Source organism: Rhizobacter sp. P5_C2 (assembly GCF_054049715.1).
The window spans coordinates 1-114,294 of the sequence record NZ_JBFULV010000006.1 but is presented as its reverse complement, the minus strand read 5'-3'; the positions used below and the strand labels follow the sequence as shown (position 1 = coordinate 114,294).

Below are 114,294 nucleotides of genomic sequence, written 5' to 3'. Positions count from 1 at the left end.
CGCCGCGCGGCAGAAAGACGCCGCGCTGCGCGTGGTCGAGCAGGCGCTGAAAGACAACCCGCGCAACTCCGACCTGCTCGCCTTCCAGCGCCGCATCGAGGTCGACGTGCGCCAGGCCGAGGCGCGTGCGAACCAGAAGGGCCTCGCCGAAACCCGGCCGATCTCGCTCGATTTCCGCGACGCCGGGCTGCGCACCGTGCTCGACGTGGTGTCGCGCAACAGCGGCATCAACTTCATCCTCGACAAGGACGTGCGCCCCGACGCCCGCGTCACCGTCTTCCTGCGCTCGGCGCGCGTCGAGGACGCGATCGACCTGATCGTCAGCACCAACCAGCTCGCGAAGAAGGTGATCGACAGCCAGACGCTGCTGATCTACCCGAACACGCCCGAGAAGCAGCGCGAGCACCAGGAGCAGGTCGTCAAGGTGTTCTACCTCTCCAGCGGCGATGCGAAGGGTGCGGCTGCCTTCCTGCGCTCGATGCTGCGCGTGCGCGAGCCCTTCGTCGACGAGCGCACCAACATGCTGGCGCTGCGCGATTCGCCCGAGAATATCCAGCTCGCCGAGCGTCTGATGGCCCTGTACGACGCGCACGAGCCCGAGGTGATGCTCGACGTCGAGGTGATCGAGATCCGCACCACCCGCCTGACCGAGCTGGGCATCAAGTTCCCCGACACCTTCGCGCTGACGCCGCTGCCGCCGGCCGGCGCCACCGGGCTCACGCTCGGCAACGTGCGCAACCTGACGCGCGACAACATCGGCCTGACGGTGGGCGGCCTGCTCGTCAACCTGCGCCGCGAGGTCGGCGACTTCAACACGCTGGCCAACCCGCGCATCCGCGCGAAGAACAAGGAGAAGGCCAAGATCCTGATCGGCGACAAGCTGCCGGTGATCACCGTCACCACCGGCACCGGCAACTTCATTTCCGACAGCGTCAACTACATCGAGGTGGGCCTGAAGCTGGAGGTCGAGCCGACCATCTACGCCGACGACGACGTCGCGATCCGCATCGCGCTCGAAGTGAGCTCGCTGGCCGGTCAGGTCAAGACCAACTCCGGAACGCTCGCCTACCAGATCGGCACCCGCAACGCGTCGACACTGCTGCGCCTGCGCGACGGCGAGACCCAGATCCTGGCCGGCCTGATCAGCAGCGAAGACCGCTCCAACGCGAGCCGCGTGCCGGGCCTGGGCGACCTGCCGGTGCTGGGGCGCCTGTTCTCGAGCCAGCTCGACGATTCGTCGCGCACCGAGCTGGTCCTCGCGATCACGCCGCACATCGTGCGCAACCTGCGCCGCCCCGACGCGAACGAGACCGAGATGTGGGTCGGCACCGAAACCTCGCCGCGTCTGCGGCCGATGGCGGGCCGCGTGGCGGCCGTCGCGCCCGCCGCGGGGGCCAGCGCGCCTGTGGCCGGCGCTGCGGGCGTGGCGGTGCCGGGTGCGAAGCCTGCTCTCACGCCCACGTCCGCGACTGCGGCGGTCGCGCCGACGCTCAGCTGGAGCGCACCGGCCGAGGTCAAGGTCGGCGAGACCTTCGTCGCGACGCTGAACCTCGCGACGCCGGTCGCGCTGCGCGGCGCGCCGGTGCAGTTCTCGGTCAGCAAGGCGCTGCTGTCGGTGGTCGATGTCGACGAGGGCGACCTCTTCAAGCAGGGTGGCGCCGCCACCAGCTTCAGCCGCACGATCGACGCCGAACAGGGCCGTGTGCAGGCCGGCGCGATCCGCAACCAGGCCACCGGCGCGAGCGGCCAGGGCAGCCTGCTCAGCGTGCGCCTGAAGGCGACGGCTGCCGGCACCGCCGAGCTGACGGTGCTCGGCGCGCAGCCGCTCGGCATCGACAGCCCGGCGCAGCCGTTCGCCCTGCCGTCGCCGCTGAAGGTGATCGTCAAATGAAGCTGCTGCCCGCGCTCACCATGCCGCGGCGCCCGCGCGCCGCGGGCTATACGCTGGTCGAGCTGATCGTCGTGCTGGCGGTGCTGGGCGTGCTCGCCGCGGCCGTCTTCCCGCTCGCCGAGATCACGCTGCAGCGCGAACGCGAGCGCGAGCTGAAGCAGGCGCTGTGGCAGATCCGCGAGGCGATCGACGCCTACAAGCGCGCCAACGATAAGGGCCAGCTGTCGCAGCCGGCCGGCGCCACCGGCTACCCGCCGAGCCTGCAGGCGCTGGTCAGCGGCGACACCGGCCTGCCTGGTGCGCAGCGGCTGGTCTTCCTGCGCCGCATCCCGCGCGACCCGTTCGCCGGCGGCGAGCTGCCGGCCGAGCAGACCTGGGGCGTGCGCAGCTACCTGTCGTCCGCCGAGCAGCCGCAGGCCGGCGCCGATGTCTACGACGTGTTCTCCCGCTCCACGCGCAGCGGGCTGAACGGCGTGCCGCTGAAGGACTGGTGATGCAGGTCATGCACAAGGACAAGGCACGCGGGTTCACGCTGATCGAGCTGATGGTGGTGATGGCCGCCATCGGCCTGCTGCTGGCCATCACGGTGCCGCGCTACGCCGAGCATGTCGACCGCGCGCGCGAGGTCGTGCTGCGCCAGAACCTGGCGGCGATCCGCGACGCGATCGACAAGTTCTACGCCGACCGTGGCCGCTACCCGGCGGCGCTGCAGGAACTGGTGCAGGCGCGCTACCTGCGGCAGATGCCGATCGATCCGGTGACCGACCGCATCGACAGCTGGGTGCTGGTGGGGTCGGACGGCGGCGGCAGCGCGGGCGTGTCCGACGTGCACAGCGGTGCGCCGGGCAATTCGCGAGAAGGGAGCGCGTATGCGAGCTGGTAAGTCACCCTCACGCGGCTTCACCTACGTGATCGTGCTGTTGCTGATCGCGCTGATGTCGCTTGGCCTGTCGATCGCCGGCCCGCGCTGGGCCGACGCGGCGCAGCGCGAGCGCGAAGACGAACTGGTGCGCATCGGCACGCTGTATGCGCAGGCCATCGCCCGCTACCGCGAGGCTTCGCCGGGCTCGCTGAAGCAGTACCCCGCTTCGCTCGACAACCTGCTGCTCGACAGCCGCTTCGTCGGCACGCGCCGCCACCTGCGCCGGCTCTACACCGACCCGCTGATGCCGGGCCGCCCGCTGGGCGTCGTGCGCGCCGCCGACGGGACCGTGCGCGGCGTGTTCAGCACCAGCGAGGCGCAGCCGCTGCGGCACACGCCGCTGCAGATCGACGGCCTGGCCGACATGCCGCCCGCCGCGCAGTACAACCAATGGGTCTTCCTGGCCAAACCGATCCTGCCGACATCATGACCGTCCCCTCCTTTCGCACCGCACGCGGCTTCACGCTGCTCGAACTCCTGGTGGTGATCCTCATCATCGGGCTGCTGACCGGCATCGTCGGCCCGCGCTTCCTCGGCCAGATCAGCCGCTCGGAGGTCACCGCCGCAAAGGCCCAGCTCGATGCCTTCGACAAGGCCTTGCAGGCCTACCGCATCGACACCGGCCGCTTCCCGACGACTGCGCAAGGCCTGCAGGCGCTGCTGGTCGCGCCGACCGACGAGCCGCGCTGGCGCGGCCCGTACCTGCGTGGCGCGCTGCCGCAGGATCCGTGGGGCAGCCCCTACCAGTACCGCGCGCCGGGCCTGCAGGGCCAGGAGTTCGAGCTGCTGAGCCTCGGCAAGGACCGCGCGCCCGGCGGCACCGACGACGACGCCGACCTGACGCGCTGAACCGGCGGCCACCACCGTGCACTTCAAGGTCCGCTACTACGACCCCGGCCAGGCCGCCGTGCTGGAGCGGCTGGCGCAGGCCGATTCGCTGCAGGCCGTGCAGGCGCAGCTGGCGGGCGAGGGGCTGGTCTTCGTCGGCGCCGAGGCGCAGGCGAGTGCACCGGCGCGCGCGCCGCTGCTCGGCGGCGGGGCGGGGGCGTTCAACGTGGCGTGGTGGTGCCGCGAACTGCGCACGCTGCTGCAGGCCGGCATGACCGTCGTCGAGGCGCTCGAGACGCTGCAGGCGCAGTCGTCGCAGGGCGCGCGCGGCGACATCCAGTCCAACCTGCTGCGCGCGCTGCGCGAAGGGCGGCCGTTGTCGAAAGCGATGCAGGAGTCGCAGGCCTTCCCGCCGGTGCTGGTGGCGAGCGTGAAGGCCAGCGAGCGCACCAGCACGCTGGGCACCGCGCTGACCGATTTCCTGGTGCACGACGAGATGATGGGCGCGCTGCGCAAGCAGGTGGTCAGCGCCGCGATCTACCCGGCCGTTGTCGTGACGCTGGGCCTGCTGATCACGCTGTTCCTGCTGCTGTACGTGATCCCGCGCTTCTCGGGCATGTATGCCGATTTCCACGGCAACCTGAGCACCGCCACGCAGGTGCTGCTCGGCTTCAGCAAGGCGGTGTCGCAGCACACCGCCGAGGTGGCTGCGGGCCTGGTGGCGCTGGTGCTGGGCGGCGCGTGGTGGATCCGCTCCGGCGGCGCGATGCGCTTCGTCATCGCCGTGGGTTCGCACATCGGCCCGCTGCAGCGCCAGTGGGATCACTTCCGGCTCGCCAAGCTGTACCAGTCGCTCGCGCTGATGTTCCGCGGCGGCTACACGCTCGACGAAGCGATGGCGATCTGCGAGACGCTGGGGCTCGGCGCGCGCATGAGCGATGCGGTGGCGCGCGCCCGCGTCGACCTGGCGCGCGGCAAGCGCGTGTCGGCGACGCTGTCGCAGGCCGGTCTCACCGACACGGTGGCCGAGCGGCTGCTGGCGGTGGGCGAGCGCACCGGCAGCTTCGACGTGGTGCTGCAGACCATCTCGCAGCGCCATGCCGCGGCCTTCACCACCTTCGTCGAGCGGGCCACGCGGCTGGTCGAGCCGGTGCTGCTGCTGCTGGTGGCGCTGCTGGTCGGCGGCATCGTCGTGATGATGTACATGCCGATCTTCGACATTGCCAATGGAGTGCGCTGACCGATGAGCAATGCGTTGCCCACCCTGATCGCCGACGCGCGTCGCCAGCACCGCGCCGGCGCCGGCAGCGTGCTCGACGTGCTGCTGCGCAGCGCGCCCGGGCCCGAGCTGGAGCGCCGCCTGCGCGAGGAGGCGGGCGTCGAGGTGCTGGCGCGTGCCGCCGCCGCGACGGCCGACTGGTCGGTGCTGACGATGGAGCAGGCCGCGCTCGCGCGCTGCGTCGTCGTCACGGTCAACGGGTCCGGTGCGCCACAGCGCTGGCTCGCGATGGAAGACCCGTGGGACGACGCGAAGCTGCGCCGCCTGTGCGGCCGCATCGGCGAGACGCTGCCACCTGCCGCGGCGAGCGCGCAGGCTATGCGCACCTGGCTTGGCGAAGGCGAGGGCAGCACTGCCCGCGAGGAGGCCGGTGCCGCGGCGAAACCGACGGCCGTGGCCGACGGGCCGATCGTCGGCTTCGTCGACAGCGCGATCCGCGCCGGCTTCCAGGCCGGCGCGAGCGACATCCATTTCGAATGCGACCGCGGCGGCGTGACGGTCAAGCACCGGCTCGACGGCGTGATGGCCCGCTTCGCGCGGCTCGACGGCGCGACGCAGGCCGAAGAGGTGATCTCGCGCATCAAGGTGCTGGCGCAGCTCGATATCACCGAGCGCCGGCTGCCGCAGGACGGGCGCTTTCGCATCGACATCCAGGGCGGGCGGGTGGACCTGCGGGTCTCGATCATTCCGAGCGTGTTCGGCGAGGACGCGGTGCTGCGGCTGCTCGACAAGGCGCAGCTGCGCGAGACCGATGCGACGGTGTCGCTCGACCTGCTCGGCTTCGACGCGACCGGCGCGGCGCTGATCCGCGAGCTGTCGATGGCGCCGAGCGGGATGATGCTGGTCACCGGGCCTACCGGCAGCGGCAAGACGACGACGGTGTATGCGGCGCTGTCCGAGATCAACACCGGGTTGGAGAAGATCATCACGATCGAGGACCCGGTCGAGTACGAGCTGGCCGGCGTGCTGCAGATTCCGGTCAACGAGCGCAAGGGGCTGACCTTCGCGAAGGGGCTGCGCTCGATCCTGCGCCACGACCCGGACCGCATCCTGGTGGGAGAGATCCGCGATGCCGAGACGGCCGAGATCGCGGTGCAGTCGGCGCTGACCGGCCACTCGGTCTTCACGACGGTGCATGCGAACAGCCTGACCGACATCATCGGCCGCTTCCGGCACTTCGGGCTCGACATGTTCGGCTTCATGTCGTCGCTGAACGGCGTCGTCGTGCAGCGGCTGATGCGCCGGCTGTGCCCGGCATGCGCCGGCGAGCGCGACGCGACCGCGCGCGAGGCGCAGTGGTTGGGCGTGGTCGCGGAGCACGGCGTGCGCGTGCCGCTGGCCGTCGGCTGCCCGCTGTGCCACGGCTCGGGCTACAAGGGGCGCTTCGTGATCTCGGAGGTGCATGTGATCGACGATGCGTTCCGCGATCACGTGACCGAAGGGTCACCGCTGTCGGTGCTGAAGCGCCATGCCTATGCGGGCGGCACGCTGACGCTGGACCAGCAATCGGTGCGGCGCGTGCTGCAGCGCGAGACCACGATCGAGGAGGTGCGGCGTGTCGTCGGTGCCATCTGAAGGGGCGCAGGCCTATGTGGGGCAGCGCTGCGTGGCCTGGCGCGTCGACGGGCAGCCGTGGCAGTGGCGGCAGGCCGACGGGCTGGAGGCCGGCGTCGCGGCCGTCGCGGCGGCGTTGAAGGCCGACCCGGCGGTGCGCAAGCCGCGCGTCGCGTTGTGGCTCGCCGGCAGCCTGGCGCGGCCGTTCATCGTGCCGCCGGTGCCGGGTTTGCGCAGCTGGACCGAAGCCCGGCGCCTGGCGGCGGCGCTGGCGCCCGACGAGACCGGCCTGGCCGGGCCCTGCGAGGTGTGGCTGGATGCCGCCCCGCCCGGACAGGCGGTGCTGGGCGTCGCGATCGAGACCGCGGCGCGCGAGACCATCGAGCGCGTGCTGGCGGCGCAAGGTGTGCGAGCGACTGCCATGCAGCCTTGGTGGACGGCCGCGATCGCGCGGGCGCTGGACGAGCGCGCGGCGCTGTCGCGCATCGTCGTTGCCGAACCGGAGAGCCTGGTGGTGCTGGCCGGCCGCGACGCAGTGTTCAGCGCGGCGGCCACCTGCTCGCCGCTGCCGTCGCCCGAGCGCGCGGCGGCCTGGCTGCAGCGCACGGTGCTGAGCCTCGGGCTTGCGGAGGGCGACGGCCTGCGGGTGGCCTTGTCGTCCGGCGCCGGATTGACGGACGCCGTGATGGAGCCGTGGGCATGAAGCGGATCGAGGTCGACTTCGTTCGCCGCTCGCCGCCCGGGCGCGGATGGTGGGGTGTGACGGTGCTGCTGCTGTTCGCCGCGGTGGCGTTGGCGGCATGGGGCTGGACGCTGCGGGCGGATGCCGCCGGCGTGCGTGCGCAGATGCAGGATTGGAATGCGCGCGCCGACGCACTGGTGCACCAAACCTCGCGCCGCGGCACGGTGACGGGCCAACCGCCGCCTGCGTATGCGGCCGATGCGCACGCGGCGCTGCGGCTGCAGCGCGTGCCCATCGACGCGGCCCTGGCATCGCTCGAATCGGTGGCGACGGTCGGCGTGCTGCCGGTGTCGGTGGACATCAGCAGTGCCGATGCCACGGTGCGGGTGCAGGTCGAGTTCTCGACCTACGAGGCACTGCTGAAGTACCTGGAAGACCTCAACGCCGGGGAGCCGAGCGAGCGCTGGATTCTGGCGACGGCGCAAGGGACGGCGCAGGGCGCCAGTGGGCGGCCGATCGCGCTGATCGTGTCGCGGTGGAGGAATCGAGAGTGACGGTGGCCTGAGCCAATCCGTAGCCCGGATGCCAATCCGGGGTTTGTCCGACACATCCCGGATTGGCATCCGGGCTACGGGGATCTCTCAGAAGGCGTAGCGGCCGGTGATGCCACCCACCCAATTGCGCCCCGGCGCCGGCTCGAAATAGCGGGCATTGCCTTCATTGACGATCACCGATCCCGCGTATGAGCGATCGAACAGGTTGTCGCCGCGCACGAAGGTGTCGAGCCGCCATGAACCGATCAGCAGCACATGCCCGACGCTCGCGCCGACGGTGGCTTGTCCTGCGGCGGCATCCGAGTTGAGATCGTTGACGAACACCTTGCTCAACGCGCGCACCTCGACGCCGGCGCGCCAGCCTTGCGGCGGCGCCCAGGCCAGGCTCGCTTGAAAGCTGCTGCGCGCGATGCCCGGAATGCGCTGGTCTGAAGCGATTGCCACGTTCGGCGTCGCACACGGCGTCGCGGTGCAGGTCATGAACGCGTCGCGGTAGCGCGCGTCGAGCCAGGTGGCTGCGGCCTGCGCCTTCCATGGCTCGGGCAAGGCCGCGACAGCGCTGAGCTCCAGCCCGGTGCGCCGGGTGCTGCCCGCGTTCTGGAAGGTCGACCGCCCGCCGGTGTTCGTCAGCGTGACGATCTCGTCCGACGTGCGGGTCTGGAACACCGCCGCATTGACCTCGCCGATGCCGTCGAGCCGTGCCTTCACGCCAAGCTCCAGGCTGCGGCTCGTCGCCGGCTGCAGCGTGAAGTTCAGCCCCGTCGCGCCGTTCGGCCGGTAGCCCAGCTCGTTCAGCGTCGGCGTCTCGAAGCCCTTGCCGGCCGTCGCGTACAGGTGCAGCGACGGGCTGGCCGCCCACAGCACGCCGAGCACCGGCAGCGTGGCGCTGTAGTCGGCGCTTCCGCTGTCGTCGGGGTTGGCGCCGACGATGTAGTTGTCGTGCGATTCGAAGCGCACCCGGCTGTGCCGCACGCCGGCGTTCAGCGTCCAGTCGGCGGCAGGCTGCCACGAGGCCTGCACATAAGGATCGAGGTTGTTCGCGAAGTTGGTCTCGTCGCGCCGCAAGCTGCCGCGCTGGCCGCGCTGCGGCGTGGCCGGGGCGCCGGTGAAATCGAGATACCCCTGGCGCAACTCGCGCAACCGGTCGTAGGCCACGCCGCCGATCAGCGTCAGCGGCCGGTCGGCGATGGTGGTCTTCGTGGTCCAGCGCCAGTCGGTGCCGCTGTAGTCGCGCCGCAGGTCGATCACGCCGCCGGGGTGCAGCGGGTTGGCCTGCGTCGCCACCGGGATCGACTGGAACTGCTCGGTGCGCCGGTGCCCGCCGTACACCATCACGCGCAGCGCGTTGCCGGCCGGCAGCCGCCGGTCGAGCACGATGCCCGCCTGCGTCTGCGACACCGTCTTGCGGGTGTCGAAATCGGTCGCCGCTGCATCGGCGCTGCGCGGATCGGCATCGAACGCGGCCCGCGTCAGGCCGAGCGGGTCCTGCGCGAACGGCAGCGCGACGCTGTTCAGCACCACGCTCCAGCGGGTGTCCTCGTCCGCGCGCCACACCAGCTTCGCGTTGCCCAGGTCGCGGCGCGCGGCGCTGTGGTCGCGGTAGCCGTCGGTCTCGAAATGGCTCGTGCTCAGCAGGTAGCTCAGCCGGCCTTCGGATCCCGACAGCTTGCTGCTGGTGCGCCACGCGCCATCGCTGCCGGCGGCCACGCCGAAGCTCAGCGCCGGCCGGCCTTCACCCTCTTCGGTGAAGATCTGCAGCACGCCGCCCGACGAGTTGCCGTACAGCGCCGAGAACGGCCCGCGCAGCACCTCGATGCGCTCGACCGAGTTCAGGTCGACGTTGCTGATCTGGCCCTGCCCATCGGGCAGCGTCGCCGGGATGCCGTCGACATACAGGCGCACGCCGCGGATCCCGAAGGTCGATCGCGCGCCGAAGCCGCGCACCGAGATCTGCACGTCCTGCGCGTAGTTCTGCCGGTCGCGCGCCTGCAGGCCCGGCACGCCGGCGAGGCCGTCGGAGAGGTTGACTTGCAGCCGGCCGTCGCGCAGCCTGTCGCCGTCGACCACGTCGATCGAGGCAGGCACGTCGAAGCGCGGCGTCTCGGTGCGGGTGGCCGTCACGGTGACGGTGGGCAGCACCTGCTGCGCGAGCGCCGGTGGGGACAGCGCGGTGAGCACGGCCAGCGTCAGCGCAGAAAAGGGGATTCGGTGATTCATGCTCACACGCTCGGCAATCGATGTGCCGACATCGTATGGCTCAGCCGAACACGATGGAGAGGCTGGTGAACAAGGCTGCCGCCAGCGTCGCCGCCAGCAGCCAGGGCCCGCGCCGCCAGCGCTGGCGCGGTGGCGGGGGCGTCACCAGCAGGTCGCCGTCGCGCAGCCGTGCCAGCGCGGCCTCGGAATCGAAGCGCCGCGACACCGACAGCAGCGTCATGTCGGGCGCGAACGACGCGCGCGTCATCGACTGCGTCGTCGCGAAGCTCTGCGCGAGCGGCGTGAACGAGGTCATCGACACACCGCTGCCGAGCGACGCCTCGGCGTCGGCGGCTTCGTCATCGGCCGCGCTCGACAGGCTGCTGCGGCAGGCCAGCAGGTCGGCGGCCAGCGCCTCGGCGCTCTGGTAGCGGTCGCCCGGCTGCTTGGCCAGCGTCTTCGCGACGATCAGGTCGAGCACCACCGGCACGTCCGGGTTCAGCCGGCTCGGGATCGCCGGCTCGGCATGGCCGATCGCATACATCAGCTGGTTCACGTCGGCGCCGTTGAACGGCGTCGTGCCGGTCAGCATCTCGTGCAGCACGACGCCGAGCGAGAAGATGTCGGCCCGGTGGTCGATCTCGTTGCCGGCGATCTGCTCCGGCGACATGTATTTGGGCGAGCCGAGGATGGTGCCGGTCTGCGTGATCACGTCCGACGTGGGGATGCGCGCGATGCCGAAATCCATCAGCTTCGCGTGCCGGCCGTGCACCAGCATGATGTTGGCCGGCTTGATGTCGCGGTGCACCACGCCTTGCGCATGCGCGACGCCGGCGCCGAGCGCTACCTGCCGCACGATGTCGACCGCCATCGCGAGCGAGACCCGGCTGCTCGCGAGCCGGTCGCGCAGCTCGACGCCTTCGAGCAGCTCCATCGCCAGGTAGGCCCAGTCGCCGTCGCGGCCCACGTCGTACACCGTCACCAGGTTCGGGTGGTTCAGGCCGCCGGCGGCGCGCGCTTCCTGCTGGAAACGCACCGCATGCTCGGCGGCGGCATCCTCGCCCATGTACAGCGTCTTCAGCGCGACCGGGCGGCCCAGCTGTTCATCCTGCGCGCGGTACACCACGCCCATCGCGCCGCGGCCGAGCTCCGACTGGATGCGGTAGCGGCCCAGCTGCGGCGGGATGCGCGGGTCGATGTGCGTGTGGATGACGGTGTCCGGTGAGTTCATGGCTCAGGCTCAGTTTCCGAGCCGGCGGCGCAGGTCCTGCCAGAACCCACCCTTGCCCTGCTTGCCGGCCTTGGCCGGTTTCGGGGTCGCGACGAAGCGGTGCTGGATGGTGATGCGTTCGCCCGGTGCGACCTGAACCTCGGTACTGTACGGCGGGAAACCGGCCGCAGTGAGTTCCAGCGTGTGCGGGCCGCTCGCGAGTTCGATCTGCGCCAGCGGCGGCGTGCTGCCCTTGTGCTCGCCGTCGACCGACACCTCGGCCTGCGGCTTCACGTCGAACACGATCACCGCGCCCTGGGTGGCCTCGCGCCACTCGTCCAGCCCCCAACGCACCGCGACGCCGCCGCCGATCAGCAGCGCGCTGCCGACGATGCCGGCCAGCAGCAACCGGCGCTGGTACTGCAGGCTCGCCTGCGGGTTGATCGCGAACAGCTCGTGCGTGCGCACCTGGTCGTCGATCGAGGTGCCGGCCAGCTCGAGCCGGCGCGCGGCGCCCGGCGAGTTCACATCGAGCGCGTCGCGGAAACTGCGGGTGGCCAGCATGCGGCCGGGCTTCGCGAAGGTGGCGATGGCCGCCGCGGTGCTCAGGCCGTCGCCCATCAGCGCCGGGCCGCCCTGGGCGTCGGTCACCAGTTTGACGGCGCCGTGGTTCAGGCCGACCACGCAGCGCCGGCTGCGGCTCTTGCGCGCGAGGCGCTGCGCGACGTCGAAGGCCACCAGCGGATCGGCGGTGATCACGATCGCGATGCCGTCGCGGGCGTCGAGCACGACGCGCTCGCTGGCAGGAACTGAGTCCAAGGCCGCCGCGGCGCGCGCTTCCAGCCGGGCCTTCAGCGTGGCCTGTTCGGCCACCGACGAACTGCCGAACTCCCGGATGCGGGCGAACACGACGCTCGCAGGCTTCGCGGTCGGGACTCGGTTTTCTTCGGGCATCGGGCGGCAAGCGTTTGGATCGGCAATGGGAGACGCGATTGGAAACGCATTTGAGCCTACCACCGCCCCTCCCCCGGTGGCGGGATGCAACCGGTTGTGCCATACGTCACGCCGATGGCCTCAAGGCTCGACGAGCACCTGCACCATCGCGCTGTTGAACCGGGAGATGCCGTACTCGATCGGCCGGCCCGCCGCGTCGACATAGACGCTCTCGACGTAGAGGATCGGCGTCGCCGTCGGCTGCTTCAACTGGCGCGCCACCGCCCTTTCCGGCAGCTTCGCGGTCACGCGGCCGAGGCGCCGCTCGAAGGTCTCGACGCCCAGCCGCGCCAGCGCCAGGTGCGTCTTGCCGAGTTCGCGGTAAACCTGCGCGATGCCGGCGAAGCGCGGCAGCGGGAAATACTGCGTGCAGACGCCGACCACCTTGTCGTCGACCACGTCCAGCGAATCGACCTGCACCACGCGGCTGCCGGCCGGCAGCTCCAGCAGCGCCAGCACCTCGGGCTCGGGCACCCGCTCGGCGTCGTGCGTCAACCGGCTCGCGCCGACCCGCCGCGCCTTCGCGAGGCTGTGCGCGAAGCGGCTGCGGCGGCCGAGCGCGTAGTCGATGGCCTCCTCGCGCACGAAGGTGCCGCGGCCGTGCAGCACCTCGACCAGCCCGCGCTCGGCCAGCGCCTTCACGGCCTGGCGCACGGTGTGGCGGTTGACGCCGAAGCGGCCGGCCAGCTCCAGCTCATTGGCCAGGCGGCCGGTCACGCGGCCGCCGAGGATGTCGTCGGCGAGCGCCTTCTCGATCTGCAGCCAGATCGAGACGCCTGGGGTGCGGGTCAACGGCATCGCGACGCTCATGCCGCGATCACCCGTTCCGCCAGCGCTGGCGCAATGCTCATGCCGACGCCGGCGGTGATCGCCACCGCCTGCACGCCCGGCGCCGGGTTCAGCACCTCGAACGGCCGCGGCCCGCTCGCGTACACGCCGTGCCAGCGCTGCAGCACGCGCAGTGGCCGCCCGAGCAGGTCGCCGGCGAGCGCCAGCAGCAGTTCGTCGATGCGCTCGTCGTGGAAGGGCTCGACGGTGCCGCCGTAGCGATGCGAATCGCCGACCACCAGCTCGCCGGCCTCGCCCAGCTGCTGCACGATCAAGTGGATGCCGTGGTCGATCAGTTCGGGCGTGTCGCGCTGCACCCGGCTGCGCAGCGCGTCGATCCCGGGGACGTCGGCGAACGACGGGTAGTGCAGGCACGACAGGCCGGTCAGCAGCGCGCTGCCGTAGCGCGGCCCCGGGTTCGCGAGTCGCAGCATCTGCAACGCGCAGCGCTGCAGCAGGAGCGGCGCGAAGGCGTCCGGGTACAGCGTCAGGAAGTCCGATCCGCTGCAGACGATGGCGCGGTCGGCGTCGAAGCGCCCGCGCGAGGTCTCGATCCGCGGCAGCGTGATCGCATGCACCTGCGTCCTGTAGTGGAACTCGACGCCATGCCGTTCGGAGAGCCATTGCGCCAGCGCCGGGATCGCCTCGCGGGCCTCGAACGCGATCTCTTGCGGGCTCGACAGCGCGCCGATGCCGTTCAGCGGGTGATCCGCCAGTTGCGCTGCCGTCCGCAATTGCGTGCCGTACTCGCCGCCCTTCAACGCGTGGAAGGACTGCAGCAGCGCCCATTCCTCGGCGTTGCGGGCCACCGTCAGGCTGCCTCCGGGCCGGTGCCAGGTGCCGATCTCCGGCAGCAATTCAAGCCACAGCGCCCGGCTGCGCCGCGCCAGGTCGAGCATCTCGCCGGCCGGCTGGCCGACCACCAGGCCGAGGCCGAAGTTGCGCACCGAGGCACCGACCGCCCACGCGTCGCGCTCGAACACGCGGACCTGCCAGCCTTGCCGCGCGGCGGCCCAGGCGTGCGCCAGGCCGACGACGCCCGCGCCGACGATCGCAAGCCGCCTGGCGTTCACGGTTTCTCGCCGCGCGCGAGCTGCGCCTCGATCTGCGCGAGCACGCCTGGCAGCTCGGCGATGCTGTCGATCACGTGGTGCGCGCCCGATTGCGCGAGCTTCGTCGCCGCCCGCCCGCGGTGGGCCTGCAAGGCCTCGGGCGTCGACGCTTCCAGTTCCGCCAGCGTCAGGCCGGCCTCGTTGCCCGACAGCGACAGCCCGACCGTCCACATGCCGGCCGCCAGGCCTTCCTCGATGCCCGGCACCGTGTCGTCGACCTTCACGCACGCGGCGAGCTCGCCGATGCCGAGTTCGATCACGTTGGCCAGCGCCATCCACGGGCCAGGCCGGCCGCCCGGCTTCAGGTCGTCGGTCGCGACCGCATGGTCCATCTTCAGCCCCTGCGCGGCGGCGTGCGGCAGCAGCCGGTCCATCACGACGCGCGGGTAGCCGGAGCACGAGCCGAGCTTCAGGCCGCGGGCGCGCAACGCGGTGACGACGTCCAGCGCGCCGGGGATCAGCGTCGAGTACTGCGCGACCCGCTCGACCTGCAGCGGCATGAAGGCGGCGTACAGCGCGTCGACATCGTCGCGCTCCATCGAATGGCCGAAACGCGCCTGCCAGCGCGCGGCGACGCCGGGCTGCCGGCCGAGCGCCTGGATGTGGTCCCACTTCGCAAGGCCCATCGGCACGCGCGCTTCGGCCAGCGTGATCTCGATGCCGAAGCCGGCGAAGGCGTCGATCAGCACCTGGGTCGGCGCGAACGAGCCGTGGTCGACCAGCGTGCCGGCCCAGTCGAAGATGACGGCCTGCAGCGGGCCCTGGTAGCGGCGGGTGTGGCGGTACGGTGCCTGGATCATGTCAGTGCGAGTTCAGTGGGGAAGTTGAAAACCCATCTCGTCGAGCGCATGGCCGATCGCATCGACCGCCTGCCCGATCTCGGCGCGGCCGATCGCACCGATGCAGCCAACGCGGAAGGTCTCGACCGCCGTCAGCTTGCCGGGGTACAGCACGACGCCGCGTGCCTTCACGCGTTCGTAGAAGGCCGCAAAGTTCCAGCCCGGTCCGGCGGGCGCATGCACCGTGACGATGATCGGCGCCTGGATCGCGGCCGGCAGGAAGCTGCGCAGCCCGAGCCGCGCGAGCCCGGCGAGCAGCGCGTCGCAGTTGTCGCGGTAGCGCGCGAGGCGCGCCGGCTGGCCGCCCTCGGCGTCGTATTGGTCCAGCGCTGCGGCCAGCGCGGCGAGCACGTGGGTCGGCGGCGTGTAGCGCCATTGCCCGGTCTTCTGCAGGTAGCGCCACTGGTCGTGCAGGTCGAGCGACAGCGAATGCGCGCGGCCCTCGGCCTGCGCCAGCGCGCGCTCGCGCACCAGCACGTAGCCCAGGCCGGGAACGCCTTCGAGGCACTTGTTGCTGCTGGCGATCACCGCGTCGAAGCGCAGCGTGCGGGCCGACAGCGGCAGCGCGCCGAAGCCGCTCATCGCATCGATGATGAGGCGCCGGCCGGCGCGCTCGACCACGTCGGCGATCGCCTGCAGCGGGTTCAGGATGCCGGTGCTGGTCTCGCAATGGATCACGCCGACGTGGGTGATGGCGGCATCGGCGGCGAGCGCATCGGCCACGCGCGCCGGGTCGACCGCGGCCGCCTCGCCGAAGTCGAGCACCTGCACCGCGCGGCCCATCACCGCGGTCAGCCGCGCCATGCGCTGGCCGTAGGCGCCGTTCACCAGCACCAGCAGCCTGCCGTCGCGCGGCAGCAGCGTGCCGATCGCGGCTTCGACGGCAAAGGTGCCGGAGCCTTGCAGCGGCACGCAGACGAACTCGTCCTGGCCGTCAATCACCGCCAGCAGCCGGCGGCACACGTCGGCCGTCAGCGCGTTGAAGCGGCCGTCCCACGAGCCCCAGTCGATCAGCATCGCCATCTTGGTGGCCAGGCTGGTGGTCAGCGGGCCGGGGGTCAACAACAAGGGTTCGCGCATCGAAAGCATCCAGGAAGGAAGAAGGACCGGGATCAGGGCTGGCGCCAGGCCTGCGACCGCTGCCCGAGCCAGGCCGCGAGCGCGTTGATCAGCAGCGTGGCGGCGAGCGAGCTGGCGACGATCAGCGTGGCCATCGCGGCGGCGGCCGCGGTGTCGCCGGCGTCGTCCATGCCCAGCACCGCGATCGACGCGAGCGTGGTGTCGGGCGTGTACAGAAACACCACCGCGCTGACCGTCGTCATGCTGGAGACGAACAGGTAGCGCGCGACGTCGAGCAGCGCGGGCAGGCTGATCGGCAGCGTCACGCGCAGGCAGGCCGTCCACCACGCGCGCTTCAGGCTGCGTGCGACGGCCTCGATCTCGCCGTCGATCTGGCGCAGCGCGGTCACCATCGTCAGGTGCGCGGTCGTGTAGAAGTGGGCGACGCCGGCCGCGACCAGGATCGCGAGGCTGCCGTACAGCGCATGCAGCGGGTTGCCGGGCGCGTTGAAGAAGAAGATGTAGCCGAGCCCGAGCACCAGGCCGGGCACCGCCATCGGCAGCAGCACCAGCGCGCGGATCAGCGCGGCCGGCGCGCGCGGCGCTGGCGTCCTCAGCGTCAGGTAGGCGGTCGTGAAGACCAGCAGCGTGCCGGCCGCCGCGGTCAGCGTCGCCACCACGAGGCTGTTGCGGAACGCGCCCCAGCCGCCGCCGTCGACGTGGTCGAAGTCGAAGTGCGCGAGCGTCGGCACGAGCTTGTACGGCCACAGCTGGATCAGCGACGCGGCGATCGCGGTGCCCAGCAGCGCCAGCAGGAACAGCGAGACGGCAGCGCACACGGCACCGAGCGCGCCGTCGCGCACGCGGTTGCGCCCTGGCCGGTACGCGACCGAGCGCCCGCCCATCGCCGCGCCGTGGCGGCGCGCCAGCCGGCGCTCGACCGCGAAGCTCAGCAGCGCCGGCAGCAGCAGGATCAGCCCGATCACCGCGCCCTTGCCGAAATCCTGCTGGCCGATCACCTGCTTGTAGGCTTCGAGCGCCAGCACCTGGGTCTGGCCGCCAATCACCTTCGGCACGCCGAAATCGGTGACGACCAGCGTGAACACCACCATGCCGGCTGACGCGAGCCCGTAGCGCGCGTTAGGCAGCGTGATCGTCAGGAAGCGCCGCAGCTTGCCGGCGCCGAGCGATTCGGCCGCCTCGTACAGCCGCGCATCGGCCACCGCGAGCGCGGTCGCCAGCACCAGCAGTGCATGTGGAAAGGTGTAGAAGACCTCGCCCATCACGATGCCGATCGGGCCGTAGATCGACGCGCCGCCCAGCCACGACTTCAGCAGCCCCTGGTTGCCGAACAGGTAGACCAGCGAGATCGCCGGCATCAGCGACGGTGCGAGCAGCGGCGACAGCGCGACCAGCCGCCACACCGGCCGCCCCCACAGCCGCGAGCGCGTCAGCGCAAACGCGAACGCCAATGCGAGCGGCAGCACGATCGCGGTGGTGGCAAGCGCGATCCACACGCTGTTCGACAGCGCGCTGCGCAGCCGCGCCTCGCCGAGCAGGGCCCGCAGCTGCGCGAGGCCGGTGAAGCTGCCATCGCGCGCCTGCACCGCCTTCACGAGGATCGCGGTCAGCGGCGCGGCCAGGAACAGCACGAACACGCCGGCCAGCAGCCACACCAGCAGAGCCGCCACATGCTCGTCGGCGCTGCGCTGCAGGCGCGGTGCGCTCCAGGCCAGCGTGCTCACGGCGATGCGTTCTCGAACAGCCGCAGCCGCTCGGCCTGCAGCGTCACCGGCACGCGCTGGCCCGGCACCAGCGCATCGAAGCCGGCGTCGTTCGGGCTCACGTCGGCGAGGATTTCAACTTCTCGCGCGGCGCACAGCGACAGCGTGGCGCGCCGCACGCCGCCCATGAAGTCGACGCGGTCGACGCTGGCCATCAGCGTGTTCGCGCCGGGTGCCCAGTGCGGCTGCACGCGCACGTCTTCGGGCCGGCAGAACAGCGTCGCGCTCGACAGCCCGGACGCGATCGTGTCGACGCAGGCGATGCGCACGCCGCCGAGCTGGAACGCGCCCTGCGCGTCGCGCTGCACCGGCAGCCAGTTGGCGCGGCCGACGAAATCGGCGACGAAGCGGCTGGCCGGCTGGCGGTACACCTGCTCGGGCGTGCCGACCTGCTCGATGCGGCCGTGGTTCATCACCGCGATGGTGTCGGCCAGCGCGAGCGCTTCTTCCTGGTCGTGCGTGACCATCACGGTGGTGACGCCGAGCTTGCGCTGCAGGCTGCGCAACTCGCGGCGCAGGTGCTCGCGCACCTGGGCATCGAGCGCCGACAGCGGCTCGTCGAGCAGCAGCAGGCTGGGCGAAGTGGCGAGCGCGCGGGCCAGCGCGACCCGCTGCTGCTGGCCGCCCGACAGCTGGGCCGGGTAGCGCGCCGCGACGCCGGCCAGCCCCACCAGGTCGAGCAGCTCCTGCACGCGGCGTGCACGGGCGGCGCGGTCGGTGCGCAGGCCATAGCCGATGTTGGCCGCGACGTCGAGGTTAGGGAACAGCGCGTACGACTGGAACACGATGCCGTAGTGGCGCGCCGCCGGCGGCAGCCGGCCGATGTCGCGGCCGTCGAGCCACAGCGTGCCGGCGTCCTGCGGCTCCAGGCCGGCGAGGATGCGCAGCAACGTCGTCTTGCCGCAGCCCGACGGCCCCAGCAGGCAGAGGAACTCGCCGCGGCGCACCGCGAGGTCGATGCGCTCGAGCGCGGTGAAGTGGCCGAAGCGCTTGCCGATGCCGTCGACGCGCAGCCAGCCGGCGTCGTCGCGGGGGTCCGTGCTGGTGGGGGAGCTCGCTTCCGCCAGCGCCGCGCCGACATTGAAGTTCTGCGGCTTCATGCGCGAACCCGCAGCAGCGCCGCGACGCGCGGAAGGAAGTGCGTGATCGGCGGCGTCGCGAGCCCGACCACCTTGGCGGCGTCGTCATGGCGGCGCAGCCGGATCGCGCGCTCCGCCTGCCGATGACTCTCGAATGTGGCGACCGCGCGCGGGCTCATCACGCCGCCCTGCAGCGCGAGGCTGTGGCGCGACGCGTCGGACAGCGCGTCCTCGTACCCCGGCTCGACCGCGCACAGGTAGCGCTTGGCCTCCACGTGCAGCCCGATCGGCTCGACCACGTCGGCCGGCAGCCACGGCCGCAGGAAGGGCAGCACCTTGTGCTGGTGCAGGTCGTCGATGCCGCTGGCGAGCGCGTCGTCGCGCTGCGCGCTCAGCAGGTGGCCGAGGTCGTGCAGCAGGCAGGCGACGATAAGCGCGTCGTCGTCGCCCTGCTGCTCGGCGGCCCAGGCGCACTGCAGCGCGTGCTCGGCCTGGCTGATGGCCTCGCCGCCGTACAGCGACGAGCCTTCGCGGGCGAACAGCGCTTCGATCGCGGCGGGAGTCAACACACGCAGGTCACTTCTTCGGTTCGGACTTGCCGTCGTAGCGGCGCGTCCATTCGGCGAGGATGCGCTCGCGGTTCGCGGCCGACCACTTCAGGTCCTGCTGGATCAGCAGCTGCTCGTAGTTGGCCGGGATCAGCGGGTTGGGCTTCGCGACGCCCGGGTAGGCGACGATCGCGAAGTTCTTCTCGTACAGCTCGTTGGCGCCCTTCGAGGCCGACCAGTCGGCGAGCTTGCGTGCGGCGTCCAGGTTCTTCGTGCCCTGCATCACCGCGGTGGCCTCGACGTCCCAGCCCAGGCCGTCCTTCGGGAACACCAGGTCGATCGGCGCGCCTTCTTCCTTCAGCTTGGCAGCGCGGTACTCGAACGCGATGCCGATCGGGAACTCGCCGGCCGCCGCCTGCTTGCAGGGCTTGGAGCCGGAGTGGGTGTACTGCGCGATGTTGTCGTGCAGCCGGTCCATGTAGGCCCAGCCGTCCTTCTCGCCATACATCTTGAGCCAGGCCGTCACGTCGAAGTAGCCGGTGCCGCTGGAGGCCGGGTTCGGCATCACGACCTTGCCGCGGTACTCGGGCTTCAGCAGGTCCTTCCAGGTCTCGGGCTTCTTCAGGCCGATCTTGGCGGCCTCGACGGTGTTGAAGCAGATCGCCGCGCCCCACACGTCCATGCCGACCCAGCTGGGCACCTTGGCATCGTCGACGTAGACCTTGCTGAGCTTCTCGACGCCCTTGGGCGCGTAGGGCTGCAGCATGCCTTCCTTCTCGAGCACCAGCAGCGAGCTGGCGGCGACGCCCATCACCACGTCGGCCTGCGGCGCGGCCTTCTCGGCCAGCAGCCGGGCGGTGATGATGCCGGTGGAATCGCGCACCCACTTGATCTTGACGCCGGGCGTGTCGGCCTCGAACTGCGCCTGGTAGGCCTTGATCTGGTCGGCCTCGAGGGCGGTGTAGACGGTCAGCGTGGTGTCGGCGGCATGGGCCAGGCCTGCGGCGAGCAGGGCCAGCGCGGCCAGCGAGGGGGCGAAGCGGCGAGCGTGCATGGGAACTCCGGGGTGGACAACGAGGGCCACTCTAGGAACCGCATGTGACGTCGTCGTGACGTCTAGATGACTTCGGGGCGGCAGGCTCAGCGCGGCTGGGCGAGCAGTGCCGTCACGATCGCCCGCGTGTAGCCGCTCGCGACCTCGGCGATGAAGCGGTTGAAGTCCACGTGCGCCGCATCGTCGGCCCGGTCGGAGATCGTGCGCAGCACCGCGAACGGCACGCCGAAGTCGTGGCACACCTGGGCCACGGCGGCGCCCTCCATCTCGACCGCCAGCGCGTCCGGGAAGTACGCCTGCAACCGCCGGCTCTCGCCCGCACTGCTGACGAAGCGGTCGCCGCTGAGGATCAGCCCGCGCCGCAGCTGCGGATCGCGCACGCCGAAGTCATCCAGGTGGGCGCGTTGCAAATGGGCCAGCACCGATGTGGCGGCCGCTCGCACCTCGGCCGACAGCGCCGCATCCGCCTCGAAGTGCGACAGCCCGTACAGGGGCACCTCGTGGCGCGGGAACAGCGGTGATGCATCCATGTCGTGCTGCAGCAGCGCGTCGGCCACCACGATGTCGCCGACGCGCGCCGGCCCGAGCCCGCCGGCCACGCCGGTGAACAGCACGCGCTCGACGCCGAACTCGGCCAGCAGCAGCGTCACCGTCGTGGCGGCCGCCACCTTGCCGATGCGCGACAGCACCAGCACCGCGTCGTGCGCGCCGAGCCGGCCGGTCCAGAACTCGCGCCCGGCCCGCTGCACGCAGCGTGCCCCGGACAACCCGTGCTGCAAGCCGTGCAGCTCCTGCGCCATGGCGCTGACGATCGCGATGCGTGACATCTTCACATGATGCCTGTGAAGCCCGGATTCACGATGCGCCGGACATGGCGTAACCTCCGTCGCCATTGCGCTCACTGGGAAGAGCAGTCGAACCACTCATGAGGCACACGCATTGACGTTTTCATCTTTCGGGCGCCGTCTGGCGCCATGGCTGCTGGGCGCCACCCTCGGGGGGGCGGCGGCACCGGCGCTGGCGCAGTCACCGGCCTGCGAACAGTTCAAGGACACGGTCGCCACGCGCATCCCGCCCGAGGCGCTCGGCACGCTGGTCATCGCGGCCGCCTCGACGCCGGTGCCGCCGGGCGCCAAGGTGGTCGGCACCTGCGACGGCGGTGCGTTCAAGATCCTTCACTACCGGCGCGGGCTGACCCCGCAGGCGGCGAATGCGGACAGCGCAGCGGGTATCGCAAGCGCGGCGAGTCCGGCCAGTGCCGTCGCAGCGGCCCCGCGGGTGGCGGCGCGTGCGTCCGCGCCGGCCGCTGCGGCGTCCCGGCCCGAGCCGGCGAAACCGGTGGCCGCAAAGTTGCCGGAGCCCGTGAAGCCGGCGGCGCCGAAGTTCCCGGAGCCCGTGGCCAGCCCGGTGGCGATGGCACCCGCGGTGGCGGCGCCAGTGGTGCCCGACACGCGCGACGAGCCGCTGATGCGCGATCCACCGCCGCAGCCGTCTTCTGACGGCCCAGGCCTCATCGCGACAGCGACCGACGCGCTGGTCGAGCACTGGCCCTGGACCCTGGCCGCCGTCCTGCTGGCGCTGGGGGCCTGGGGCTGGTCCTGGTTCTCGCACCGCCAGAGCTACGACGCGGCGGGGTTGCCGCGCGGTCCGAAGCTCTGAGCCGGGCTCAGCTCGCCAGCACCGCGTAGTCGGTGTAGCCCTTGGCGCCCGCCGTGTAGAAGGTCGAGAAGTCCGGCGCGGTCAGCGCCGCGTCCTTCTTCATGCGCTCGACCAGGTCCGGGTTCGAGATGAACGGACGGCCGAAGGCAACCAGGTCGGACTGGCCGGCCTGCAGCACCTTCTCGCCGCTTGCGCGGTCGAAGCCGCCGGCCAGGATGAACGGGCCCTTGAAGGCCTCGCGCAGCGCGGCCTTGGTGGCCGCCGGAATGGGAGGGGCACCCATGGCCGAGTGGTCGAGCTCGTGCACGTACAGCAGGCCGATGGCCGACAGCTCCTTCACGAACGCGACGTACTGCTCGTCGACGCCGTCGAACGGGCCGGTCGCGTTGAACACGCCGTGCGGCGACACGCGGATGCCGACCTTGCCGGCGCCGATGCGGGCGACCACGGCGCGCACCACTTCGAGCGCGAAGCGGTTGCGGCCGGCCGCGCTGCCGCCGTAGCCGTCGGTGCGGTGGTTGACATTGCCGTTCAGGAACTGCTCGATCAGGTAGCCGTTCGCGCCGTGCAGCTCGACGGCGTCGAAGCCGGCCTCGATCGCCAGCTGGGCCGAGGCCGCGAACTCGGCGACCGCGTGGTCGATGTCGGCCTGCGTCATCGCGCGCGGCGCGGCGTGCGGCTGCATGCCTTTCGCGTCGGTGTGGATCTCGCCGGGCAGCACGGTGGCGGTCGGGGCGAGCACTTCGGCGCCAGCCGGCATGTTGATGGTGCTCGAGACCCGGCCGGTGTGCATCAGCTGGATCGCGATCTTGCCGCCCTTGGCGTGCACCGCATCGGTCACCAGCTTCCAGCCGGCCGCGTGGGCGGCGTTGTACAGGGCCGGCATGCGGATGTAGCCGAGGCCGTTCGGCGACGGCGAGGTGCCCTCGGTGATGATCAGCCCGGCGCCGGCGCGCTGGGCGTAGTAGTCGGCCATCAGCGCGTTCGGCGTGTTGGCCTCGATCGCGCGGTTGCGCGTCATCGGCGACATCACGACGCGGTTGCGCAGCGTCAGCGTGCGGAGGGTGGTCGGTTCGAGAAGCATGGGGCGGTCCTTGGAGATCTGGCTGAACTGATCCGGAAATTGTCCGGAAAGGTCGGCATCGTAGGACCGGCAGACCCCGGCTGTCGGGGGCTGTCAGGAGGCCTTTTCAGGCAGAGGCCATTCGCGCAGACGATGCATGCCGAGGTTGTCTGAGGTAAATGCGGCGTGCGGATCAGGGCCTGGGCAGCTGGTACTCGACCGCCCGCTGGCGGCGCCGCTCGTAGAGAGCGATCAAGCCAGTCCGGTCGAGCGCCGCCTCCGCGGCCGGCCACACGCCTTGCGCTGCCAGCGCCGGGTGGTGCAGGCGCAGCGCGTCCAGCAGCCAGTCGGCGCGTTGCAGCGTCGCCGGCGTGCAGGTCTGGCCCTTCAGGTCGTCGTCGAGGTCGGTGGCATGTGAGCGCCAGCCTTCGCGCAGGTACAGGTCGGGCAGCGATCCGGCGAGCGCCGTGCGCCACTCGGCGCAGAGGCCGTCCAGCCACTGCAGCACGGTGGCCGTGGCGCCATCGGCGGCCAGCGTGCTGCGCAGGCGCTCGTAGGCCTCCAGCGCGATCGACTTCTCCATCTGGAACGCGCGCAACGCGGCATCCGCCCCGTGTTCGTTCTCCAGCCGCAGCAGCCAGCCGAACACATGGCGCGATTCGATGCGCTCGGCCAGGTGGTGCTGCGGCGCGCTGAGGCCGGTGCCGGCGCTGTTGAAGTGGCGCAGCGGGTCGAAGCGATACAGGTAGCCGTAGTCGAACAGCCAGGCCTGCCGGTCGTCGCGCAGTACGTTGCCGGGGCAGAAATCCCATTCGAAGAAGCCGGCGCGCAGCAGCGCCAGGCCGCTGTCGAACAGCTGGCGCAGGCCGGTTTCGTCCCAGTCGTTCACGCGGCTGCCGGCGATCCACGGCGACACGATCAGGCCTTGCTTCAGCGACGCGTAGACGGTCGGGCTCAGGCCGGCGCGTTGCAGCGCGGGCAGGGCGGCCATCTCGGAGCGGCGCTGCACCTCGTTGAGGAACGAGGTCTGGCCGTCGACGCCCTGCACCTTGCAGATGCTGCGGGCGCGCTTGACGGCCCAGTCGCGGCCGCGGGCGTGCACGCGGAACACCTCGGCGGTCAGGCCGCTGTCGTGCAGCTCACGCACTGCGGGGTGGCGGGCGTCGAGGTGCATCAGGTCGTCGGGCGGCAGCGGGCAATCGGCCGCATCGCCGACGACGAGGTCGCGGCCGGACGCGACCCAGTCGAGCTGGCGCTGGCGCCGCTGATGTTCGATGTCAGGAAGCGTGGTCATGGCGGGCCGGATTCTGCCGGGTGCAACGCTATAGTCAACGCGCCCTGTCAGCCGCCCGCCCGCTTCTCCGATCCGATGTCGAAACCTGTTCCCGAACGTTCGCGACTCACGCTGGCCGATGTGGCCGCGAGCCTGGGCGTGAGCCGCACGACGGTCTCGAACGCGTTCAACCGGCCGGAGCAGTTGTCGAAGGACCTGCGCGAATCGATCCTCACCCGCTCGCGCGAGCTCGGCTACTACGGCCCCGACATGATGGCGCGCGCGCTGCGCCGGCGCGAGCTGCGCGAGGTGGCGGTGGTGTTCCACCACGACCTGCGCTATGCGTTCGGCGATGAGCTGAGCCTCGACTTCCTGCGCGGCGTCACGCGCCAGCTCGACCTGCGCGGGCTGAGCCTGCAGCTGATCCCGAAGCTCGGCCGCCAGTTGCTGCTGCAGGCCGCGTTCCAGACCACCGCCGATGCGCTGATCGTGCACGCCGAGATCGGCCCCGAGGTGGTGCCGCAGGTGCAGGCGGCGCACAAGCCGATCGTGCTGGTCGACACGCAGGTGCCGGGCACGCCGTCGGTGTGCCTCGACGACCGGCAGGGCGCGGCGCTCGCGATGGGCCATGCGCTGGCGGCGCGGCCCGATGCGGTGCTGGTGATCACGTTCCCGCTCGACGATGCCGAGCGGGCGAGGGCGCTGGGCGCGGATCCGGCGCGCAGCCCGTTCGTCACGTCGGAGCGGCTGAGCGGCTACGCGCAGGCGGTACGGGCGCACGGCTTCGACGAGCGGCGCGTGGTCTGGGTGCCGGTCGACGACAGCGAGCCCGAGGCCGCGGCGGCGCAAGCCGCGCAGGCGATGCGCGAGCGGCTGGCGCCGTACCGCCGCATCGCGCTGGTCGCGATGAGCGACCGCATGGCGCTGGCGGCGCGCAGCGTGATCGTCGACTGGGCCGGGACGACGCTCGTGGCCGCGGTCGGCTTCGACGACATCGCGGCGGCCCGCGCGGCCGGGCTGACGACGATCCGGCAGAACGCGGTCGTGAAGGGCGAGACGGCGGTGCGCATCGTGCTCGATGGGGAAGAGTCGGTGCTGCTGCCGCTGGAGTTGATCGTTCGCGATACGTAGCGCGTCGCCGGCGACTACAGCCGCCCGACAAGCCGTCGTTCAGCCGGGATTGGAATGCCGGTTTCCATTGGGGTTTTGCCTGCTGAATTTGAGGGTAAACCCTCTCTTTCTCGATTCAGTTGCCCGCATAAAGTGGCGCCCAACCTGCAGAAGCATCGTCTTTGTAGTCAAACTACAACGCTCATGCGGCCGTCCTGAACCCGATCCGCATGACCGACCTCGCCACTGCACCGCGCCACGCACCCGCCGCACCCTCACGTTCCGCCCACCGGCCGGCGGCCGATTCCGCCGCCTGGTGGCGTGGTGCCGTGATCTACCAGGTCTACCCGCGCAGCTTCGCCGACCACAACGGCGATGGCATCGGCGACATCGCCGGCATCGTCGACCGGCTGCCGTACATCGCGAGCCTCGGCGTCGACGCGATCTGGGTCTCGCCGTTCTTCCGCTCGCCGATGAAGGACTTCGGCTACGACATCGCCGACTACCGCGACGTCGACCCGCTGTTCGGCACGCTGGCCGATTTCGACCGCCTGATCGCACGCACCCACGAGCTCGGCCTGAAGCTGATGATCGACCAGGTGCTGTCGCACACCTCGGACCAGCACGACTGGTTCCGCGAGAGCCGCGCGAGCCGACGCAACCCGAAGGCCGATTGGTACGTGTGGGCCGACCCGCGGCCCGACGGCACGCCGCCGAACAACTGGCTCAGCGTGTTCGGCGGTTCGGCCTGGCAGTGGGATTCGCGCCGGCGCCAGTACTACCTGCACAACTTCCTCGCAAGCCAGCCCGATCTCAATTTCCATTGCCCCGAGGTGCAGGACCAGCTGCTGGCCGACATCCGCTTCTGGCTGGAGCGCGGCGTCGACGGCTTCCGCTTCGACGCCTGCATCTTCCACTTCCACGACCAGCTGCTGCGCGACAACCCGCCGGCCGAATCGCGCGACACCCGCTCGGTCGGCGAGAGCAATCCGTACGGCATGCAGCGCCACCTGCACGACAAGACGCAGCCGGAGAACCTCGCGTTCCTGCAGCGCGTGCGGCGGCTGCTCGACGCGCACGGCGCGGCCAGCCTCGGCGAGATCGGCGACGACGATTCGCTGAAGACCATGGCCGACTACACCCGCGGCGGCGACAAGCTGCACATGGCCTACAGCTTCAACCTGCTGACCGCCGAGCGCAGCGCCGCCTACATCCGCCAGCAGGTCGAGGACCTCGAGGCGCAGATGCACGACGGCTGGGCCAGCTGGTCGTTCGGCAACCACGACGTGCCGCGCGTGCTGACGCGCTGGGGCGGCCCCGCTGCCGAACTCGCCTACGCGAAGGTCGTGACCGCGATGCTGATGAGCCTGCGCGGCAGCGTCTGCTGGTGGCAGGGTGACGAGCTCGGGTTGACCGAGGCGGAGATCCCGTTCGAGCAGGTGCAGGATCCGTACGGCCTGGCGTTCTGGCCGGAGTTCAAGGGCCGCGACGGCTGCCGCACGCCGATGCCGTGGGTGCATTCGCAGCCGCACGCCGGCTTCAGCCAGGGCCGCGCGGTGCAGCCGTGGCTGCCGGTGCCGACTGAGCATGCGGCGCGCGCGGTCGACGTCAATGAGCGCGATGCGACCTCGCCCTTGCACTTCATGCGCCGGCTGCTGGCCTGGCGGCGGCAACAGCCGGCGATGGTCAGCGGTGACATCCGCTTCATCGATGCGCCGGAGCCGGTGCTGGCGTTCGTCCGCTCGCCGGAAGCGGGCGTCGAAGGCGCGTCGCTGCTGTGCGTGTTCAACCTCGGTGGCGAGCCGATCAGCGTCGACCTCGATGCGCCGGCGAGCACCGTCGTCGCGACGCAGCTCGATGCCGCGCTGCAGGGCACCCGCAGCGGGCGGCGCTTCGCGCTGCCGGCGCACGGCCTGTATTTCGGCGAACTCGCCGCCTGACCGAAAGCCCACGATGGCCGACCTGCAACTGAAGTCGCTGCGCAAGGCGTTCGACGACGTGGTGATCCTGCCGGGGGTGGACCTGGCGGTGCGCGACGGGGAGTTCCTGGTGTTCGTCGGCCCGTCGGGCTGCGGCAAGTCGACGCTGTTGCGCTGCATCGCCGGCCTCGAAGACATCACGTCGGGTGAGCTCTACATCGGCGGCGAACTGGTCAACGACGTGCCGCCGGCCAAGCGCGGCATCGCGATGGTGTTCCAGAGCTACGCGCTGTACCCGCACATGACGGTGGCCGAGAACATGGCGTTCGGGCTGCGGCTGGCCGGGTTTTCGAAGGACGAGATGCGCACCGCGGTGCAGCGCGCGGCCCAGGTGCTGCAGATCGAGCACCTGCTGGAGCGCAAGCCCAAGGCGCTGTCGGGCGGGCAGCGCCAGCGCGTGGCGATCGGCCGCGCGATCGTGCGCAAGCCGGGCGTGTTCCTGTTCGACGAGCCCTTGTCGAACCTGGACGCGGCGCTGCGCGTGCAGATGCGCGTGGAGCTGTCGCGGCTGCACCAGGAACTCAAGACCACGATGATCTACGTGACGCACGACCAGGTGGAGGCGATGACGCTGGCCCACCGCATCGTCGTGCTGAACGCCGGGCGCATCGAACAGGTCGGCACGCCGATGGAGCTCTACCACCGGCCGGTGAATCGCTTCGTCGCCGGCTTCATCGGCTCGCCGAAGATGAACTTCATCGAGGGCACGCTTGTCGGCGTGAGCACCGGGCTGGCGCGCATCGCGCTGGCCGACGGCTCGAGCGTGACGGTCGATGCGGATGTCTCGTCGCTGGCGCCGGGGGCCAAGGTCACCGTGGGCCTGCGCCCGGAGCACGTCGACGCCAGCACGCAGTCGAGCGCCGATGCGCTGCGCGCCCACGTGCAGCTCGCCGAGCACCTGGGCGACATCACCTACCTGCACGTGACCTTGACCGGTGCCACCGAGGCGATGACGATCCGCACGGCACCCGAGAACCCGCTGAAGACCGGCGACACGGCGTACCTGAGTTTCTCGCCGCAGCGCGGCTTCCTGTTCGACGAACAGGGGCGTACGCTCTTTTCATCACCACAACAAACCCCACCCGGAGACACGACATGAACACCAAGCGACATCACCTGAAGCTGCTCGCCGGCGCCGCGGTCCTGGCCCTGGCCGGCACCGCCGCGCAGGCCGCCGAGCCCGGCAAGCTGCTGATCTGGATCAACGGCGACAAGGGCTACAACGGCCTGGCCAAGGTCGGCGAGGAGTTCACCGCCAAGACCGGCGTGCAGGTGGTGGTGGAGCACCCGGAAGATGCCCCGAACAAGTTCCAGCAGGCGGCCGCCGCCGGCAAGGGCCCCGACATCTGGATCTGGCCGCACGACCGCATCGGCGARTGGATYGCCGGYGGSCTGCTGCAGCCGGTGACGCCGAGCAAGAAGGTGCTGGCCGACCTGGACCCGCTGGCCGTCAAGGCCTTCGCGGTCGGCGGCAAGCAATGGGGCTACCCGATGTCGATCGAGGCGGTCTCGCTGGTCTACAACAAGGCGCTGGTGCCGACCCCGCCGAAGACCTTCGACGAGGTGATCGCGCTCGACAAGAAGCTGTCTGCTTCCGGCAAGAAGGCCATCCTCTGGGACTACAACAACACCTACTTCACGTGGCCGCTGCTGGCCGCGGGTGGCGGCTATCCGTTCAAGCTGAAGGCCGACGGCAACTTCGACCCGGCGGACACCGGCGTCAACAACGCCGGGGCCTTGAAGGGCGCGGAGTTGCTGAACAAGCTCGTGAAGGACGGCGTGATGACCAAGGGCGCCGGCTACGCCGAGATGGAGGCGGGCATGGCGCAGGGCAAGGTCGCGATGATGATCAACGGCCCGTGGTCGTGGGACAACCTCAAAAAGGCGAACATCGATTTCGGCGTCGCCAAGATTCCGTCGGTGAACGGCAAGAAGGCCGCGCCGTTCGTCGGCGTGCTGGGCGCGATGATCTCCAAGGCCTCGCCGAACCGCGACGTGGCGGTGGAGTTCATCGAGAACTTCATGCTCGCGCCCAAGGGCCTGAAGACGATCAACGACGACGTGCCGCTGGGCACGCCGGCGAGCAAGGCGCTGTTCGCCGAGCTGAAGAGCAACGCGAACATCCAGGCGACGATGGCCAGCGCGCAAGACGGCGCGCCGATGCCCAACAACCCGGAGATGGGGCGCTTCTGGTCGTCGATGGAGTCGGCGCTGAAGAACATGACCGAAGGCCGCCAGGCGCCGAAGGAGGCGCTGGACGCTGCGGCCAAGCGGATCACGGCCAAGTAGTCGGCACGAGATCGACAAGACGATGACGTACCGGCTGCGCCCCGGCCCGGCCCTGCTGGCGCTCGTGCTGGTGGGGGCGCTCTACGTGGTCGCGATGGTCTACGCGGCCGGGCAGACCCTGCTGGCCGCGACGATGCTCGCGATCACCGCGCTCGCGCTGTGGGTCTACAGCTCGGCCAAGACCTATGCGTGGCGGTATCTGTTCCCGGGCATCGCCGCCGCACTCGTCTTCGTCGTGTTCCCGATGGTCTACACGATGGCCATCGGGTTCACGAACTACAGCTCGCGCAACCTGCTGGAGTTCCCGCGGGCCACGCAGTACTTCCTCGATGAGACCTTCCACGGCGGCGACGGCGCGAGCTACGCGTTCACGCTGCACGAGGACGGGGCGGAGTTCAGGCTGAGGCTCGAGGACGCCGACAGCGGCAAGGCCTGGGTCAGCGGGCGGCTCGCGCTCGCGACGACCACGCCGCTGGAGGTCAAGCTCGCGCCGCAGGATCCGGCCCAGGCCCCGCTGGCCGAACCCGCGCAACTGAAGACCGTCATCGCCAAGCAGAAGAACCTGCAGGTGCTGACACTCTTGCTGCCCGACTCGCCGAACAAGCTGGTGATGACCGGCCTGCGCCAGTTCGGCGCGGTGCAGCCGCTGTACCAGCGCAACCCCGACGGTTCGCTCGTGAACCAGCAGACCCACGCGGTGCTGCGCCCGAACATGACCAGCGGCTTCTACGAGACCGAGGCCGGCGAGCGCCTGCAGCCGGGCTTCCAGGTCGGCGTGGGCTTCRCGAACTACCAGCGCATCTTCACCGACACGGCGTTTCGCGAACCCTTCGTGCGCATCTTCGTGTGGACGGTGGTGTTCTCGGCCCTCACCGTCTTCTTCGGTGCCGCGCTCGGCATGTTCCTCGCTGTCCTCTTCAACTGGGATGCGCTGCGCTTCAAGGGCCTGTACCGCACGCTGCTGTTCCTGCCGTATGCGGTGCCGGGGTTCATCTCGATCCTGGTGTTCAAGGGCCTGTTCAACAACAACTTCGGCGAGATCAACCTGATCCTCGATGCGCTGTTCGGCATCAAGCCCGCGTGGTTCTCGGACCCGACGCTCGCGAAGGTGATGCTGTTGATCGTCAACGTGTGGCTGGGCTACCCGTACATGATGGTGATCTGCTCGGGCCTGATCAAGGCGATCCCCGCCGACCTGTACGAGGCGTCGGCGGTGGCGGGTGCCGGGCCGCTGACGAACTTCTGGCGCATCACGCTGCCGTTGATATTGAAACCGCTGACGCCGCTGCTGATCTCGGCCTTCGCATTCAACTTCAACAACTTCGTGCTGATCAGCCTGCTCACCGGCGGGCGCCCCGACTTCCTGGACACGAGCGTGCCGGCCGGCACCACCGACCTGCTGGTGAGCTACACCTACCGCATCGCGTTCCAGGACTCGGGCCAGCAGTTCGGGCTCGCCGCGGCGATCTCGACGGTGATCTTCGCGATGGTGGCCGCGATCTCGCTGGTGCAGATGCGGTTCACGAAGATCTCGCGCGAYGAATCCCGATAGCRAAGCGAGGTAACCCGAGCCATGGCCATCGTCCTCGACAAGAGCCACCGCTGGCGCGTGCTGGCCGCGCATGCGTTCCTGATCGCGCTCGTGGCGCTGGTGATCTTTCCGTTCCTGATGATCCTGTCGATCTCGCTGCGCCCGGGYAACTTCGCCGCCGGCAGCCTGATCCCCGAGACCATCAGCTTCGAGCACTGGAAGCTCGCGCTCGGCATCTCGTACACCGCGCCCGACGGGCGGCTGGTGAAGCCSGACTTCCCGGTGCTGCTGTGGCTGTGGAACTCGGTCAAGGTCGCGAGCCTCACCGCGGCGATCACGCTGACGCTGTCGACCACCGCSKCSTACGCCTTCGCGCGCATGAAGTTCCGCGGCAAGCGTGCCGCGCTCGGCGGGCTGATGCTGATGCAGATGTTCCCGGCGGTGCTCGCGCTGGTGGCGATCTTCGCGATCTTCGACCGCATCGGCAGCGTGTTCCCGTTCTTCGGCATCGACAGCCATGCCTCGCTGCTGCTCGCGTACTCCGGCGGCATCGCGCTGCACGTGTGGACGATCAAGGGCTACTACGACACGATCCCGGTCGAGATCGAGGAGGCGGCCAAGGTCGATGGCGCGACGCCCTGGCAGGCCTTCCGGCTGGTGCTGCTGCCGATGGCCGTGCCGATCCTGATGGTGGTGTTCCTGCTCGCCTTCATCGGCGCGATCATCGAGTACCCGGTCGCGTCGATCCTGCTGCACGAAGAGGCCAAGCTGACGCTGGCGGTCGGGTCCAAGCTGTTCCTGTACGACCAGAAATACCTGTGGGGCGACTTCGCGGYGGCGGCCATCCTCTCCGGACTGCCGATCACGGTCGTGTTCATCCTGGCGCAGAAATGGATGATCTCGGGGCTCACCGCCGGGGGGATCAAGGGCTGAGAAGCAAGCTCCCGTCGATCCCCTTTCGGAGTGACCTCGCAGCCGCTACGATGCGCGCGGGACGAAAACATCCGACAGAAGAATTCGACGAGGAGGGCGCGACGTGATCGTCGGCATCGATCTGGGGACGACCAACAGCTTGGTGGCCGTCTGGAGGGAAGGGCAAGCGCAACTGATCCACAACGGCCTCGGCGAGGTGCTGACGCCGTCGTGCGTGAGCCTCGACGAGGACGGCTCGGTGCTGGTCGGCCGCGCCGCGCGGGAGCGGCTGCAGACGCACCCGGAACGCAGCGCCGCGCTGTTCAAGCGCTACATGGGCAGCAACAAGACCGTGCGGCTCGGCAAGCGCGAGTTCCGGCCGGAAGAGCTGTCGGCGCTGATCCTGAAAGCGCTGAAGGCCGATGCCGAGGCTTTCCTCGGCGAGCCGGTGACCGAGGCGATCATCACGGTGCCCGCGTACTTCTCCGACGCGCAGCGCAAGGCGACGCGCGCGGCCGGCCAGATTGCCGGGCTGCGCGTCGAGCGGCTGCTCAACGAGCCCACCGCCGCGGCGCTCGCCTGCGGCATCCACCTGCGCGGTGCCGAGACCCGCTTCCTGGTGTTCGACCTCGGCGGTGGCACCTTCGACGTCTCGATCCTCGATCTGTTCGAAGGCGTGATGGAGGTGCGTGCCTCGGCCGGCGACAACTTCCTCGGCGGCGAGGACTTCGTGCATGCGCTGCGCGACCTGTTCTTCCAACGACTGGCACTGCCCGAATCGCTGCGCCGCGACGAGGCCTTCATGCAGCGCCTGTCGGGCCAGGCCGAAGCCGCCAAGCGCGCGCTGAGCACGCAGCCGCGCGCGACCCTGCGGGTGCGCCGCGGCGATGACGAGCACGTGCTGGAGATCGACGAGGCCGCGCTGGAACAAGCCTGCGCACCGTTGCTCAAGCGCCTGCGCGCACCGGTGGAGCGCGCACTGCGCGATGCGAACCTGCGCAGCAGCGAACTCGACAACGTGGTGCTGGCCGGCGGCGCCACGCGCATGCCGCTGATCCGCCGGCTGGTGACGACGATGTTCGGCCGCTTCCCCGCGATCGACTTCAATCCGGACGAGGTGGTGGCACTCGGCGCGGCGGTGCAGGCCGGGCTGAAGGCGCGCGACAAGGCGCTCGACGAAGTGGTGATGACCGACGTCTCGCCCTATTCGCTCGGCGTGGAGGTCAGTGTGCGGCTGGACGATCGATCGTCGTCGCAGGGGCACTTCGATCCGGTGATCGAGCGCAACACGCCGGTGCCGGTGAGCCGCTCCAAGTCCTATGTGCCGACCACCGAGGGCCAGTCGATGATCGACCTGGAGATCTACCAGGGCGAGTCGCGGATGGTGCGCGACAACATCCACCTCGGACGGCTGCGCGTGGCGCTGCCGCACGCACCCCTGCAGGACTGCGCGGTCGACGTGCGCTTCACCTACGACGTGAACGGGCTGCTGCAGGTCGAGGCCATGGTGCGCAAGACGCAGGAGACGACGAGCCTAGTGATCGAGGGCAACCCGGGCCTGCTGTCGCCGGCCGAGGTGGCGCAGCGGTTGAAGTCGCTGGCCGAGCTGAAGATTCATCCGCGCGACAAGCTCGAGAACCGCACGCTGCTGGCGCGCGGCGAGCGGCTGTACGAGCAGCTGCGCGGTGAGCAGCGCGAGTGGCTCGGCATGCAGATCCTGCGCTTCGAGCAGCTGCTCGCGACGCAGGACGCCCGGATGATTGCAGCAGGCCGTCGCGAGTTCGAGTCGGTGCTGGAGCGCGTCGAGCGCGACAGCTACCTCGGCGACGCGCCGCAGTGACGTGACGAACCCGACAACCGGTCGCAGCATGTCGTTCCTGCATGCGCTCGACCTCGATGACGAGGCTGACGAGCGTGCCGTGCGCCGCGCCTATGCGCAGCGCCTGAGGCGCATCGATCCCGAGCTCGACCCCGACGCCTTCCAGGTGCTGCGCGGGCACTACGAGAACGCGCTGCGCTGGGTGCAGAGGCGGCGCGAGGCGGTCGACGAAGGTGCCGGGGGCGAGGTTGCGCTGGTTGCTGACGCCGCCGAGGCGCCGGAGACGCCACAGGCGCCCGGCGCGGCATCGGCCGTGGTGGACGAGGACGCCCGTATGCGGGCCCTCGGCGATGAGGTGTTCCGCGGCTTCGCGCAGCTTGCGGCGGCCGGGTTCACCGACGAAGCGGCGTGCCGGCGGGCGCTGAGCGCGGCGCTCGACGACGAGCGGCTGATCAACCTGGAGGCCCGCACGTTCTTCGAATGGCGTGTCGCGTGCCTGCTGATGGAAGGCTGGCGGCCCGGGCACGAGTTCCTGTTCGGGCCGGCCTGCCAGGTCTTCAACTGGGGGGATGACCGGCGCCGGCTGTCGCTGTTCGGGCAACTGGGCGAGGCCCTCGATGCGGCGATCACCGAGAAGCTGATCTTCTTCGGCCAGCCGCCGCACGAGTTCGACGTGCAGCGCGACCTGATCCGCCGCCTGCGCGAGGCGAAACGGCCATCGCCGGCGACACTGGTCGATCAGGCGCCGCGCCTGCGGATGCTGGTGCAGCGCTATCCGCACTGGCTGCGCATCGTGACCTCGCGCGAGAACATCGCGCAGTGGCAGGCCTGGCGCGACGAACTGCCGCCCGGTGCCGTGGCAGCGCCGACGCCGCAGGCGGAGCGCCCTGTGCCGAATCGCGACAAGGAGCCGTCCTCGGGCCTGTCGTGGTGGCCGTTCGCGATCCTGATCTTCCTCGCGCTCCGGGCGTTGTCCTTCCTCGGTCAAAGCGCGGAGGTGAAGGCGTTCCATCCCTGGACGCCCTCCACGTCTTCCACGCAGTGGCGCGCGCCGGGAGCACCGCAGCCATCGCTGATCCTGCCGGAGTCGCAGATCGCGCCGGCCCTGCCGGCTTCACCGGACACCTGGCCGCCCAAGGCCGTGCCGGCGGCATCTGCGCCGAAGTCTCGCGCGCGCGAGGTGCCCAAGCCGTCGCCTTACTCGCTCAGTTCGGGCAGCAAGGCAGTGGAAGACGCGGTGCCGGACTCGGCATGGAGCCAGCGCTCGAAGTACGAGCCGGTGCCCGAGGTCGATCCGCCGGCGGCGCCGATTCAGCGTTCCCGTTGACGGGTCTCTGTCATTGATAAACATATAGTTTACTGAAAACCTCGGTGGCGATAAACTATATGTAATGACCAAGGCTTCACCTGCGCTGTCCCAGTTGCCGCCCTCCACGGTGGCGGCGCTTGAGCGCCTGGGCGCCGACCTGGCTGTCGCACGGCTGCGTCGCAAGGAATCGTTGAAGACCTGGTCCAGGCGCATCGGCGTGAGCGTTCCGACGCTGCTGCGTCTGGAGGCCGGCGAGCCCGGCGTGAGCCTGGGCGTTCTCGCCACGGCACTTTGGTTGATCGGCCGCGACGGCGCGCTGGCCGAGTTGGCGACACCCGGGCAGGACCGTGGTGCGCTCGAACTCGACGTGCGGGCGGCTGAAACGCTGGGACAGGTGCGGGCCCAGGCCACGGCCCAGGCCAAGCTGCGGCGGGCATCGAAGCGACAGGACGAAGGAGGGTCGGACGCATGAGGCACGACGAACTGCACCTGTGGTTTCTCGCGGACCCGGCCGTTCCGCGTGCCGTGGGGCGGCTGCGCCTGGTGGACGCGGGCAAGGGGGTCTCGCTGCAGTATGGGTCCGACTGGCTGGCCGACGGTTTCCCGCTCAGCGAAGACCTGCCGCTCGTCGACATCGAGCACCTGCCGCGCTGGAAGGGCATGGCCGTCGGTGCCGTCGACGATGCGCGTCCCGATCGATGGGGCGAGCGCGTCATCCAGTACATCGACAAGCCGGCGCGCCTGTCGCTGATGGAGTATCTGTTCTACGCCGGCGACGACCGCTTCGGCGCGCTCGGCGTGTCGACCTCGGCGCAGGCCTACCTGCCGCGCGCGAAGAGCCCGGTGCCGCGGCTGGCGCAGGCGCAGGCGCTCAGCGAGGTCGTCCACAAGGTCAGCGACCGCGAGCCGCTCAACGCGATCGAGCGCGGCATGCTGGCTGCCGGCGGCAGCTTCGGCGGCGCCAAGCCGAAGGCGCTGATCGACATCGACGGCGAGCAGTGGGTCATCAAGTTCTTCAACAACGAACCGGTCGACGTGCCGCTGATCGAGCATGCGTCGATGACGCTCGCGGCGCAGGCCGGCATCACGGTCGCCGAGACCCGCGTGCTGCGGCTGGCCGGCGAGAACGCGCTGGCGGTGCGCCGCTACGACCGCGACGGCGCGCTGCGCATCCACTGCATCTCCGCCGGCACGGCCTTGCGCGCGCAGGCGGTGGCCGGGCGCGAGCCGGAACTGGGCTACCCCGCGCTGGCCCAGTTGCTGCGCCGCGCCGGTGTGGGGGACGACGGGCTCAACCTGCTCGACATGCAGGAGCTGTTCCGCCGCATGGTCTTCAACATCCTGATCGACAACACCGACGACCACGAGAAGAACCACGCGCTGCGGGTGGTGGCGCCGGCGCGGCAGGGTCGCTACCGCCTCGCGCCGGCGTACGACGTGCTGCCGACGAACTCGGGCCAGGGGTTTCAGGAATTCATCGTCGGCGCGGCGCAGCGGGATTCGACGCTGGCGAACGCGATGTCGCAGTGCGAGCTGTTCGGCCACACGCCGGCACAGGCGGCGGCCGAGGTCGTGCGCGTGATCGGGGTGGTCGATGGGTGGCGGGCGCACTTCGCGGTCTGCGGTGTCACAGAGGCTGATCTCGACAGCTTGGCGGAGCGCATCGATGGGGAGCCGTTGCTCGCCCAAAGGCGGGACTTCGACCCCGCGACGCATGCGGTACCGACCCGTCCAGTGCGGAGGCGCAGCCCGTTTGCGAGGTAATGCGTCACGGCGCGACATCCTCGCCGGTCCGCGCGCAGGGTGAGTCCCTCCTCACCCAAAGCTTTCACAGCCGCCCGCAAGTCCTTGCTTTTACAACTGTTTTCACTTGGCCTGATTTCACAGTCTGCTCTAAGTTCTTGATTTCATTGATTTTTTCTTACAAGTCTCATTGACCTTATCGAAACCATCCGCTAGAGTGGTGCAAAGTGCACTTTAGTGGGTTTTCGTGGGAAGGTCGGTGTGGCGGAATTTGGTTTTCAGGGCAGCTCAGCGTTGACGCTGGATGGGAAGGGGCGGATCACCGTCCCGGCCCGCCAGCGCGATGTCCTGCTCGCCGATGCCGGCCCGCAGCTCACCCTCACCAAGCACCCGGCCGGCTGCCTGCTGGTGTTTCCGCGCCCGGTGTGGCTGGCCTTCCGCGAGCGCCTCGTCGCGCTGCCGATGTCGGCCGACGGCTGGAAGCGCATCTTTCTCGGCAGCGCGATGGACGTCGACATCGACGCCTCCTCCCGCGTGCTGATCTCCCCCGAACTGCGTGCCGCCGCCCGCCTGACCAAGGACGTGCTGCTGATGGGCATGGGCAGCAGGCTGGAACTGTGGGATCCGCTCGTCTACGCTGAACAGGAAGCCAAGGTCCTGCAGTCCGAGATGCCGGATTCGCTTCGGGACTTCCAGGGCTAGACGCCATGACCCGCAGTACCGACAGCTTCCAGCACCAGACCGTCCTGCTCGACGAGGCCGTCGACGGCGTGCTCACGCGCCCCGACGGCATCTACGTCGACGGCACCTTCGGCCGTGGCGGCCACTCGCGCCTGCTGCTCGGGCGGCTCGCTCCGCAAGGAAGGCTGGTGGCGATCGACCGCGATCCGGATGCCATCGCCGCTGCAGCGTCGGGCGCCACGCGGGTCGATGACCCGCGTTTTTCCATCCACCACGCGCCTTTCGGCGGCATGTCGGATGTGCTGGCCGAACTCGGCATCGCACAGGTCGACGGCGTGCTGCTGGACCTGGGCGTCTCGTCGCCCCAGATAGACAACCCCGAACGTGGCTTCAGCTTCCGTTTCGACGGACCGCTGGACATGCGCATGGACACGACCCGCGGCGAAAGCGCCGCGGATTTTCTGGCCCGCGCCGACGAGCGCCACATTGCAGAGGTGGTACGCGACTATGGGGAAGAACGGTTTGCTGTATCGGTTGCAAAGGCGCTTGTTGCTCGGCGCGAGAGCGGGCATCCAGTTCGCACCACCGCAGAGCTTTCCCACGTCGTGGCTGGTGCGGTCAAGACCCGCGAGCCGGGCCAGGATCCTGCAACGCGCACATTTCAAGCTCTTCGGATTTTCGTCAACGCCGAGCTTGAGGAACTCCAACAGGGGCTGAACGCGGCCCTCGGATTGCTGGCGCCGGGCGGCAGGCTCGTCGTGATCAGCTTCCATTCGCTCGAAGACCGCATCGTGAAGAACTTCATCGCGCGCGAAAGCAAGAGCGAGTTCGACCGCCGCGCGCCGTTCGCGCCCGAAAAGCCGAGCCGGCTGGCGGCGATCGCCCGCGTGAAGCCGTCCGAGACCGAGGTGCGCGCCAACCCGCGCTCGCGCTCGGCCATCATGCGCATCGCCGAGCGCACCGAGGTGCCGGCATGACGCGCGTGAACCTGCTGCTGCTCGTCGCGCTGATCGCCAGCAGCATCTACCTGGTGCGTGTTTCGTACGACGCGCGCCGGCTGTTCGCCGAGGTCGACCGCGCCACCACCGAAGCGCACCAGCTCGAGATCGAGCACGAGCGCCTGCTGGCCGACAAGCAATCGCAGGCGACGCCGCTGCGCGTCGAACGCGTCGCGCGCGACAAGCTCGCGATGCGCAATGCCACGCCGGCCGTCACGCAGTACGTCGCCTGGGCGCCCGCCGCCTCGGGGGTCGCCAAATGAGCTGGATCGACAAGATCCGCCAGCTCCGCGGCGACACGCGGCCGAACCCGGCGCGCGCCGGCGCGGTCAACGTGCGCAGCGTGATGTATTCGACCAGCCCGCTGCTCGCGTCGAAGACGCCGCCGTGGCGCTCGAAGTTCCTGGTCGGCCTGGTCGGCCTGGGCTTCTGCGTGCTGGTCGGCCGCGCGGTCTACGTGCAGATCATCGGCAACGACTTCTTCCTGAAGCAGGGCGAGATCCGCTACGCGCGCACGCTCGACCTGTCGGCCAGCCGCGGGCGCATCATCGACCGCAACGGCATGATCCTCGCGTCCAGCGTGCCGGCGCCGTCGCTGTGGGCGATCCCGAAGGAGTTCGAGGCCGACAAGAAGCAGCGCGCCCAGCTCGCGAAGCTGCTCGGCTACACGCCGGCCGAACTGGCCGGCAAGCTCGACGACAGCCCGAACTTCGTCTGGCTGCGCCGCCAGGTCGACGAGCAGCTCGCGAAAGACGCGCTCGGCCTGGGCATCAAGGGCCTGTTCCAGGTGCGCGAGTTCAAGCGCAAGTACCCCGAGGGCGAGGCCGCGGCGCACGTGGTCGGCTTCACCAATGTGGAAGAGAACGGCCAGGAAGGCATCGAGCTCGCGTTCCAGAAGGAGCTGCAGGGCCGCAACGGCACGCGCCGCGTCGTGAAGGACCGGCTCGGCCGCGTCGTCGAGGACATCGGCGAAAGCGTCGCGCCCATCGACGGCCGCGACATCGAGCTGTCGATCGATTCGAAGGTGCAGTTCTACGCCTACCAGCGCATCCGCGACGCGGTGACCGAGAACAAGGCCAAGGCCGGCAGCGTCGTCGTGCTCGACGCGCAGACCGGCGAGGTGCTCGCGCTGTCGAACTTCCCGAGCTACGCACCCGGCGACCGCAAGAACCTCTCCGGTGCGCAACTGCGCAACCGCGCGCTGACCGACACCTTCGAGCCCGGCTCGACGATGAAGCCGTTCATCGCCGCGTGGGCGCTCGAGACCGGCCGCGTGACGCCCGACACCGTGCTGCAGACCTCGCCCGGCCGCCTGAACTTCGCCGGCTCGGTGATCACCGATTCGCATGCGCACGGCGACCTGACGGTGTCGCAGACGATCCAGAAATCGAGCAACGTCGGCGCGGTGCGCATGGCGATGCAGTTCCAGCCGCGTGAGATGTGGGAGCTGTACTCGCAGGTCGGCTTCGGCCAGAAGCCGCAGATCGGCTTCCCCGGCGCGGTGACCGGCCGGCTGCGCCCGTACAAGTCGTGGCGGCCGATCGAGCAGGCGACGATGAGCTACGGCTACGGGCTGTCGGCCTCGCTGTTCCAGATCGCGCGCGCCTACACGGTGTTCGCGCACGACGGCGAGCTGATCCCGGTGTCGCTGGTCAAGAACCGGCAGGTCGACACGCCGACGCCGGCCGGCATCCGCGTGATCTCGCCGAAGGTCGCCAAGCAGGTGCGCGAGATGATGCACCTGGTCACGCTCGAAGGCGGCACCGCCCCGAAGGCGCAGGTGCCGGGCTACTCGGTGGGCGGCAAGTCGGGCACCGCGTACAAGCAGGAAGGCAAGGGCTACGCGGAGAAGAAGTACCGCTCGTGGTTCGTCGGCCTCGCGCCGATCAGCAAGCCGCGCATCATCGTCGCGGTGATGGTCGACGAGCCGAGCAACGGCAAGTATTTCGGCGGCGACGTGGCCGCGCCGGTGTTCAGCGAAGTCGTTCAGCAAACCTTGCGCTCGATGGGGGAACCCCCCGACATCGAGGTGCGGCCGCAGATCGTGACCCACGCGCTGCAGGCCGAGGAAGAGAGTTTCTGATGAGCCAGGTTCCAGCCCTCATCCACCACGCGAGCGTCGAGTCGGCGCTCGCGTGGCTGCTTGCGCACGGCGTGCGCGGGCTCGCGACCGACAGCCGCCGCGTGCGGCCGGGCGACGCCTTCATCGCGTGGCCGGGCTATGGCGTCGACGCGCGGCAGTTCGTGCCGCAGGCGCTGGCCGCCGGCGCGGTGGCCTGCCTGGTCGAGGCCGAGGGCGCGACCGCGTTCGAGCTCGATGCCTCGAAGGTCTCGGCGATGCCCGACCTGAAGGCCGCCACCGGCGAGCTGGCGAGCGCCTTCTTCGGCGCGCCGAGCGCGCGGCTGCGCGTCGTTGCGAGCACCGGCACCAACGGCAAGACCTCCACCGCGTGGTGGATGGCGCAGGCGCTGAGCCTGCTCGGCAAGCGCTGCGGCGTGATCGGCACGCTCGGCGTCGGCGAGCCGCCGTCCAGCGCGGTGCCCGACGCGCAGGTGGTGTCCACCGGCCTGACCACGCCCGACCCGGTGACGCTGCAGTCGGCGTTCCGGCAGTTCGCGGACGAGGGCTTCTCGGCCTGTGCGATCGAGGCCTCGTCGATCGGCGTCGTCGAGCAGCGGCTGGCCGGCACGCACGTCGAGGTCGCGCTGTTCACCAATTTCACGCGCGACCACCTCGACTACCACGGCACGATGGACGCCTACTGGGCCGCCAAGCGCCAGCTCTTCTCGTGGCCGGGGCTGCGCGCCGCGGTGCTGAACGTCGACGACGAGCAGGGCGCGTCGCTGGTAGGCGAGCTGGCCGGCGGCGGGCTCGACCTGTGGACCTACAGCGCGCGCGACGTGGCCCGGCTGCGCGCGCAGGACATCCACTACGCCGACGGCGGTCTCGTCTTCGCGTTGAAAGAGGGCGACGAGGCCATCGACGTGCACAGCCGCCTGATCGGCGACTACAACGTGTCGAACCTGCTGGCGGTGGTCGGCGGGCTGCGGGCGATGGGCCACGCGCTGGCCGACATCGTCGCGGTGGTGCCCGAGCTGAGCGCGGTGCCGGGGCGCATGGAGCGCGTCGATGCCGAGCCGACCCAGCCGGTCGTGGTGGTCGACTACGCCCACACGCCCGACGCGCTCGAGAAGGCGCTGTACGCGCTGCGCCCGTTCGCCCGCGAGCGCGGCGGCCTGCTGTGGGTGGTGTTCGGCTGCGGCGGCAACCGCGATGCGACCAAGCGCCCGCTGATGGGCGGCATCGCCGAGCGGCTGGCCGATCGCGTCGTCGTGACCAGCGACAACCCGCGCAACGAATCGCCGGCGCAGATCCTGCGCGAGATCGTCGAAGGCATGGCAAACCCGCTGAACTCGACCGTGCTCGAAGACCGCCGCGCGGCGATCGCGCATGCGCTGCACCACGCCGGCGGGCGCGATGTGGTGCTGATCGCCGGCAAGGGCCACGAGGCCGAGCAGGAGATCGCCGGCGTCAAGCACCCGTTCTCCGATGTGCTGGAAGCGCAGGCGATGCTGGCGGTGCTCGACCCCGAGCCGGCGCCGTCCGCACCCGTCCCGCTGGAAGGAGGCGCGCCATGATGACGCTCGCGCAAGCCCACGCGATGCTGCCCGGCTCGACGCTGGTCGGCGACGGCGCCGTGCCGATCGCGCGGGTGCACTCCGACACCCGCACGCTGCAGCCGGGCGACCTGTTCGTCGCGCTGCGCGGCGAGCGCTTCGATGCGCACGACTTCATCGCGCAGGCCCAGGCGGCCGGGGCGGTCGCGGCGATCGCCGAGCGCGGCCTGGCCGTCGATGGCACCGGCCTGCCCGGCCTGCTGGTGGCCGACAGCAAGGCCGCCCTCGGCGAGCTGGCCGCCGCCTGGCGCGCGCGTTGCGCGCTGCCGCTGATCGCAGTGACCGGCAGCAACGGCAAGACCACCGTCACGCAGATGCTGGCATCGGTGCTGCGCGCCTGGCTCGGCGAGGCGGCGTTCTCGACGCAGGGCAACTTCAACAACGACATCGGCGTGCCCCTGACGCTGCTGCGGCTGCGCCAGGACGACACCTGCTGGCACCGCGCCGGCGTTGTCGAGCTGGGCATGAACCACCCGGGCGAGATCGCCGCGCTGGCCGCGATGACCGCGCCCACCGTCGCACTCGTCAACAACGCGCAGCGCGAGCACCAGGAGTTCATGGCCACCGTCGAGGCGGTGGCGCGCGAGAACGGCACGGTGATCGAGGCCTTGCCGCCGACCGGCGTCGCGGTGTTCCCGGCCGACGACGACTACGCGCCGGTCTGGCATGCGCTGGCCGCGACGCGCCCGACGCTGACCTTCGCGCTGCACGGCGCGGCCGACGTGACCTGCGATGCCGAATGGCTCGACGACCACTGGTCGCTGATGCTGCACACGCCGGCCGGTTTCCACACCGTCGACCTGCGCATCGCCGGCCGCCACAACGTGAAGAACGCGCTGGCCGTCACCGCCTGCGCGCTGGCCGCCGGCTGCCCGCTCGAATCGATCGCCGAAGGGCTGGCGGCGTTCGAGCCGGTCAAGGGCCGCTCGCAGCTGAAGACGGCGCAGGTGCACGGCCAGCCCGTCACGCTGGTCGACGACACCTACAACGCGAACCCCGATTCGGCGCGTGCTGCGGTCGAGGTGCTGGCGCAACTGCCCGGCCCGCGCTGGCTGCTGCTGGGCGACATGGGCGAGGTCGGCGACCAGGGTCCGGCCTTCCACCGCGAGATCGGTGCGTTCGCGCAGGCGCGCGGCGTCGAATCGCTGTGGACGGCCGGCACGCTGAGCCGCCACGTGGCCGAGGCCTTCGCCGGCGCGCGCCACTTCGACGACGTGGCCGCGCTGATCGCCGCGCTGCCCGCGGCACCGGCCTGCGCCGCGGTGCTGGTGAAGGGCTCGCGCTTCATGAAGATGGAACAGGTGGTGGCCGCGTTGCAGCGCAGCGGCACCGATGTACCGACCAGAGGATCGAACGATGCTGCTTAGTCTTGCCCAGTGGTTGCAGGGTGCCTACCCCGACCAGCTCGGGTTCCTGCGGGTGTTCCAGTACCTGACGATGCGCGCGGTGCTGGCGGCGATGACCGCGCTGCTGATCGGCCTCGCGTTCGGGCCGATGGTGATCCGCCGGCTGAGCGCGCTGAAGATCGGCCAGCCGATCCGCGAGTACGGCGTGCAGTCGCACCTGAGCAAGAGCGGCACGCCGACGATGGGCGGCGTGCTGATCCTGCTGGGCATCGGCATCTCGACGCTGCTGTGGTTCGACTGGAGCAACCGCTTCGTCTGGATCGTGATGCTGGTGACGCTCGGCTTCGGCGCAATCGGCTGGGTCGACGACTGGCGCAAGGTGGTGCACAAGAACCCCGAGGGCATGCGCTCGCGCGAAAAGTATTTCTGGCAATCGCTGATCGGGCTGGTGGCGGCGCTGTACCTGGCGTTCAGCGTGTCCGAGACCTCGAACCTGCGCGTGCTGGAGCTGTTCCTGCGCTGGGTGCAGAGCGGCTTCTCGAACGACCTGCCGCCCAAGGCCGACCTGATGGTGCCGTTCTTCAAGAGCATCAGCTACCCGCTCGGCGTGTTCGGCTTCATCATCCTCACGTATCTCGTGATCGTCGGCAGCAGCAACGCGGTGAACTTCACCGACGGGCTGGATGGCCTGGCGATCATGCCGGTCGTGATGGTCGGCTCGGCGCTGGGCGTGTTCGCCTACGTCACCGGCAGCTCGGTGTACTCGAAGTACCTGTTGTTCCCGTACATCCCGGGCTCGGGCGAGTTGCTGATCTTCTGCTCGGCGATGGCCGGCGCGGGGCTCGCGTTCCTGTGGTTCAACACCCACCCGGCGCAGGTCTTCATGGGCGACGTCGGTGCGCTGTCGCTGGGCGGCGCGCTCGGCACGATCGCGGTGATCACGCGCCAGGAGATCGTGCTCGCGATCATGGGCGGCATCTTCGTCGCCGAGGCGCTGTCGGTGATGCTGCAGGTGGTCTGGTTCAAGTACACGAAGAAGCGCTATGGCGAAGGCCGGCGCATCTTCAAGATGGCGCCGCTGCACCACCACTTCGAGAAGTCGGGCTGGAAGGAGACGCAGGTCGTCGTGCGCTTCTGGATCATCACGATGCTGCTCTGCCTGGTCGGGCTCGCGAGCCTGAAGCTGCGGTGAACGCCTGATGAACCATTTGAAAGACCTCCACGTGCTGGTGCTGGGCCTCGGTGAATCGGGGCTCGCGATGGCGCGCTGGTGCGCCCGCTTCGGCGCGCAGGTGCGGGTGTGGGATTCGCGCGAAGACCCGCCGCATGCGGCGGCGCTGGCCGAGCACGTGCCTGGCGCGACGCTGTTCTCCGGCCCGCTCGGCAGCGAGCAATTGCAAGGCGTGCAACTGGTGCTGAAGAGCCCCGGCCTCGGGCCGCGCGATCCGCGCGTCGCGCCGCTGCTGAAGCTCGCGTTCGAGACCGGCGTGCTGGTGCAGGGCGAGCTCGACCTGTTCGCGCGTGCGCTCGCCGACCTGAAGGCCGAGCGCGGCTATGCGCCCGGCGTGATCGCGATCACCGGCACCAACGGCAAGACGACGACGACCGCGATGACCTCGCAGCTGATCGCCCGCACCGGCCGCCGCGTCGCGACCGCCGGCAACATCGGCCCGACGATGCTGCAGACGCTGGCCGAGGCGCTGGACGCCGAGCCGGCGCCGCTGGTCGAGCAGCTGCCGGACGAGGCGGCGCTCGACGACATCGCCGAGGCGCCGACGGATCCGGTTGGCGATGCGGTGATCGAGGACGCGGTCGAGGCGATCTCCGAAAACCTGCCCGAAGCGCTGCCGGCCGACGTGACCGGCGACGCCGTGGCGGCGGTGCAGCTCGGTCCGGAGCCGGTGCCCGAACCGGTGACCGAGCCGATCGGTGACGACGTGCTCGACGTCGCGGTCGAGGAGATCGCCGCCTTGCCGCCCGAGGTGCCGGACGACRTCGAGACGCCGATGGGCGGCGGCCCGCCGCCGCACCTGATCCCGCCGCCGCCGCCCGGCCCGGTGTTCGAGGCGCTGCCCGAGGTCTGGGTGCTCGAACTGTCCAGCTTCCAGCTCGACGGTGTGCAGGGCTTCGAGCCCGGTGCCGCGACGGTGCTGAACGTCACGCAGGACCACCTCGACTGGCATGGCGACATGAAGGCCTATGCCACGGCGAAGGCGCGCATCTTCGGCAAGACCGCGGTGATGGTGATCAACCGCGACGACCCGGCGGTCGAGGCGATGGTGCCGGCGCCCACGCCCGGCAAAGGCCGCTTCGCGAAGCCGGTCGAGCGCAGCGTCGTGCGCTTCGGCCTCGACGCACCGAAGCGCCCCGGCGACTTCGGCGTGCTCGACCAGAACGGCATGGCCTGGCTGGTGCGCGCGATGGAGGCCGACGAGACCGCCAAGCCCAAGGGCCGCGGCAAGGGCCCGGTCGAAGAGGAAGAGTTGCACATCCAGCGCCTGATGCCTGCTGATGCGCTGCGCGTGCGCGGCCGCCACAACGCGGCCAACGCGCTGGCGGCGCTGGCGCTCGCGACCGCCATCGGCTGCCCGCTCGCGCCGATGCTGCATGGCCTGCGCGAGTACACCGGCGAGCCGCACCGCGTCGAGTTCGTCGCGCTGGTCGACGGCATCGAGGCCTACGACGACAGCAAGGGCACGAACGTCGGCGCGACGGTCGCGGCGATCAACGGGCTGGGTGCCGACAAGGCGCCCGGCCAATTGGTGATGGTCCTCGGCGGCGATGGCAAGGGGCAGGATTTCGGCCCGCTGCTCGCGCCGGTGCGCCAGCACGTGCGCGCGGTCGCGACCATCGGCCGCGATGCCGAGGCGATCGAGCAGGCGCTGCAGGGCGCCGGCATCACGGTGGAGCGCCACGAGACGCTGCAGGCCGCGACGCGCTGGGCCTTCACGCGCGCCCATGCCGGCGACGCGGTGCTGCTGAGCCCGGCCTGCGCGAGCCTGGACATGTTCCGCAACTACGCGCACCGCGCGCAGGTGTTCTGCGACGAGGTGCGGGCGATCGCCGCGGAAGGGGGCAGCGAGGCATGAGCACCGCGATGGCCCGGTCCGGATTCGACGCGCTGAAGGAGCGGCTGCGCGCGCTGTTCAAGCGCGACGCGTCGGTGCCGATCCGCGACTGGACCGGCGCGTCGGCCAACAAGCCGGTGCAGCTGCAGGGCTTCGACCAGCCGCTGGTGTGGGTGGTGGTGGCACTGCTCGCGCTCGGCATGGTGATGGTGTATTCGGCCTCGGTCGCGCTGCCCGACAACCCGAAGTTCACGCGCTATGCGCCGACGCACTTCCTGGTGCGGCACATCCTGTCGATCGTCGTCGCGCTGGTCGCCGCGGTGGTCGTCGTGCAGCTGCCGGTCAGCCTGTGGGAGAAGTTCGCGCCGTGGCTGTTCGCGGCCTCGCTGCTGCTGCTGGTGCTGGTGCTGATTCCGCACATCGGCAAGGGCGTCAACGGCGCGCGGCGCTGGATCCCGCTGGTGTTCACGAACTTCCAGCCGTCGGAGCTGGCCAAGCTGGCCATCGCGCTCTATGCCGCCAACTACATGGTGCGCAAGATGGAGGTGAAGGAGAACTTCTTCCGCGCGGTGATGCCGATGGCGATCTCGGTCGCGGTGGTGGGCCTGCTGCTGCTGGCCGAGCCGGACATGGGCGCCTTCATGGTGATCGCGGCGATCGCGATGGGCATCCTGTTCCTCGGCGGCGTCAACGGGCGCATGTTCTTCCTGATCACCGCGGTGCTGGTGGGTGCGTTCGTGCTGATGATCACCTTCAGCGAATGGCGGCGCGAGCGCATCTTCGCGTACCTGAACCCATGGGACGAGAAGTACACGCTGGGCAAGGCCTACCAGCTGTCGCATTCGCTGATCGCATTCGGCCGCGGCGAGGTGATGGGGCAGGGGCTGGGCTCCAGCGTCGAGAAGCTGCACTACCTGCCGGAGGCGCACACCGATTTCCTGCTCGCGGTGATCGGCGAGGAACTCGGCTTCATCGGCGTGGCCTGCGTGATCGCGGCCTTCTTCTGGCTGTCGCGCCGGGTGTTCCACATCGGGCGCCAGGCGGTCGCGCTCGACCGGGTGTTCGCCGGGCTGTTCGCGCAGGGCATCGGCATCTGGATGGGCGGGCAGGCCTTCATCAACATGGGCGTGAACCTGGGCGTGCTGCCGACCAAGGGGCTGACGCTGCCGCTGATGAGCTATGGCGGCTCGGCGATCCTGATGAACCTGATTGCGCTCGCGATCGTGGTGCGGGTCGACATCGAGAACCGGCAGATGATGCGGGGAGGGCGGGCATGAGCAGGCACCTCGTCGTGATGGCAGCCGGCACCGGCGGCCACATCATCCCGGGCCTCGCGGTGGCGCGCGAGATGCAGAGCCGCGGCTGGACCATCAGCTGGCTCGGCACCACGCACGGCATGGAGAACAAGCTCGTGCCGCCGAGCGGCATCCCGATGGATGCGATCACCTTCAGCGGCCTGCGCGGCAAGGGCTTGCTGCACACGCTGACCGGCGGCTTCCGGCTGCTGATCGCGTTCTGGAACTGCCTGCAGATTCTGCGCCGGCGCCATGCGAGCGCGGTGCTCGGCATGGGTGGCTACGTCTGCTTCCCCGGCGGGGTGATGGCCTCGCTGCTCGGCAAGCCGCTGATGCTGGTCAATGCCGATGCCTCGCTGCTGATGAGCAACAAGAGCCTGCTGCCGGTGGCCGACCGCATCGCGTTCGGCTTCGACGGCGATGCGGCGCACAAGACCAAGCTGGGCGTCGTGACCGGCAACCCGGTGCGCGCCGAGATCGAGGCGCTGCCGGCCCCGGCCGAGCGCTTCGCCGGCCGCAGCGGCCCGCTGCAACTGCTGGTGGTCGGCGGCAGCCTCGGCGCGAAGGTGCTGAACGACACGCTGCCGCAGGCGCTCGCACTGCTGCCGGCTGACGTCCGCCCGCGCGTCACCCACCAGACCGGCGCCGCGCAGCTCGACACAGTGCTGGCCGCCTACGCCACCGCCGGGGTCGATGCCGAGGTGCTGCCCTTCATCGACGACATGGCTGCGCGCCTGGCCGCCTGCGACCTGATCGTCTGCCGCGCCGGCGCGGTGACGGTCAGCGAGCTGTGCGCCGCCGGCGTGGCGAGCGTGCTGGTGCCGCTGGTCGTCAGCACCACCAGCCACCAGCGCGACAACGCCGAATGGCTCGCGCAACACGGCGCGGGGCTGCACCTGCCGCAGTCCGAACTGAACCCGCAGCGCCTGGCCGACCTGTTGAAGGGCCTGACGCGCGATGCACTGAACACGATGGCGACCAAGGCGCGAGCCCTCGCCCGACCCCACGCCGCCGCGCGCGTGGCGAATGAACTCGAAAGGCTGGTGGCATGAAGCACGCCGTCAAGCACATCCATTTTGTAGGCGTTGGCGGGGCGGGGATGAGCGGCATCGCCGAGATCCTGCACAACCTCGGCTACACCGTCTCCGGCTCCGACCAGAGCGACAGCGCGACCACGCAGCGTCTCGCGTCGCTCGGCATCCGCGTGTTCATCGGCCACAGTGCAGAGCACATCGCCGGTGCCGAGGCGGTCGTCACGTCCACCGCGGTGAAGGGCGACAACCCCGAGGTGATCGCCGCGCGCAGCAAGCGCGTGCCGGTGGTGCCGCGCGCGGTGATGCTGGCCGAGCTGATGCGGCTGAAGCAGGGCATCGCGATCGCCGGCACGCACGGCAAGACGACGACCACCTCGCTGGTCACCAGCGTGCTGGCCGAAGCCGGCGTCGACCCGACCTTCGTGATTGGCGGCAAGCTGAACGCCGCCGGCGCGAACTCGCGGCTCGGCTCGGGCGACTACATCGTCGTCGAGGCCGACGAGTCGGACGCGTCGTTCCTGAACCTGCTGCCGGTGCTGTCGGTCGTCACCAACATCGACGCCGACCACATGGACACCTACGGGCACGACTTCGCGAAGCTGAAGGCCGCGTTCGTCGAGTTCCTGCACCGCATGCCGTTCTACGGCGCGGCCATCCTGTGCGGCGACGACCCCGGCGTGCGCTCGATCATCCCGATGGTTTCGCGCCCGGTGATCACCTACGGGCTCGGTGCCGACGTGCAGGTGCGCGCGGTCGACGTGCAGGCCTTGCCCGGCGGACAGATGCGCTTCACCGTGYAGCGCCGCAACGGCGTCGTGCTGCCCGATCTCGCGATCACGCTGAACCTGCCGGGCGAGCACAACGTGCTGAACGCGCTCGCGGCGGTGGCCGTCGCCACCGAGCTGGAGCTGCCGGACGCGCCACTGGTGAAGGCGCTGGCCGAGTTCCGCGGCGTCGGCCGCCGCTTCCAGCGCTACGGCGACCCGGCCGTGCTGAGCGCCAATGGCGGCGGCAACTTCACGCTGATCGACGACTACGGCCACCACCCGGTCGAGATGGCCGCGGTGATCGCGGCGGCGCGTGGCGCCTTCCCGGGCCGGCGCCTGGTGATCGCGTTCCAGCCGCACCGCTACACCCGCACGCGAGACTGCTTCGAGGATTTCGTCAAGGTGATGGGCCGTGCCGACGCGGTGCTGCTGGCCGAGGTGTATGCCGCCGGCGAGGCGCCGATCGTCGCGGCCGACGGCCGCTCGCTGGCGCGCGCGCTGCGCGTGGCCGGCAAGGTCGATCCGATCTTCGTCGACGACATCACGCAGATGCCGCAGGCGATCGCCGCGCAGGCCCGCGACGGCGATGTCGTGATCGCGATGGGCGCCGGCAGCATCGGCGCCGTGCCGGGCCAGGTGCTCGAACTCTTGAAGGAGGGCGTGTGATGTCCAGCCCCTTGAATCCCGTCGATCCGAAGTCGCTCGGCAAGGTTGCCGTGCTGATGGGCGGCAGCTCCGCCGAACGCGACATCTCGCTTCTGTCCGGCGGCGGCGTGCTGGCCGCGCTGCAATCGCAGGGCGTCGATGCGCACGCCTTCGACCCGTCCGAACGTGAGCTCGCGGACCTGAAGCACGAAGGCTTCGCGCGCTGCTTCATCGCGCTGCATGGCCGCCACGGCGAAGACGGCACGGTGCAGGGCGCGCTCGAACTGCTGGGCGTGCCGTACACCGGTTCCGGCGTGATGGCCTCGGCGATCGCGATGGACAAGGTGATGACCAAGCGCATCTGGCTCGCCGAAGGCCTGCCGACGCCGCGCTACGTGTGGCTCGCGCCCGATCGCCAGGACCGCGCGCAGGTGCAGGCGGTGCCCGATGAACTCGGCCTGCCGCTGATCGTGAAGCCGCCACGCGAAGGCTCGTCGATCGGTGTCAGCAAGGTGGCCGGCTACTCGCAGATGGCCGAGGCGGTCGCGCTGTCGGCCAAGTACGACCCCGACGTGCTGTGCGAGGAGTTCATCGATGGCGCCGAGGTCACCTGCCCGGTGCTCGGCCACGGTGCGGGCGCGCAGGCGCTGCCGGTGATCCGCATCGCCGCGCCCGAAGGCGCCTACGACTACCAGAACAAGTACTTCACCGACGTCGTCAAGTACCACGTGCCGAGCGGGCTCGATGCCGCGCTGGAGGCCGAGATCCAGCGCATCGTCGTGCAGGCCTACCGCACGCTCGGCTGCCGCGGCTGGGGCCGCGCCGACCTGATGATCCGCAAGAGCGACAACAAGCCCTTCCTGCTCGAGATGAACACCTCGCCGGGCATGACCTCGCACTCGCTGGTGCCGATGTCGGCCAAGGCGGCCGGCATCAGCTACGAGCAGCTGTGCCTGCACCTGGCATCGCTCGCGACGCTGGACAGCGCGAAGCCCTGAACACCGATGCGCCAAGCCACCGCACTCCACCGCACACCGGCCGCCGAGCTGCCGGTGGACGTGCGCCTGCTCAACGCCAGCGCATCGGCGCTGTTCCTGCTTGCCGCGGCGCTGTTCGCGGCGCTGGCGATGCTGTGGCTGTCGCGCCAGCCGGTGTTTGCGATCCGCGCGATCCGCGTCGAAGGCGACCTCGCGCGCAACAGCGTCTCGACGATCCGCGCGAACGCGCTGCCGCAGCTGGCCGGCAACTTCTTCACGCTCGACCTGGCGCGCGGGCAGCGCGCGTTCGAATCGGTGCCGTGGGTGCGCCACGCGATCGTGCGCCGGGTCTGGCCGAACCGGCTCGCGGTGTCGCTGCAGGAGCACCGCGCCGCGGCGCTGTGGTCGCAGGACGAAGGCGGCGACAAGCTGGTCAACACCGAAGGCGAGGTGTTCGAGGCCAACCTCGGCGATGTCGAGGACGACGGGCTGCCGACGCTGTCGGGCCCGGACGGCAGCGCCGGCCAGGTGCTGTCGATGTACCGCCGGCTCGCGCCGCTGTTCAAGCGGCAGGAATTCGAGATGGATGCGCTGTCGCTGAGCGGGCGCGGCTCGTGGCGCGCCGAGTTCGACAGCGGCGCCGAGGTCGAGCTCGGCCGCGGCACCGACGACGAGATGCAGGCGCGCGTCGAGCGCTTCCTCGGCACGCTGCCGCAGGTGATCGCGCGCTACCAACGACCGCTGGTCTACGCCGACCTGCGCCACAACGAAGGCTATGCGGTGCGGCTCAAGGGCATCACCACGACGCTGGAGGCTCCGGCCTCCGGCAGACGGAAATGAGAGGGTGACACGGAACATGGCCAAGGAATACAAGGACCTGGTGGTCGGCCTCGACATCGGCACCGCGAAGGTGATGGCGGTGGTGGCCGAGGTGCTGCCCGACGGCGAGCTGCGTGTCGCCGGGCTCGGCATCGCCGCGGCCCATGGCCTGAAGCGCGGCGTGGTCGTCAACATCGATGCGACGGTGCAGAGCATCCAGCAGGCGCTGAAGGAGGCCGAGATGATGGCCGACTGCAAGATCACGCGCGTCTACACCGGCATCACCGGCAGCCACATCCGCGGCCAGAACTCGACCGGCATGGTGATCGTGCGCGACAAGGAGGTCACGCCGATCGACGTGGCGCGCGTGGTCGAGACCGCGAAGGCGATCAACATCCCGAACGACCAGCGGCTGCTGCTGGTCGAGCCGCAGGAGTTCGTGATCGACGGCCACGAGGTCAAGGAGCCGATCGGCATGAGCGGCGGCCGGCTCGAGGTGAAGGTGCACATCGTGACCGGCGCGCAGAGCGCGGCCGAGAACATCGTGAAGTGCGTGCGGCGCTGCGGGCTGGAAGTGGACCAGCTGGTGCTGAACCCGAGCGCGTCCAGCCATGCGGTGTTGACCGAGGACGAGAAGGACCTGGGCGTGGCGCTGGTCGACATCGGCGCCGGCACCACCGACGTGGCGATCTTCACCGACGGCGCGATCCGCCACACCGCGGTGATCCCGATCGCCGGCGACCTGATCACCAGCGACATCGCGATGGCGCTGCGCACGCCGACCAAGGATGCGGAAGAGATCAAGGTCGAGTACGGCGTCGCCAAGCAGCTGCTGGCCGACCCGAGCGAGAACCTGGAGGTGCCGGGCCTCGGCGACCGCCCGCCGCGCATGCTGAGCCGCCAGGCGCTGGCCGGCGTGATCGAGCCGCGCGTCGAGGAGATCTTCTCGCTGGTGCACCAGGTCATTCGCGAGAGCGGCTACGAGGAACTGCTGTCCAGCGGCATCGTGCTGACCGGCGGCGCGGCGGTGATGCCGGGCATGGTCGAGCTCGGCGAGGACATCTTCCTGAAGCCGGTGCGCAAGGGCATCCCGACCTACCACGGCTCGCTGCACGACATGGTGGCGAACCCCCGCTCGGCCACCGTGATGGGCCTGCTCGAGGAGGCCCGGCTCGGCCGTGCGCGCGGTATCAAGGCCGCGCAGCAGGCCGGCTCGGTGAAGACGCTTTTCGGTCGCGCCAAGGACTGGTTCCTCGGCAACTTCTGACACACCACGGAGAACGCGCATGAAGACACGCTCCCTTGCATGCCTCGGCCTCGAACTCCGTGGCAGCAGGTATCCCCCATGAAGAACAACAACACACCAGACGAGGCTCACGTGACTCACCAGAGCCCCACCTCAAAACGGCAACTGCAACAAGGATTGGAGAACACCATGGCCATTGAAATGATCGAAGACTTCGACCTGGGCACGCAGATCAAGGTGATCGGCGTCGGCGGCGGCGGCGGCAACGCGGTCGACCACATGATCGCGCGCGGCGTGCAGGGCGTGGAGTTCGTCTGCGCGAACACCGACGCGCAGGCGCTGAACCGCTCGACGGCCCACCACCTGATCCAGCTCGGCACCACCGGGCTCGGCGCCGGCGCCAAGCCGGAGGCCGGTCGCGCCGCGGCGGAAGAAGCGGTCGACCGCATCCGCGAATCGATCAAGGGCGCGAACATGCTCTTCATCACCGCCGGCATGGGCGGCGGCACCGGCACCGGCGCCGCGCCGGTGATCGCGCGCGTCGCGAAGGAGATGGGCATCCTGACGGTCGGCGTGGTCACCAAGCCGTTCGACTTCGAAGGCAACCGCCGGCTGAAGGCGGCCGACGCCGGGCTGGCCGAACTGGAAGCCAACGTCGATTCGCTGATCGTGATCCTGAACGACAAGCTGCTCGACGTGCTGGGCGACGACGTGACGCAGGACGAGGCCTTCGCGCATGCCAACGACGTGCTGAAGAACGCGGTCGGCGGCATCAGCGACATCATCCACATCCCGGGTCTCGTCAACGTCGACTTCGAGGACGTGAAGACGGTGATGAGCGAGCCCGGCAAGGCGATGATGGGCACGGCCACGGCCGGCGGCCCGGACCGCGCGCACAAGGCCGCCGAATCGGCGGTGGCCTGCCCGCTGCTGGAAGGCATCGACCTGTCGGGGGCGCGTGGCGTGCTGGTGCTGATCGCCGCGGGCAAGGGCAGCTTCAAGCTGAGCGAGAGCCGCAACGCGATGAACACCATCCGCCGCTATGCCGCGGACGATGCGCACGTGATCTACGGCACCGCCTACGACGAGAGCCTGGGCGACCAGCTGCGCGTCACGGTGATCGCCACCGGGCTGAGCCCGGCCAAGCGCGTCGCCGCGCCGATCAGCGTGGTCCACACGCAGGTCGCGCAGCGCACCGGCACCGACAACATCCCGGTGCTGACGCAGCCGGTCAACCCGCCGGGCGGCGCCTCGCACGACTACAGCAGCCTGAGCGTGCCGAGCGTCTGGCGCAACGGCCGCACGGCCGCGGCGAAGGTGGATGCGCTGGCGAGCAATGGGATGGACGAGATCGAGATCCCCGCGTTCCTGCGCAAGCAAGCTGATTGATCTGTTGCAGGTTGGCACTTGCTATCGAGGCGGTAAGGCGATCCAAGCGTGCTTGGGTCGCCCACTGAATAGAATCCGCGGATGCTTGCCCAACGCACCCTCAAGTCCCTGACGCGCGCCGTCGGCGTCGGCGTGCACGGCGGCCAGCGCGTCGAGCTGACGCTGCGGCCGGCGCCGCCCGACACCGGCATCGTGTTCCGCCGGATCGACCTGCCGACGCCGGTCGACATCCCGGTGGCGGTGCTGTCGATCTCCGAGGCGCGGATGGCGACCACGCTGTCGCTGAACGGGGATCCGGGCGCGCCGAAGGTCAACACCATCGAGCATCTGCTGTCGGCCTGCGCCGGGCTTGGCATCGACAACCTGCGGGTCGACATCACCGCCGAAGAGGTGCCGATCCTCGACGGCTCGGCCGCGTCGTTCGTGTTCCTGCTGCAGTCGGCGGGCATCGAGCTGCAGGACGCGCCGAAGCGCTTCATGCGCATCCTGAAGCCGGTGGAGGTGCGCGAGGGCGAGGGGCCGAAGCTGAAGTGGGTGCGGCTCGAGCCGTACAGCGGCTACCGGCTGACCTTCGAGATCGACTTCGACCACCCGGCGGTGAACCAGACCGGCCAGCGCGTGGTGTTCGACATGGGCTCCGGCCACTACAAGCGCGACATCGCGCGCGCCCGCACCTTCGGCTTCACGAAGGATGTGGAAATGATGCGTTCGCGCGGGCTGGGCCTGGGCGGCAGCATGGACAACGTGATCGTCGTCGACGACTACCGGGTGCTGAACTCCGACGGGTTGCGCTACGACGACGAGTTCGTCAAGCACAAGATCCTCGACGCGATCGGCGACATGCAAGTGGCCGGCCACCCGCTGATCGGCGCGTACACCGCGTACAAGTCGGGCCATGCGCTGAACAACAAGCTGCTGCGCGCGGTGCTGGCCGACGCGTCGAGCTACGAGATCGTCAGCTTCGAGGACGAACGCGAAGCGCCGGCGGGTCTCGCCGCGCTGGCCCCGGCGTGGTGACGCCTTTCAACCCCAACCTGCACGCCTGATGGCCATCTTCAGCTGGATCATGCTCGGCTTCGCGGCGCTGCTGCTGCTGGGCAGCGGCATCGCCTGGGGCCTGTTCCTCGCGATGGACGACAAGCACTGGCAGAAGCTGGGCATCAAGGTGTTCCGCATCGCGATGGTGGTGCTGCTGTTCTACGTCAACGCGATGGTCTACCTGCACATCATGCGGGTGTTCCGCGGGGAGCCGCCGGTGGTCGAGGTGGCGCTGCCGAGCGACGATTAGGCGCGCGGTCACACTGCCTGCGCGGGCGCGTCGCGGTGGAACGATGCCGGCAGCATCGCCTGCTCGAGCATCTCGATCGAACGGGCTTCGACGCCGCGTGCCGCGAAGAACTCGCGCCACCCGCCGACCACATCGAGCATCGCGCTGACGATCGCCTTCGCGTCGTCGGTGCCGAGCCCGAAGGCCTCGCACTGCGACAGCAGGTTGTAGAGGCTCGCCGCGCGGCCGAACCGCCCCGCTTCCAGCGCCAGGTCGCGGCGCTCCTGCGACACCATCGGCACCGGCACGATGTCGTAGGCCGGCGAGAGCCGCCAGCCACCCTGCAGCTGCAGCATCGCGTGGTTGCGCGGGTGGTCGTCGTTGTTCGTGACCATCGCGTTGAACACCATCCGGCGGAACAGCTCCCGCCGGTCTTCGCCGCTCTTGACCGACCAGCGGCGCAGTTCGTCGGCCAGCAGCGGATACGACCAGCGCTCGCGGCCGAAGTAGCCGTCTTCCGCATCGAGCACCGTGAGGCCGGACACCAGTCCAAAGCGGGCATAGGCCTGGGCTTGCGGATTCCACTCGCGGTCGAAGCGCTCCAGCATCAGGACATCGTGCGCCCCCACCCGCTCGAGCCGGGTACCGCAGACGCGCAGGCCGGCGGCGTGGGCGAGTTCGAGCGTTGCGTATTCGATGCGCTGGGCGTTGTGCCGATCGCCTTTCTCGGGCAGCTTGGCAAGCCACACCTTGTGGTCGTCTTCGATCGTCACCTTGGGTCGTGCGCCACCCATGCTCGTGCCGGGTTCCAGCGCTTCCAGCACCTCGTGCGGCAAGCGGCCGTCGGCCTCCAGCGCCTGGGCCGCATCGATGAGGGCCTGGAGCTGGTGCGTGCGGTTGAAGGGGCGCCGTGGGGCAGGGGGTTGCACTGTGCGCCCGAAGCTCAGGTTGCCCGCACCATCATCGGGGCCGTTGAGCAGGTATGCCATCTCCGGGATGGACGCCTCGGGTTGCGCCAGCTTCGCCTGGATGACGCGCCGACCCCAGGCATCCGGGCTCGCATCGCGGACCGCGCCGGGAAGACCCTTGAGCTTGGTGAAGCGCTGCGGCCTTGTCGTCAGCGGCAGGTGGAACGGGTCCAGCGGGACCACGTCGCTGCGCTCCAGGTAGCGCCTGCCGTAGGTGAACGTCCCCTCGTGCGAACCAGCACCGAGGCTGCGCACCTTGAGCGACGCACAGGGCACCGTTTCCAGCGCGCCGGGCAGCTGGATGTAGACGTAGCAGGACTGCTCGTCGGCGGCCATGGGTGATCAGAAGTCGTTGTCGTCGGCGACCGGCTGGCGTGCGCGCTGAGGCCGGCGCGCCGCCTCGAGGATCTTGCCGTGCTCGTCGGCATCGGGGTCGGCCAGCGCGGTGGTCGTGCTCATCAGGCCCAGTTTCCAGAGCACCGAGAAGACCGTGCCGATGGTCGTACGCGGATTGCCCTTCTCGAGCGCGTACAGCGTCTTGCGGGTGATGTCGCAGGCCTGGGCCAGTTCTTCCTGGCTCATGCGCCGGCGGATGCGGGCCAGCCGGATGTTCTGCCCCAGCTGCACGACAGCGCTGTCGACCTCAAGAGGTGTCGTGGTGGTGACGGCCATTTTGCTACCCAATAATCGACTTATTGGGTAACACATTACCCATGTAAGCGGTGCTCGTCAAGCAACCTTCGCCGCCAGCCGCCGCGGCTTGTCCATCTGCGCCGACACCAGCACCACCCCGAGCGCCAGCACCGCGACGCCGGCACCGAGCCAGCACAAGTCGGTGAGCGGCCGGTCGGCGGCGATCAGCAGGCCGCCGAGCCAGGCGCCGCCGGCATTGCCGAGGTTGAACGCACCCTGGTTCAGCGTCGACGCGAGGTTGGGCGCGCCGACCGCGGTGTCGAGCACGCGCACCTGCGCGGCCGGGCCGATCGCGAACGAGACGATGCCCCAGACGAACAGCGTCACCATCGCCGGCAGCGCGAACTGGCTGCTCCACGAGAAGCTCAGCTGCACCAGCGCGATGCAGGCGAACAGGCCGGCCATCGCGGGCATCAACCGCCAGTCGGCCAGCCGCCCGCCGAGCAGGCCGCCCACCGTGATGCCGCCGCCGAACAGCATCAGCGCCCAGCTGATCTGGTCGGGCGAGAAGCCGGTGACGTCGCGCAGGATGTAGGCGATGTAGGTCAGCACGCTGAACATGCTGACCGAGGCCAGCGTGCTGATCAGCAGCGCGCACTGCACCTGGAAGCGCGCGATCGCGCGGAACTCGCGCAGGATGCTGCCCTCCTGCGCCGGCAGCGCCGACGGCAGCCAGCGCCACAGCGCGGTGATCGCGACCAGCCCGATGCCGGTGACGGCCCAGAAGGTCGAGCGCCAGCCGGCGGCGTGGCCGAGCGCGGTGCCCAGCGGCACGCCGAGGATGTTGGCGACGGTGAGGCCGGTGAACACCAGCGAGACGGCCTGCGCGCGTTTCTCGTGCGGCACCAGCCCGGCGGCGACCACCGCGCCGATGCCGAAGAACGCGGCATGGCAGAACGCGGTGACGACGCGCGCGACCATCAGGAACTCGTAGTTCGGCGCGATCGCGCACAGCGCGTTGCCGAGGATGAACAAGCCCATCAGCGAGACCAGCGCCCGCTTGCGATGCCACTTGGCGGTCAGGATCGCGAGGATCGGCGCGCCGATCGTCACGCCGAACGCATAGCCGGACACCAGCATGCCGGCCACCGGTGCGGTGACCCCGAAGTCGCGGGCGACGTCCGGCAGCAGGCCCATGATCACGAATTCGGTGGTGCCGATGCCGAAGGCGGCCGCGGCGAGGGCGAGCAGGGGGAGGTTCACGGGGGCGGGTGGACAGCGGGGAGGAAGCCCGAACTCTACGGGATTACCCGCGGCCATGCTGAGGTCCAATACCGGAATGGACTTCCAACATGAAACAGACCAGCGCCTGACCGCCCTCGAGATCAAGGCCAGCTTCACCGAGGACCTGCTCGATGCGCTGAATGCCCTGGTGGCCCGCCAGCAGCAGCAGATCGAGCAGATGGCGTCGCAGATCGCGTTGCTGCGCCAGCAAGGGGCCGGGCAGGACACCGCTGCGTTCCGCAGCCTGCGCGACGAATTGCCACCGCACTATTGAGCGTGGACCGTGAACAAGTACAGGGGAGACTGTCAACGATCGTGAGCCGGCTGGAACGAAGCGCCACGCCCTGACCACACAGCTCCCATCTGCGAAGGGCACGACCCATGCCCGTGGTGGATTGGTCAGGGAGGGAAACCCCACGAAGGGCGACCCGATGAGTCAAGAACGATTCGATGCGCTGCTGGCGCAGCTGTGCAAGGCCTTGCCACGCGATGCGGCGGCCGATGTGAGGGAACGCGGGCTGTTGAGTGTCGATGGCCACGATGTGCTGATCGACCATTGGCCCGACGACGCGTGCCGCATTCTGGTCGACCTCGGGCCGCCGCCGGGAGGCGCGGACAGCGGGTTCTACCGCCGCCTGCTGGCACTCAACCTCGAAGCCGAGAGCGACGCGGTGCCGGTGCTTGGCCTGGAGGCCGACAGCGGCCACATCGTCGCGATCATGCAGCAGCCTTTGGGGGTGCTCGAGCAGGAGAAGGACGGCCTGGCCGACCTGATCGTGCGGCAGTTGCCGGAGTGGATGCCCCACTGGCGTGCCCTGTTGGCGTCGCAAGCTGCCGATGTGCCGGCGGATGCCGACGCACTCGTTGCCGGATGGTTGGAGATGCGGCCATGAGGCAGTCATCCAGCACAAGCGAGAGCAGTTCTCGGCCCAGCTCCATTGAAGTCACGGAGCCTTTGCCTTCATCCGACCTCTTCAAACGCGGTAGGCGGGACTCGGTCTTCAAAGAAAGGCCATCGGGCCTCACAAGAACGTCATCCTCGGGCCGCCAGGGCCGGCCGGCCTTTCGAAGGAACGGGTGGTGCCTGCGTTCGAACTCCCTCGGGAGGGCCAAGCTCGCCTGCGTTCTGAAGCAAGGAAAAGAAGTCGAGTTGCTGCTGCCCACCTTGAAGCCGGGCGGGAATGGGGACGAGCCCAAGAATGCAAGCTTCCTCCCCCCGTTGTATGCCGTGTACAAGGAACGCGCGGGGGAGTATCTCAACAACGAGGGCGGCCTTCTGCGACCGACCCCCGACACCATCCACCCGGGTGATTCCGATCGGCTGGTGCTGTGCGGCCCGCCCATCGACGGTGCTTCGTTGGCCGAGTGGATCCGTTGCGAATGGGCATTGGGCAATGTCGTGGTGCTCTACGTCGCGCGTGCCACCCGCAAGGCGTTGAAAGCGGGCCGCATCGAGTTTGCCCAGGATGGCAGCCTGAAGCTCAAGGCGGACCGCCACGGCAAGATGCCGATCAGCCCCGCGAAGAAACAGCTGGAACAGTGTGGCAAGGTGGTCGACGGGGTGTTGCTGGCACCGGTCACGGCGGTGCAGAAAATGCTGCCGCCCAGGAAGAAGGGCCATACCCAGCGGCCGCTGGGGTCTCCGGTGCCTGCTGCGAATCGGACGAATCACCAGCTGGATTTCATGGCGATGTCGGGGGACCAGGCCTTCAAGACGGCGGTCCTCCCACTGCACGAGCAGCCCGTCGGCGACGGCTTCCCCGACATGTTCAATCTCCCGCTGTCGCTGTACAACGCCGCGAACATCTACAAGAACCGGCAGACGGCGGCCGACAAGGTGTCCACGGCGAAGCTCGAGGTGGTCCTGAACTTCAGGGGCTACATGGATTTCCTGACCAAGCTGGCCCTGAACGAGGAGGACCCCACGCCGGCCGACGCGGAAGCCTTCAGCCGTTGCCGGGAAGCGCTGTGCAACTGGAAGGACACCGCGGGCATCATCGCGGCGTACGCGAAGCGGAAGTCCGCAGACCCGGACAGCGACGAAGACCTCCGGCTGCCGCATGCCAACTCCGCCGAGGCGAACGGCCACGCGTATCGAGGCGTCAACAGCGCCATGGCCAAGGACGTCGTGGTGGCACCCGCCTCCGCGACCGCGAACTTCGCCAAGGGAGCGGCCTACACCGCGGGCGCATCGGAGGTCACCAGCAGCCTCGGCACGGTGGCGGGTGCCGGCAGCCTGGCTACGGGCCTCATCGAGTCCTACCAGGCGCTGGCCGAACGGTCGGGCGCGCGCGCAGACATCGCCCGCTGCAAGCGCGCGATAGCTGCGTTGGATGCATTGATCGACGACGGCGTGTTGACGAACGCGACGTCCGCCGCGATCGCCCGGGCCTGCCAGGGTTTCTTCAAGGACCAGCTGAAACTCGCCCGGAAAAACAAGAATTTCGCGATCGGCCGGGGAGTGAACAGCGTGTTGCGCAGTGGGGGCGGTGTCGTGTCGACCATGGTGCCGGCCCTGAGCATGACCGGTGCCATCACGGCAACGATGTCGGCTACCGTGCTTCCGGTGGTCGGGGCGATCCCGGCCGCGGTGCTGGCGAGTTATTACGTCATGATGGGCTACAAGCTGCACGTCGTGCGCCGCGCGGCGCATCTGCAGAAGCGAGATCAGCAAGACGGTGCCAGCATTGTGCTGAACACGCCCGGGCTCAAGGCGCTCGAACGCGCATTCCTGAACGGCTTCGGTGTGGCCTACGGCGCCGGTGCGCCGATCGGCGGCGACGACGCGTTTGCAGGTGAGCGAGAGCATTTCCATGCCGCAGCCAGTTGCGTATCGCTGGCCGTCGAACTGCTGGCCAACGGCCTTCTCGACGCGGCGCAACAGGCCAGATCCGAGAGCGAACTGAAGGCGAGTGACGCCGCCGCCATCCTGCAGGCGCTCGGCTTCGATCCGCTGCAACGCATCCAGCTCGGGATCAGACTCCACGAGAAGTTTGCGGGCGGAAAAACGCGCGGAGAGGCGCTCAAGCTGATCAAGGAGACGATTTCCCGCACCACCGGGCTGCCGACGATCAAGACGGAGCACGCCCACATCGGCATGTACCGTCAAGGCTTCGAGAACAGTCTCGAAGCATTGCGCGTGGAGAGTTTCCACCAGGCCGATACCACGCGCCTGAAGGAGGATTTCGGGGGCAAGTGCCGTCTCGACGATTTTGAGCAAGCTGCGAAAGCATCGCGTGCGGCGGTGTTCGATCCGATCCACGAGATCCAACTCGACGGGCCACTCATCGAGATGCTGATGTTCGATGCCGACGTGGCGGCGCTGGGCTCGATGGATCCGAAGGCCGAAGAGGAGCCCACTCTGCAGCACCTGTGGTGGAAATATTGGGACGGCAAGCCACGCCTGGACGCGAGCGATCCGCTCCACGCGCGCTACACCCAGGTCCGACAATTCCTGGCGAACCACAAATATGACTGCGTCGCAGACCTGGGCAAGCCCGTTGGCAAGAAGGCACGCAAGGCCTGGGATGACCTGCAGCACAACCTGACGCTGCTGCTGTGCTCACGCGGTCTGACCTGGGGCCAGCGCAAGACCTTGAAGATGCTGCGGGACGGCCCGCACGGTGACGACCGCCTGCTCGTTCGGTTGGACGACAGCGGCGAGGAGGGGTCCGTCTGAGCCCCGGCCGTTCGGCGACAGAATCCGGGCAGCGTGGAAACAGGCCGGCTTTCGCGCCGCGATTCCGGCCTTTGCCGACGGGTGCCCCCGATTCAAATGGGCAGATGCCCTCCACGGCCGCCCAACGCTTCTTCGACGGCACCCGCCACCTCGCCGCGCAGGATGCCGCGAGCGCCGAAGCCTGCTTCCGCGAGGCCGTCGCGATCGAGCCCGAGCTGGGCGAGGCGCACGCCAACCTCGGCTGGCTGGCCGAAGCCGCCGGCCGCCTCGACGAGGCCGAGGCCTGCTACCGCCGCGCGCTCGCGCTGCGGCCGCAGCAGCCCACCATCCACCTGAACCATGCCGCGCTGCTGGCGCGGCTGAAGCGCTTCGACGAGGCGCTGGCCGGCTGCTGGACGGCCGTGCAGCTCGACCCCGAAGCCGCAGCCGGCTGGTCCAACCTCAGCGTGCTGCTGGTGCAGATGGGCCGGCACGACGACGCCGAAGCCTGCTGCCGGCGCAGCCTGTCGCTCGACCCGCACTACCCGAAGGCGCACATCAACCTCGCCTACCTGTGCCTGCGCGACGGGCGCTGGGATGAAGGCTGGTCGCACTACGCCTGGCGCGGCTGGCAGCTCGACCTGGCCGGGCGCGTCACCTGCCCGCGCTGGAACGGCGAGCCGATCGACGGCCGCAGCGTGCTGGTCGGCCTGGAAGGCGGCTACGGCGACATGATCCAGTTCGCCCGCTTCGCCACCACGCTGAAACAGGCCGGTGCGCGCCACGTCACGCTGCTGTGCCCGCCGCCGCTGCTGGCGCTGTTGTCGACGCTGGACGGCGTCGACGAGCTGCTGCCCTCTGACGGCCTGCTGCCGCCCGCGCGCTGGGATTGCTGGACCTCGGCGACCAGCGTGCCGCGTCTCCTGGACACCCGGCCTGACACGATTCCTGCCGCGCAGCCATACCTGCAAGCCGAGCCCGCGGCCGTCGCGCGCTGGCAGGTGCGCTTGGACAAAGCCCTGCCGACGAAAGCGATGCGCATCGGCCTGGTCTGGAAAGGCAACCCCGCGTTCGAGAACGACGACGAGCGCTCGCTGCCGGCGATCGACCTGCTGGCCCCGCTTGCCGCGCTGCCCGGCGTGCAGTTCGTCAGCCTGCAGAAGGGCGCCGGCGAAGACGAGGCCATGCGCGGGCCGGTCGCGCTGCACTTGGGCGGCGAGATCGAGAGCTTCGCCGACACCGCCGCCATCATGCAGGCGCTCGACCTGGTGATCTGCGTCGACACCGCCGTCGCCCACCTCGCCGGCGCGCTCGGCAAGCCCTGCTGGGTGCTGCTGCCGCACCAGATGACCGACTGGCGCTGGCTCACCGCGCGCGACGATTCGCCGTGGTACCCGGGCACGCTGCGGCTGTTCCGCCAAGCCGCAAGAGGTGACTGGGCACCGGTCATTGCGGAGCTGGGCGAGGCATTGCGTGGGCTATCCTCGCCGGACCATGCCGTCCCAGCCGATCACCAGCACACCGATCCCTGAAGTCGTCGACCTCGACGACGAGACGCTGCGCCGCGAGGTGCTCGCCGGCGCCCGCCCGACCATCCTGCGCGGTCTCGTGAAGCACTGGCCCGCGGTGCGCCACGGCCTGGCCTCGCCGCTGGCGCTCGCGCAGTACCTGGCCGACCACGACAACGGCAGCCAGGTGCAGGCGGTGATGACGCCGCCCGACCAGCATGGGCGCCTCTTCTACAACGCCGACATGAGCGGCTTCAACTTCATGCGCAACCAGCTGCCGCTGTCGACGGTGCTGGAGCAGGTGCTGCGCTACTCGGCCTTCCCGAACCCGCCGGCGGTCGCGGTGCAGAGCTCGCCGATCCCCGACTGCCTGCCCGGTTTCGTCGACGAGAACCCGCTGCCGCTGCTCGGTGGGCGGATCGTTCCGCGCATCTGGCTCGGCAACGCGATCACGACGCCGGCGCACTTCGACGAATCGAGCAACATCGCCTGCGTGGTGGCCGGCCGGCGCCGTTTCACGCTGTTCCCGCCGGAGCAGATCGGCAACCTGTACATCGGTCCGCTCGATCACGCACCGACCGGCACGCCGATCAGCCTGGTGAACTTCGCGGCGCCCGATTTCGAACGCTTCCCGAAATTCCGCGACGCGATGGCCGCCGCGCAGGTGGGCGAGCTCGCGCCGGGCGATGCGATCCACATCCCGGCGCTGTGGTGGCACCAGGTCGAATCGCTGGCCGGCTTCAACATGCTGGTGAACTACTGGTGGCGCGGCGCGCTGGCGGTCGACGACCCGCTGCCGTCGGCGCTCGACAGCCTGCTGCATGCGCTGCTGTGCCTGAAGTCGCTGCCCGCCGAAGAGCGCCGCGGCTGGGGCGCGATCTTCGAGCACTACGTGTTCGATGCGCAGCGCGACGCGGCGGCGCACATCCCGCCGAACCGCCGCGGCTCCCTCGGCGAGATGACGCCCGAGCTGCGCGAGCGGCTGCGGGCGCTGCTGAAGGAACGGCTGCGCTGAGCCGGGCCGTCAGCGCCCGGTCCCGCGCGCCCGCAGCGTGAAGAAGAAGCTCGCGCCCTTGTCCTTCTCGGCCGCGACCCAGATCTCGCCGCCGTGCTTCTGGACCACGCGCCGCACGATCGCGAGGCCGACGCCGGTGCCGGGAAACTCCGACTCCCGGTGCAGCCGGCGGAACGGCTCGAACAGCTGCTGCACGTAGGCCATGTCGAAGCCCGCGCCGTTGTCGCGCACGCAGTAGACGAGGTGGCCGTCCTTCTGCGCCTCGGCGCTGAACGAGACCGTCGCGTCGCTGCGCTTGCTGGTGAACTTCCAGGCGTTCGACAACAGGTTCTCGAGCGCGAGCCGCAGCAGGCCGGCGTCGCCGTCGGCCATCAGGCTCGTGTCGATGTCGACGCGCACGCTGCGCTGCGGCCACGCCGTCTGCAGCGTGTTCAGGATGTCGCGGGCCATCGCGCCGACGTGCACCGACTGCACGCGCACCTGGGCGCGCGTCACCTTCGACAGGCCGAGCAGGTCCTCGATCAGCGTGTTCATGCGCTGCGCCGCGACCAGGATGTTCTGCGCGAACAGCAGTGGCTGGCCCTGCAGCGGCGGCACCGTGTCGGCCAGCAGCATCTCGCTGTAGCCCTGCACCGCCCGCAGTGGTGAGCGCAGGTCGTGCGAGACCGAGTAGCTGAAGGCCTCGAGCTCGCTGTTGGCCTCCTGCAGCTCGGCGGTGCGCTGCTGCACGCGGCGTTCCAGGTTCTCGTAGACCGCGACGTTCTCGAACGCCAGCGAGCTGCAGTCGGCCAGCGCCTGGATCAGCTGCACCTCGTCGGGCGTCGCCTCGTGGGCGTTCGCCCAGTAGTTGCCGATCACGCCGATCGGCGCCTCGGCCCGGATCGGCACCATCACCAGGCTCTTCACGAAGGTCGGCCGGTAGGCATCGTGCGGAATGCGCGGGTCCTGGTAGATGTCGGGAATCGCGACCGACTGCCGGTTCAGCATCGCCCAGCCGCTGATGCAGGAGTCGAGCGGGAAGCGGCTGCCCTTCCAGAGCGGGCCGATCGCGTCCTCGTCGACGTAGTGGCAGAAGTCGCCTTCGCGCATCACGACGGTGGCGCCGTCGGCCTGGTTCAGCTCGCGTGCGCCGCGCCGCACGATGCGCACGATGGCGTCGGTGCTGCGCGCGAGCGACAACTCCTTCACCAGGTCGACCAGCAGCGCGCGCCCGCGCGTCAGCGCCGCCAGCCGCTCGGCCTCGCGCGCATCGTGCAGCCGGCGCAGCGCGCTCGGCAGGCGGAACAGCTGGTCCTTCGGGACGTAATCGGTGGCACCGGCTTCCAGGCAGTGCTCGGCCCAGCGCGGGTCGGTGTTGCCGCTGACGAAGATGAACGGCATGCCGGGGCGGCGCTGCCGGGCGACTTCCAGCGCCTGCAGGCCTTCGATGCCGGGCACCCGGTTGTCGGAGAGGATCGCGTCGAAGCGGGTGTTCTCGATCGCGTCGAAGAACTGCTCGCTCGAACTGACGGTGACCCAGTGGGACTGGATGTCCAGCCGCGCCACCTCGCGGTGCACCAGCTCGGCGTCGAGCGTGTCGTCCTCCAGGTGAAGGATCTGCAAGCCTTCCATGTCGTGCACCTCCGTGATGTGCTGTCCGACGGGATGGTAGCGAAGCACGGCACACTGTGCGGCTGCGGTTGAGAACAATGCCGCACGAAATAAGGAGGAAAACGATGATCCGCTGGTCCGAGCGACTGGCCGCCTGGCGCCGGCAGGGGCGCGCGCGGCTGTCGCTGCCGCCGGGCGACCTGCTGCAAGACGCCACCTACCGCCGGCTCTGGACCTCGATCCTGATCAGCTCGTTCGGCGGCCAGGTCACGATGCTCGCGCTGCCGCTGACCGCCGCGCTGCTGCTGCACGCGTCGCCCACGCAGATGGGGCTGCTGACGATGATGGAGACGCTGCCCTTCGTGCTGTTCTCGCTGCCGGCCGGCGTCTGGCTCGACCGGGTGCGCAAGCTGCCGATCTACATCCTCGGCGAATCGAGCCTCGCGGTGGTCGTCGCGAGCGTGCCCTTCGCGTGGTGGATGGGCTGGCTGACGATGCCGTGGATGTACGTCGTCGCCTTCGTGATCGGCACGGTCTACACGACCGCCGGCACCGCCGCGCAGATCGTGCTGACCCAGGTGGTGGCGCGCGAGCGGCTGGTGGAGGCGCATGCGAAGAACGCGCTGGCCACCTCGGGCGCCGAGGTGGCCGGGCCGGGGCTGGCCGGGGCGCTGATCAAGCTGGTGGGCGCGCCGCTGGCGCTGCTGGTCGATGCGGTGCTGCTACTGCTGTCGGCCGGCATCCTGCGCGGCATCCGCATCGTCGAGATCCGCCGGCCGCGCGCCGATGCGCATTTCTGGCGCGACCTGCAGGCCGGCGTGCGTTTCGTGCGCAGCCAGCGGCTGCTGATCGCGCTGGCGGCCGCGGTCGGGCTGTGGCAGATGTGCCACCACGCGGCGCTGGTGGTGCAGATCCTGTTCGCGACCCGCACGCTCGGCCTGGGCGAGCAGGCGATCGGGCTCAGCTACATGGGCATGGGCGGCGGCACCATCCTCGCGAGCGTGTACGGCAACCGCATCAGCCGGCGCTACGGGCCGGGGCCGTGCCTGGTGCTGGGCTTCGTGATCTGCGGGGTCGGCTGGCTGGTGCTGGCGGTGGCGCCGGCCAACTCCTGGGGCGTCGCGGCGTTCGCGGCGATGCTGCTGTGCTTCTCGGCCGGCGCGGTGCTGATCTTCATCAACTTCCTCGGGCTGCGGCAGGCGGTGACGCCGGAGCCGCTGCTGGGTCGGATGACGGCGACGATGCGCTGGTTGATCCTGATTCCGGCCGGGCCGGGCGCGTTGCTCGGCGGCTGGCTGGGCGAGCATGTGGGGTTGCGCGCCTCGCTGGTGTTTGCCGGCAGCTTTGCGCTGCTGGTGGCCGCGGTGGCGGGGCGCCACCCGGTGATCCGCAACGTGCGGGAATTGCCGAAGCTGGAGAACGTCGAGGATTGGGTGGGGGCGGAGGCGGATGTGCGGCCCGGGCCGTCCTCAGTCGTGGATGGCGGCGCCCGGTGAGAAGCGGTTGACGGCGTCGGTGATGATGCCGTCGATGCCCAGCGCCACCAGACGGCGCGCCTCGGCCGGGTCGTTCACGGTGTAGACCAGCGCACGCAGCCCGACACCGTGCACGCGTGCCAGCACCGCGGCGTCGATCAGGCCGTAGTGCGTGACGACGGCAACGCAGCCGAGCGACTGCGCTTCTTCCAGCCAGCCGTCGCGCAGGCCGTCGAGCAGCAGCGCGCGCGGCAGCGCCGGCGCACTGTCGCGGGCCGCCGCCAGCGCATCGGGCTTGAACGAGCTGAGCAGCGGCTGTACCGCTTCGCCGGCCCACAGCCGGGCGGCCTCGCGCGCGACGACGCGGCCGGTCTCGGCCTCGTCGCCCGGCGTCGGCTTGATCTCGATGTTCAGCGCGAAGCCGTTGCGCAGGCAGTAGCGGGCGATCGCCTCGAAGCTCGGGATCGGCTCGCCGGCGAAGCCGCGGCTGTGCCAGCCGCCGGCGTCCAGCCGCGACAGCTGGTCCCAGTTGCGCTCCGACGCCCGGCCGTGCTCGGGCGTGGTGCGTTGCAGCGTCGCATCGTGCAGCAGGAAGGGCACGCCGTCGGCGCTCAGCTTCACGTCGCATTCGAACGCGCGGTAGCCGTGGCTGGCGCCGACGCGGAAGGCGGCCAGCGTGTTCTCGGGCGCCAGCAGCCCGGCACCGCGGTGCGCGACCCACAGCGGGTACGGCCAGGCCTTCATGCGACGACCCGCTTGCCGGTCGCCGCATCGAACCAGTGCAGGTGGTCGGCCGACGGCTGCAGGTGCAGCGTGCTGCCGGGCGCCGGCGGCACCAGCGTGCCGTCGATGCGCAGCGTGAACCCGTGGTCGGCGATGCGGCCGTGCACCAGGCGTTCGGCGCCCAGCATCTCGACCATCTCGACCGCGAGCGGCCAGCCGCCGTCGTGCGCGATGCTCGCGTGGCCCAGGTGCTCCGGGCGCACGCCGAGGATCAGCTCGCCGTCGCGCGGCGCAGCGGCCGGCAGCGGCAGGTCGACGCCGCCGAACGCGAAGCGCGTGCCCTGCGCGCGGCCGGTCAGCAGGTTCATCGGCGGCGAGCCGATGAAGCTCGCGACGAAGGTGGTGGCCGGGCGGGCGTACACCTCTTCCGGTGTGCCGATCTGCTCCATGTGGCCGGCGTTCATCACGATCATGCGCTGCGCGAGCGTCATCGCCTCGACCTGGTCGTGCGTGACGAACAGCGAGGTGACGCCGAGTTCGGCGTGCAGCTTGCGGATCTCGAGCCGGGTCTGGCCGCGCAGCTTCGCGTCGAGGTTGGACAGCGGCTCGTCGAACAGGAAGACCTGCGGCTGGCGCACGATCGCGCGGCCCATCGCGACGCGCTGGCGCTGCCCGCCAGACAGCTCGCGCGGCTTGCGCTGCAGCAGCGCGCCGAGTTCGAGGATCTTCGCGGCCTTGTCGACGCGGGTCTTGATGTCGGCGACCGGCACCTTCGCGATCTTCAGCCCGTAGGCCATGTTGTCGAACACGCTCATGTGCGGGTAGAGCGCGTAGTTCTGGAACACCATCGCGATGTCGCGCTCGGACGGCTCGACGTCGTTGACGACGCGCCCGCCGATCGAGATCTCGCCGCCGGAGACCTCTTCGAGCCCCGCGACCATGCGCAGCAGCGTGCTCTTGCCGCAGCCCGACGGGCCGACGATCACGATGAACTCGCCGTCGCCGATCTCGGCATTGACGCCGTGGATGACCTGGTTGGCCTTCGGCCCGATGCCGTAGCGCTTGACGACGTTCTTGAGGGAAATGGCTGCCATGGTGTTGTTCTTTACTTCTCGGTGTCCACGAGGCCCTTGACGAACCAGCGCTGCATCAGGATCACGACGATCGCCGGCGGCAGCATCGCGAGGATGGCGGTCGCCATCACGATGTTCCATTCGTTGCCGGAGTCGCCACCGGCAATCATCATCCGGATGCCGACCACCACCGGGTACATCTGCTCGCCGGTGGTGGCGATCAGCGGCCACAGGTACTGGTTCCAGCCGTAGATGAACTGGATCACGAACAGCGCCGCGATCGAGGTCTTCGACAGCGGCAGCAGGATGTCCTTGAAGAAGCGCATCGGGCCGGCGCCGTCGATGCGCGCGGCCTCGACCAACTCGTCCGGCACGGTCAGGAAGAACTGCCGGAACAGGAAGGTCGCGGTGGCCGACGCGATCAGCGGCACCGTGAGGCCGGCATAGGTGTTCAGCATCCCCAGGTCGGACACCACCTTGTAGGTCGGGCTGATGCGCACCTCGACCGGCAGCATCAGCGTGACGAAGATCGCCCAGAACACCAGGCCGCGCAGCGGGAAGCGGAAGTACACCAGCGCGAAGGCCGACAGCAGCGAGATCGCGATCTTGCCGAAGGTGATCACCAGCGCGGTGACCAGGCTCACCCACATCATGCGGGCGACCGGCGCGTTCGAGCCGGCACCGCCGCCGTGGCCGTTCAGCGCCGCGACGTAGTTCTCCCAGAAGTGCCCGCCGGGCGACATCGGCATCGGCACCTGCAGGATGGCCTGCGAGGTGTGCGTCGACGCGATGAACGCGATGTACAGCGGGAACGCGACGATCAGCACGCCGAGGATCATCACGGCGTGGGCGAGGATGCCCAGGGTGGAGCGGCGCTCGACCATGTCAGTACTGCACTTTCTTTTCGACGTAGCGGAACTGCAGCACCGTCAGCGTGATGACGATCAGCATCAGCACCGTCGACTGCGCGGCCGAGCCGCCGAGGTCGCCGCCCTTGAAGCCGTCTTGATAGACCTTGTAGACCAGGATCGCGGTGTCGCGGCCCGGGCCGCCGTGGGTGGTGGCATCGATGATCGCGAAGGTGTCGAAGAACGCGTACACCATGTTGATCACGAGCAGGAAAAAGGTGGTCGGCGACAGCAGCGGGAACTGGATGGTCCAGAAGCGCCGCCACGGCCGCGCGCCGTCGATGGCCGCGGCCTCGATCAGCGATTTCGGGATCGACTGCAGGCCGGCCAGGAAGAACAGGAAGTTGTACGAGATCTGCTTCCAGACCGCCGCGGTGACGATCATCGTCATCGCGTGCGTGCTGTTCAGCAGGTGGTTCCACTGGAAGCCGAAGACGTGGTCCAGCCCGTAGGCCACCACGCCGATCGACGGCGAGAACATGAACACCCACAGCACGCCGGTCACCACCGGTGCCACCGCGTACGGGATGATCAGCATCGTCTTGTAGAACAGCGCGCCGCGCACCACGCGGTCGGCAAAGATCGCCAGCATCAGCGACAGCGCGATGCCCAGCACCGCCACCAGCAGCGAGAACACCGCGGTGACCTTGAAGGATTCGAGGTAGGCCGAATCGCCGAACAGCGTCTTGAAGTTCTCCAGCCCGACCCATTCGGTCGACAGGCCGAAGCTGTCCTGCACCTGCATCGACTGCAGCAGCGCCTGGGCGGCCGGCCAGAAGAAGAAGACGGCGCAAATCGCCAGCTGCGGGGCAACCAGCATCCAGGGCAGGACCTGCGAATCGAACCTAACTCGCTTTTCCATGGGGTGATGGGCCCACCCCCGAGGCGCTGCGCGCCTCCCCCTCAAGGGGGCGACCCCAGTGGCCCGGCAAAGCCGGTTCCACGGGGTCCGCTGGGTCAGGGCCCTGTTCCGTTCAGGGTTGAGGAGCCTTATTCTGCTTCTCGAAGCGTTCGAGCTGCTCGTTGCCGCGCTTCACCGCGTCGTCCAGCGCCGTCTTCGCGTCCTTCTTGCCCGACCAGATCTGCTCGATTTCCTCGTCGATGATGGTGCGGATCTGGACGAAGTTGCCGAGGCGGATGCCGCGCGACTTGTCGGTCGTCTTGCGGATCATCTGCGTCACCGCGACGTCGGTGCCCGGCTTTTCCTTGTAGAAGCCCGACTTCTCGGTCTGCTCGTAGGCCGCCGTCGTGATCGGCAGGTAGCCGGTGCGCTTGTGGCTGGCCGACTGCACGTCCGGGCTCGACAGGTACTTGAAGAACTCGGCGACGGCCTTGTACTCGGCCGGCTTCTTGCCTGCCATCACCCACAGGCTCGCACCGCCGATCGCGGTGTTCTGCGGCGCACCCGGCACATCCTGGTAGTACGGCAGCGGGGCCAGCCCGTACGCGAACTTCGCGCCCTTGCTGACATCGGCGTACGAGCCCGACGAACCGGTGAACATCGCGCATTCACCCGACACGAACGACGGCACCGCGACGCTCGCGCGGCCCTTGTAGACGAACAGGCCCTGCTTGGACATGTTGGCCAGGTTCTCGAAGTGGCGCAGGTGCAGCGGCGAGTTGAAGGCCAGGCGGGCGCTCGGGCCGCCGAAGCCGTTGTTCTGCGTCGCGAACAGCGTGTTGTGCCAGGTCGAGAAGCTCTCCAGGTGCACCCAGCTCATCCAGCTGGTGGTGTACGGGCACTTGACGCCGTTCGCCTTCAGCTTCGCGGCGGCCAGTGTCACCTCGGGCCAGGTGGTCGGCGGCTTGTTCGGGTCGAGCCCGGCGGCCTTGAAGGCGTCCTTGTTGTAATAGAAGATCGTCGTCGAGCTGTTGAACGGGAACGACAGCATCTCGCCGCTCGGCGCGGTGTAGTAGCCCGAGACCGCCGGCACGTAGGCCTTCGGGTCGAAGCTGACGCCGCTCTGCTTCATCACTTCGCCGACCGGCTTGATCGCGCCCTTGGCCGACATCATCGTCGCGGTGCCGACTTCGAACACCTGCAGGATGTGCGGCGCGTTGCCGGCACGGAAGGCGGCGACCGCGGCGGTCATGGACTCGTCGTAGTTGCCCTTGAAGGTCGGGACGACCTTGTAGTCTTTCTGGCTGTTGTTGAACTGCGTGGCCAGGTCGTTGACCCATTCGTTCAGGCCGCCGGTCATCGAATGCCACCACTGCACTTCGACCTGGGCCTGGGCAGGGCCGGCGAGCGCCAGCGCGGCGAAGCCGGCGGCGGCGAGGGCGGCGTATCTTTTCGTTGTCATGTACTTCTCCGGAAAATGACGGGTTGGTTTTTGACCAGCCGCGCAGTGTGCTACGAGTTTGTGACAGGCCGTTTATGTCGCGGTTGGGGGGCTGCGGCAACTGTGGATTACCCCTCGTGGGTGGTTCGTGTGCGGGCGCGGGGTGCTGGGGTACTCACGGACTGGACTGTCCCCCGCCCTCGAGCCGCCTCCCGGCGGCCCGAGGGCTCCTCCTTTACGTCCTGTCCGCGAGCACCCCAGCACCCCGCGCCGGAAACGTTCCCTCATGCGCGCGTTTCCGCAGCGTTTGGGTTGGGGAGGGTGTGTGTTCCAAGTTCTTCGCGTGAGGCAACCCGGGCGCAGGGTGGTGGGGGCTTCGGGACAGGACGTAAAGGAGGAGCCCTTGGACTGCCGACAGGCAGTTCGAGGGCGGGGGACAGTCCAGTCCCGAAGCCCCCACCACCCTGCGCCAGCGAAGCAAGCGACAAAGACACTGAGGTACCATTTGCGACCAAGTGCCCCACAGGCGAGCAGGCTGCCTGGCCCCCATGAACGCACCCATCCCGCTGAACCAGATCGCCGCGGCGACCGCCGCGCACAAGGCGCCCCGCCTGCGCGAGATTCCGTACAACTACACCTCGTTCTCCGACCGCGAGATCGTGATCCGGATCCTGGGGTCGCGGGCCTGGGAACTGCTGGACCGCCTGCGCGACGAGCGCCAGACCGGCCGCTCGGCCCGCATGCTCTACGAGGTGCTGGGCGACATCTGGGTGGTGCAGCGCAACCCCTACCTGCAGGACGACCTGCTCGACAACCCGCGCCGCCGCCGCCTGCTGATCGAGGCGCTGAACCACCGGCTGCGCGAGGTGCAGGCGCGGCGCAACCCGGCGGTTGCCACCGAGAGCGACGCCCAGCGCGACGCCTCGGTCGGCGAGCTGCTGGACGCTGCCCACCAAGCCGTGCAGGCCTTCGCCGACCAGTTCGACGCGATGGACGCGCTGCGCCGCAAGGCCACCCGCGCGCTCGGCCGCCACACCGCGAAGGACAACATCAAGTACGACGGTCTGTCCCGCGTGTCGCACGTGACCGACGCGACCGACTGGCGCGTCGAATACCCGTTCGTCGTGCTGACCCCCGACACCGAGGCCGAGATGGCCGCGCTGGTGAAGGCGTGCATCGAGCTGGGCCTGACGATCATCCCGCGCGGGGGCGGCACCGGCTACACCGGCGGCGCCGTGCCGCTGACCTGGAACAGCGCGGTCATCAACACCGAGAAGCTCGAGGCGATGACCGAGGTCGAGGTGATGCGCCTGCCGGGCATGGACCGCGACGTGGCCACCATCTGGACCGAGGCCGGCGTCGTCACGCAGCGCGTGGCCGATGCGGCCGAGCGCGCCGGCTTCGTGTTCGCGGTCGACCCGACCTCGGCCGAGGCCTCGTGCATCGGCGGCAACATCGCGATGAACGCCGGCGGCAAGAAGGCCGTGCTGTGGGGCACCGCGCTCGACAACCTGGCCTCGTGGCGCATGGTCACGCCCGACGCCAAGTGGCTGGAGGTGGTGCGGCTCGACCACAACATGGGCAAGATCCATGACGTGGACGTGGCCCGCTTCGAGCTGAAGTACTTCGACGCGACCGGCAAGGCGCTCGAACGCACCGAGCAGCTCGACGTGCCGGGCCGCACCTTCCGCAAGGAAGGCCTCGGCAAGGACGTCACCGACAAGTTCCTCGCCGGCCTGCCCGGCATCCAGAAGGAAGGCTGCGACGGCCTGATCACCAGCGCACGCTGGGTGGTGCACAAGATGCCGGCGCACACCCGCACGGTGTGCCTGGAGTTCTTCGGCAACGCGAAGGACGCGGTGCCGTCCATCGTCGAGATCAAGGATTTCATGTTCGCCGAGCAGAAGAAGCCCGGTGGCGCGATCCTGGCCGGGCTGGAGCACCTGGACGACCGCTACCTGAAGGCGGTCGGCTACGCGACCAAGAGCAAGCGCGGCGGCTTGCCGAAGATGGTGCTGGTCGGCGACATCGCCGGCGAAGACCCCGACGCGGTGGCGCGGGCCACCAGCGAGGTGGTGCGGCTGGCCAACGGCCGCGCTGGCGAGGGCTTTGTCGCGGTGAGCGCCGAGGCGCGCAAGAAGTTCTGGCTCGACCGCAAGCGCACCGCGGCGATCAGCCGGCACACCAACGCGTTCAAGGTGAATGAAGACGTGGTGATCCCGCTGCCGCGCATGGGCGAATACACCAACGGCATCGAGCGCATCAACATCGAGCTGAGCCTGCGCAACAAGCTGGCGCTGGTCGACGCGCTGGAAGACTTCTTCGTCGCCGGCCAGCTGCCGCTCGGCAAGAGCGACGACGCGAACCAGATCGCGTCGGCCGAGCTGCTCGAGGACCGCGTGCAGCAGGCGCTGGCGCTGCTGCGCGAGGTGCGCGGGCTGTGGTCGCACTGGCTGTCGAACCTCGACCAGGTTCAGACCGATCGCGGGGTGAGCTTCTTCGACGACCTGCAGGACCACACGCTGCGTGCGTCGTGGAAGGCGCAGATCCGCGCGCCGCTGCAGGGCATCTTTGCCGGGGCCACGCTGTCGCCGATCGTCGACGCCTGCCAGAAGATCCACGCCGACGTGCTGCGCGGCCGCGTGTGGGTGGCGCTGCACATGCATGCCGGCGACGGCAACGTGCACACCAACATCCCCGTCAACAGCGACAACTACGAGATGCTGCAGACGGCGCACGAGGCGGTGGCGCGCATCATGAAGCTGGCGCGCTCGCTCGACGGCGTGATCTCCGGCGAGCACGGCATCGGCATCACCAAGCTCGAGTTCCTGACCGACGACGAACTGGCCGGCTTCACCGCGTACAAGCAGCGCGTCGACCCCGAGGGCCGCTTCAACAAGGGCAAGCTGCTGCGCGATGCGAGCTTCGACGGCGTGCGCCTGAAGGCCGACCTGACCAACGCCTACACGCCGAGCTTCGGGCTGATGGGGCACGAGTCGCTGATCATGCAGCAGAGCGACATCGGCGAGATCGCCGCGTCGGTGAAGGACTGCCTGCGCTGCGGCAAGTGCAAGCCGGTGTGTGCGACGCACGTGCCGCGCGCCAACCTGCTGTACAGCCCGCGCAACAAGATCCTCGCGACCTCGCTGCTGGTCGAGGCCTTCCTGTACGAGGAGCAGACGCGCCGCGGCGTCAGCATCAAGCACTGGGAGGAGTTCGAGGACGTGGCCGACCACTGCACGGTGTGCCACAAGTGCCTGAGCCCGTGCCCGGTGAAGATCGACTTCGGCGACGTGTCGATGAACATGCGCAACCTGCTGCGCAAGATGGGCAAGAAGAGCTTCCGCCCCGGCAACAAGATGGCGATGATGATGCTCAACGCCACCAACCCGGAGACGATCAAGCTGCTGCGCAGCGCGATGGTCGACGTGGGCTTCAAGGCGCAGCGCATGGCCAACAACCTGCTGCGCGGCCTCGCGAAGAAGCAGACGGCCGCGCCGCGTTCGACGGTGGGCACCGCGCCGATCAAGGAGCAGGTGATCCACTTCATCAACAAGAAGCTGCCGGGCGGGCTGCCGAAGAAGACGGCGCGGGCGCTGCTCGACATCGAGGACAAGAACTACGTCCCGATCATCCGCAACCCGAAGGCGACGACGGCCGAGACCGAGGCGGTGTTCTATTTTCCGGGCTGCGGCTCGGAGCGGTTGTTCTCGCAGGTGGGTCTCGCGACGCAGGCGATGCTGTGGCATGCCGGCGTGCAGACGGTGTTGCCGCCGGGCTACCTGTGCTGCGGGTATCCGCAGCGCGGCTCGGGGCAGTTCGACAAGGCCGACAAGATCATCACCGACAACCGGGTGCTGTTCCATCGCGTGGCCAACACGTTGAACTACCTCGACATCAAGACGGTGGTGGTGAGTTGCGGCACCTGCTACGACCAGCTGCAGGGCTACCAGTTCGACAAGATCTTCCCGGGCTGCCGGATCATCGACATCCACGAGTACCTGCTGGAGAAGGGCATCACGCTCGACACGACGCAGGGGGCCGGGTACCTGTACCACGACCCGTGCCACTCGCCGATGAAGCTGCAGGAGCCGATGAAGACGGTGAAGGCGCTGGTGGGTGAGAACGTGCTGAAGAGCGAGCGCTGCTGCGGCGAGAGCGGCACGCTGGGCGTGACGCGGCCCGACATCTCGACGCAGGTGCGCTTCCGCAAGGAAGAAGAACTGCGCCGCGACGAGGCGACGCTGCGGGCGACCGGTGCGGTGGCCGCCGAGGGGCCGGTGAAGATCCTGACCTCGTGCCCGAGCTGTTTGCAGGGGCTGTCGCGCTACGGCAATGACCTGCAGAACGGGCTGCTGGAGGCCGACTACATCGTCGTCGAGATGGCCAACAAGATCCTCGGGGCGGACTGGATGCCGGAGTATGTGGAGATGGCGAATGACGGCGGGATCGAGCGGGTGCTGGTGTGATGCTGCTGTCCGGCCTAGACTGTCCACCATGAACGCTCGAGTCGATCAATTGATGTCGCAAGCGCTGGATCTGGCGCCGGATGAAAGGTCCGCTCTTGCGCTCGCCTTGCTGGAAAGCCTGGACGGCGAAGAAGAATCCGTCGTGACGCAAGCGTGGGCCCAAGAGATCGAACAACGCAAGCTGGAGCTGCGCACCGGAGTTCGACAGACGGTCCCCTGGGAACAAGTGAAGGCCCGTCTCAGCAGCCTGTGAGCGACTTCCACCTCCGGTTCGATCCGGTAGCAGAGAACGATATCGCCAGCGCCTTCCGCTGGTACCGGGAGCGCAGTGTGTCTGCAGCCGAGGGTTTTCGGACGGCGGTCTTCGACGGCATGGAAAGAATCGGCCATGCCCCCTTGGTGCGTGGGCCGGATGCCCTCGGCAACCGCAAGCTCGTGCTGCACCGTTTTCCCTACACCATCTGGTATGTCGTCGACGGCGATCAGGTCACGGTGGTGGCTGTCGCGCACCACCGGCGTCAACCCGCCTATTGGCGCAAAAAACCGGCTTGAGAGCTCAATCCGCCGACAGCTTGCGCTCCTTGATCAGCGCATGCCAGAACCTCGTCTCCTGCTGAACGAACGCGGCCAGCGCCGGCCCGTCCGTCGGCGCCACATCCAGCCCGAACTCCTCCAACCGCGCCTTCACCTCCGGCGTCGTGATCGCCTTGTGCATCTCCTGCGTCAGCCTTGCGACGATCTCCGGCGGCGTGCCGTGCGGCACGAACAGCCCCTGCCACGCGGTGACCTCGAAGCCCTTGATGCCCAGCTCGTCGAGTGTCGGYACATCCGGCAATGACGCGATGCGCTTCTTCGACATCACCGCGAGCGCCTTCACCTTGCCGCCCTTGATCTGCGGCAACCCGGCCGCGGTGTCCAACACCATCATCGGCACCTGGCCCGAGATCACGTCCTGCACCGCGAGCGCCGTGCCGCGGTACGGCACGTGCACGACGAAGCTGCCGGTGCGGTCCTTCAGCAGCTCCATCGCCAAATGGTGCGGGCTGCCGATGCCGGGCGATGCGTAGCTGTACTTGCCGGGGTTCTTCTTGATCGCGTCCAGCAGCTGCTGCGCGCTCGTGAAGCCGGCGTTCGGGTTCACCGCCAGGATCAGCGGGAAGCGCGCCATGAAGCCGACCGGCGCCAGGTCCTTCGGGTCGTAGGGCACCTTCTTGTACATCGCCGAGTTGAAGACCATCGCGCCGTTGTCGCCGGTCACGATCGTGTAGCCGTCCGGTGCCGACTTGGCCGCGTTGTCGGTGCCGATCATGCCGGCCGCGCCCGGGCGGTTGTCGATGATGATCGTCTGGCCGAGCTGCTTGCCCAGCTGCGGCGCGAGCTGCCGCGCGAGGAAGTCCGAGCCGCCACCGGCCGGGTAGGCCACCACCCAGCGGATCGGCTTCGACGGCCAGGCGTCGGCACCGTAGGCCGTGCCTGCGGACGCGAGCGCACCAGCGAGGGCGATGTTGAAGTGGCGGCGTGTGAGCGCAGAGGTCATGACAGCAGGTCCGTTCTCGGGAGAAGGCGTCGATGTTATCGGCGCCGCCGATAATGCGCGGATGCCTGCAGACTTCCTCCGCCCCGACCACCCCGCCCCCGGCTGCGAGCTGTGCCGCGAGAGCGGCGGCACGCTGGTGTGGCAGGACGACGCCTGGCGCGTGATCCGCATCGCCGATGCGAACTTCCCCGGCTTCTACCGCGTCGTCTCGCGCCAGCACGTGGCCGAGTTCTCCGACCTCGATGCCACCGCCCGCGCTCACGCGATGACGCTGGTGGCCAGCGTCGAGCGCGTGCTGCGCGAGGCCCTCTCGCCGACCAAGATCAACCTCGCGGCGCTCGGCAACATGGTGCCGCACCTGCACTGGCACGTCATCGCGCGCTTCGACTGGGACAGCCACTTCCCGCAGCCCATCTGGGGCACGCGCCAGCGCGACGTGCAGCCCCCCGCCGCCGAACGCCTGGCGCAGCATCTGACAGGCCTCGACGAACGCGTCGCCGTCGCGCTGTCGCGCGCGGCCTGAACCCTCCTACACTCGGAATCCCCATGGCCGGCCTCACTGCCCAGACCCCGCAACCCACCGCGATCACGGTGCACGAGCAATCGCGCGTGCTCGAGGTGGCCTTCGCCGACGGCCGCAGCTTCCGCATCCCGTTCGAGCTGATGCGGGTCTACTCGCCGTCGGCCGAGGTCAAGGGCCACGGCCCGGGCCAGGAGACGCTGCAGACCGGCAAGCGCGAGGTCACGCTGACGGCGCTCGAGCCGGTCGGCAACTACGCGGTGCAGCCCACCTTCTCCGACGGCCACCAGACCGGCATCTTCTCGTGGGACTACCTCTACTTCCTCGGCTCGCAAGAGGCTGACCTGTGGCGGCAATACGAAGAGCGGCTGAAGGCCGCCGGCGCCACGCGCGACTCCCCGATGCCCGACAAGGCCGCGTCCGCCTGCGGCCATCACCACTGACGACGACGGACGGACCCCATGAGCAACACCCATTTCGGCTACGAGACCGTCGACGAGACCCGCAAGGCCGAGCGCGTGCGTGGCGTGTTCGATTCGGTCGCGTCGAAGTACGACCTGATGAACGACGTGATGTCGATGGGCATGCACCGGGCCTGGAAGGCCTACACGGTGGCCGTCGCCAACCTGCGCGAGGGCGATTCGGTGCTCGACATCGCCGGCGGCACCGGCGACCTGGCCGGCGCCTTCGCGAAGAAGGTCGGCGAGCGCGGCACCGTCGTGCACACCGACATCAACGAGGCGATGCTGCGCCAGGGCCGCGACCGCATGCTCGACCAGGGCCTGGTGCTGCCGACGGCGATCTGCGATGCCGAGGTGCTGCCGTTTGCAAGCGATCGCTTCGATCTCGTCAGCGTCGCCTTCGGCCTGCGCAACATGACCCACAAGGACCGCGCGCTGGCCGAGATGTGCCGCGTGCTGCGCCCGGGCGGCCGGCTGCTGGTGTTGGAGTTCTCGAAGGTGGCCAAGCCGCTGGAGAAGTTCTACGACTGGTATTCGTTCAAGGCGCTGCCGCGCATCGGCAAGCTGGTGGCCGGTGACGCAGACAGTTACCGCTACCTCGCCGAATCGATCCGCATGCACCCCGACCAGCAGACGCTGAAGGCGATGATGAAGGCCGCCGGTTTCGGCCATGTCGACGTTCATAACTTGAGCGCCGGCATCGTGGCGTTGCACGTCGGCATCAAATGTTGAGCTGAAGCTCGCTGCCGCCCCCCTGTTCACGGGGGGGCACCCTCGTTTAGAGGATTGGGGACCCGTCCACCTGTACTGACAATCCGCGCCATCTGCTTGCATCCCGTGCAGCACGCCGAAGTGATCGGCGGCACCCCCGGGAGGCAGTTCTGAAGGATGAGCGTCATGTTGAAGGTGTTTCAGTTGCATGTTTCGGTGGCCACCCTGTTCGGGATGATCGCCGACGGTTTGCTGTGCTTCTTCGCCATCGTGCTGGCCGCCTCGTCGGTCCACATCCTGCCGGGGGCGCAGGACGCGCCGGCCGGCCTGACGGTTCCCCACCTGTTCCTGTTCGCCAGCGGCTTCGCGATGGTGATGTCGCTGCTGTACGCCTTCGCCGGCCTGTACCGCCCGACCCCGATCGGCTTCGCCGCGATGCTGCGCCGCACGCTGGCCGCGCTGGTCGTCGGTGCCTACGTGACCTACCTGGTGCTCGACAGCATGGCCAACGGCGGCTATGCGGTGCAGATCATGACCAAGGCCGTGCTGTACCTGCTGGTCGGCCTGGTGCTGGTGCGCGGTGCGATGTTCCTGATGAGCCGCCTGGCCACCATCCCGAAGGTGCTGATCGTCGGCAACGGCGCCGAAGCGCAAAGCGTCGCCAGCGACCTGATGACGATGAAGCGCCTGCGCCGCAACGTCGCCGGCTTCTTCCCGACCGAAGCCGACGCGGCCTCGGGCCTGCAGGTCGCCAGCCTGCGCGGCCACAAGGTGTTCTCGCGCGAGCTGTCGATCGAGGACATCGTGCGCGACCACCACATCGATGAAGTCATCGTCGCGGTGCGCGAACAGCGCGGTGGCGGCGTCCCGATGGACCAGCTGCTCGCCTGCCGCATCCGCGGCGTGCCCATCGTCGACCTGGCCGGCTTCTACGAGCGCGCCAAGTCCGAGGTGCCGATCGACAGCCTGAAGGCCAGCTGGCTGGTCTACGGCCAGGGCTTCGTGCAGGGCCGCCTGCGCATGATCCTGAAGCGCACGTTCGACATCGCGAGCTCGTCGTTCCTGCTGCTGCTCGCCTCGCCGGTGATGCTGCTGGCGGTGCTGGCGATCCGCCTCGAGGGCCGCGGCCCCATCATCTACAAGCAGGAGCGCGTCGGCCTCGGCGGCAAGATCTTCATGTGCATGAAGTTCCGCAGCATGCGCACCGATGCCGAGAAAGACGGTGTCGCGGTCTGGGCCACCAAGAACGATTCGCGCGTGACCCGCGTCGGCGCCTTCATGCGCAAGACCCGCATCGACGAACTGCCGCAGCTGCTGTCGGTGCTGCGCGGCGAGATGAGCATGGTCGGCCCGCGCCCGGAGCGCCCGAGCTTCGTCAAGCAGCTGAAGGAACAGATCCCGTTCTACGACGTGCGCCACAGCATCAAGCCGGGCGTGACCGGCTGGGCCCAGGTGCGCTACAGCTACGGCGCGTCGGTCGACGATGCACGCCGCAAGCACCAATTCGACCTGTACTACGTGAAGAACAACTCGCTGATGCTGGACCTGCTGGTCCTGATCGAGACCGTCAGCGTCGTGCTGTTCCGCGAAGGCGCGCACTGAATTCGCGCCGCACCACCGCAGAGACAAAAGGGAACTCCAGAATGAACGTCAAGAAACTGTTGGGATGGGTCGGTGCAGTCGCAACGGCCGTGCTGCTGTCGGCCTGCGGCAGCTTCAGCGGCCTGCCGCCGGCGCCGAAGGTGGCCGAGACGCCGGACCACCGCTACCTGATCGGTGCGCTCGACAGCATCAACATCGTCGTGTGGCGCAATGCCGACCTGTCGTCCACCGTCACCGTGCRCCCGGACGGCCGCATCTCGACGCCGCTGGTCGAGGACGTGCTCGCCGCCGGCCGCAGCCCGGCCGACCTGGCGCGCGACATCGAGGCCAAGCTCGGCAAGTACATCCGCGACCCGGTCGTCACCGTCGTCGTCAACAACTTCCAGGGCTCGTTCTCGGAGCAGATCCGCATCATCGGCGAGGCCACCCGCCCGCAGTCGGTGCCGTACCGCCAGAACATGACGCTGCTCGACGTGATGATCCAGGCCGGCGGCCTGACCGAGTTCGCCGACGGCAATGCCGCCGTGCTGGTGCGCGGCACCGAGCAGGGCAAGCAGTACAGCGTGCGGCTCAAGGACCTGATCAAGCGTGGCGACATCTCGGCCAACGTCGACGTGAAACCCGGCGACGTGATCATCGTCCCGCAAAGCTGGTTCTGAACCAGGCGGCCACGCCCGATGCCGATCGCTCACCGCGCATCGCATGGGCCCGGCCCCACCACCCCCTGTTGAGACGGTCGGCATCCGCGTGTCGTCGACCCATCCAGAAGCCTCAAGATGAATGAGTTGACCCGTCAGATCTCGATCGTGCTGCGCACGATCTGGCAGCGCCGCTGGCTGGCGATGGCCGTGGCCTGGGCCACCGCCGTCGTGCTGGCCTTGATGGTGTGGGTGATCCCCAACCGCTACGAAGCCACCGCCAAGCTGTTCGTCGACACCCAGTCGGTGCTGAAGCCGCTGATGGCCGGCCTCGCGTTCCAGCCCGACCTCGACCAGCAGGTGCGCATGCTCGCGAAGACGCTGTTGTCGCGCCCGAACATCGAACGCCTGATGGGCGATCCGGGCGTCGGCCTGGGCACGCTGACCGACCTGAAGCGCGAACAGGCGATCGACCGCCTGACCGCCCGCATCAAGGTCGAGCACAGCGGCGGCAACCTGTACCTGATCAGCTACCGCGACGGCGACCCGAACCGCGCGAAGGCCGTCGTCGACGGGCTGGTGAACCTGTTCATCGATTCCGGCAACGACAGCAAGCAGCGCGACTCGCAGGACGCGAGCCGCTTCATCGACGAGCAGATCAAGGCCTACGAGGTCAAGCTGGTCGAGGCCGAGAACCGCGTGAAGGAATTCAAGCTGCGCAACTTCGGCGTCTCCGGCGTGTCGGGCCAGGATTACTTCGCCCGCATGTCGGTGCTGACCGACGAGGTCGGCAAGCTGCGCATGACGCTGGCCGCGGCCGAGCAATCGCGCGATGCCTTGAAGCGCGAGCTGTCGAGCGAAGAACCGAACGTGGCGGTCGACGCCCCGGCGCCGGCGGTGCCGATGGCGATGCAGACCGAGATCGACTCGCGCCTGGATGCGCAGCGCCGCTCGCTGGACGACCTGCTGCGCCGCTACACCGACGCGCACCCCGACGTGATCGCGGCGCGCCGGATGATCGGCCAGCTGGAAACGCAGAAGCGCCAGCAGGAGGCCGACCGCGCGAAGGCGGCGGCCAAGAGCGGCGGCCGCGTCGCGTCGTCGAACCCGGTGTACCAGCGCCTGCGCATCGCGCTGGCCGAGGCCGAGGCCAATGTCGCGTCGCTGCGCAGCCAGCTCGGCGGCCAGCAGGAACGCCTCGGCCAGGTCAAGGCCACCGCCAGCCGCGTGCCGCAGGCCGAGGCCGAACTCGCGCAGCTGAACCGCGACTACGACATCATGCGCAAGCAGTACGACATGCTGGTCTCGCGCCGCGAGGCGGCCTCGCTCGGCCTGAAGATCGACCAGTCGAAGAGCATGGCCGAGTACCGCCTGGTCGAGCCGCCGCGCGTGCCGGCCAAGGCCGCGTTCCCGGACCGCACCGCGTTGGCCGTGGTCGCGATGATCCTCGCGCTGGCGGCCGGTGGCGGTGCAGCGTTCGGCATGGGCAAGCTCTACCCGACCTTCGACACGCAGGAGGCCTTGCAGGCCTTCGCGAAGCGCCCGGTGCTGGGAACCGTGTCGCGCCACCTCTCGATGGCGGCCGAGCGCGCGCAGCGCTTCGACCTCATCCGCCTGAGCGGCGCGATGGTGGTGTTCATGGCCTTGAACGTGACCTGGATCGCGCTCTTGTCCAACGGCATCCAGCCCCACTGAACCTGTCCGCAGCCCGATCATGAGCATCATCGAACAAGCCACCCGCCGCCTCGAGGAACTCCGACGCGCCGGCATCGACGTGCCGAGCTGGGCGCCGACGGCCACCGAGCCCGGCTTCGGCCCGGTCACCGGCGGCACCGCCGGTGCGGCCACGCTGCCGGCGGGCCTCGCGCCCGCGACACCGATGGCACGCGCCGCGGTCGCCGACGACATCGCACTCGCGCCGCGCACCATCGCCCGCCCGACGCGCGCCGACCGTGCCCCCACCAACGCCCGCTCGCGCGAGGTGCAGATCGACCTGCGCCGCCTCGCGGCCGAGGGCTACCTGACGCCGGACGATCCGCGCATGGGCCTCGCCGAGGAGCTGCGTGCCGTCAAGCGGCCGATCATCGAACACGCACAGGCGGCGCGTGAGGCCGGCAAGACCGGTGGCAACCTGATCTTCGTGACCAGCGCGCTGCCGGGCGAGGGCAAGACCTACAACGCGATCAACCTCGCGATGAGCATCGCGATGGAAGTCGACCATTCGGTGCTGCTGGTCGATGCCGACGTGGTGCGCCCGTCGGTGATGGCGCGCCTGGGCGTCGAGGCCGAACTCGGCATGCTGGACGTGCTGACCAAGCCGTCGCTCGACTTGTCCGAGGTGCTGATGCGCACCAACATCCCGAAGCTGTCGCTGCTGCCGGCCGGCCGGCCGACCGACCAGTCGACCGAGCTGCTGGCGAGCGTCGCGATGGAGCGGCTGCTGGCCGACCTGGCCGAGCGCTATGCCGACCGCATCGTGATCTTCGACGGCCCGCCGCTGCTGGCCACCAGCGAATCGCGCGTGCTGGCCGCCCGCATGGGCCAGGTGCTGATGGTGGTGCAGGCGCAGAAAACCGCGCAGAGCTCGGTCGCGCGTGCGTTCGCCGACATCGAGGCTTGCGAGACCGTGTGGTGCGTGCTGAACAAGGCCACCAGCCAGCGTGCATCGTCCGGCTACGAACGCTACCCGCAATACCGCCGGACTTGAACGACGTGCGCACAAGCCGACGGACCCTTCGCCCCACCTGCCTGGCCCGTGCACTGCTGGCCGTGCCCTTGCTGGGATGCGGCTTCGGCGCCTGGGGCCAGTATTCCGGCGCACCGGCGGCGACCCCTGGCACGCCGGCCGCCCCCGGCGCCGGCACCGGCGCGTTCGGCAGCATCTCCGCCCCCTCGGCCGCGGCGGCAGCTTCTGCCCCGGCCGGCCCGCCGCCGGCCACCCACGTCGTGTTCGCCATCGATTCGCGGCTGGTGCACACCGACAACGCGACGCCCGACCTCGGCATCAAGCAGAGCGACACCGTGCTCGAGGTGCAGCCGTCGGTGGTGTTCGAGCGGCGCGGGCCGCGCATCACGCTGAGCGGCAATGCGGCCGTCAGCGGGCTGACCTACCTGAACGACAGCCAGCCGGCGCGCCTGCTGCCGCGCGCCCGCATCGACCTCGCTTCGAAGGTGGTCGAGGACTGGGCCTACTTCGACGCCTGGTACCGGATCGACCCGACCTTCGACGACCCGTACGCGACGCGCCCGGAGGCCGCCACCTCGTACAAGCTGGAGCCGCGCCGCCGCTACCAGCTGAGCCCGTACCTGATGCACCGCTTCAACGAGCTCGATTCGATGCTGGCGCGCGTCGATTACTCGCACGCGCGCATCACCGACTTCCTGACCAAGCAGACGCGCACCACCAAGGCCCTGGACAAGATCGTCTCGTACGAGCGAGCACCGCGCAGCTTCGGCCTGCAGATCGAGGTGAAAGCGCACGACGAGAGCGACGACTTCACGCAGGGCCAGACACTCAGCACGCGCGAGGCGCGCCTGTGGCTGAACTGGCAGCCGCAGCCGCAGCTGGTGCTGGGCATCGTCGGCGGGCGCGAGCAGACCTCGCTGCTGGCCGACACCCCGACCGACACGCTGTACGGCGGGCGCGTGACCTGGCGGCCCGACGAGCGCAGCAACCTGCGCGTGACGGTCGAGCACCGCTACTTCGGCAACGCCTGGGACGCGGTCTACGCGCACAACTCGGCCACCACCACGATCGGGCTGCAGGCGAGCCGCACGGTGTCGAGCCAGGGCATCCCCGACAACAGCGTGCTGCCACCCGGCAGCGCGTCGCCGGTGCCAGTGGGCGGCGGCATCAACCCGGCCGCGCTGTACTCGGTGGTGGCGCAGTTGCGCGAGAGCGTCGGCTTCCAGGCCGCGCTGCAGGGCCGGCGCAACCGCATCTACCTGCAGGTCGGCTACCTGAAGCAGCAGGCGTTGCAGATGACCGGCCAGACCAACATTCCCGACCCGTCGTACGACACCGAGCAGAAATCGGCCTCGCTCGGCTGGGACTACAAGCTCGGGCCGCTGACCACGCTGACCGTGATCGGCGACGGCTCGCGCATCGAAGGCCTCGGCGGCACCAACCTCGGCCGCTACACGACGCAGTATTCGCTGCGCGTCGAGGGCTCGCGCACGCTGTCGCCGCACACCACGGTCACCCTCGGCGCGCGCCGCCTCACCGTCAAATCCAACAGCGCGTCGTTGAACTCCGTCGACCTCGAAGGCGAGAAGGCCCTCTACGCCGGGCTGCGCTACAAATTCTGAATCCGTCATGTACGAGTCCCACTTCGGCCTGAGCGGCCCGCCTTTCCAGCTGAACCCGGACCCGGCGTTCTATTTCGACAGCCGCGGCCACAGCAATGCGCTGGCCTACCTGAAGTTCGGCGTGCACCAGGGCGAGGGCTTCATCATCGTCACCGGCGAGATCGGTGCCGGCAAGACCACGCTGGTGCGCACGCTGCTCGAAGGGCTGGACGCCGAGAAGGTGGTGGCCGCGCAGGTGGTCAGCACCCAGCTCGAATCGGGCGACCTGCTGCGCGCCATCCTGACTGCCTACGGCGTGCCGACCGCCGGCGCGTCGAAGGCGCATTTGATCGCGAGCCTCGAAGGCTTCCTGACCGCGCTGGCCGCGAAGGGCCGGCGTGCGCTGCTGATCGTCGACGAGGCGCAGAACCTGAAGCACGAGGCGGTCGAAGAGCTGCGCATGCTGTCGAACTTCCAGCTCGGCAACCATGCGCTGCTGCAGAGCTTCCTGATCGGCCAGCCCGAGCTGCGCACGCTGCTGCAATCGAAGTCGATGGAGCAGCTGCGCCAGCGCGTGATCGCGTCGTGCCACCTGGGCCCGCTCGACCAGACCGAGACGCGCGCCTACATCGAGCACCGGTTGCACCGCGTCGGCTGGAAGGATTCGCCGTCGTTCAGCGACGACTCGTTCGATGCGATCCACCGCTGGACCGGCGGCGTGCCGCGCCGCATCAACCGGCTGTGCAACCGGCTCTTCCTCGCGGCCTTCCTGTCGGGCAAGGACGCGATCTCGGCCGAGACGGTCGACCAGACCGCCGGCGAGCTGCGCAGCGAGATCGGCGAGCTGGCCGACGTGCCGATGCTGATGTCGAACGCAGGTCATGCGGCGCGGCCTGACGTCACGATCCCGCCGAACCCGATGCTGCCGGTGCTTGATGCGGCGGTGGACATCGGCACCACGGGCGTCGGCTCGAACGCCAGCCTCGGCGTCGTGCAGCGCTCGCGCAGCGGCAGCAAGCTGCAGCGCCCGCTGCTGTGCGTGGTCGACACCCGCACCGATTTCCTGAAGGTCGGCGCGTTGTCGCGCGTGCTCGAGGAGTACGGCGACCTGCCGCCGGTGATGGCGGTGCAGCCGGGCACCGAAGAGGGCCTGGCGATCGGCGCGGCCGGCGCCGCGGTGCTGCCGCTGCCGAAGATGGAGATCCACCTCGGCATCGGCGCGATCGGCGTGGCGCACGGCTCGGCCGCGGCGCTGACGCGCTTCGACGAGGTGCTGGCCGAGTTCATGCCGAGCGCGGTGCTGGCGGTCGGCAAATCGGATGCGGTGCTGATGTGCACGCTGCTCGCCAACAAGCGCGGCGTGCCGGTGCTGCGGCTCGACGCCGGCCAGCGCAACACCGGCGGCAGCGCCAGTGCCGAGATGAACGGCGTGCTGATCGACCGCCTGGCCGATGCGCTGTACACGAACAAGCTGCTGACCTACTACACGCTGTACCGCGAGGGCATCCCGTCGGACCGGGTGCATTGCGTCGGCAGCCTCGCGGCCAACCTGCTGCATTTCGGGCTGCCGCATGCGGTGCCGCCGCTCGAATCGTTCGCGCGCGCCAAGCTCTCGCCGGCGGTGCTGAACGATCCGCGCGGCTTCGGGCTGGTGAGCCTCGCGCTGCAGCCGAAGGCGATGGACGAGCTGCTGCCGATGCTGGCAACGCTGGGCCGCGAGCTGCCGCTGGTGTGGCCGCTGCGCGAGGAGGCGCTGGTCGCGCTGAAATCGACCGGGCAGGAAGCGCGGCTGGCCGATTCCGGCGTCATCGTGATGCCGGCGCAGGGCTACCTCGAAGAGATCGGGCTGCTGCAGCAGGCGCGCTGCCTGATCGCCGGCAGCGAAGGCGAGCTGGTCGAGGAGGCGGTGACGCTCGGGGTGCGCAGCATCACGCTCGGCAACGACCGCAGCGGCACGCCGGTGGCCGATCCGTCGAGCATCGTCGTCGGCCGCAACGTCGAGCAGGCGCTGAAGGCGGTGCGCGAGATTCTGCTGACCGAATCCGCGCGCGTCGACGTGCCTGAATACTGGGATGGCGGCACCGCCAGCCGCATCGCGAAGCACCTGCGCAGCTGGCTGCCGGCGTCGATGCGGGTCTCGTCCACTGCGCGCGCTGCTGAATCCGTCCGCTGAATTTTTCCGATGAACCCATGAGCACCAAGAACCCGATCACCAACGCGCTGACGGTCGACGTCGAAGACTACTTCCAGGTCTCGGCGCTGGCGCCGTTCATCGCGCGCGACCGCTGGGATTCGATCCCGTGCCGCGTCGAGGCGAACGTCGACAGGCTGCTGAAGCGCTTCGACGAGAACGGTGCGAAGGCCACGTTCTTCACGCTGGGCTGGATCGCCGAGCGCTACCCGCAGGTGGTGCGCCGCATCGTCGCCGACGGGCACGAGCTGGCGAGCCACGGCTACGGGCACCAGCGGGCCAGCGAGCTGTCGCGCGAGGCGTTCAGCGACGACGTGACGCGTGCGAAGCGCATCCTCGAAGACATCGCCGGCGTGCCGGTGATCGGTTACCGCGCGCCGAGTTTCTCGATCGGGGCCGACAACCTGTGGGCCTTCGACGTGCTGAAGGAAGCGGGCTACGTCTACAGCTCCAGCGTCTACCCGGTGCAGCACGACCACTACGGCATGCCGGATGCGCCGCGCTTTCCGTACCAGGTGCGCGACGGGCTGACCGAGCTGCCGATCACGACGGTGCGGGCGCTCGGGCGCAACCTGCCGGCGGGTGGTGGTGGGTACTTTCGCTTTGCGCCGTATGGCGTGTCGCGCTGGGCGATCGATCGCTTCAACCGCGACGAGCAGGCGCCGGCGATCTTCTACATGCACCCGTGGGAGATCGACCCGCTGCAGCCGCGCGTGCCCGGCCCGGGGCTGAAGACGCGCTTCCGGCATTACGTGAACCTGCACCGCACCGAGAGCCGGCTGGAACGCCTGCTCGGCGATTTCCGCTGGGGGCGGATGGATCGAGTGTTCGGCATCGAGAATCCCCGTTCGCCCTGAGCGAAACAGGTCCCGGAAGGAACCCGGCCGTCGCAAAGAATCCCGCTCGCCCTGAGCCTGTCGAAGGGTCGGACTGAGCTTGTCGAAGGCCATGCGCGCGTCGGACACAACCCTTCGACAGGCTCAGGGCGAACGGGAATGTGCCGCTTCTTGAGGTTGACACCATGCGCTCCGTCCTGACCGACCTGGTGCACCTGCTGCTGGCGATGCCGCTGTACGTGCTGCTCGGCCTCGCGTGGCTGAGCGTTCGCGCCTGGCGCGCGAAGGCCGGGCGGCTGCACCGCTGGCGACACGGGTTCGCGCTGCTCGGCGTGGCGGTCTACATCATCTCGATCCCTGCCACCGCGAACACGCTGCTCGCGCAGCTGGAGGGCTGGTGGCCGATCCCCACCGACGCGCAACTGAAGGCGCTGCCCGGCGCCGACGGCCCGCGCGTGCTCGTGCTGACCGCCGGCTGGTTCCGCAAGACCGACACCGGCTACACCGTCGTGATGGGCGCGCCGAGCTGGGAGCGCACCGAGAAGGCCGTCGAGCTGCACCAGCGCTTCGGTGGGCAGTTGATGTTCACCGGCGCACCCTTGCCCGACGGCTCCGATTCGGTCGCGCAGCACATGGCCTCGGCCGCGCAGCGGCTGGGCGTGCCGGCGTCGGCGATCGGCGTCGAGACGCGCTCGATCAACACGCACGAGAACCTGCTGTTCAGCGAGCGCCAATTCGGCCTGCGTGCGCAGGGCCGGGTGCTGCTGCTGACCAGCGCGATCCACCTGCCGCGTTCGGTGGCCGCGGCGCGCGGCGTCGGGCTGGACGTGCTGCCGTATCCCTGCGATTTTCGCGCCGACACGGCGCTGAAGTGGCAGCATTTCGTGCCCAGCAACGAGGCGCCCGGTGCGCTCGAGGAGGTGCTGCATGAGTGGCTTGGTCTGGCGATGTATTCGCTTCGCGGCTGGGTGTAGTGGCAACCGCGGCGGCGTGCTGGCCGCTGCGCTGATCGCCGCCGCGGCGACGGTCTCGGCGCAGCCGCGCACCTTCGTCGTCGCACCCGACGGCACCGACCGTGCGGTCGGCACGCTCGAGGCGCCGCTGCGCACGCTGGATGCCGCGGTGCAGCGCGTGAAGCCCGGCGACATCGTCGAGTTGCGCGCCGGAACCTACGACGGCGCGGTCATCCGCAACCCCGGCACCGCCGACGCGTGGATCACGCTGCGCGCGCACGTGAAGGAGCGCGCGGTGATCCAGGGCACGGGGCGCGGGCCGTCGATCTACTTCTACCACCGCACCTGCGACGAAGAGGCGCCGAAGGGCACGGTGTGCCAGCCGATGTACTGGGAAGTGCGCGGGCTCGAGGTGCGCGGCAGCGCCGACGGGCAGGAGGAGGGCTATGCGATCAAGATCGACACGCCGCGCGTGCGCCTGCTCGACAACGACCTGTGCTGTTCGCGGGTCGACGTGGTGAAGCTGGTGCGCACCGCCGACGATGTCGAGATCATCCACAACCGCATCCACCACCCGAACGCGAAGATCGGCGACAACGCGCAGGGCATCGACATCGTCGGCGCCGACCGCACGCGGGTGGCCTTCAACCACGTGCACGACATCCCGTCGATCGGCCTCTATGCAAAGGGCAATTCGCGCAACACGGTGTTCGAGTTCAACCGCGTCGAGCGCACCTGGTCGAACGCGATCATGCTGGGGCAGGAGACCGACGACGACCGCTTGGTTGACGGGCCGTACGAGACCTACGACGGCGTGATCCGCGACAACGTGATCAGCGAGGTGGGCTGGGCCTGCCTGGCGACGTCGTCGTCGTGGCGGCCGCGCATCCACAACAACACCTGCTGGAACACCGGGCTGCTGACGCACGGCTCGGTGCTGGTGTCGAACGAGTCGGAGATCCACCAGGGCGGCACCGACGTGGCGATCACCAACAACCTGATCATCGGCGGCTCGAAGCTGCCGTTCATCCGCATCACGTCGGACGCGATGAGCGATGCGCGCACGCTGGTGATCGACCGCAACGTGTATGCGATGCGCAGCGGCGCGCCGGGGCTGTTCAGCTGGGAGGACAAGCGGGTCGAGCGGGTCGGGCTGGAGCGCTGGCGCGACGCGACCGGGCTGGATCGGCATAGCGTGGTGCTGCCGTCGGCGGAGGGGGTGTTCGTCGACACGAACGCGCTGCAGCCGAAGGCGGGTGGGGTGGCGTGGGATCAGCGGCTGGTGGCGGAGCCGGCGCTGGCAGGGTGTCCACCGAGGCCGGTGGTGGGGGCGAGAGCGGCGTGTCCGGTGGAGGGGGTGGGGCCGCGGCCGTGACATCGCCTGGTGTGTTTCAGGCGGGAGGTGGCACTGTCTTGATCACATGGCCCAGGATCAGTCGATCGTTCAAGACGGTCGTGAAGCTCCAGGCCGACTCGAGCCCGTCGAGAAGGGAGAGTCGTGCCGCGTCCGCTTCATGTTCGATTTCTTCGGCCAGGCGGCCGGAGTCCGGTCCGAAATCCTTGTCGGTGCGGATCGTCTTGCACCAGGACGACAGCGCTGATCTCTCGTTGTCGGCGCGGGTCTGTGAAACGTAGGTTCCTCCGACGAATTCGACAACGATGGTGTACAGGCTGATCTCTCGAGCTTCATCGGGGACCGCGGTCGCAGGCGTTGTCGTCTTCATGGGATGGGTCGCGTAGGTGGGTGGATCGATGCCCGCCTTCACACCCTCTCTACGACCAAGGACGACTGCTCAGACGACGCGGCCGAACGATTACAAGCGAAGCAAGTCGCCATGCCAAGAGGGTTCGCCGCCGATTGCCACTGGAGGTGCATCTGTACGGGCGCCTTGTTCCGAGGCAATCGATATCGTCGCGTTGGGCGGCGCGCTGAGGCACCGCTGTTCCAAGTCACAGGAAGGGCTTGAATCCGCAGTGGCGGCAATAGAGGACCATGGTGGCGCCGCCATCGAAGGTCAGCGTTCCACTGCGCAGCTGATGGATGCTCCAGTGTGCTGAGCTGCCATCCTCGAACGTGATCGTTCCTGTCGCATGACAGGGCGACCAATCCAGCGTGTGATGCGCGTCGTTCGCGTCGGCCTGCTTCGAGCGAGCGAGGAAGCGACGTACCTGCCGTTCGCCCAGTTTGAACGGGGCGCAGTTGACGGCCGGATCGGTCTCTGTCGATGCCTTGACTGCATTCGCTTCCACGGAGACCGACTTGATCCTGGGCAAGTGGATCGGGCACAGAGACGGTTCGAATTCGGATCCCGCGGTGCAGCCGTTGCCACCCGCCTGAACGGCGGCGCTGAACGCGAAAAGAAGTGACGCGATGCCGTGTTTCACCATCGTGCGGTACTGGCTTCGGTAGGGTTCTTGCGAGAGACAGTTGGATGACGGAACACCTCTGAGAGCGGAATGTTCAGCGTGTTCGACAGTTCCTGAATCAACCATGGCAGGACCGCATTCTGCGCTGGCGTGACTGGCTCGTAGGTCTTGAGCGCATCGGGCGTACTTCCTCCGCGTGGCAAGGCTTCGCCGACAAGTTCGATGCCAATGGCATCGGCATTCGACGGATATCGATCGGGAACCGACTTGAGCTGTTCTCTTGCATTCTCTTGCGATGGGTTGAAGCTGTTGTTGAGCCGCTGTTCCGCCGTTGAGCAGCGTGCCTCCAGCATGCACCGGCTCCTCAGCTTGCCCGTGTGCCAGGTTTGCTTGCGCAACGAGGCGGTCTGGTAGATGGTTCCGTCCTTGTCGATCAGGAAGTGGGCGCCGTTTGCGGATTGGCGTTGGTAGCTCTCCAGTGCGGACTGAGCGCTGCCTCCGCCGGTTTGGTGCACGATGAGCCCTCTGATGATCAACATCGGCGCTCGCTCGATGGCAGGGCGTATGGCCCTCACGATGCGACCGTCCACGACCAGGCCCTGGGCATCGATGTTCAGCATGTTTCTCCTCGGTCAGACGAGACGGGCCATGGATGGCACGCGTGGTCGAACCCGCGTCGCTCCGGTTCATGTCGGAGCAAGCGCGGACGCTGTACTTCAGGGGGAAGGCGCGAGGGAGTTGCGCCGTGGAGCGGTGGACGCCGTGTGGCGAGTGCTCGTCTCCGGATGCACCTGATGAGGTGCCATGGAGAGCGGCGATTTGACTGCCAAGCGGAGGCCGCGTCAATACGGGAGTGTCACGTACGATCCTGCGTCGTACTCTCCCGAATCAACGATGAACATCCGCTGGCCCCTGCTCTTGATCGCCGCGGCCTACGCCGGCTTGAGCGTGATCACGTTCGTCGTCTATGCGATCGACAAATCCGCAGCGCGCCGCAAGGGGCCGCGCACACCGGAACGCACGCTGCACCTGCTGTCGCTCGCTGGTGGCTGGCCGGGCGCGCTGCTCGCGCAGCGGTGGCTGCGCCACAAGTCTGCCAAGGCATCGTTCCGCCGCGTGTTCTGGGTCACGGTCGTGGTGAACGTGTTGGGGTTCGTGATGCTGTCGACCAGCTTCCGCTGATCGGCGTGGGTCAGTCGCTCGAAGACGCCGGCTTCGCCGACGACTGCAGCTTCTCGCCGCCCCGCTTCATCACTTCGCCCGTCTTCTCGACACCCTTGCGCACGACCTCGCCGGTCTTCTCTGCGCCCTTCTGAATCGCCGCCCCGGTGACCTCGGCGGCGTGCTTCACCGCACTGCCGGTCTTGGTGGCTGCGGTCGATGCCGCATGACCGACAGCCGAAGCCGCACGGTCGATCTTTGAAGGCTCCTCATCGGCCCGGGCCGCGCCCGCGGCACCGGCCATGGAAGCCGCCAGCAACAAGGTGATGCGCAAGGTGTGCTTCATGCCGCTGCTCCTCAACCAATCACTTCCGGCCATTCCGTGTGGAACATCGTCCCCTCCGGCTTGTCGATGCGCTCGTAGGTGTGCGCCCCGAAGAAGTCGCGCTGCGCCTGCAGCAAATTGGCCGACAGCCGCTCCGAGCGGTAGCTGTCGTAGTAGCCCAGCGACGCGCTGAACGCCGGCACCGGGATGCCGTTCGTCACCGCCAGCGCCACGGTTTCGCGCCAGTTCTGCTGCGTGCGGTTCAGCAGGTCCTTGAAGAACGGGTCCAGCATCAGGTTCGTCAGCTGCGGGTTGCTGCGGTACGCATCGGTGATGCGGTTCAAAAAGCGCGCGCGGATGATGCAGCCGCCGCGCCAGATCGCCGCGATGCGGCCGAGGTCGAGCCCCCAGCCCTTCTTCTCGCCCATCGTCTTCATCAGGTCCAGCCCCTGCGCGTAGCTGATCACCTTCGATGCATACAGCGCGTCTTGCACCTTGGCCACCAGCTGCGACTTCACCGGCGACAGGTCGACCGTCGGGCCCTGCAGCTGCTTGCTGGCCGCCACGCGCTGCTTCTTCTGCGACGACAGCACGCGCGCCTCGACGGCTGCGTTGATCGTGCTGATCACCACCGCGTTCTCGGCCGCGTTCAGCAGCGTCCACTGGCCGGTGCCCTTCTGGCCCGCCTTGTCGAGGATCAGCTCGACGATCGGCTTGCCGGTCTCGGCATCAATTTGTTCCAGCGCCTTGCCGGTGATCTGGATCAGGTAGCTCTGCAGCTCGCCTTCGTTCCACTGGTTGAAGATCGCCGCCATCTCCTGCGTCGTGAAGCCGGCCGCCTTGAACAGGCTGTAGGCCTCGCAGATCAGCTGCATGTCGCCGTACTCGATCCCGTTGTGGATCATCTTCACGTAGTGGCCGGCACCGCCCGGGCCGATGTGGATCACGCACGGTTCGCCGTCCACCTTGGCCGAGATGGCCTCGAAGATCGGCTGCATCACTTCCCAGGTGGAGGCCGGCCCGCCCGGCATGATCGACGGGCCCTTGCGCGCACCCTCTTCACCGCCCGAGACGCCGGCGCCGATGAAGCGCAGGCCCTTGCTGGTGAGGTACGCGTCACGGCGCTCGGTGTCGGTGTAGAGGCTGTTGCCGCCGTCGATCACGATGTCGCCGGGCGACAGCAGCGGGATCAGCTGCTCGATCACCGCATCGACCGGCGCGCCGGCCTTCACCATGATCTGGATCTTGCGCGGGGTGGCAAGGCTCTCGACGAAGGCCTCGAGCGTCGCCGCGCCCACCAGCTTCTTGCCCGGGTGGCGGGCGACGAATTCGTCGGTGACGGCCGTCGTGCGGTTGAACACGCTGACCTGGAAGCCGTGGCTCTCCACGTTCAGCACCAGGTTCTGGCCCATCACGGCCAGGCCGATCAATCCGAAATCGCTTTTCATGGTGACGTTGGCGCGCAGCGCGAAGACGTTGGGAATGGCGGCCATTTTGACGTCATTCCCGTCACCCTGGCGACGGTCACGGTTTCGGCCACATCCGGTCGATCCAGTCCGACCAGGTCTTCAGCCGCGCCGGGTCGGCCCCCATCTGCGTCGCCTTCCACAACCCGTACTGCTCGGTCTGCTCGGTGGTGGCGCGATAGTTCACCTGGTTCATGAAGTAGCTGCCGTCCACCGCCTGGCCGAGCGGCGTGCGCTGCGCATCCAGGCAGTAGCGGAAGCCGGCCCACGGTTCGGGCTCGCCCAGCTGGCTGTTGTTCGGGTCGCAGCGCCGCCAGGCGGTGGCGGCCGTCTGCGAATACAGCATGTTGAACTGGCGGATCGCGCCGTTGACCACGCGCGGGTACAGCCCCGGCGACAGCTCGTCGAGGAAGCGGTACTTCGACGTGCCCTTGCCGTTGTTCGACGCGGTGTCGATGAAGTTCGTCACCGACAGGTGCTTGGCGACCTGGCCGCGCCCGTAGCGGCCGCGGTTGGCGAACAGGTCGGGCTGCGCCGGGTCGTACAGCACGATCTCGTTGTTGACGTACTGCGCCGACTTGATGCGCGCCTGCAGCAGCCGCACGTAGTGCGTGTCGTTGGCGGCCTTGGCGGCCGGCGTCGCGGTGCCGACCTTCATGCCCAGGTAGTCGTCGAAGGCCGTCAGGTACGGCCAGTCCATCGAGAAGTTCACCCAGTCGCTCTGGCCGCCCGGGTTCACCGACATCTGCAGCTGGTACCACTGGTTGGTGCGGTAGTAGGAGCCGACGATGTTGCCGGCCTCCCACGCGTCATACCACTCGCGGGTGATCTTGCCGGTGCTGTCGGTGTCCTGCTGGTACACCATGTGCGGCGCCAGGAAGAACAGGCTGACGCTGTTGAACGGCCAGCCGTGCGCCTCGCCGCGACCCTTCCAGGCGCCGGTGGCGGCGTCCTTGTCGCCGATGAACCATTGCTGGTTGCCTTCGAGGCCGTACACCTGCGCCATCTCCCACTGCTTCACCGCGTTCCAGTGCAGCATGCTCGCCACCGAGCGCTCGATGAACGCGTTGGTCGTGAAGGCGGCAGGGTTGGCCGCGGTGGTCGTGGCCGACGCCAGCTTCTGCAGGTTGGCCGCGCCGACCTGCGCGCCGTACTGGCCGCTCGCCGCGATGTGGTTGCCGCGGCCGCCGCCCAGGTAGTTGTAGCCCTCCCAGCCGGCCTGCGTGAACATGGCCTTGATCTGCACGCGCTCGTCCACCTTCAGGTGGCTCCAGTCGCCATGCACGCCGTTCGGGTTCTGGTGCGCGGTCAGCCACGCGAGCAGCGCCTTGTACTTGCCGTTCGGGTCCTTCTTGCCGTCGGCGGCGCTGAACTTCGCACCGGCCTCGAACGATCCCTCGGTGGTGGTCGGCCACACGTCGTACGGGTGCGTGGTCGGCAGCCAGGCGTTCCAGTCGGGGAACTGCATCGGGATCTGCATCTCGCGCGTGTTCATCGTCGCGCTCGGGTCCATCACCTTGTCGACCTCGGCCTGCGTGACGCTCAGCGCGCCGCTCAGCGGCTTGCCGAACAGCGCCTTGGTGGCGTCGGTGGCGCTGTCGAGTACCGCCTCCAGCCCGGCACCGGCGGCCCACTGCGTCTCGCAGCCGATGCCGCTGCAGTCGAGGCCCGGGCCCGGCTGGTACGGCGGGTTCCACGGGCGCGCCTTCGGGGCGTGCGGCACGCCCTGCAGCGTGTAGCGCAGGAAGGCGGCGATCTGCTTGCCCTGCGCCTCGCTCAGGCCGTGGTAGCGGCTGCGCTGCACGATCGAGTTGTTCGAGTAGTTGAAGTACTGCAGGTCGCGGCCGTCCTCGGCATGGCAGGACGAGCAGGCCGCCTGCAGCTTGCGGCTGACGAGCGGCGACTTGGCGAGCGCACCGCGCGCGCTCCACAGCGCGCGGCCGAGCTCGACGTCGCCGGTCAGCGTCTTGCCGGCGTTCTTCTCGACCAGCGGATCGACGCGTGCCACCGCGTTGCTCGCGAGGCTGGTGCCGGCGTCATCGCGCAGCTGCAGCTCGAGCACGCGGAAGCCGTTGCTCTCGCCGTCGGTGCCGTTGAAGCGGAACTGGATGCGGTTGCCCTTCGGCCACGCGACCAGCCGCGCGCGCGCCGCGGTGTCGAGCGCGAGCGTGATGCGGGTCGTGAAGAAGCCGCCGTTGACGCCGCCGTGGATGCGCTCGTTGTCGGCCAGCGTGACGGTCTGGTCGGTGATGTCGATCCAGGGCACCTGGGCCTCGCCGGCGGTGTCGGTGCCGCCGAGCACGCGCAGGCTGGCCTTCACCTTCGGCGGCGTGGCGGCCAGCGCTTCGAACTCGGGGGCGCCGTAGTAGCCGCAGCGGTGGCACAGCAGGTACAGCTTGGTGGCTGACGCGAGCTTGCTGCTGTCGAGGTCGAGGCGGGTTTCGACGACCAACGGGGCTTTCGGCGAGCCGTCGCCGAGCACTTCGATCGGCAGCGTCAGCGCGGCGGGTTGCGGCGCCGGGGCGGGCGAGGGCGCAGGCGCGGGGGACGGTGCCGGTGCGGGAGCCGGTGCCGGCGCAGGAGAGGGGGCCGGTGAAGGCGCGGGTGCAGGGGCCGGAGCCGGCGCTGGCGCTGGCGCAGGACTCGGGGAAGGCGCTGGAGCGGGCGCCGGCGAAGGTGCCGACCCGACCGGTGTCGGCGCGGGCGTGCCACTGTCATCCGACCCGGCGCCGCAGCCGCTCAGCAGCAGCATCGACAGGAAAAGGGTGGAAACGGTTCCGCCCACACGTGCGGCTCGGCTGCTTCGGATCATCATGCTTGGGGTGGGAGACGTATCGCAATCGCCGATGGATGACGCGGCGCGGCTGACGGGATGCGTCAGTCCGGCTTCACTTCGCGTCGGTTCCTGCCGGGAAAGGCGGCGTGTGCCTGCGGTTGTTCTGGATGCAGGGCGTGAAGCAGTTCGCATGCCGCGGCCGGGCCGCGCTTGCGATTGGATGCAATTTCAACGCGCCGGCGCGGCGTGCAGGCTCTCGAAGCGGTGCGCGAGCGCGCGCAGGTCGTGCGCGAGCAGGCCGACGGGGCCGGCGATGCGGGCGGCTGGGCGCGGCGACGCGAGCATCGAGAGGTCGGGCGTCGCCCGCGTGCGCAGCGCCTGGGCCGCGCCGCGCAGGGCCTGGGCGATCGCCGCGGCCGGGGCCGCCGCGTCGGGCTGCAGACCGGGCAGCAGACGGGCGATCACGGCGCTGTCCTGGTGGACCCGAGAGACCATGCGCGCAAGCTGCACGTGCGCGTCGCGCTCGACGGGCCGCCTGCGAAGGCGCGCGATCCACGCGCGCTCGCGATCGGCCTGCACTGCGATCACGGCGAGCTCCCGCAGGCGGCTGCGCACGGTGCTGTCGGGTACCGCATCGGCTTCCTCGTCCAGCGGGCGGGCGAATGCCTCGAGCAGGTCGGCGCAGGCACCGGTGAAGCGCGCACCGGCGCGCGCGGCCCGCAGCAGCAGCGACACGCCGAGCCCGACCAGCACGCCGATGCCGACCTCGGCGCCGCGCAGCCACGCGACCTGCAGCGCCGAATGCCCCGGCATGCTGCCGCTCGACAGGATGATCAGCGCCGCGACCGGTGCACTGGCGATCAGCGGCAGCGTGGCACTCGCGAACGCGAGGGCGGCGACGATCAGCAGCGTGGCAGGCGCCGCATCGACGCCGTGCTGCCGCAGCCAGACGCCGCCGACTCCGCACAGCGTGCCGAGCACGGTGCCGCCGAGCCGAGCGCCGCCGGCGCCGACGCTCGCACCGGCATTCGGCCGCACGACGATCAGTGCCGACATCACCGCCCACAAGCTCTCGGGCAGGTGCAACGCGCTCGACACCGCATAGGCCGCGATGACGGCCACCGCGAGCTGTGCGCCGTGCCACAGGCGCCCGTCGGCGCGTGCGTGCGCAACGCGTGCGGCGAGTGRGGTCACGTCACGTTCCTTTGCACCGAGGCGGTACCGCCGAGCCGCGCGGCCAGTGCCTCCATCAGCGCGCACGCCTGCAGCAGCGTCGCGCGGCCGGACGCGTCCAGCGTGTCGGCAATCGCATCGGCGAGCGAGGCTTCACGCCGGTGCACGTCGGCCTTCAGCTGTTGCAGTCCGGTTCGGGTCAGCGACAGCACGCTCTGGCGACCGTCATGCGCGTGCGGCGCACGTGCCAGCCAGCCGTCGGCCTCCAGCTCGGCGAGCAGGCGTGTCAGCGTCTGCAGCTTCACGCGCTCGTGGGCCGCGAGTTCGCTCGGCGACATCGGCCCGCGCCGGTACAGCGCACCCATTGCGCTGAGCTTGGCGACGCTGATGCCCTCGGGCGGCAGCGCGTGGCGCAGCTGGCGCGTCAGGTCGGACAGTGCGGCGCGCAGCCGCACGGCGCATTGCCGTGGCTCGGTGTCGGTGGGCATGCGATGATCATAAGATCAATCTTAGTTTCTACGCAAGTCGGTGCTGTCGCCATTGCGCGACGCAGTCGGCGAGCAGTGCGTCGCGGCTGGTGGCCGACGGCTGAAGGCCGAGGGTCGTCGCGGCGGCATGCAGCGCGTGCGCCGGGTTGGCCAGGTCGAGCGCAGCCGCGCCGTTCTGCTTCGACAGCTTCTCGCCATTCGCACCCAGCACCAGCGGCGTGTGCAGGTACTGCGGCAGCGGCAGGCCGAGCAGCCGCTGCAGGTGGACCTGGCGCGGCGTGTTGTCGGCGAGGTCTTCGCCGCGCACGACGTGGGTGATGCCTTGCAGCGCGTCGTCGACGACCACCGCGAGCTGGTAGGCCCACAGCCCGTCGGCCCGGTGCAGCACGAAATCGCCGACCGCCTGCGTCAGGTTCTGCCGCTGCGCGCCGAGGCGGCGGTCGTGCCAGTCGATCACGATGTCAGCCTTGTTTGCGTCGCAGCTCAGCACCCGCGTCGCGCGGGCCAGCTTGCCGTGCAGTCCGTGGCGGCAGGTGCCGGGGTAGACCAGCTCACCGTGCCGCGGCTTGCCGTGGCCGGCCGCTTCGAGCGCGAGCGCGATGTCGCGCCGCGTGCAGCCGCAGGGGTACACCTGCCCGGCGGCGCGCAATGCGTCGAGCGCCGCCTCGTAGTGCGCGCCGCGCTGCGATTGCCACACGGGAGGCTCGTCCGGCAGCAGCCCGCATTGCGCGAGCTGCGCCAGGATCTGCGCATCGGCCCCCGCCACGCAGCGCGGCGTGTCGACATCCTCGATGCGCACCAGCCACGCACCGCCATGCGCCCGCGCATCGAGCCAGCTCGCGAGCGCCGCCGCCAGCGAGCCGGCGTGCAGCACGCCGGTCGGCGACGGCGCGAAGCGTCCGCGGTAGCCCATGCGCTCAGGCGCCTCCGAGCGGCAGCAGCCCGCTGTGCCGCTCGATCAGCGCGCTGCGCGTGGCCGGGCTCTCCAGCTGCGACAGCCACCAGCGCAGCGCCAGCCCCAGCTGCGGCTTGCGCGTCGCGCTGCCGGCCGGCACGCTGCGCCAGGCGTAGCCCAGGCGCGCGACCTGCGTCGGCCGCTGCACCGCCTTGACGACCAGCCGGCCGGCGGCGATGTGCTCGCGCACCAGCGGTTCGGGCAGGAACCCGCAGCCCAGGCAGCGCAGCTGCGCTTCGATCTTGTTCTGCATCGTCGCGACGGTCAGCACGTCCTGCCCGGGCAGCAGGTTCACCGTCAGCGGCGCCATGCGCTGCGCCGAATCGGCGACCGCCACCGCGCGGTGGTGGATCAGGTCGGCATCGCTCAGCACACCCTCGGCGTGGGCCAGCGGATGGTGCGGCGCGATCGCGAACACGAAGCTGATGCTGCCCAGCGGCTGCATCTGGATGCCGGGCGGCATCGTGCGGTCCACGCCGACGCCGATGGCCAGGTCGGCCTGCCCGCTGACCAGTGCCTCCCAGGTGCCGGCCAGCACCTCGGTGCGCAGCCGCAGCCGCGTGCCCGGCCCGCCGCTGGTGGCGCCCGGGCTCTCGGGGCTCAGCGCATAGAAGGCCTCGCACAGCTCGAACAGCGTGGCGCGCGACATGATGCCATCGACCGCGACCGTCAGCTGCGTCTCCCAGCCGGTCGCGACGCGCTTGACGCGGTTGGCCACCGCATCCATCTCCTCCAGCAGCCGGCGGCCCTCGTGCAGCAGCTCCTCGCCGGCGGCCGTCAGCTTGGCCTGGCGCGAGCGGCGGTCGAACAGCAGCACGTCGAGCGCGTCCTCGAGCTGGCGCACGTTGTAGGTCAGCGCCGACGGCACCTTGCCCAGCTCGCGGGCCGCCGCGGCAAAGCTGCCGGTGCGGGCGATGACGTCCATCATCGCGAGCGCTTCGGGGGTCAGGACGTTGCGGGGACTGGTCATGGCGGGGCCGTCGGAGTTTCGTTCATCTTATTTGAATGAACGCTTCAACGCGCGGCCCGTGATGGGCCGGGGAGCGGCGCCTACAGTCTCTTCACACCCCAGAGATCACCACCGAAAGGACACGACATGCTCACCCTGCGCAAATCGACTGAACGTGGCTACGCCGACCACGGCTGGCTGAAGTCGTTCCACAGCTTCTCGTTCGCCGACTATTTCGACCCGAAGCACATGGGCTTCGGCAACCTGCGCGTGATCAACGAAGACCGCATCGCCCCCGGCACCGGCTTCGGCACGCACGGCCACCGCGACATGGAGATCGTGTCGTACGTGCTGTCGGGCGCGCTCGGCCACAAGGACAGCATCGGCAACGGCGCGCAGATCGTGCCGGGCGACGTGCAGCGCATGAGCGCCGGCCGCGGCATCCAGCACAGCGAATACAACCACGCCGCGGCGGACACGACGCACTTCCTGCAGATCTGGATCGAGCCCAACGTGCGCGGCATCGAACCGGGCTACGAGCAGAAGCACTTCGACGAAGCGCAGAAGCGCGGCACACTGCGCCTGGTCGCGAGTCCCGATGGCCGCGAGGACTCGGTGAAGCTGCACGCCAATGCGACGCTGTATGCCGGGCTGTTCGACGGCGACGAGCACGCCGAGCTCGCGCTGCCGGCCAACCGCAAGGCCTATGTGCACGTGGTGCGCGGCAGCGTCGAGGTGAACGGCCAGGCCTTGTCCGCGGGCGACGCGGCGATGCTGGACAACGAACCGGCGCTGCAGATCGGCGCCGGGCGAGACGCTGAAGTGCTGGTCTTCGATCTGCAGTGATTTTTCAACCGCAACCAAGGACGACCCATCATGTTTGAACGCCTTCAAAACCCGCTCGCGCTGGCTGCGCGCATCCTGCTGGCTCTCATGTTCGTGCTGGCCGGCTTCAGCAAGCTGACCGGCTTCGAGGGCACGGTGGGCTACATCGCGTCGAAGGGCCTGCCGCTGCCGCAGGTCGGCGCGGTGATCGCGCTGCTGGTCGAGATCGTCGGCGGCATCGCGTTGATCGTCGGCTGGAACGCGCGCTGGGCGGCTGCCGTGCTGGCGGTGTTCACCGCGGCCGCGACCGTGATCTTCCACAACTTCTGGGCGGTGCCGGCCGACCAGGCGATGGTGCAGAACCTGATGTTCATGAAGAACGTCTCGGTGATCGGCGGCCTGCTCGCGATCGTGGCCTTCGGCGCCGGCGCGCTGAGCCTGGATGCGAAGCGCCGCTGATGACCATCGACGCCCACCTGCATCGGCGGCCCGCCGCGGCTGACCAACCGGCCAGCGCGCTGACGTTGCTCACCAATGGCCGCCATGCGTGGGCCGCCGATCTGGACCGCACGCTCGGCGGTGCAGACGCCGCGCCGAGCCCGCACGACCTGCTCGACTCGGCGCTGGCCGCCTGCACCACGCTGACGCTGGAGCTCTACATCCGCCGCAAGGCGCTGGCCGTGCGCTCGCTGCACGTGCAGGTGGACCATGTCGAGACGCGTGGCGATGACGGCGGCGCGCGCTACCAGATGCAACGCCGCATCCACATCGACGGCGACCTGGCCGAGGCCGACCGCGCCCGGCTGCTCGAGATCGCCGGCAAGTGCCCGATCCACCGGGTGCTCGAAGGGCAGACGCGAATCGAGACGACGCTGACGTAGTGGGCCCGGGGGCCGTCATCAGCCGTTAAAGTCGCCGCCATGGACATCATCCTCAAGCTCGTGGCGGTGCTGCCCTGGACGGACTGGGCGGCCCTGGTGGCGTTCTTCTGCGCCTGGGCCGGCTACATCTGGTTCGCGCACCGCCGCGCGCTGACGCAGCCGTCGATCCTTGCGTCGACCAACCGGGTGCGGCGCGAATGGATGCTGCAGACCACCTACCGCGAGGTGCGCGTGATCGACGGCGTCGTGCTGCAGAACCTGTCGACCAGCCCGTCCTTCTTCGCGTCGACCACCATCCTGATCATCGGCGGCCTGCTCGCCGTGCTGGGTACCAGCGACAAGGCCACCGAGATCGTGCGCGACCTGCCGTTCGCCGCCCGCACCTCGGTGCTGGTGTTCGACTTGAAGGTGGTGCTGATGCTCGGCATCTTCGTCTATGCATTTTTCCGCTTCACCTGGTCGATGCGGCAGTACACCTTCGGCGCGTTGTTGATCGCCGCGGCGCCGGAAGCGACGCAGTTGCTCGAACAGGGCGCGGACGGCGAGGCGCGCCGGCAGGCCTTCGCGAAGAAGGCGGGCGGCGTGGTCAGCATGGCGGCCGAGACCTTCAACGACGGGCTGCGGGCGTACTACTTGTCGTTCGCCGCGGTGGCCTGGTTCTTCTCGCCGCTGATCTTCATGCTCGCGACGGCCGGCGTGGTGTACGTGCTGTACCAGCGCGAGTTCAGGTCGGACGTGCTGGCAGTGCTGAACACCTGATCACCGGCTCGTAGTGCGCGCCCTTGCGGCGCAGCACCAGCAGCGGCAGGTCGGGATCAGCAGGCCCGAACACCAGCCGGTGCTCGTGGTCGGTGTACGGCGTGATGACCTCGATCCGCACGTTGAACGTGGCGGCGGCGATGGCCACGTACAGGTCGCCCATCTCGTGGTGCCAGCTGCCCGGCGTGCCGAGCTGGTCGAGCATCCGGCCGCGCTCGTGGTCGTCACGCGGCAGGACCGCGAGGTACTGCTTCTCGTCCGGGAGATTGCTCGCCGGCGTATCGCGCCAAGCCGCGTATTCGCGTTCGACGTGCGCCACCATCTGCTGGCGCATTTCGGTCGATGTGCGCGGAAAGCCGGCCGCCGCACTACCGCCCAGGTCCTCGGCAGCGACGAGGATCGAATTGAAGGCACAGTTGCCGTCTGGCGCGATGGGTCGGGTCTTCGCATTGGCGAAGGAGATGGGGACTGCGGTCGCGTGCTCCTCGACCTTCTGCCGATAGACCTGCTCCACGGTCTTCAGGTCTTCGCGGAAGCATAGCTCGATGCCTTCGACACCGACCATGTTGAAGAAGGCGTCCTGGCCTTCGACCGTGTTCAGGTCGGGGAACGTGGCGCAGGTTTTCTTCGCTTCCAGGCGGGCCTTCTTCGCCGCGGATTCGCAGCCCGAGGCCGGGACAGCCGCCTCCCGCACCCTCTTGTTTCCCGTCAACCGTCCCACGCTCATGCTCTGGCTCCCGCAGCCAGATCCACCTGGTGCGAGCACTTGGTAACGCCACGGCCGAAGCCGTTCCATCGCCGGTTCAATTGACCCGCGTCAGCCCCGGGTCCCGCGCCAACCTCAGCCCGCTGAACTGCCACTGCACGTCCGGCGGAAAGAAATTCCGGTAGCTGGCCCGCACATGCCCGGCCGGCGTGGCGCACGAGCCGCCGCGCAGCACCATCTGCTGGCTCATGAACTTGCCGTTGTATTCGCCGACCGCGCCGGGCAGCACCTTGTAGCCGGGGTAGGGCAGGTAGCTCGATTGGGTCCATTCCCAGACGTCGCCGAACAGCTGCGAGGGCGCATCGGCCGGCGCATCGGCGACCGGCATCGGGTGGAAGGCGCCGCTGTCGGCGAAGTTGGCCCGCGCCTGCGGCCGGGCCTGCCGCGCGGTGCACTCCCACTCGGCCTCCGTCGGCAACCGCGCGCCGGCCCAGCGCGCATAGGCGTCGGCCTCGAAGTAGCTCAGGTGGCAGGCCGGCGTGTGCGGGTCGACCACCATCTCGCCGTGCAGCGTGTGCGTGAACCACGCGTCGCCGTCGCGCCGCCAGTACAGCGGCGCCTGGTGGCCGCCGTTGCGCACCCAGTCCCAGCCGAGCGAGAGCCACAGCTCCGGCCGCCGGTAGCCGCCGTCGTCGATGAAGGCCATCCATTCGCCGTGGCTCACCGGCCGCGACGCGAGCTCGAACGGCGCGATGAACGTGCGGTGCCGTGGCGTCTCGTTGTCGAAGCAGAACGCGCCGTCGCGCTCGGGGTCGTGGCCCAGCTCGAACAGCCCGCCGTCGTAGCCGAACCAGCGCAGCGCCTGCGGCTGCACCGCGCTGATCGGCCAGCGCTTGCCATAGCCGGGGTGGTCGGGGCTGAACGACAGCGCATGCTTGATGTCGGTCAGCAGCAGCTCCTGGTGCTGCTGTTCGTGGTGCAGCCCGAGCGTGACCAGCGCCGCCAGCTCGGCATCGCCGGCCCGCTGCGCGATCAGCGCCTGCATGCGCGCATCGACATCGGCCCGGTAGCGCAGCACGTCGGCCAGCGCCGGCCGCGTCACCAGCCCGCGCTTCGCCCGCGGGTACTGGTCGCCGATGCCGTTGTAGTAGCTGTTGTAGAGCACGCGGAAGCGCGCATCGAACGGCTGGAAATCGCGCTCGAAGCGCTCCAGCAGGAAGGTCTCGAAGAACCAGGTGACGTGCGCCAGGTGCCACTTGGTCGGGCTCGCGTCGGGCATCGACTGCACCTGGCAGTCTTCGGGCGACAGCGGTGCGGCCAGCGCGAGGCTGGTCTCGCGGACCTGGGCATACCGATTGCCGAGCGGACTGTTCGGCTGGAGGGGAAGGTTGCCGCTGCGGGGCAGGCTGTGGGACTGCATCGGTGTCTCCTGCGTGGCGCCTTCGTCGCGCCGATCCGCGGCACCTTACACCGATCTCGTCGGCAGCAGCGCCGCGTCGACGGATTCCCTTTCGTCGAACACGAAACAGTGGCCGTCGAAGTGCTTGCCGCCGGCGTCTTCGAAGTACTTCAGGATGCCGCCTTCGAGCTGCAGCACGTTCGGCACGCCGGCCTCGGCCATGAACAGTGCCGCCTTCTCGCAGCGGATGCCGCCGGTGCAGTAGCTCACCACCGTCTTGCCCTGCAGCTCGGCAGCATGGTCGCGCAGCGCCTGCGGGAACTCGGTGAACTTCTCGATGCGCCAGTCGAGCGCGTTCTCGAAGCGGCCGTGGTCGACCTCGAAGGCATTGCGGGTGTCGAGCATCACGACCTCGCGGCCGGCATCGTCGTGGCCGGCATCGAGCCAGCGCGACAGCGTCTGCGCGTCGACGGCCGGCGCGCGCCCCGCCTCGGGCCGGAACTGCGGGTGGTTCATGCGGATGATCTCGGGCTTGACCTTCACCAGCAGCTTGCCGAAGGGCACCGCATCCGACAGGCTCTCCTTCGGCGCCAGCGCCGCGAAGCGCGCATCGCCGCGCAGCCAGGCCACGAAGCCGCGCAGCGCGTCGGGCGCGCCGGCCAGGAACAGGTTGATGCCTTCCTCGGCGAGCAGCACCGTGCCCTTCAGGTGGCGAACGGCTGCTTGTGAGCGAATGCTCTCGCGCAGCGCCTGCGTGTCCGTCAGGGTCACGAACAGGTAGGCGGAGATGTTGAGGATGGGTTTCATATTCGTGCGAAGCCCGGCATTTTACGGAGCCCACGCTCCCTAGAATGCCCGGATGGCCTTCATCCACCTGCGCACCCACACCGAGTTTTCCGTCGTCGATGGCACCCTGAGGATCGACGAGCTGGTGGATGCGGCGGCGCAAGACCACCAGCCGGCACTCGCGATCACCGACCTGTCGAACCTGTTCGGCGCGGTCAAGTTCTACAGCGCGGCGCGCAAGAAGGGCGTGCAGCCGATCGTCGGCGCCGACATCTGGCTCGAGCCCGACACCACCGTCGGCGAAAAGAACCCGAGCCGCCTGCTGCTGCTCGTGCAGAACGTGGCGGGCTACCACAACCTGTGCGAGCTGCTGTCGCGCGGCTGGGTGCTGAACGCGCAGCGCGCGCAGGCCTGGCACAAGCTCGAGTGGCTGCAGGAACTCAATGGCGGGCTGATCGCGCTGTCGGGCGCCGAGATGGGCTCGATCGGCCAGGCCCTGATGGCGCAGGACACCGCGCGCGCCACCGCCGCGGCGCAGAAGCTCTCGGCCATCTTCGACAAGCGCTTCTACCTCGAGCTGCAGCGGGCCGGGCAGCCGACCAACGAGGCCCACGTGCGCGCCGCGGTGCCGCTGGCCGCCGCGCTGCGCCTGCCGGTGGTGGCAACACACCCGGTGCAGTTCCAGACGCCGGACGACTTCGAGGCCCACGAGGCCCGCACCTGCATCGCCGAAGGCGAGACGCTGACCAACCCGCGCCGCGTCAAGCGCTTCACGCGCGAGCAGTACTTCAAGTCGCAGGCGCAGATGGAAGCACTGTTCGCCGACCTGCCGAGCGCGCTCGCCAACAGCGTCGAGATCGCGAAGCGCTGCAGCCTGACGCTGGTGCTGGGCAAGCCGCAGCTGCCCGATTTCCCGACGCCCGAGGTCAACGGCGAGCGCATGCTGCCCGAGGCCTACTTCCGCCACGCCTCGCACGAAGGCCTGCAGGAGCGGATGCTCCACCTGTACCCGAACGAGGCCGACCGGGCGCGCGAGATGGCGCGTTATGTCGACCGCCTCGACTTCGAGATCAACACGATCCTGAAGATGGGCTTCCCCGGCTACTTCCTGATCGTGGCCGACTTCATCATCTGGGCCAAGACCCACGGCTGCCCGGTCGGCCCGGGCCGCGGCTCGGGCGCCGGCTCGCTGGTGGCCTATGCGCTGAAGATCACCGACCTCGACCCGCTGCGCTACAACCTGCTGTTCGAGCGCTTCCTGAACCCCGAGCGGGTGTCGATGCCCGACTTCGACATCGACTTCTGCCAGGGCAACCGCGACCGCGTCATCGACTACGTGAAGGACAAGTACGGCCGCGAGGCCGTCAGCCAGATCGCGACCTTCGGCACCATGGCGGCCAAGGCCGCGCTGCGCGACGTGGGCCGCGTGCTGGGCATGGGCTACGGCCACGTCGACGGCATCGCGAAGCTGGTGCCGGCACCGCCCGGCAAGACCGTCACGCTGAAGCGCCCCGGCGACAAGCCCGACAGCGGCATCATCTACGCGCGCACCGAGGCGCCCGAGATCGAGGAGCGCGAGAAGAACGAGGAAGAGGTGGCCGAGCTGCTCGCGCTGGCCGAGCGCGTCGAGGGCATGGTGCGCAACATCGGCATGCATGCCGGCGGCGTGCTGATCGCGCCCGGCAAGATCACCGATTTCTGCCCGCTGTACATGCAGCCCGGCAGCAACAGCGCGGTCAGCCAGTTCGACAAGGACGACGTCGAGGCGATCGGCCTGGTGAAGTTCGACTTCCTGGGCCTCGCGACGCTGACCATCCTCGAGATGGCGAAGGACTTCATCGTCGCGCGCCATCCCTCGCGCAAGGACTTCGCGTTCGACAAGATCCCGCTGAACGACCGCGGTGCCTACCAGCTGATGAGCGAGGGCAAGACGGTTGCCGTGTTCCAGCTGGAATCGTCCGGCATGCAGCGCATGCTGAAGGACGCGAAGCCGAGCGTCTTCGAGGACATCATCGCGCTGGTGGCGCTGTACCGGCCAGGCCCGATGGACCTGATCCCGAGCTTCTGCGCGCGCAAGCACGGCCGCGAAGAGGTCGAGTACCCGCACCCGCTGATGAAGGAGGTGCTGGAAGAGACCTACGGGATCATGGTCTACCAGGAGCAGGTGATGCAGGTCGCCCAGCGCCTGGGCGGCTACTCGCTCGGCGGCGCCGACCTGCTGCGCCGCGCGATGGGCAAGAAGAAGCTTGAGGAGATGGTGGCGCACCGCGCGACCTTCGCCGAGGGCGCGGCCGGCAACGGCATCGCCGAGCCGCTGGCCAACGAGATCTTCGACCTGATGGAGAAGTTCGCGGGCTACGGCTTCAACAAGTCGCACGCCGCCGCCTACGCGCTGCTCGCGTACCACACGGCCTGGCTGAAGGTGCACTACCTGGCCGAGTTCACCGCGGCCAACATGAGCGTCGCGCTGGACGACACCGACAAGCTCAAGATCTTCCACGACGACGCGGTGATGCTGGGCATCACCTTCGAGCCGCCGAACATCAACACCGGCACCCACCGCTTCGAGCCGGTGGCCGACGACGTGGTGCGCTACGGCCTGGGTGCCATCAAGGGCACCGGCCAGAGCGCGATCGAGGCGATCGTGCAGGCGCGCACCGAAGGCGGCCCGTTCAAGAGCCTGTTCGATTTCTGCGCGCGGGTCGACCGCAGCCGCATCAACAAGCGCACCGTCGAGGCGCTGATCAAGGCCGGTGCCTTCGACCTGCTGCACCCGGAGCGTTCGCTGTTGGTGGCGAGCATCGGGCTCGCGTTCGAATACGCCGACACGCAGGCGGCGCACGCCGACCAGGGCGGGTTGTTCGATTTCGGCGATTCTCATGCAGCGTCGACGCAGGAGCCGGCGCTGGTGCAGGTGCCGCCGTGGGACATCAAGGAGCGGCTCAGCTTCGAGAAGGTCGCGCTCGGCTTCTACCTGTCGGGCCACCTGTTCGACCAGAGCGGCGATGAGGTGCGGCGCTTCGCGAAGCGCAAGATCGCCGACGTGATCGACAGCCGCGAGCCGCAGATGCTGGCCGGCATCGTCGGCGACCTGCGCGTGATCAACGGCCAGCGCGGCCGCGTCGCGATCTTCAAGCTCGACGACAAGAGCGAGGCGATCGAGGCGGTGGCGAACGAGGAGCTGCTGAACGCCAACAAGGAGCTGCTGAAGGACGACGAGCTGATCATCGTCTCGGGCAAGGTGCAACCCGACCGCTTCTCGGGCGGCATGCGGCTGAACGTGCTGCAGGTGTGGGACCTCGCGACCGCGCGCTGCCGCTTCGGCAAGTACCTGCGCGTCGAGGTCAACGGCAGCGTGCCGCCGGTGGCCGAGGTGCTGCGCGATTTCCCGAGCCGGCGCGTGCAGACCGACCAGGGCACGACGACGCAGGGGCTGGCGGTGCGGCTGGTGGTGCAGCGCGATGCGGCCGTCGGCGAGCTCGATCTGGGCGAGGAGGGCCGCTTCTTTCCGAGCGATGCGGCGCTCGCGCGTTGGGTCGAGAGCGCGCACGGCCGCGCGAACGTGGTCTACGAATAGCTCTGTTTGCGAGCATCTGGTTACGAATGGTCACCAGTTGACTGTTCGTGAGTCGGCACTGAACGCTGCAGAAACGTTTTGAAGTCATCATCAGCGAGAAGTCACTCGCAGGAGATGTTCATGAAACAAGCCATCACCCTCATCGCACTGGCCGTTGCCGGTGTGTCCTCGTTCGCGGGAACCAACGTCGGCGTGTCGGTCAGCGTCAACCAGCCTGGCGTCTACGGCCGCATCGACATCGGCAATGCGCCGCCGCCGATCGTCATCAACCCGCAGCCGATCATCATCCAGCAGCCGCCGGCCGTGGTGGTAGAGCGCCGTCCGATCTACCTGCGCGTGCCCCCGGGCCACCAGAAGAACTGGGGCCGCTACTGCGGCCAGTACGCGGCCTGCGGCCAGCCGGTCTACTTCGTGCGCGAGGACTGGTACCAGGACCACTGGCGCCGCGAACACGAGCATGACCACGATCATGACCGCCACGACGACCGTGGCCGTGGCCATGGCCATGGCCGCGGGCACGACAAGCATGACAAGCACGACGACCACGACCGCGACGACCATCGGGGCCGTTGAGATCGATGTGAGGCCGGCTGCTTCGGGCTGAACCCGATCCGCCGGGGCGTGTGGCCTGACTACACTCAGGCCCCATGCCGACACCACCCACCACGGGCCTGATCCTCACCGGAGGCGGGGCCCGTGCCGCCTACCAGGTCGGCGTCCTGAAGGCCCTCGCGCAGATCCGCCGCGAGGTCTCGCCCGACGACCGCAGCAATCCCTTTCCCGTGATCACCGGCACCTCGGCCGGCGCGATCAATGCGGCCGCGCTGGCCAGCCATTGCGACGACTTCGACGCGGCCGTCGCGGCGCTGTGCGAGGTGTGGGAGAACTTCCGCGCCGAGCAGGTGTACCGCTCCGACTCGTTCGGCGTGATCCGCACCGGCGCGCGCTGGCTGACGATGATGTCGATCGGCTGGGTGATCGCGCGCTGGCGCCGTGCGCGCCCGCGCTCGCTGCTCGACAACTCGCCGCTGGAGGCGCTGCTGAAGCAGATGGTGTCGGTGGGCCGGCTGCGCGAGCTGATGGGCGCCGGCCACTTGCAGGCGCTGGCGGTCACCGCATCGAGCTACAGCTCGGGCACGCACGTGACCTTCTACGACTCGGTGCAGGACATCGTGCCGTGGACGCGCTCGCAGCGTGTCGCGGTGCGCGACCAGATCACGGTGCCGCACCTGCTGGCCTCGGCCGCGATCCCGTTCGTGTTCCCGGCCGTGCCGCTGAATTTCGACGGCATGGTCGAGTACTTCGGCGACGGCTCGATGCGGCAATCGGCGCCGATCTCGCCGGCGGTGCACCTGGGCGCGAGCCGCATCCTGGTGGTCGGTGCCGGCCGCATGCACGAGCCGCCGGGGCGCCGGCAGGTGAACGGCGACTACCCGAACATCGCGCAGATCGCGGGCCATGCGCTGTCGAACATCTTTCTCGATGCGCTGGCGGTGGACGTGGAGCGGCTGCAGCGGGTCAACAACACGCTGTCGCTGCTGCCGCCCGAAGCCCTCGCACGCACCAGCCTGCGGCCGATCGACGTGCTGGTGATCGCGCCGAGCGAGCGGCTGGACGATCTCGCAGCCAAGCACCTGGCGAGCCTGCCGGCACCGGTGCGCGCGCTGCTGCGCGGCGTGGGGGTCTCGGGGCGCGGGGCCGACACGCGCGGCGCGGCGCTGGCGAGCTATCTGCTGTTCGAGGCGCCGTACACGCGTGAGCTGGTCGCGTTGGGCGTTGCCGATACCTTGAAGCGGCGCGAGGAAGTGGCGCGCTTCTTCGGCTGGGGTGTTCGCTGAGGTCGGCGCGGCAAAGGCGCTGACGGGGAGTCCGTGGCTCGCCAGACGGGCCGGTCTTCGCCCCTGTCGGGGCGAAGACTTCCCTCCGCTGACTGGCTTCATGGCCCGTCGCCGAAACTCCCGTCACTCACTTCGTTCGTTGTGGTCAAACAGTCGGCGACAGTCAGTTCACGAAGCGTGCTGCGCACGCGGGCCATGAATCCAGCCAGCTCCGGCGCCCCGTCCCTATTGG

Annotated in this window: 103 protein-coding genes (1 of these 103 only partly in view); 66 read left to right on the top strand and 37 right to left on the bottom strand. The window is 69.2% G+C overall.

Going from position 1 to position 114,294, the window contains the following annotated elements; genetic code table 11:
- The 9 genes in view from ACXJLU_RS03730 to ACXJLU_RS03690 are tightly spaced (at most 16 nt apart) and all read left to right on the top strand, a layout consistent with a single transcriptional unit that may run on beyond the window.
- Window positions 1-1,891: the 3' portion of a cohesin domain-containing protein gene (locus ACXJLU_RS03730; RefSeq protein WP_457329135.1), read on the top strand. 398 nt of this gene lie to the left of the window's left edge; 1,891 of the gene's 2,289 nt are visible here — the last part of the coding sequence; its start codon lies off the left edge, out of view; it ends in the stop codon at window positions 1,889-1,891.
- Window positions 1,888-2,385: a type II secretion system protein gene (locus ACXJLU_RS03725; RefSeq protein ID WP_457329134.1), complete on the top strand. Its 498-nt coding sequence runs from the start codon at window positions 1,888-1,890 to the stop codon at window positions 2,383-2,385. Before ACXJLU_RS03730 ends, ACXJLU_RS03725 begins: the two co-directional genes overlap by 4 nt.
- On the top strand, window positions 2,385-2,774 hold the full coding sequence (locus ACXJLU_RS03720) for a type IV pilin protein (RefSeq protein WP_457329133.1): 390 nt from the start codon (window positions 2,385-2,387) through the stop codon (window positions 2,772-2,774). Before ACXJLU_RS03725 ends, ACXJLU_RS03720 begins: the two co-directional genes overlap by 1 nt.
- The gene (locus ACXJLU_RS03715; protein ID WP_457329132.1) at window positions 2,761-3,243 is read left to right on the top strand and encodes a pilus assembly FimT family protein; all 483 of its coding nucleotides are present in this window, start codon (window positions 2,761-2,763) and stop codon (window positions 3,241-3,243) included. The genes ACXJLU_RS03720 and ACXJLU_RS03715 overlap by 14 nt, the downstream gene beginning before the upstream one ends.
- The gene (gspG, locus tag ACXJLU_RS03710) at window positions 3,240-3,662 is read left to right on the top strand and encodes a type II secretion system major pseudopilin GspG (protein ID WP_457329131.1); all 423 of its coding nucleotides are present in this window, start codon (window positions 3,240-3,242) and stop codon (window positions 3,660-3,662) included. Before ACXJLU_RS03715 ends, gspG begins: the two co-directional genes overlap by 4 nt.
- 16 nt (window positions 3,663-3,678) lie before the next feature.
- On the top strand, window positions 3,679-4,881 hold the full coding sequence (locus ACXJLU_RS03705) for a type II secretion system F family protein (RefSeq protein ID WP_457329130.1): 1,203 nt from the start codon (window positions 3,679-3,681) through the stop codon (window positions 4,879-4,881).
- 15 nt (window positions 4,882-4,896) lie between these two features.
- Window positions 4,897-6,495, top strand: coding sequence for a GspE/PulE family protein (locus tag ACXJLU_RS03700; RefSeq protein ID WP_457329129.1), 1,599 nt, complete (start codon window positions 4,897-4,899; stop codon window positions 6,493-6,495).
- Window positions 6,476-7,177: a hypothetical protein gene (locus ACXJLU_RS03695; protein ID WP_457329128.1), complete on the top strand. Its 702-nt coding sequence runs from the start codon at window positions 6,476-6,478 to the stop codon at window positions 7,175-7,177. The genes ACXJLU_RS03700 and ACXJLU_RS03695 overlap by 20 nt, the downstream gene beginning before the upstream one ends.
- The gene (locus tag ACXJLU_RS03690) at window positions 7,174-7,710 is read left to right on the top strand and encodes a hypothetical protein (protein WP_457329127.1); all 537 of its coding nucleotides are present in this window, start codon (window positions 7,174-7,176) and stop codon (window positions 7,708-7,710) included. Before ACXJLU_RS03695 ends, ACXJLU_RS03690 begins: the two co-directional genes overlap by 4 nt.
- 87 nt (window positions 7,711-7,797) lie before the next feature.
- On the opposite strand, the gene ACXJLU_RS03685 is transcribed toward ACXJLU_RS03690, so the two are convergent.
- From ACXJLU_RS03685 to ACXJLU_RS03630, 12 genes are all read right to left on the bottom strand, one after another.
- Window positions 7,798-9,927 carry a TonB-dependent receptor family protein gene (locus tag ACXJLU_RS03685; protein WP_457329126.1) on the bottom strand — a complete coding sequence of 710 codons (2,130 nt, stop codon included), beginning with the start codon at window positions 9,925-9,927 and terminating at the stop codon, window positions 7,798-7,800.
- A gap of 40 nt (window positions 9,928-9,967) precedes the next feature.
- Window positions 9,968-11,137, bottom strand: a complete 1,170-nt coding sequence (locus ACXJLU_RS03680) for a serine/threonine-protein kinase (protein ID WP_457329125.1) — start codon at window positions 11,135-11,137, stop codon at window positions 9,968-9,970.
- A gap of 9 nt (window positions 11,138-11,146) precedes the next feature.
- Entirely contained in the window at window positions 11,147-12,070 is a 924-nt protein-coding gene (locus ACXJLU_RS03675) for a PEGA domain-containing protein (RefSeq protein ID WP_457329124.1), read from the bottom strand.
- Between the two features lie 120 nt (window positions 12,071-12,190).
- Window positions 12,191-12,919: a phosphonate metabolism transcriptional regulator PhnF gene (gene phnF / locus ACXJLU_RS03670; protein WP_457329123.1), complete on the bottom strand. Its 729-nt coding sequence runs from the start codon at window positions 12,917-12,919 to the stop codon at window positions 12,191-12,193.
- On the bottom strand, window positions 12,916-14,010 hold the full coding sequence (locus ACXJLU_RS03665) for a TIGR03364 family FAD-dependent oxidoreductase (protein WP_457329122.1): 1,095 nt from the start codon (window positions 14,008-14,010) through the stop codon (window positions 12,916-12,918). The genes phnF and ACXJLU_RS03665 overlap by 4 nt, the downstream gene beginning before the upstream one ends.
- A complete protein-coding gene (phnX, locus tag ACXJLU_RS03660; RefSeq protein WP_457329121.1) occupies window positions 14,007-14,849 on the bottom strand; it encodes a phosphonoacetaldehyde hydrolase in 843 nt (280 codons plus the stop codon). Before phnX ends, ACXJLU_RS03665 begins: the two co-directional genes overlap by 4 nt.
- A gap of 12 nt (window positions 14,850-14,861) precedes the next feature.
- Complete coding sequence (locus ACXJLU_RS03655; protein WP_457329120.1) at window positions 14,862-15,977, bottom strand: 2-aminoethylphosphonate--pyruvate transaminase; 1,116 nt, start codon at window positions 15,975-15,977, stop codon at window positions 14,862-14,864.
- A gap of 23 nt (window positions 15,978-16,000) precedes the next feature.
- On the bottom strand, window positions 16,001-17,692 hold the full coding sequence (locus tag ACXJLU_RS03650; RefSeq protein ID WP_457329119.1) for a putative 2-aminoethylphosphonate ABC transporter permease subunit: 1,692 nt from the start codon (window positions 17,690-17,692) through the stop codon (window positions 16,001-16,003).
- Window positions 17,689-18,831 (bottom strand): putative 2-aminoethylphosphonate ABC transporter ATP-binding protein, encoded by a 1,143-nt coding sequence (locus ACXJLU_RS03645; RefSeq protein ID WP_457329118.1) that lies wholly within the window; start codon window positions 18,829-18,831, stop codon window positions 17,689-17,691. The genes ACXJLU_RS03650 and ACXJLU_RS03645 overlap by 4 nt, the downstream gene beginning before the upstream one ends.
- Entirely contained in the window at window positions 18,828-19,379 is a 552-nt protein-coding gene (locus ACXJLU_RS03640) for a phosphonate degradation HD-domain oxygenase (RefSeq protein WP_457329117.1), read from the bottom strand. Before ACXJLU_RS03640 ends, ACXJLU_RS03645 begins: the two co-directional genes overlap by 4 nt.
- 7 nt (window positions 19,380-19,386) lie before the next feature.
- A complete protein-coding gene (locus tag ACXJLU_RS03635; RefSeq protein ID WP_457329116.1) occupies window positions 19,387-20,412 on the bottom strand; it encodes a putative 2-aminoethylphosphonate ABC transporter substrate-binding protein in 1,026 nt (341 codons plus the stop codon).
- An 86-nt stretch (window positions 20,413-20,498) separates the two neighbouring features.
- Window positions 20,499-21,239, bottom strand: coding sequence for a 5'-methylthioadenosine/adenosylhomocysteine nucleosidase (locus ACXJLU_RS03630; RefSeq protein ID WP_457329115.1), 741 nt, complete (start codon window positions 21,237-21,239; stop codon window positions 20,499-20,501).
- 112 nt (window positions 21,240-21,351) lie between these two features.
- Here ACXJLU_RS03630 and ACXJLU_RS03625 point away from each other — a divergent pair, with 112 nt between their 5' ends.
- Window positions 21,352-22,071, top strand: coding sequence for a DUF1161 domain-containing protein (locus tag ACXJLU_RS03625; RefSeq protein WP_457329114.1), 720 nt, complete (start codon window positions 21,352-21,354; stop codon window positions 22,069-22,071).
- A gap of 7 nt (window positions 22,072-22,078) precedes the next feature.
- Here the strand turns inward: ACXJLU_RS03625 and ACXJLU_RS03620 are convergent, their stop codons facing one another.
- Window positions 22,079-23,155: an alkene reductase gene (locus ACXJLU_RS03620; RefSeq protein ID WP_457329113.1), complete on the bottom strand. Its 1,077-nt coding sequence runs from the start codon at window positions 23,153-23,155 to the stop codon at window positions 22,079-22,081.
- Window positions 23,156-23,327: 172 nt separating this feature from the next.
- Entirely contained in the window at window positions 23,328-24,428 is a 1,101-nt protein-coding gene (locus ACXJLU_RS03615; protein ID WP_457329112.1) for a protein kinase family protein, read from the bottom strand.
- Between the two features lie 75 nt (window positions 24,429-24,503).
- Here ACXJLU_RS03615 and ACXJLU_RS03610 point away from each other — a divergent pair, with 75 nt between their 5' ends.
- From ACXJLU_RS03610 to ACXJLU_RS03480, 27 genes are all read left to right on the top strand, one after another.
- Complete coding sequence (locus ACXJLU_RS03610; RefSeq protein WP_457329111.1) at window positions 24,504-25,538, top strand: substrate-binding domain-containing protein; 1,035 nt, start codon at window positions 24,504-24,506, stop codon at window positions 25,536-25,538.
- A 209-nt stretch (window positions 25,539-25,747) separates the two neighbouring features.
- Complete coding sequence (locus ACXJLU_RS03605; protein ID WP_457329110.1) at window positions 25,748-27,457, top strand: alpha-glucosidase; 1,710 nt, start codon at window positions 25,748-25,750, stop codon at window positions 27,455-27,457.
- Between the two features lie 13 nt (window positions 27,458-27,470).
- Complete coding sequence (locus ACXJLU_RS03600; protein WP_457329109.1) at window positions 27,471-28,595, top strand: ABC transporter ATP-binding protein; 1,125 nt, start codon at window positions 27,471-27,473, stop codon at window positions 28,593-28,595.
- Window positions 28,592-29,785 carry a maltose/maltodextrin ABC transporter substrate-binding protein MalE gene (malE, locus tag ACXJLU_RS03595; RefSeq protein WP_457329107.1) on the top strand — a complete coding sequence of 398 codons (1,194 nt, stop codon included), beginning with the start codon at window positions 28,592-28,594 and terminating at the stop codon, window positions 29,783-29,785. The genes ACXJLU_RS03600 and malE overlap by 4 nt, the downstream gene beginning before the upstream one ends.
- 22 nt (window positions 29,786-29,807) lie before the next feature.
- The gene (malF, locus tag ACXJLU_RS03590; RefSeq protein ID WP_457329106.1) at window positions 29,808-31,337 is read left to right on the top strand and encodes a maltose ABC transporter permease MalF; all 1,530 of its coding nucleotides are present in this window, start codon (window positions 29,808-29,810) and stop codon (window positions 31,335-31,337) included.
- Between the two features lie 21 nt (window positions 31,338-31,358).
- The gene (gene malG, locus ACXJLU_RS03585) at window positions 31,359-32,249 is read left to right on the top strand and encodes a maltose ABC transporter permease MalG (protein ID WP_457329105.1); all 891 of its coding nucleotides are present in this window, start codon (window positions 31,359-31,361) and stop codon (window positions 32,247-32,249) included.
- Between the two features lie 103 nt (window positions 32,250-32,352).
- A complete protein-coding gene (locus tag ACXJLU_RS03580; RefSeq protein WP_457329104.1) occupies window positions 32,353-34,068 on the top strand; it encodes a molecular chaperone HscC in 1,716 nt (571 codons plus the stop codon).
- 28 nt (window positions 34,069-34,096) lie between these two features.
- Entirely contained in the window at window positions 34,097-35,374 is a 1,278-nt protein-coding gene (locus ACXJLU_RS03575; protein WP_457329103.1) for a hypothetical protein, read from the top strand.
- Between the two features lie 64 nt (window positions 35,375-35,438).
- Complete coding sequence (locus ACXJLU_RS03570) at window positions 35,439-35,828, top strand: XRE family transcriptional regulator (protein ID WP_457329102.1); 390 nt, start codon at window positions 35,439-35,441, stop codon at window positions 35,826-35,828.
- A complete protein-coding gene (locus ACXJLU_RS03565) occupies window positions 35,825-37,120 on the top strand; it encodes a type II toxin-antitoxin system HipA family toxin (protein WP_457329101.1) in 1,296 nt (431 codons plus the stop codon). Before ACXJLU_RS03570 ends, ACXJLU_RS03565 begins: the two co-directional genes overlap by 4 nt.
- 240 nt (window positions 37,121-37,360) lie before the next feature.
- Window positions 37,361-37,801 carry a division/cell wall cluster transcriptional repressor MraZ gene (locus ACXJLU_RS03560; RefSeq protein ID WP_073468264.1) on the top strand — a complete coding sequence of 147 codons (441 nt, stop codon included), beginning with the start codon at window positions 37,361-37,363 and terminating at the stop codon, window positions 37,799-37,801.
- 5 nt (window positions 37,802-37,806) lie between these two features.
- The gene (rsmH, locus tag ACXJLU_RS03555; protein ID WP_457329100.1) at window positions 37,807-38,757 is read left to right on the top strand and encodes a 16S rRNA (cytosine(1402)-N(4))-methyltransferase RsmH; all 951 of its coding nucleotides are present in this window, start codon (window positions 37,807-37,809) and stop codon (window positions 38,755-38,757) included.
- Window positions 38,754-39,041 (top strand): cell division protein FtsL, encoded by a 288-nt coding sequence (gene ftsL / locus ACXJLU_RS03550; RefSeq protein ID WP_457329099.1) that lies wholly within the window; start codon window positions 38,754-38,756, stop codon window positions 39,039-39,041. Before rsmH ends, ftsL begins: the two co-directional genes overlap by 4 nt.
- The gene (locus tag ACXJLU_RS03545; RefSeq protein ID WP_457329098.1) at window positions 39,038-40,861 is read left to right on the top strand and encodes a peptidoglycan D,D-transpeptidase FtsI family protein; all 1,824 of its coding nucleotides are present in this window, start codon (window positions 39,038-39,040) and stop codon (window positions 40,859-40,861) included. The genes ftsL and ACXJLU_RS03545 overlap by 4 nt, the downstream gene beginning before the upstream one ends.
- On the top strand, window positions 40,861-42,417 hold the full coding sequence (locus ACXJLU_RS03540; protein WP_457329096.1) for a UDP-N-acetylmuramoyl-L-alanyl-D-glutamate--2,6-diaminopimelate ligase: 1,557 nt from the start codon (window positions 40,861-40,863) through the stop codon (window positions 42,415-42,417). Before ACXJLU_RS03545 ends, ACXJLU_RS03540 begins: the two co-directional genes overlap by 1 nt.
- Window positions 42,414-43,823 (top strand): UDP-N-acetylmuramoyl-tripeptide--D-alanyl-D-alanine ligase, encoded by a 1,410-nt coding sequence (locus ACXJLU_RS03535; RefSeq protein ID WP_457329095.1) that lies wholly within the window; start codon window positions 42,414-42,416, stop codon window positions 43,821-43,823. The genes ACXJLU_RS03540 and ACXJLU_RS03535 overlap by 4 nt, the downstream gene beginning before the upstream one ends.
- Complete coding sequence (gene mraY, locus ACXJLU_RS03530) at window positions 43,813-44,994, top strand: phospho-N-acetylmuramoyl-pentapeptide-transferase (RefSeq protein WP_073468258.1); 1,182 nt, start codon at window positions 43,813-43,815, stop codon at window positions 44,992-44,994. Before ACXJLU_RS03535 ends, mraY begins: the two co-directional genes overlap by 11 nt.
- A gap of 7 nt (window positions 44,995-45,001) precedes the next feature.
- Window positions 45,002-46,891, top strand: coding sequence for a UDP-N-acetylmuramoyl-L-alanine--D-glutamate ligase (murD, locus tag ACXJLU_RS03525; protein WP_457329093.1), 1,890 nt, complete (start codon window positions 45,002-45,004; stop codon window positions 46,889-46,891).
- Between the two features lie 8 nt (window positions 46,892-46,899).
- Entirely contained in the window at window positions 46,900-48,147 is a 1,248-nt protein-coding gene (gene ftsW, locus ACXJLU_RS03520) for a putative lipid II flippase FtsW (protein ID WP_457329092.1), read from the top strand.
- A complete protein-coding gene (gene murG / locus ACXJLU_RS03515; protein WP_457329091.1) occupies window positions 48,144-49,217 on the top strand; it encodes an undecaprenyldiphospho-muramoylpentapeptide beta-N-acetylglucosaminyltransferase in 1,074 nt (357 codons plus the stop codon). The genes ftsW and murG overlap by 4 nt, the downstream gene beginning before the upstream one ends.
- Complete coding sequence (gene murC, locus ACXJLU_RS03510) at window positions 49,214-50,632, top strand: UDP-N-acetylmuramate--L-alanine ligase (RefSeq protein WP_457329090.1); 1,419 nt, start codon at window positions 49,214-49,216, stop codon at window positions 50,630-50,632. Before murG ends, murC begins: the two co-directional genes overlap by 4 nt.
- Window positions 50,632-51,609: a D-alanine--D-alanine ligase gene (locus tag ACXJLU_RS03505; protein WP_457329089.1), complete on the top strand. Its 978-nt coding sequence runs from the start codon at window positions 50,632-50,634 to the stop codon at window positions 51,607-51,609. The genes murC and ACXJLU_RS03505 overlap by 1 nt, the downstream gene beginning before the upstream one ends.
- A gap of 6 nt (window positions 51,610-51,615) precedes the next feature.
- A complete protein-coding gene (locus ACXJLU_RS03500; protein ID WP_457329088.1) occupies window positions 51,616-52,428 on the top strand; it encodes a cell division protein FtsQ/DivIB in 813 nt (270 codons plus the stop codon).
- Window positions 52,429-52,444: 16 nt separating this feature from the next.
- A complete protein-coding gene (ftsA, locus tag ACXJLU_RS03495) occupies window positions 52,445-53,674 on the top strand; it encodes a cell division protein FtsA (protein ID WP_073468251.1) in 1,230 nt (409 codons plus the stop codon).
- Window positions 53,675-53,842: 168 nt separating this feature from the next.
- On the top strand, window positions 53,843-55,042 hold the full coding sequence (ftsZ, locus tag ACXJLU_RS03490; RefSeq protein WP_073468250.1) for a cell division protein FtsZ: 1,200 nt from the start codon (window positions 53,843-53,845) through the stop codon (window positions 55,040-55,042).
- 81 nt (window positions 55,043-55,123) lie between these two features.
- Complete coding sequence (gene lpxC / locus ACXJLU_RS03485; protein WP_047505748.1) at window positions 55,124-56,059, top strand: UDP-3-O-acyl-N-acetylglucosamine deacetylase; 936 nt, start codon at window positions 55,124-55,126, stop codon at window positions 56,057-56,059.
- Window positions 56,060-56,087: 28 nt separating this feature from the next.
- Window positions 56,088-56,330, top strand: a complete 243-nt coding sequence (locus ACXJLU_RS03480) for a hypothetical protein (protein ID WP_457329087.1) — start codon at window positions 56,088-56,090, stop codon at window positions 56,328-56,330.
- A gap of 8 nt (window positions 56,331-56,338) precedes the next feature.
- Here ACXJLU_RS03480 and ACXJLU_RS03475 read toward each other — a convergent pair whose 3' ends face one another.
- From ACXJLU_RS03475 to ACXJLU_RS03465, 3 genes are read right to left on the bottom strand one after another with little or no spacing between them, the layout of a single operon-like run.
- Entirely contained in the window at window positions 56,339-57,613 is a 1,275-nt protein-coding gene (locus ACXJLU_RS03475; protein WP_457329086.1) for a type II toxin-antitoxin system HipA family toxin, read from the bottom strand.
- A gap of 6 nt (window positions 57,614-57,619) precedes the next feature.
- Complete coding sequence (locus ACXJLU_RS03470) at window positions 57,620-57,949, bottom strand: helix-turn-helix transcriptional regulator (RefSeq protein WP_073468247.1); 330 nt, start codon at window positions 57,947-57,949, stop codon at window positions 57,620-57,622.
- Between the two features lie 57 nt (window positions 57,950-58,006).
- Window positions 58,007-59,173, bottom strand: a complete 1,167-nt coding sequence (locus ACXJLU_RS03465; protein ID WP_457329085.1) for an MFS transporter — start codon at window positions 59,171-59,173, stop codon at window positions 58,007-58,009.
- A 76-nt stretch (window positions 59,174-59,249) separates the two neighbouring features.
- Here ACXJLU_RS03465 and ACXJLU_RS03460 point away from each other — a divergent pair, with 76 nt between their 5' ends.
- From ACXJLU_RS03460 to ACXJLU_RS03440, 5 genes are all read left to right on the top strand, one after another.
- Window positions 59,250-59,468: a SlyX family protein gene (locus ACXJLU_RS03460; protein WP_457329084.1), complete on the top strand. Its 219-nt coding sequence runs from the start codon at window positions 59,250-59,252 to the stop codon at window positions 59,466-59,468.
- Window positions 59,469-59,625: 157 nt separating this feature from the next.
- On the top strand, window positions 59,626-60,087 hold the full coding sequence (locus ACXJLU_RS03455) for a CesT family type III secretion system chaperone (protein ID WP_457329083.1): 462 nt from the start codon (window positions 59,626-59,628) through the stop codon (window positions 60,085-60,087).
- A 257-nt stretch (window positions 60,088-60,344) separates the two neighbouring features.
- Window positions 60,345-62,873 carry a hypothetical protein gene (locus ACXJLU_RS03450; RefSeq protein ID WP_457329082.1) on the top strand — a complete coding sequence of 843 codons (2,529 nt, stop codon included), beginning with the start codon at window positions 60,345-60,347 and terminating at the stop codon, window positions 62,871-62,873.
- 104 nt (window positions 62,874-62,977) lie between these two features.
- Window positions 62,978-64,384, top strand: coding sequence for a tetratricopeptide repeat protein (locus tag ACXJLU_RS03445; RefSeq protein ID WP_457329081.1), 1,407 nt, complete (start codon window positions 62,978-62,980; stop codon window positions 64,382-64,384).
- On the top strand, window positions 64,347-65,375 hold the full coding sequence (locus ACXJLU_RS03440; protein WP_457329080.1) for a cupin-like domain-containing protein: 1,029 nt from the start codon (window positions 64,347-64,349) through the stop codon (window positions 65,373-65,375). Before ACXJLU_RS03445 ends, ACXJLU_RS03440 begins: the two co-directional genes overlap by 38 nt.
- Before the next feature lie 9 nt (window positions 65,376-65,384).
- Here ACXJLU_RS03440 and ACXJLU_RS03435 read toward each other — a convergent pair whose 3' ends face one another.
- Window positions 65,385-66,986 carry a sensor histidine kinase gene (locus ACXJLU_RS03435; protein ID WP_457329079.1) on the bottom strand — a complete coding sequence of 534 codons (1,602 nt, stop codon included), beginning with the start codon at window positions 66,984-66,986 and terminating at the stop codon, window positions 65,385-65,387.
- Window positions 66,987-67,090: 104 nt separating this feature from the next.
- Between ACXJLU_RS03435 and ACXJLU_RS03430 the strand changes: the two genes are divergently transcribed.
- Entirely contained in the window at window positions 67,091-68,461 is a 1,371-nt protein-coding gene (locus ACXJLU_RS03430) for an MFS transporter (RefSeq protein ID WP_457329078.1), read from the top strand.
- Here the strand turns inward: ACXJLU_RS03430 and ugpQ are convergent.
- The 5 genes from ugpQ to ugpB form a co-directional block, all read right to left on the bottom strand.
- On the bottom strand, window positions 68,435-69,184 hold the full coding sequence (ugpQ, locus tag ACXJLU_RS03425) for a glycerophosphodiester phosphodiesterase (RefSeq protein WP_457329077.1): 750 nt from the start codon (window positions 69,182-69,184) through the stop codon (window positions 68,435-68,437). The genes ACXJLU_RS03430 and ugpQ overlap by 27 nt on opposite strands.
- Window positions 69,181-70,257 carry a sn-glycerol-3-phosphate import ATP-binding protein UgpC gene (locus ACXJLU_RS03420; RefSeq protein ID WP_457329076.1) on the bottom strand — a complete coding sequence of 359 codons (1,077 nt, stop codon included), beginning with the start codon at window positions 70,255-70,257 and terminating at the stop codon, window positions 69,181-69,183. Before ACXJLU_RS03420 ends, ugpQ begins: the two co-directional genes overlap by 4 nt.
- Window positions 70,258-70,268: 11 nt before the next feature.
- Window positions 70,269-71,120: a sn-glycerol-3-phosphate ABC transporter permease UgpE gene (gene ugpE / locus ACXJLU_RS03415; protein ID WP_457329075.1), complete on the bottom strand. Its 852-nt coding sequence runs from the start codon at window positions 71,118-71,120 to the stop codon at window positions 70,269-70,271.
- A gap of 1 nt (window position 71,121) precedes the next feature.
- Window positions 71,122-72,006 carry a sn-glycerol-3-phosphate ABC transporter permease UgpA gene (ugpA, locus tag ACXJLU_RS03410; RefSeq protein ID WP_457329074.1) on the bottom strand — a complete coding sequence of 295 codons (885 nt, stop codon included), beginning with the start codon at window positions 72,004-72,006 and terminating at the stop codon, window positions 71,122-71,124.
- Window positions 72,007-72,118: 112 nt separating this feature from the next.
- Window positions 72,119-73,447: a sn-glycerol-3-phosphate ABC transporter substrate-binding protein UgpB gene (gene ugpB, locus ACXJLU_RS03405; protein WP_457329073.1), complete on the bottom strand. Its 1,329-nt coding sequence runs from the start codon at window positions 73,445-73,447 to the stop codon at window positions 72,119-72,121.
- A gap of 527 nt (window positions 73,448-73,974) precedes the next feature.
- On the opposite strand from ugpB, the gene ACXJLU_RS03400 reads away from it, so the two are divergent.
- Genes ACXJLU_RS03400 through ACXJLU_RS03390 form a run of 3 tightly spaced genes read left to right on the top strand, consistent with a single transcriptional unit; the run spans window position 73,975 to window position 78,447 of the window.
- Entirely contained in the window at window positions 73,975-77,895 is a 3,921-nt protein-coding gene (locus tag ACXJLU_RS03400) for a DUF3683 domain-containing protein (protein WP_457329072.1), read from the top strand.
- 28 nt (window positions 77,896-77,923) lie between these two features.
- Complete coding sequence (locus tag ACXJLU_RS03395) at window positions 77,924-78,148, top strand: addiction module protein (RefSeq protein WP_457329071.1); 225 nt, start codon at window positions 77,924-77,926, stop codon at window positions 78,146-78,148.
- Window positions 78,145-78,447: a type II toxin-antitoxin system RelE/ParE family toxin gene (locus tag ACXJLU_RS03390; RefSeq protein WP_457329070.1), complete on the top strand. Its 303-nt coding sequence runs from the start codon at window positions 78,145-78,147 to the stop codon at window positions 78,445-78,447. Before ACXJLU_RS03395 ends, ACXJLU_RS03390 begins: the two co-directional genes overlap by 4 nt.
- Before the next feature lie 4 nt (window positions 78,448-78,451).
- Here the strand turns inward: ACXJLU_RS03390 and ACXJLU_RS03385 are convergent, their stop codons facing one another.
- A complete protein-coding gene (locus ACXJLU_RS03385) occupies window positions 78,452-79,432 on the bottom strand; it encodes a Bug family tripartite tricarboxylate transporter substrate binding protein (protein ID WP_457329069.1) in 981 nt (326 codons plus the stop codon).
- Between the two features lie 61 nt (window positions 79,433-79,493).
- Here ACXJLU_RS03385 and ACXJLU_RS03380 point away from each other — a divergent pair, with 61 nt between their 5' ends.
- The 12 genes from ACXJLU_RS03380 (at window position 79,494) to ACXJLU_RS03325 (ending at window position 93,006) form a co-directional block, all read left to right on the top strand.
- Window positions 79,494-79,955: an HIT family protein gene (locus tag ACXJLU_RS03380; RefSeq protein ID WP_457329068.1), complete on the top strand. Its 462-nt coding sequence runs from the start codon at window positions 79,494-79,496 to the stop codon at window positions 79,953-79,955.
- Between the two features lie 23 nt (window positions 79,956-79,978).
- The gene (locus ACXJLU_RS03375) at window positions 79,979-80,395 is read left to right on the top strand and encodes a gamma-butyrobetaine hydroxylase family protein (protein ID WP_457329067.1); all 417 of its coding nucleotides are present in this window, start codon (window positions 79,979-79,981) and stop codon (window positions 80,393-80,395) included.
- 18 nt (window positions 80,396-80,413) lie between these two features.
- Window positions 80,414-81,145, top strand: coding sequence for a bifunctional demethylmenaquinone methyltransferase/2-methoxy-6-polyprenyl-1,4-benzoquinol methylase UbiE (gene ubiE, locus ACXJLU_RS03370; protein WP_457329066.1), 732 nt, complete (start codon window positions 80,414-80,416; stop codon window positions 81,143-81,145).
- A 165-nt stretch (window positions 81,146-81,310) separates the two neighbouring features.
- Window positions 81,311-82,726 carry a TIGR03013 family XrtA/PEP-CTERM system glycosyltransferase gene (locus tag ACXJLU_RS03365; protein WP_457329065.1) on the top strand — a complete coding sequence of 472 codons (1,416 nt, stop codon included), beginning with the start codon at window positions 81,311-81,313 and terminating at the stop codon, window positions 82,724-82,726.
- A 41-nt stretch (window positions 82,727-82,767) separates the two neighbouring features.
- Window positions 82,768-83,385, top strand: a complete 618-nt coding sequence (locus tag ACXJLU_RS03360) for an XrtA/PEP-CTERM system exopolysaccharide export protein (protein ID WP_457329064.1) — start codon at window positions 82,768-82,770, stop codon at window positions 83,383-83,385.
- 117 nt (window positions 83,386-83,502) lie between these two features.
- Window positions 83,503-85,059, top strand: a complete 1,557-nt coding sequence (locus tag ACXJLU_RS03355; RefSeq protein WP_457329063.1) for an XrtA system polysaccharide chain length determinant — start codon at window positions 83,503-83,505, stop codon at window positions 85,057-85,059.
- Between the two features lie 19 nt (window positions 85,060-85,078).
- Window positions 85,079-86,071, top strand: coding sequence for an XrtA-associated tyrosine autokinase (locus ACXJLU_RS03350; protein ID WP_457329062.1), 993 nt, complete (start codon window positions 85,079-85,081; stop codon window positions 86,069-86,071).
- Window positions 86,072-86,133: 62 nt separating this feature from the next.
- The gene (locus ACXJLU_RS03345; RefSeq protein ID WP_457329061.1) at window positions 86,134-87,672 is read left to right on the top strand and encodes a TIGR03016 family PEP-CTERM system-associated outer membrane protein; all 1,539 of its coding nucleotides are present in this window, start codon (window positions 86,134-86,136) and stop codon (window positions 87,670-87,672) included.
- 7 nt (window positions 87,673-87,679) lie between these two features.
- Window positions 87,680-89,824, top strand: a complete 2,145-nt coding sequence (locus ACXJLU_RS03340; RefSeq protein WP_457329060.1) for an XrtA/PEP-CTERM system-associated ATPase — start codon at window positions 87,680-87,682, stop codon at window positions 89,822-89,824.
- A gap of 17 nt (window positions 89,825-89,841) precedes the next feature.
- The gene (locus ACXJLU_RS03335; protein WP_457329059.1) at window positions 89,842-90,699 is read left to right on the top strand and encodes an XrtA system polysaccharide deacetylase; all 858 of its coding nucleotides are present in this window, start codon (window positions 89,842-89,844) and stop codon (window positions 90,697-90,699) included.
- A gap of 164 nt (window positions 90,700-90,863) precedes the next feature.
- Window positions 90,864-91,652, top strand: a complete 789-nt coding sequence (locus ACXJLU_RS03330; RefSeq protein WP_457329058.1) for a YdcF family protein — start codon at window positions 90,864-90,866, stop codon at window positions 91,650-91,652.
- Window positions 91,606-93,006, top strand: a complete 1,401-nt coding sequence (locus ACXJLU_RS03325) for a right-handed parallel beta-helix repeat-containing protein (protein WP_457329057.1) — start codon at window positions 91,606-91,608, stop codon at window positions 93,004-93,006. The genes ACXJLU_RS03330 and ACXJLU_RS03325 overlap by 47 nt, the downstream gene beginning before the upstream one ends.
- A 16-nt stretch (window positions 93,007-93,022) precedes the next feature.
- Here ACXJLU_RS03325 and ACXJLU_RS03320 read toward each other — a convergent pair whose 3' ends face one another.
- The 3 genes from ACXJLU_RS03320 to ACXJLU_RS03310 form a co-directional block, all read right to left on the bottom strand.
- Window positions 93,023-93,355, bottom strand: a complete 333-nt coding sequence (locus ACXJLU_RS03320; protein WP_457329056.1) for a hypothetical protein — start codon at window positions 93,353-93,355, stop codon at window positions 93,023-93,025.
- A 226-nt stretch (window positions 93,356-93,581) separates the two neighbouring features.
- A complete protein-coding gene (locus ACXJLU_RS03315) occupies window positions 93,582-94,019 on the bottom strand; it encodes a hypothetical protein (protein WP_457329055.1) in 438 nt (145 codons plus the stop codon).
- On the bottom strand, window positions 94,013-94,618 hold the full coding sequence (locus tag ACXJLU_RS03310; protein ID WP_457329054.1) for a peptidoglycan recognition protein family protein: 606 nt from the start codon (window positions 94,616-94,618) through the stop codon (window positions 94,013-94,015). The genes ACXJLU_RS03315 and ACXJLU_RS03310 overlap by 7 nt, the downstream gene beginning before the upstream one ends.
- A 274-nt stretch (window positions 94,619-94,892) precedes the next feature.
- Here ACXJLU_RS03310 and ACXJLU_RS03305 point away from each other — a divergent pair, with 274 nt between their 5' ends.
- Window positions 94,893-95,180, top strand: a complete 288-nt coding sequence (locus ACXJLU_RS03305; protein WP_457329053.1) for a DUF1294 domain-containing protein — start codon at window positions 94,893-94,895, stop codon at window positions 95,178-95,180.
- Between the two features lie 10 nt (window positions 95,181-95,190).
- On the opposite strand, the gene ACXJLU_RS03300 is transcribed toward ACXJLU_RS03305, so the two are convergent.
- The 7 genes from ACXJLU_RS03300 to ACXJLU_RS03270 all read right to left on the bottom strand — a co-directional run bounded on the left by ACXJLU_RS03300 (window position 95,191) and on the right by ACXJLU_RS03270 (window position 103,312).
- Entirely contained in the window at window positions 95,191-95,505 is a 315-nt protein-coding gene (locus ACXJLU_RS03300; protein WP_457329052.1) for a hypothetical protein, read from the bottom strand.
- Window positions 95,506-95,516: 11 nt separating this feature from the next.
- On the bottom strand, window positions 95,517-96,977 hold the full coding sequence (gene gnd / locus ACXJLU_RS03295) for a decarboxylating NADP(+)-dependent phosphogluconate dehydrogenase (protein WP_457329051.1): 1,461 nt from the start codon (window positions 96,975-96,977) through the stop codon (window positions 95,517-95,519).
- Window positions 96,978-97,008: 31 nt separating this feature from the next.
- The gene (locus ACXJLU_RS03290; RefSeq protein ID WP_457329050.1) at window positions 97,009-99,402 is read right to left on the bottom strand and encodes a hypothetical protein; all 2,394 of its coding nucleotides are present in this window, start codon (window positions 99,400-99,402) and stop codon (window positions 97,009-97,011) included.
- A 552-nt stretch (window positions 99,403-99,954) separates the two neighbouring features.
- A complete protein-coding gene (locus tag ACXJLU_RS03285) occupies window positions 99,955-100,920 on the bottom strand; it encodes an FUSC family protein (RefSeq protein ID WP_457329049.1) in 966 nt (321 codons plus the stop codon).
- Entirely contained in the window at window positions 100,917-101,387 is a 471-nt protein-coding gene (locus tag ACXJLU_RS03280) for a MarR family winged helix-turn-helix transcriptional regulator (protein ID WP_457329048.1), read from the bottom strand. The genes ACXJLU_RS03285 and ACXJLU_RS03280 overlap by 4 nt, the downstream gene beginning before the upstream one ends.
- 28 nt (window positions 101,388-101,415) lie before the next feature.
- Window positions 101,416-102,300 (bottom strand): tRNA glutamyl-Q(34) synthetase GluQRS, encoded by an 885-nt coding sequence (gluQRS, locus tag ACXJLU_RS03275; RefSeq protein WP_457329047.1) that lies wholly within the window; start codon window positions 102,298-102,300, stop codon window positions 101,416-101,418.
- A 4-nt stretch (window positions 102,301-102,304) separates the two neighbouring features.
- Entirely contained in the window at window positions 102,305-103,312 is a 1,008-nt protein-coding gene (locus tag ACXJLU_RS03270; RefSeq protein WP_457329045.1) for a LysR family transcriptional regulator, read from the bottom strand.
- Between the two features lie 126 nt (window positions 103,313-103,438).
- Between ACXJLU_RS03270 and ACXJLU_RS03265 the strand changes: the two genes are divergently transcribed.
- From ACXJLU_RS03265 to ACXJLU_RS03250, 4 genes are read left to right on the top strand one after another with little or no spacing between them, the layout of a single operon-like run.
- Window positions 103,439-104,137: a pirin family protein gene (locus ACXJLU_RS03265; protein ID WP_457329044.1), complete on the top strand. Its 699-nt coding sequence runs from the start codon at window positions 103,439-103,441 to the stop codon at window positions 104,135-104,137.
- A gap of 30 nt (window positions 104,138-104,167) precedes the next feature.
- On the top strand, window positions 104,168-104,575 hold the full coding sequence (locus ACXJLU_RS03260; protein ID WP_073468208.1) for a DoxX family protein: 408 nt from the start codon (window positions 104,168-104,170) through the stop codon (window positions 104,573-104,575).
- Window positions 104,575-104,997, top strand: a complete 423-nt coding sequence (locus ACXJLU_RS03255) for an OsmC family protein (RefSeq protein WP_457329043.1) — start codon at window positions 104,575-104,577, stop codon at window positions 104,995-104,997. The genes ACXJLU_RS03260 and ACXJLU_RS03255 overlap by 1 nt, the downstream gene beginning before the upstream one ends.
- 39 nt (window positions 104,998-105,036) lie before the next feature.
- Window positions 105,037-105,756 (top strand): DUF599 domain-containing protein, encoded by a 720-nt coding sequence (locus ACXJLU_RS03250; RefSeq protein WP_457329042.1) that lies wholly within the window; start codon window positions 105,037-105,039, stop codon window positions 105,754-105,756.
- Here the strand turns inward: ACXJLU_RS03250 and ACXJLU_RS03245 are convergent.
- The 3 genes from ACXJLU_RS03245 to ACXJLU_RS03235 all read right to left on the bottom strand — a co-directional run bounded on the left by ACXJLU_RS03245 (window position 105,722) and on the right by ACXJLU_RS03235 (window position 108,668).
- Entirely contained in the window at window positions 105,722-106,483 is a 762-nt protein-coding gene (locus ACXJLU_RS03245; protein WP_457329041.1) for an OTU domain-containing protein, read from the bottom strand. The two genes, ACXJLU_RS03250 and ACXJLU_RS03245, sit on opposite strands and share 35 nt — an antisense overlap.
- A gap of 76 nt (window positions 106,484-106,559) precedes the next feature.
- The gene (gene egtB / locus ACXJLU_RS03240) at window positions 106,560-107,882 is read right to left on the bottom strand and encodes an ergothioneine biosynthesis protein EgtB (protein ID WP_457329040.1); all 1,323 of its coding nucleotides are present in this window, start codon (window positions 107,880-107,882) and stop codon (window positions 106,560-106,562) included.
- Window positions 107,883-107,927: 45 nt separating this feature from the next.
- Window positions 107,928-108,668, bottom strand: a complete 741-nt coding sequence (locus tag ACXJLU_RS03235; protein WP_457329039.1) for a sulfurtransferase — start codon at window positions 108,666-108,668, stop codon at window positions 107,928-107,930.
- A 52-nt stretch (window positions 108,669-108,720) separates the two neighbouring features.
- Between ACXJLU_RS03235 and dnaE the strand changes: the two genes are divergently transcribed.
- The 3 genes from dnaE (at window position 108,721) to ACXJLU_RS03220 (ending at window position 114,062) form a co-directional block, all read left to right on the top strand.
- The gene (dnaE, locus tag ACXJLU_RS03230) at window positions 108,721-112,224 is read left to right on the top strand and encodes a DNA polymerase III subunit alpha (RefSeq protein WP_457329038.1); all 3,504 of its coding nucleotides are present in this window, start codon (window positions 108,721-108,723) and stop codon (window positions 112,222-112,224) included.
- Window positions 112,225-112,344: 120 nt separating this feature from the next.
- Complete coding sequence (locus ACXJLU_RS03225) at window positions 112,345-112,797, top strand: hypothetical protein (RefSeq protein WP_457329037.1); 453 nt, start codon at window positions 112,345-112,347, stop codon at window positions 112,795-112,797.
- A 74-nt stretch (window positions 112,798-112,871) separates the two neighbouring features.
- Window positions 112,872-114,062 (top strand): patatin-like phospholipase family protein, encoded by a 1,191-nt coding sequence (locus tag ACXJLU_RS03220; RefSeq protein ID WP_457329036.1) that lies wholly within the window; start codon window positions 112,872-112,874, stop codon window positions 114,060-114,062.
- Window positions 114,063-114,294: the final 232 nt, after the last annotated feature.

Coding starts and splice junctions, on each gene's coding strand:
- ACXJLU_RS03680 (WP_457329125.1), bottom strand. CDS start 11,137: ATGAACTCACCGGACACCGTCATCCACACGCACATCGACCCGCGCATC.
- ACXJLU_RS03720 (WP_457329133.1), top strand. CDS start 2,385: ATGCAGGTCATGCACAAGGACAAGGCACGCGGGTTCACGCTGATCGAG.
- ugpB (WP_457329073.1), bottom strand. CDS start 73,447: ATGACAACGAAAAGATACGCCGCCCTCGCCGCCGCCGGCTTCGCCGCG.
- ACXJLU_RS03250 (WP_457329042.1), top strand. CDS start 105,037: ATGGACATCATCCTCAAGCTCGTGGCGGTGCTGCCCTGGACGGACTGG.
- ACXJLU_RS03715 (WP_457329132.1), top strand. CDS start 2,761: ATGCGAGCTGGTAAGTCACCCTCACGCGGCTTCACCTACGTGATCGTG.
- gluQRS (WP_457329047.1), bottom strand. CDS start 102,300: ATGGGCTACCGCGGACGCTTCGCGCCGTCGCCGACCGGCGTGCTGCAC.
- ACXJLU_RS03355 (WP_457329063.1), top strand. CDS start 83,503: ATGAATGAGTTGACCCGTCAGATCTCGATCGTGCTGCGCACGATCTGG.
- ACXJLU_RS03565 (WP_457329101.1), top strand. CDS start 35,825: ATGAGGCACGACGAACTGCACCTGTGGTTTCTCGCGGACCCGGCCGTT.
- ACXJLU_RS03690 (WP_457329127.1), top strand. CDS start 7,174: ATGAAGCGGATCGAGGTCGACTTCGTTCGCCGCTCGCCGCCCGGGCGC.
- ACXJLU_RS03265 (WP_457329044.1), top strand. CDS start 103,439: ATGCTCACCCTGCGCAAATCGACTGAACGTGGCTACGCCGACCACGGC.
- ACXJLU_RS03505 (WP_457329089.1), top strand. CDS start 50,632: ATGTCCAGCCCCTTGAATCCCGTCGATCCGAAGTCGCTCGGCAAGGTT.
- egtB (WP_457329040.1), bottom strand. CDS start 107,882: ATGCAGTCCCACAGCCTGCCCCGCAGCGGCAACCTTCCCCTCCAGCCG.
- ACXJLU_RS03325 (WP_457329057.1), top strand. CDS start 91,606: ATGAGTGGCTTGGTCTGGCGATGTATTCGCTTCGCGGCTGGGTGTAGT.
- ACXJLU_RS03315 (WP_457329055.1), bottom strand. CDS start 94,019: ATGGTGAAACACGGCATCGCGTCACTTCTTTTCGCGTTCAGCGCCGCC.
- ACXJLU_RS03330 (WP_457329058.1), top strand. CDS start 90,864: ATGCGCTCCGTCCTGACCGACCTGGTGCACCTGCTGCTGGCGATGCCG.
- dnaE (WP_457329038.1), top strand. CDS start 108,721: ATGGCCTTCATCCACCTGCGCACCCACACCGAGTTTTCCGTCGTCGAT.
- phnX (WP_457329121.1), bottom strand. CDS start 14,849: ATGATCCAGGCACCGTACCGCCACACCCGCCGCTACCAGGGCCCGCTG.
- ACXJLU_RS03460 (WP_457329084.1), top strand. CDS start 59,250: ATGGACTTCCAACATGAAACAGACCAGCGCCTGACCGCCCTCGAGATC.
- ACXJLU_RS03440 (WP_457329080.1), top strand. CDS start 64,347: ATGCCGTCCCAGCCGATCACCAGCACACCGATCCCTGAAGTCGTCGAC.
- ACXJLU_RS03400 (WP_457329072.1), top strand. CDS start 73,975: ATGAACGCACCCATCCCGCTGAACCAGATCGCCGCGGCGACCGCCGCG.
- ACXJLU_RS03335 (WP_457329059.1), top strand. CDS start 89,842: ATGAGCACCAAGAACCCGATCACCAACGCGCTGACGGTCGACGTCGAA.
- ACXJLU_RS03280 (WP_457329048.1), bottom strand. CDS start 101,387: ATGCCCACCGACACCGAGCCACGGCAATGCGCCGTGCGGCTGCGCGCC.
- ACXJLU_RS03600 (WP_457329109.1), top strand. CDS start 27,471: ATGGCCGACCTGCAACTGAAGTCGCTGCGCAAGGCGTTCGACGACGTG.
- ftsL (WP_457329099.1), top strand. CDS start 38,754: ATGACGCGCGTGAACCTGCTGCTGCTCGTCGCGCTGATCGCCAGCAGC.
- ACXJLU_RS03630 (WP_457329115.1), bottom strand. CDS start 21,239: ATGTCACGCATCGCGATCGTCAGCGCCATGGCGCAGGAGCTGCACGGC.
- ACXJLU_RS03260 (WP_073468208.1), top strand. CDS start 104,168: ATGTTTGAACGCCTTCAAAACCCGCTCGCGCTGGCTGCGCGCATCCTG.
- ACXJLU_RS03685 (WP_457329126.1), bottom strand. CDS start 9,927: ATGAATCACCGAATCCCCTTTTCTGCGCTGACGCTGGCCGTGCTCACC.
- ACXJLU_RS03430 (WP_457329078.1), top strand. CDS start 67,091: ATGATCCGCTGGTCCGAGCGACTGGCCGCCTGGCGCCGGCAGGGGCGC.
- ACXJLU_RS03535 (WP_457329095.1), top strand. CDS start 42,414: ATGATGACGCTCGCGCAAGCCCACGCGATGCTGCCCGGCTCGACGCTG.
- ACXJLU_RS03435 (WP_457329079.1), bottom strand. CDS start 66,986: ATGGAAGGCTTGCAGATCCTTCACCTGGAGGACGACACGCTCGACGCC.
- ACXJLU_RS03320 (WP_457329056.1), bottom strand. CDS start 93,355: ATGAAGACGACAACGCCTGCGACCGCGGTCCCCGATGAAGCTCGAGAG.
- ACXJLU_RS03380 (WP_457329068.1), top strand. CDS start 79,494: ATGCCTGCAGACTTCCTCCGCCCCGACCACCCCGCCCCCGGCTGCGAG.
- ftsW (WP_457329092.1), top strand. CDS start 46,900: ATGGCCCGGTCCGGATTCGACGCGCTGAAGGAGCGGCTGCGCGCGCTG.
- ACXJLU_RS03610 (WP_457329111.1), top strand. CDS start 24,504: ATGTCGAAACCTGTTCCCGAACGTTCGCGACTCACGCTGGCCGATGTG.
- ACXJLU_RS03350 (WP_457329062.1), top strand. CDS start 85,079: ATGAGCATCATCGAACAAGCCACCCGCCGCCTCGAGGAACTCCGACGC.
- lpxC (WP_047505748.1), top strand. CDS start 55,124: ATGCTTGCCCAACGCACCCTCAAGTCCCTGACGCGCGCCGTCGGCGTC.
- ACXJLU_RS03455 (WP_457329083.1), top strand. CDS start 59,626: ATGAGTCAAGAACGATTCGATGCGCTGCTGGCGCAGCTGTGCAAGGCC.
- ftsZ (WP_073468250.1), top strand. CDS start 53,843: ATGGCCATTGAAATGATCGAAGACTTCGACCTGGGCACGCAGATCAAG.
- ACXJLU_RS03635 (WP_457329116.1), bottom strand. CDS start 20,412: ATGCACGCTCGCCGCTTCGCCCCCTCGCTGGCCGCGCTGGCCCTGCTC.
- ACXJLU_RS03235 (WP_457329039.1), bottom strand. CDS start 108,668: ATGAAACCCATCCTCAACATCTCCGCCTACCTGTTCGTGACCCTGACG.
- ACXJLU_RS03475 (WP_457329086.1), bottom strand. CDS start 57,613: ATGGCCGCCGACGAGCAGTCCTGCTACGTCTACATCCAGCTGCCCGGC.
- ACXJLU_RS03615 (WP_457329112.1), bottom strand. CDS start 24,428: ATGACCACGCTTCCTGACATCGAACATCAGCGGCGCCAGCGCCAGCTC.
- murG (WP_457329091.1), top strand. CDS start 48,144: ATGAGCAGGCACCTCGTCGTGATGGCAGCCGGCACCGGCGGCCACATC.
- ugpE (WP_457329075.1), bottom strand. CDS start 71,120: ATGGTCGAGCGCCGCTCCACCCTGGGCATCCTCGCCCACGCCGTGATG.
- ACXJLU_RS03255 (WP_457329043.1), top strand. CDS start 104,575: ATGACCATCGACGCCCACCTGCATCGGCGGCCCGCCGCGGCTGACCAA.
- ACXJLU_RS03365 (WP_457329065.1), top strand. CDS start 81,311: ATGTTGAAGGTGTTTCAGTTGCATGTTTCGGTGGCCACCCTGTTCGGG.
- ACXJLU_RS03575 (WP_457329103.1), top strand. CDS start 34,097: ATGTCGTTCCTGCATGCGCTCGACCTCGATGACGAGGCTGACGAGCGT.
- ACXJLU_RS03340 (WP_457329060.1), top strand. CDS start 87,680: ATGTACGAGTCCCACTTCGGCCTGAGCGGCCCGCCTTTCCAGCTGAAC.
- ACXJLU_RS03225 (WP_457329037.1), top strand. CDS start 112,345: ATGAAACAAGCCATCACCCTCATCGCACTGGCCGTTGCCGGTGTGTCC.
- ACXJLU_RS03375 (WP_457329067.1), top strand. CDS start 79,979: ATGGCCGGCCTCACTGCCCAGACCCCGCAACCCACCGCGATCACGGTG.
- ACXJLU_RS03245 (WP_457329041.1), bottom strand. CDS start 106,483: ATGAGCGTGGGACGGTTGACGGGAAACAAGAGGGTGCGGGAGGCGGCT.
- ACXJLU_RS03605 (WP_457329110.1), top strand. CDS start 25,748: ATGACCGACCTCGCCACTGCACCGCGCCACGCACCCGCCGCACCCTCA.
- ACXJLU_RS03480 (WP_457329087.1), top strand. CDS start 56,088: ATGGCCATCTTCAGCTGGATCATGCTCGGCTTCGCGGCGCTGCTGCTG.
- ACXJLU_RS03395 (WP_457329071.1), top strand. CDS start 77,924: ATGAACGCTCGAGTCGATCAATTGATGTCGCAAGCGCTGGATCTGGCG.
- ACXJLU_RS03675 (WP_457329124.1), bottom strand. CDS start 12,070: ATGCCCGAAGAAAACCGAGTCCCGACCGCGAAGCCTGCGAGCGTCGTG.
- ACXJLU_RS03540 (WP_457329096.1), top strand. CDS start 40,861: ATGAGCCAGGTTCCAGCCCTCATCCACCACGCGAGCGTCGAGTCGGCG.
- gnd (WP_457329051.1), bottom strand. CDS start 96,977: ATGGCCGCCATTCCCAACGTCTTCGCGCTGCGCGCCAACGTCACCATG.
- ACXJLU_RS03445 (WP_457329081.1), top strand. CDS start 62,978: ATGCCCTCCACGGCCGCCCAACGCTTCTTCGACGGCACCCGCCACCTC.
- ugpQ (WP_457329077.1), bottom strand. CDS start 69,184: ATGAAGGCCTGGCCGTACCCGCTGTGGGTCGCGCACCGCGGTGCCGGG.
- ACXJLU_RS03300 (WP_457329052.1), bottom strand. CDS start 95,505: ATGAAGCACACCTTGCGCATCACCTTGTTGCTGGCGGCTTCCATGGCC.
- rsmH (WP_457329100.1), top strand. CDS start 37,807: ATGACCCGCAGTACCGACAGCTTCCAGCACCAGACCGTCCTGCTCGAC.
- ftsA (WP_073468251.1), top strand. CDS start 52,445: ATGGCCAAGGAATACAAGGACCTGGTGGTCGGCCTCGACATCGGCACC.
- ACXJLU_RS03220 (WP_457329036.1), top strand. CDS start 112,872: ATGCCGACACCACCCACCACGGGCCTGATCCTCACCGGAGGCGGGGCC.
- ACXJLU_RS03545 (WP_457329098.1), top strand. CDS start 39,038: ATGAGCTGGATCGACAAGATCCGCCAGCTCCGCGGCGACACGCGGCCG.
- ACXJLU_RS03500 (WP_457329088.1), top strand. CDS start 51,616: ATGCGCCAAGCCACCGCACTCCACCGCACACCGGCCGCCGAGCTGCCG.
- ACXJLU_RS03305 (WP_457329053.1), top strand. CDS start 94,893: ATGAACATCCGCTGGCCCCTGCTCTTGATCGCCGCGGCCTACGCCGGC.
- ACXJLU_RS03420 (WP_457329076.1), bottom strand. CDS start 70,257: ATGGCAGCCATTTCCCTCAAGAACGTCGTCAAGCGCTACGGCATCGGG.
- ACXJLU_RS03725 (WP_457329134.1), top strand. CDS start 1,888: ATGAAGCTGCTGCCCGCGCTCACCATGCCGCGGCGCCCGCGCGCCGCG.
- ugpA (WP_457329074.1), bottom strand. CDS start 72,006: ATGGAAAAGCGAGTTAGGTTCGATTCGCAGGTCCTGCCCTGGATGCTG.
- ACXJLU_RS03655 (WP_457329120.1), bottom strand. CDS start 15,977: ATGCTTTCGATGCGCGAACCCTTGTTGTTGACCCCCGGCCCGCTGACC.
- ACXJLU_RS03570 (WP_457329102.1), top strand. CDS start 35,439: ATGACCAAGGCTTCACCTGCGCTGTCCCAGTTGCCGCCCTCCACGGTG.
- ACXJLU_RS03270 (WP_457329045.1), bottom strand. CDS start 103,312: ATGACCAGTCCCCGCAACGTCCTGACCCCCGAAGCGCTCGCGATGATG.
- ACXJLU_RS03620 (WP_457329113.1), bottom strand. CDS start 23,155: ATGCTTCTCGAACCGACCACCCTCCGCACGCTGACGCTGCGCAACCGC.
- phnF (WP_457329123.1), bottom strand. CDS start 12,919: ATGAGCGTCGCGATGCCGTTGACCCGCACCCCAGGCGTCTCGATCTGG.
- mraY (WP_073468258.1), top strand. CDS start 43,813: ATGCTGCTTAGTCTTGCCCAGTGGTTGCAGGGTGCCTACCCCGACCAG.
- ACXJLU_RS03470 (WP_073468247.1), bottom strand. CDS start 57,949: ATGGCCGTCACCACCACGACACCTCTTGAGGTCGACAGCGCTGTCGTG.
- gspG (WP_457329131.1), top strand. CDS start 3,240: ATGACCGTCCCCTCCTTTCGCACCGCACGCGGCTTCACGCTGCTCGAA.
- ACXJLU_RS03645 (WP_457329118.1), bottom strand. CDS start 18,831: ATGAAGCCGCAGAACTTCAATGTCGGCGCGGCGCTGGCGGAAGCGAGC.
- ubiE (WP_457329066.1), top strand. CDS start 80,414: ATGAGCAACACCCATTTCGGCTACGAGACCGTCGACGAGACCCGCAAG.
- ACXJLU_RS03310 (WP_457329054.1), bottom strand. CDS start 94,618: ATGCTGAACATCGATGCCCAGGGCCTGGTCGTGGACGGTCGCATCGTG.